This is a genomic window from Aeromonas sp. 1805, from assembly GCF_013085525.1.
In the GTDB taxonomy this organism is placed as follows: domain Bacteria; phylum Pseudomonadota; class Gammaproteobacteria; order Enterobacterales; family Aeromonadaceae; genus Aeromonas; species Aeromonas hydrophila.
This window is the reverse complement of record NZ_CP038515.1, coordinates 2,616,652-2,731,994: the sequence shown is the minus strand read 5'-3', so window position 1 is coordinate 2,731,994 and position 115,343 is coordinate 2,616,652. Positions and strand designations below refer to the sequence as shown.

Sequence of the window (115,343 nt, the reverse complement as noted above, 5' to 3'; positions counted from 1 at the left end):
GCAGGGTATTCATCTCTGGGGTATGAGGATTGTGCACAAGGTAGGCTAGCCAAACATGGAAACATGCTGAATGTTAACAAGCGTCAACAGATGGCACACTCAGGCACATAGGAAAATCAGAACTCTCCCACACTTTATGCTATCAAATCGTAATTTTTGTAATGAAATGCTACAGAAAACCTCAAGCGTTCCACCAGCGACCAGTCGTGACCCTACGGATGTTAAGCATTGCAACATTGGTCATGGATCTCCCCTTCACCGGCGGCCAACAACCCTCTGCTTCTTCCTGCATCACGCAACAGAAGGTCTCCAAGTCGTGGCTGAGGAGCCCGCGAGACGAGCTCCCCACCGACCTGCACAAATATCAGGGCCGAAGGAGATGATCGATACGCTTGGTTGTCCGGTGATGGGCTGACTATGAACACTGAGCAAAACAGGCGGGAAAACAGCGAGCCTTAGCCAAGCGTCGGAATATACGTGATAAAGATGGCTTGCCCGACCACAGTCAGAATGAAAGCGAGGATTTGAATAGCAAAAAGGCCATCCTTTCGGATGGCCTTTTTGGCTGAATAAATGGCGGAGGAGGTGCCCGCCGCAATAAAGTCTAACCAATACCAAGCCAGTCCAGTAAGTCACTTCATATCAGCACCTTACTTAATCACTTTGTCCAATCCATCCCAATCACATGTTACCACTGCGCATGCTTGGTGGCATACTGCGTGGCATATTCAATTCTCAAGGAGGTTACCTGATGGCAATCCTCACCGATACCAAAGCTCGTAGCATCAAGCCGGAAGATAAACCCCTTGCTCACGGTGGCGTTACAGGCTTGACGCTACACCCTTCTACAGCCAAGGGCAGAGGCAAGTGGGTATTCCGCTATGTCAGCCCACTGACAAAGAAACGGCGGAATGCTGGCCTCGGGACTTACCCCGAGATCACCATCGCTGATGCAGCTCGAGACGCACAGGTCATGCGGGAACAGCTGGCGAACAATCTAGATCCGCTAGAGGTCCGGCTGCAGGAGCAGAACAAGCCGAAAATCCCGACGTTGGAAGCATCTGCCAGATTGGTCTACGAAAGCTTGCTACCAGGTTGGAAGAACCCCAAACACGGTAAGCAATGGATCACCACATTGGAGCAATATGCCTTTCCTACCATTGGTGCTATCTCCATTGATGCGATAACCCCAGCTCATATAGCTTCAGTCCTGCAACCGATATGGCTGACGATCCCAGAAACGGCAAGCCGTGTTAAACAGCGTCTACACGCGGTCATGGCTTGGGCATGGGCTCATGGCTATACCTCCGCAAACCCAGTAGATGTGGTGGGTCACTTACTACCGGCCCAACCCAGCAAATCAGTGAGGGTTGAACACCAGCCCGCGATGCCTTGGCGTGATATCCCCGCCTTTGTGCAAAAGCACTTGAGAACAGCGCAATAGTACGATGTAACCCGCTCAATGCTGGAGTTCTTGATCCTGACTGCTTGCCGTTCAGGTGAAGTCAGAGCTATGAAGTGGTCAGAAGTAGACTTGGAAGCAAGGGTCTGGACCCTACCGGCCGAGCGTATGAAAGCCAAACAACAACATCGTGTTCCGTTATCTCTTCGCGCCGTCGAAATCCTAAAGGGGTTAAGGGGATTACATGACGAGTTGGTATTCCCTTCTCCCAGAGATCAGGTACCGCTCTCGGACACTGTGCTGACGATGTTTCTGAGAAGAGCTAAAGCGGATAGTTGTACTCCTGGCCGAATGGCAACTGCTCATGGTTTTCGTTCCAGCTTTCGGGACTGGTGCAGCGAGCAAGGCTATGCGCGAGATCTCGCTGAACGAGCGTTAGCTCACACAGTGCAGAACAAGGTAGAAGCTGCATACCACCGTACTGATTTGCTCGATCAGCGGCGGCCAATGATGGATGCTTGGGCTCAGTTTGTGGCAGGTGATTTGCCGATTGAATAAGAAGGAAGCGGCCCTAATGGGCCGCTTCCTTCTATGTTCTTTTTTTTAGCTTTTCTTAACCTTTGATGACATCTTGCTAAACCAGTGCTCAGAGAGTTTCTGCGCTTGTTTGACTTCCGGCTTGGTCATCGTGGCTTCTAGCTCATCACGGGCCTGTACAGCCTCAGGCATCCCTTCTGTCGCTGCCAGTGACAGCCAAGCATAGGCATGAACTCGGTTACGCGGGGCCCCCAAGCCTTCCTCTCGCAGTGTTCCCATGCGGTATTGGGCCTGGCGATCACCTTGCTGGGCCGCTAGGCGATACTGTTTGAGTGCCTGTGCGTAATCCTCTTTGCCACCCTGTCCCAGACGCAGCATTTCACCGTAGGTGTACTGCGCGAGAATGTGCCCTTGTTGGGCTGCCTTGGCATAACTGGCTCTGGCCTGCTCCAGTTCCCCTTGCTTATGCTGTAGCTCCGCCAGCTCGAACAATGCCTTGGGTATACCACCGTTAGCAGCCTTCTCTAACCAGTAGACATGCTGCTTCTGGTCTACCTGCTGCAAGCTCAGTTGGTACTCGGCTTCGTGGGAGCCGTGTCCGGCAGCCAGCTCCAGCCAATAGCGCCCCAAAGCCGGGTCTGTCGGGATCTGTTCCCCCGCCAGATAAGCCATCCCTAGCCAGAGTTCGGCCTCAGCAGAGCCCGCAGCGGCGGCGTGCTGATAAGCTACGAAAGCGTTGGCTGGTGCCATCTGTTTGGCTTGCTGTAGCAAAGCGTCCGGTTGCTGCTGGGCGGCGGCTCTATCGTTCCAGCGCTGAGCGAGATCGGGGCGTTTGACTACCCCTTTACCTTGCGCATATCGCTCACCTAGCCGGTACTGGGCATCACGGTTACCCAGCTCTGCGGACCGTTCAAGCCACTTGACGGCATCCGTATCTACCCCCGGTTGGGTGCTGTACCACCGGGCCAGGATCAACTGAGCTTCAGCATGATCCTGCTTAGCAGCCTGCTCGAACCAATCGAGACATTCACTCACCAGCTTGCCTTGATGCTGCTCCTGACACATCAGCCCCAGCCGATAGCTGGCATGGGTGTTACCAAGCTGCGCAGAACGTTTCCACCACTGGGTAGCGAGCGCCGGATTTTTGGGCTCCCCGAGCCCGGCCTGATACCAGTCGCCCACTTGCCAGGCGGCGCTGGCGCGGCTCTTCTGGTCGGCGGCAAGGGTTCCAGATTGTTCCGACGCTTGCTGCATCCAGTGCATGGCGTTGGGGTAATCGGGTTGGCTGGCCAGACGTTTGGCGAGCTCATATTGGGCACGGCCATCCCCCTGCTTTGCGGCTTGTGATAACTCGGCGTCAGTGAGTGACGCCGTGGAAGTACAGGCTGCAAGCATGCTAGCTGCCAGTGCCAACCATAAGGCTCGGTGTGTCATGAGAAAATTCTTCGCAGAGTGAAAATATATTGGATTAAGAGCTGCCAACTTACGGGATGTCTAATCATCCTTCTGCGCAACGGGATGGCAAACATAAAGCTGGGCTTTAGGGCCTCCAGCACCCGGCCACAAGCATAGAGCAATAACCCTCAGAGCCCGCGCTCAGATAATTCTTTTAAATAACTATATACTTTTCTTTTGTAAAACCTACAGGCCAATGGCCAGAATAATAAATATCAGTAATTCTTTCCCAACGGCCCCCAAGAGAAAAATACCTCTCAGTAATAAGCTGTCTAAACGCAAAACAAATCGCATTTTTTGCCGAAACACTAAAATCGTGCGGAGAAGAAATAAATCTACCTTTATCAAGTTCTCTTGTTGCAACTATGATGCATTTATTTATCTCCTTGCGCAATTCGATAAGTTCTTTGGGGCTAACTTGTTTTTCATAAAATGGATCATTTTGAGTGGGTGATGTTGGAAGCCACTCAGTTTCTTTATATAACCCTTTAAAATCATCACCCGATGGTTCAATAAATACCTTCCTTACACTTCCAATTAAAATCACATCACTTTCATGGATGTTATCAACACCCATTTTTTCGAAAAAACTAGCACTTTTTATTTTCTTTATCTCTTCATTTATATCAACCATATGGCAACCTTAAATCTGTTATCGTTCCAGGGGGTAAAGCTTTGCGCCCTTGTTGAATCGTTGTGCGAAGTGTTCCTCCGGCAGCATGAGGACCAGGTACTCCGGGCAGTGAATGATTAGGTAATGCTCCATTAGTTGGCATTAAATTCCACCATTTATTTGCACCACCACTTTCCAATGGAATTATATGATGTGGCGTGGCTCCTGTCGGCCATGACACCCCCATGTTAGACTCCCATTGCTTCATTAAATAACTTTGGCTTCTCACAAATTCTTTCCTAGCCATTTGGTTTTGGAAAGCAGTACGTCGCTGGATTACTGGGAGATTATTCCTTAAAATATTAGCCTGCTTTGATGTTATAGCACCACCCGACGAAGCCACTTTATTTGCATCTTTTATAATATCATCAAGTACGGAGCATTTCGATAACCCAAATGGATCAATCCCCCCTAGCGGATTAGGCACATACCCATAGTTATTCTCCCCACCCAGTACCCCTATCGGGTCGGGGGAGATATAACAAGCACCTTGCGGGTCGTAGTACCGAAAACGGTTATAGCAGAGTCCGCTTTCATCGTCACGCAGTTGGCCTGCGAATGCCAGACCGGGGTCACGGATATCAGCATGATTGCTTAATCGGTGGCCCCACAGACTGGTTTTTGTCGGCTGCCAGTGCAGTTCCCCTTGCGGGTTATAGAGCCCCAGCAGTTCGCCATTTTGCTGGCTGACTGCAAAGTCAGTTTGCCAGCTTTCAGTAGCGGCTTGCAGGCCTTGCTCGATGTAGGCCGTTTGTGCATAAGCTTGGAGGCCAGGTTGTGCTTGTATCTGCTGACGCTGCTGCACCAGCAATTCCCAACCCCGCCAGACCCAGTGACGGCGGGCCTGTAACTGCCCTTGCTTGAAATGACGGACTTCGGCTATCTGGTCACCATCCCACAGGTAACGCACCTCTTCGCCCGTCTGCTCACAGCGCTTGCTGATGCGCCGACCAAACGGGTCGTAGCGATAAAACCAGCTAGAGCCTTCGGGGGTAGTGACCACCCTGAGCTGGTTACGACTGTCCCAGCGGTAGTGCCACTGCTCTGGCCGAAAACCCGGACGCAGCTGGCGTTTGCTGATAAGCCGGCCCGCCTTGTCATAGTCGTAGTGGGTATCACCGCGCTGACTGACCCGCCCTTGCTGCCACCGGGTGTGTTCGCCGTCGGTCAATGGCAACCCCTGACGGGTGTAACTAAATTGCGCCTCCCGCTGGCGGCCAGCGTTGGGATGCTGACTGAGGGACTCCAGCACCCGACCACAAGCATCGAGTCGATAGCCCTGCGCCTCGCGTCCACGCCGTTCGCAAATCAGGTTGCCAGCACGGTCGTAACCGTACTCGCGGGTGAGCCCCGCCAGCAAGCGCCCTTCTTGCAGTTGACCACTTTGGGCGCGGGTAAGCTGGCCCAGTACGTCATACTCTTGCTTCAGACCAAAAGCTCCGCCCTGACGCTGCGCCTCACGGCCAGCCAGGTCGTGCCCCAGGGTCAGTTCTGCCCCATCTGGCAAGCCAACATGGGTCAGTTCGCCGACGTTGTTGACGGTAAAGGAGGTGGTCAGTGGGGCCGGTTCGTCCTCCTTATCCCCTTCGTGTCCCTCAGGCCAGCTCAGGGTTCGAGTCAGGGTGTGGGCCTGCTCATCATAGCTGCGGCTGAGGGTGGCGCCGTTTTGTATCTCCAACACCACCCGGTCGCGGGAGTCATATTCAAAACGTAGATGGCTGGTGTTGGATGACACTTCCAGCAGTCTGCCTGCCCCGTCGTAGTGATAATGAATGGTGTCATCGTCACTGATTTCGCGTAGCAGCAAACCCCGGCCATCAAACAGGAAGTGGCGAGCCTGACCTTCGCCATTGCGGACTTCGATGCAGTGACCATCTTCGTCATAGCCATAGTGAGTGACGGTGCCCGCCATATCCTGCTCGCGCACCACCCGGCCATCATTATCGAGCCACCACTGCCACACCTGCTGGTCGGGCCCGGTGACCTTTATTAGCTGCTGGGTATCGCGGTCGTATTGATAGTGCCAACTGCGGCCACTGGCATCAGTGCGCTCAAGCAGCAGGTCGAAGGCACCAAAGCGTTGGTGCCAGTGCTGGCCATTGCCATCGACATAGTCGGTCAGGTTTTTGTGGCGATCGTAATGGCGTTGCTCTTCTACCTCATCGGGCCGTTTGAGCTGCTCTGGCAGTTGCCAGCTGGGGCGACGATAGCCTAACTGATAGCGGGCACCGTCGGCCCGTTGCCATTGCGCAACCCGGTCCTGACCATCGTAGCGCCACTGCTCGGTACGTCCCTCGGCATCCGTCTGGCTCAACAGGCGCTGGCGCTGGTCATACTGCAGGCGTGCCTGCACCTTGCCACTTTGGTCGCTCACCGCCGTCAGCAGCCCATAACGGTTCCAGCTAAAATGCACTTCGCTGGCATCCGGCCCCGTCAGTTTGTCCGGATTACCCGTTTCATCGAAACGCCACTGCCAAGTGCGTTCCAGCGGATCTGTCACTGCGCACAGCCGCAGCTGTTCATCATACTCGTAGTGCCAGGCGTGGCCGCTGCCGTCGACAAAGCGGGTCACCAACCCGGTGTCATCCAGGTATTCAAACTCGACCACCCGCCCGGCAGGGGAAATCTCCCGCAGCAGGTTACCAAATTCGTCGTAGTCAAAGCGGGTCACATGACCAAGGGGGGAACGGATCGCGCTCACCAGGTCAAGCTCGTTAAGCTCATACTCGTGGCGACCCATCCCGTCGGTCATGACTACCTTGCCTGGCTGATAGTCAAAGCGTGCGGTGAGCATGCCATCGGCGCAGGTGGTGTAGACACAGCGCCCTTGCACGTCATATTCATAACGTGCCCAGGTCTGGTCGTTATCATGCCAACGCGTCAGTCGCCCCTGGTCATCGTATTCGTAAAACAGGTGGTAGTGATGGCTGGCATCCGCTTCGACTAATTGACCAGCGCGGTTTTGGGTGTAGTGGGCCAAGCGTGTCTTCTGGCCGCCATCTACCCGGATAATCTGCTGCAGATAGTCATCTTGCCACGCCAGCGCGAGCTCGATGCCATCGCTGTGGCGCACCCGGCAAAGTTTGCCTGCCTGGTCGCGTACCAAGGTAATGCGATTGTCATGACGGTCTGACAGTGCGCCGAGCCAATACCGGTCGCCCTGCGAATGGATAAAGTGACGGGTCTGCTGACTGTCCCGGTCCCACAGCAACATGCTGCCATCGGTGTGGCGAGTCAGGGTAAATTGGGGGTAGTGGGGGCAATAGACGCAGGTCACATCTTGATGGAAAGTGAAATCAATGTCATAGCCCTGTGCCAGGGTGATGTTCACCAGGGTATTGAGCCCCTGACGGGTGACGCTGGCCACTTCGCTCCAGCTGTCATGCCACCCCTTACCGAGCAGCCCCGTATGGTCGGATGCGGTGCGGTAGGTGCGCTCAAAGCGCAGCGGCAAGGTTTGCCCCAACTCTATATCCAGCCGGGATTCGATGACTTCACCACTGGGGATATAGACGGGGTCTTTAAGAAAACCCTTGGCGGCTTCCTTGAAACGTGCCAGCCCTTTGTTATTTTTGAACCCCTGGCTCATGCAGCGAAGCGCAGTCCGCTTGAACTGGCGCACCGCCACTTTGGCCCCAACCAATGCTCCCCGCAATACTGCGCGCGGTCCCTTGGTAAAGAGTTTGCCTATCCCTTTGAACATGCCACGACTGGGCGGCACCAGGAACTCGACCGCAATCAGCAGCCCCTTCTCCCACCAACTGAACTCATCTGCTATGTCGGCATAGGTTCCCTGGCCTGAGCCAAAGAACACGGTGGAAGCCCCCTCCTTGATAGTGGCGCCACAGGCGGTCTGGTCATCCACTCGCGCGGCCGGGCTGTCGTTGACAAAAACAGACTCACTACCTTGCGCAATGATGGGCGGAACCGAATGCTTGGTACACGCGACGGTATCAACCAACGCACGGGAGACCGGTTGTCCTTCGACAAACACATTGGCCGAGCCAGTCGCAACCGGACCAAAGGACGGGGACGCACTATCAACCATGCCAGACACACTTCCTGACACCTTGGCGATAAGGTCCCCCGCCCCTATCGTGGCAGCAATGCCCAGGCCAAGCTTGGCGACCCCCACCACCAACGCCAGCCCCATTCCGCCAGTCACCCCCGTCAATGCGACGGCTGCCGTTACTACCGCAGCAGCCACAGCAAAGACTGCAGCCGCCACCAGGGCACCGGCTATCGCCCCCGCCAAGGCCCCCAAGAAACTCTTGTGCTTAATCATTTTTCCAGGAGAGGTGGGCGGCTTGCCCTCACCTGGTTTGGGTCTATCAGCGGGGGGTGAGGGGCGGTTTCCCGCATGCATCGCACCCACTCGCGCTACCCGCGTTAAGATATCGCCAAGCATGCCCCCCCCTTAGCCAGCAGCTTTAAAGGTGGCAATCACGTCAAGCAAGGCTTGTTTCTGTTCATCTTGCAGAGTGCCGGCTGCCGTGATGGTAAAGGTCAGCAGCAACGCCCCTCTCACCTGCATCACCACCACCTGGTGCATCGGCCCCTCGGTCGAGCGCCAGGTGTACTCGATGGCTGGAGCGGCTTGCCCATCCAGCTGCACCTCCCAACTCGCCAATTCCTGATAACCCTTGAGGTGAGCCGCAAATTGCGAAAGCGTCTGTTGATAGACGGTCTCTGGCGCCAATCCAAACTCGAATGGTGAACGATTGACCACTAGATTGACGGTATCGCCCGGCAATACAAACACATGGAGGGACTCATCGCGCCATTGCTGTGGTATCAACAGCGCACCTTCATTCATCTGATACATGTCACATCCTTAATTCAAATCAATGCGGGTGCCGTTCAACACGAGCCCCTTGCCGGTAATGGCGATGTTGCCCTCTTTGTCGATGGCGATATAACCACCGGCTGTGGCAATAAGAATGTCCCCATCCTGCGATTGGATGGCGATATTGTTCTTCACCTGCAGCGACTCATTGTCATTGACCATGGTGCTGCGATTTTTGGTGACCGCTACGGTTTGCTCACCCTGCACTTCTGTCACCTGGTCCAGCTTGACCGACACCGTCTGGTTACCCTGAACGGCAACGGTTTGACTCCCGCCCACCTGTTCCGTGTGATTGGCATTCACAGAGGTTGAGCGGTTGTTAAGCACCACCGTATTCATGTCATGTTGAGCGTGGAGGAACACCTCTTCCTGACCCGCTTTGTCTTCAAAACGAAGTTCGTTAAAGCCCTTGCCCTTGTGGGTGTTGCTGCGCAGTGACATGCGGGTTTTGTTAGCTGGCAACCCCTCTGGAGGAAGGTTGGTTGCGTGATAGGTGCGGCCAATGACGATGGGCTGGTCAGGGTCCCCCTCAAGGAAGCTCACAATGACCTCATGGCCAATGCGCGGAATGGCCATCATGCCATAGCCACCTCCGGCCCAGGCCTGACCAACCCTTACCCAGCAGGAGCTGTGCTCATCGCTGGCGCCATACCTGTCCCAAGGGAACTGCAGCTTGATGCGGCCAAATTTATCGCAGTAGATTTCCTCTCCAGCAGGCCCCACAACAGTGGCAATCTGCGCCCCATCAACCAGAGGCTTATGAGGCATCTGCGCACGCCAGGTGGTGGTAGCCTTTACTACCCCAAAATCGTTGTAATACACCGTGGGCTCGCTACCACCTTCTTCCTCCAATGCTTGAGGCTGCTTACCGGTGTGTGTCACATGCACTACTTGCCAGGCAATGTTGAGTACAGGTGCAGGGTGTTCCGATAGCTCGAAACTCAGTCCAGGCATCAACCCCGCCTCTGTCGAGTGCCCATTTCCCGTCACCGCGTCGGCTCGCAGCGCATCCAGTCGATGCTGAGCAAATGCCTTGCCGCTTGGGTCCTGCTTGAAGCGACCGGGATAGTCGAAGTGCTGGTAGCTATCGCGCTGGTGTTCCAGCTCAGCCCCCATTTTTTTGTGAGACAGGCCATAAGCTGGGGTCTTGAAGCTGTAGTCTTTGAGTTCTACATCGCTCGGACGCACAGCTTCCTGATAATGGAACCGGCGTACAAACGCCCCCTGCTGCAACCCTTGATTGGCCAGATTGAAAAAGAGGGCGGGCCCTTCCTGCAGCGCTGCAGCATCATCGGCAAAAACGAGCCGATGCTTGCCTGCTTCAAATTCGTGGAAGTAGAACATTCCCTCTTCAGCCGCTAGCCGGTTCAAAAAAGCCAAATCGCTCTCACGGTACTGAACGCAGTATTCGCGCTGGGCATGCTCGTTTTTCAGGGCAAAGGCATAGTCGGTAATACCGTGCTCTTGCAGCAAGATGGAGAGGATCTCTTCAGGCTTCTGCGCCTGGAAGATGCGGGCATTGGTACGTAAGGAGAGCCGCCATAGTGCAGGCTTCACCACCATGCTGTATCGGGTACGACGAAACCCAGTATCGCCCTGAGCAAATTGGGCCACCACGCCACTGACACGGCGCAGAAGATCCCCCTCAAACCACACCAGCAGTTCACAGGGCTGATCCAACACGGCACCGAAATCAATGTCACTCAGTAGACTGGCCAACTCGAGATGAAGGTCAAATGGACGATTGAGCCCTTCGTTAAGCTCAAAGCTTGCCACAGCAAAGGTGGGGGCAGGCAGCGTGCCCACCTTAACGGTGAATTGCAATCCGGTCTGATTAGCCATGATATCTCCCTATCACCTTTCGAAACTGCACCAGAAACCTGTCAAAACACCACGCTACCGCCCTCTCTGGTACACAAGCGGTCACCAAAGATAAGTAACATGACGGGTAATCCGCTGTTTGTGTCTGCATAACAGAACACCCCTTATTGCTTTGCTATCACTCCGCATTCACCAACACGGTTCAACTGGTAGGCAGGGGGATGGCAAAGCAGAAAAACTCCGGCAGCCCAAGACTGTCCGGAGAAATAGGCGATAAAAGGCCGGTGCACACCGGCCACAACATACGAGATGACTTACAAGGAATAGCAAGGTAAAAACGCGAGGTTTAGGCCTCGATCGGCGCGCGCCAGTCGTCCGCACCGGAGGTGCCGGCAACGGTGTGCTCCCAATCGATTTTGCGGTAGGCCAGAGAGACCTGGATCAGCTGGGTGAAGTCAGACTTCGCCGGATCCTGGCAGTGTGGCATCTGGCAGTCGATGTCGACGATGGTGGCATCGGTCAGCACGGTAGAGAAGAAGTGCTCCTGCTTGCCCTCGACGGAGGTGCGGTACCACTTCAGGGTCACTTTCGGCAGCATCTCGCCGGAAGCCAGGGAGTTGTACATCAGCGGCACGGCTTTATTCAGCGCAACGGTGAACTTGAACGGCTTGTGGACACGCTGACCAGCAGGCTGACCGGATTGCGGGTCAGTCGGTACGGTCACGACGTGTTGGAACTCTTGTACCAGCATCTCGTCTTCGTGACCTTGCACAAAGATGTTGCCGACGGAGTCAGAGGTGAAGGCACCGGCGGTGATGTTGCCCTGGGTTTTACCTTCGATGCTGATATAACATGGAGTTGGCATGAGTATGCTCCTGATTGGTTGAACGGTAATGACACTCGACCGAACCAGTTAGCAGCGACCATGCCACTTTTTTGTTTTGTTATTTATCAGCCACTTACCCCAAACCCGCACTCCGACCACTCAGTTTTGAGCAAGCCTTCGCTCAAATTGTGCTGATATATCGGCAATGGTTGCACATGCAGTAGTTTAATCCGTGTGGTGAGCATGATTTTGCGCCAAACAGCCTTATTCACTCACATCATCTGAGAGATCCACCTTTGTTCTAGCACTCCTGCGCCCTTTTCTGGGTTGGACGACACGATTGAATGCTGCTAACACAGCCCCGTCCTTACGAGACCAATCCAGCATTTGCCTGATGAGATTGCCTTCTGCCAACCCTGGAGCCTTCCTGGTTTGCTGAAAGGTGGGCAATTTATGATTTTCGGCATCAATTTCTGCCGTCAAACGTTCACAGAAAAGCCAAACCGCCTCAGATATCGACTCTGCTGCCTTTTGCTTCGTTTCATACTTCCCTGGGCCTTCACCCTGCAGCAGCCTGACGATCTCTTGCTTCACGCTGTCATAGCGTTCATTCTTTACTTTCCCTCCCTTCTCCCTCGCCACCATTTTCTTTTCTTCTCGAATTTCTTGGATATGGGCGATATCAAGAGCCTCTAGTAAACCAATCAATTTCATCAATACACGTATTGCCCCCAAGAGAGCCTTGCTCGCTTCGTCTGGCTGTGTTTTTTTAGCTTCTGGCTCCAGACATAATAACGCGCCGCGATATTGCTATATTTCCATATCCGCTCTGGAAAATCTTTCTTGGGGCGATCAAAAGTGGTGACATACTCAAGATGCGCAATGTCTTTCACGTTATGGATCGGCATCCAGAAAATATAAAGATGTATGTTTTGACTCCGCTCATCAACAGAGTAGTCCTTCAACAATATATCTGTTGACGCCAACCATACCGTGCTCTGAGCCCACTCCGCATCAGCGCAGAGCACTCTCAGGTCTTTTAGACGTTCTTCGTACTCAGCAGTCAACACATAGAATAAAAATTTACCCATAAATCAATCGCTTATCGTTTTTTGTTGTACGTAAAATTTATTGGTTAGCACACGTATTTTCGATGCCAAGTGAAAACGCTAATCTTGCCCTCGTCGAAAGTCAACCGACCAAGAGGAACGCAAACCATGGCTACACAACCCAGAGTGAAGGTATTACGAATGCCCGCCGTCGAAGATAAATTAGGCGTTGCACGCTCAACCGTTTATGACTGGCTCAACCCCAACTCCCCCCGATACGACCCGACCTTGCCTCGTCCCAGGCACTTAGGCAAACAGTCCGTAGGCTGGATTGAATCTGAACTCGATGAGTGGATATTGAATCGCGGATAAACATCTTCTCTTCGCATTGGAATTATCTCAGCTATACCTGCATCAGATTACTGTAAAACCAAAAGGATGATATATGCCTAAACGTATCACGTTTCAAGCAGATAGAGATTCGACTATTTGTGAGATAGATAATTATTGCCGAGCCAAAAAAAATTTCTCGCTCAGCAGTTATTTCAAGCTTGCTGAACGCATTAGTGCCGAGACTGAAACGCATCAATACTCATTATAATGCGGCAAACAATCTCGAGCGTGAATTAACGAATATGCTGGGGCAGCAAGATTGCTTGCTGCCAAAACAACAATTTTCAAACAGCGCAGAAGAACATTTTCATCAGATATGGATGATGAAAATTCGACATCCCCAGAACATTATTGACTACCAAATCCATGAACATCAGAAAAACAAAGCCAGCATGGAACAAGATGAAATAACCTATATCAAGGAAATGCTTGAAAACATTGTCAGCAAAATGAACGTTGAAAAAGCCATCTTTATCTATACCGACAGACGAGTATCTCACAAATTGCAGAAAGCTGGAGGGCTATCAAACACGCTGCTTATCAATCAATCAGAATATGATGCTTATTTCTTTGATTTTGCATGCTCGACGCCATTGCCCATGCTTGATGTCATTGCACATGGGCTCACAGAAGCATCAGGTAACAATATCTACCCCTTGCGTTTGCTGGATACCGATCTACTACCTTGATGACACGGTGATTATGACGCCCGTAATAAAGGCGACCGACGTAAAAAAACAAAAACTGACGATGGATAAAACCATCATCATCAATCTCTTCGGACAGGAGGTAGTAACGTGAGGAGACAGGCACAGAAATGACGTTGTTCAATCTATAGGCGAAAAGGAGGGTTAATGACACCCTTTGTAAGCAGAACCGGCACATTGCATAACCCGTTGGCCTCTGCTTTATCGGCCGCACAACCTTGTGCCATTCACTCTTGAGAGGAATGTTAAACCGATGAGCGAGGGGTACCAATGTAAATCAGGAAGGCCCAAGGGCAGTCACGTTGCAAATGCTATCCAACAATGTCGGCACTTAGGCATGACACAAGCGAATACAGCAATCGCACTGAACATCAGTATATCAACGGTTAAACGATATTGGTCTAGATGCGTGATTGAAATATTTTGTCGCTAATTAATGAGTGATATTTCACTATCAATCCTGTGCCACACCGGCCTTTGAGGGGTATAAATCTGTTGGATAGTTATTATATAAGTGTTGTATCAACAATCCTATAATACCATATCAACACACTACATGACCTTAGCCATGGGTAGGGGCGACCTATAGACTACTGATACAGCAAACAGATAAGCCATCTTCTATTTACACAGACAATCCATAGTCTGCTAGCTAGTACGCCATTAGGCGTAGGGTACAGCCATGAGCAAGTCCCAGAACACATGAACATGGTGCTGGCTGCCTATAAGGCTACGTGACTAGGATAACGTCAGCCCCTCTTAGGGGCACTATTGGATTAAGAATGTATCCGTGAAGTAGGACATATCACTCTGTAACGTTTAGCCCCTGTAAGGGGGAATATTAGAAACATAACAATGCCCACAGCATATATCCCCCTCTAGGGGAACGTACACGCTCGCACCTGAAAACATGAACCAATATAGGAATTCACAACATGAAATACTATCAAACCATCTTTGGCCCCCATATCCTCGACTACTACACCCGCATTATTGACCTTATCCGCGCAGCTCTCGTAACGCATCCGAGAACCTTAGTGCCGCGGGTTGATTTACATGACCCAGCCATTATCAACCATGGTGATATGCTAACAAGCTTTCACAAGAACCAAGGGTGTGTCATGAATAACTTCATTATCTCTCTGAATTCCAAAATAACAGCCAGTCAACGACGGCTAGCCAAAGCAGGTAAACGGGTTTATCCCAACACACTCCGTTATGCATGGGTTCGTGAATTCAGCCAAACAGGGAAGCGTCACTTTCACATTATCTTGCTGCTAAACAAAGATGCCTTCTTCCATCTCGGAGATTACAATATTGAAAACAGCACCCTCAGAACTATGATAACAACAGCATGGTGTAGCGCATTAAACCTCCTCCCCGAAGAGGGGCATTACTTAGTCCACTATCCTACCAACGGGAAATACACCCTCCATAAGGAGGCCGTAGATCGAGGCATTTATCCGGCTGAGTTCATGAACCGCATCCATTACATGACCAAAGCCAAAAGTAAATCCTTTCATGATGGGTATCGCAACTTTGGTTGCAGTCGCATTTAAGAACCACATCGATTAAACGAAATTACAGATATATTTTACTGTAGTGAATATAGCCGAGGGACTGCTCTACGCAGTCCCTTTTACCATTTATCGCATCACAGAAAACACATTGCGCTTTCAGAGAGATGTTTGCGTTAACCTCTGGCTAGACGGCTAACCAACCGCTCGACTGTCTCTAGTAACAAAGCCCGGTCGGCATCATCGAGCCGGGCCAATTGCTTACTCAGCACAATACCCTGTTCAGTGGGCCGGTTACTGGTCTCACGCAGAAAGTCCGCCAGCTCACAGCCAAACAGCTGAGCGAGCTCAGCCAACCGTACCACGGTAGGCACCACAATCCCCCGCTCCATCCGGGAGACGGCCTCCATCCCGATATTGAGGTGTTCAGCCACCTGCTCCTGGGTAAACCCGGCCTGGTTACGCTGACGCCCAATAGCCTTGCCCACATTCTTGGCTAACTGCTCAAAGTTGATATCTGTCATAAGTCCTCCAGCCAACCCCTATGGTTGGGTATGGACTCGTTGACATGAAGAACCACAAAAGGTGAGGATCAACCCAAAAGGTTGCCATTGGGCATTTTCTGCCTATCTCACCGGACTAGGGTTATCCCCTTCTCTACGACTTACTACCAATAGGAGTTCTCATGAAACGACTCGTTCCATTGCTCACCCTGGCAGTCACAGCACCGAGTGTCATGGCCAGCAACATCAATGACATCTGGTCCTATCAAGACAGTGATGGCACCACCTTGGCTCAAGCGTGTAATAACAAACGTACCTGCGAGCTGATCTACAAAAACAGCCACTACCTTGCCCTCGTCAACAACCGCTCCCAAACGGGCTGTGCCACTGGCGATCTGCTGGTTGCCGAACACGCCAGTCGCAGCTTTAAGAAACTGGATACCGGCACCTGCAGCGCCTCAGCCAGTATCGAGGTCAATACCTACAATCAGCTGAACAATGTCGATGTCATGATCGGTGACCGACTCATCAAGCGTTATCCGCTAGATGCCTGGATGTGGGGAGAAGTACGCAAGGCGGGTAAAGGAGCGTCCTGGAGCAAGGCAGAAGAGAATGCCAAGAAGCCTCAGATGCTGGATGCACCAAAAGGCCCCCCTGCACAGTGGGTGGCCGAAGAGGGGCGTTATGGCCCCCGCTATACCCTGGTACAGGGGCGGGACTACTCCCGATCTGTACTGGAGATCAAATGCGCCTACCAGATGCCGAGGGCAACCTGGCCACTGCACTCCGAGCTCAGATACACCAGAGCCTACGATGCCTCAAACACCGTCGAGGAGATCGAGGTCGATGGTAAGCGCCTGTCCGGTAAAGCCAAAAGCCAAGCTGAGTGGACTCAGCTCGTCAACGCTATCCTCTCCGCCTCAACCCTGAGTGTCTACAGTGGGCAGGATCAAAAAGCCACATGGACCGTCAAGCCCACGAAGTTGACCTCCACTTGCGACTATTACAACGGGTGAGTCATGAATATCGTTCCAACCAGATTCTCGATAGCTGCCCTGATGGCTTGTGGACTGCTCTGGGCAAACGCCAGCCATGCAGAAGATCAGCGCTACCTCGCGATCCAGCACACTGACACCGTCTACGCCAACCAAGGCGTCTGCGCCTACCACTTTTCCCTCGATAGCGGTGGGGCCGATGAGTTTGGTCGGCTGTACATCACGCTGCAATTCAATGACAAGAAGGGCAAAGCGCTGGCCGAATCAACACTAGAAGTGGAACCTTTCGGCGGGAGCTCAGCCACACGCTATGGCGGTGGCTTTACGGAGGTTGACTGCGGACAGGTAGAGCAGGCCAAGTCCATCACCATCATTCAGGCGACCGAGGTGCTCGCTCACAACGAAGTCACCCGGCTACCAGTTTCCACCTTCACACCCGAGTTTCATCAACCACTGAAGATCACCGTGGGCGGCAAGTAGCCCACTCAGAAAAAATAAAGCCAAAGGGCGTCACCATCACGGTGACGCCCTTTTTCATTTCCCCCCCTTGATGAGGAACATCACCCCATGACACGACATTTCATTATTGGCGATCACTTGGTAACACCGCAGCCTGAAGGCCACCATCACGGACTCTTTGTTGGCCATGACCTGGTCATTCACTGTCGACCATCCCCTTCCGGAGAGCACTCAGGCCAACTGGCGTTGACCTCGCTGGCTGAATTCAGTCAGCACTGCACCATTGAGGTCCAGCCCCATGCCCAACGCCTGTTCAGTCGAGAGGAAAGCCTGACACGGGCTTACGCCCGACTCAATGAAGGTGAGCAAGGTCAACAGTTCGCCAATGGCGAGCGATTTGTCACTTGGTGCATAGAAGGGGTTCAGCATCCCCCAAAGCTGCTGCAAACCGCTGTAGCAACGGTGGTGGCAGCTGAGGTGGCTCGCCATACGCTGGGTAAAGCAGCCACCAGTGCAACGGCTGGGCTTGCAGCTACCACACTGGCCACGACTGCTGGCGGTAGTGGTGCCGCTGTGACAGTGGTGTCGGTGACCGGCATCGTTTCAGCCCCACTGTTAGCTCCCCTTGCAGTAGGCGCCGTCGCGGCCTATGGCGTCAGCAAACTGTGGGATTGGCTCAAAGACTGACCCCACATGAAGGCCCCTCTTTTCCACTCACCGAGGACACATCATGACAATTCCTTTTCACCAGGACGGCTTTGCACTGCCCGTGGCCCAAGCGCTGCTCGCATTACTCAATCAGGAAGCCGCCACTATCGGCCTCAACCTCGAGCGCCTGACTCAACTCACCTTCAACTTTCGCAGTCCCACCTATAGCCCCGAGCAGGGAGGGGCTCACCCCGTCGAGATCCGCCTGATCCGTGGGCTCGATGGCTAGCTGTTCGATTACGTCACCAATTTCAGTTACCAGGGAATGGGTCAGGATGCCGAGCTCTGTAAGGAGCTCGATTTCAACTTCCTGGATGACGAACACTATTTGCAAGGATGGGGCCCGATGCAACGCGCCGAGGCCCACGAGTTATTCACCCTGTGGCAGACCAACTTTGTTGCCTACTGCCGGATGGCGTACTTCACCGTTGAGGTCAGCGGGGATTAGGAGGTGTGTGATGACTAACGAACTGCCGCTATCTCACTATTCACGCCAGTGGCTGGGACTGGTTGCGACCAAGGCCAAACTGCAGCCAATCCGCCAGGGTGAGCGCTGGTTGCTGCACCTGACCCCTAATAGCCCACATACCCGCACCGTTACGCTACATCTGCGTTGGTCTGGCGTGCAGTGGCAACTGCTCTCCCTCACCAATGCGAGGACTGGCACACTATGAGCCAGCCTGTGGATGAAATCTGTGTGGACCCCACACGTCGCTGTTTCTGGCGCTGTCAGGCTGGCCCGGTCCCGCTCTCAGAGCAGCCCCGTGTACTGGGGCGCTTTTTGAGCGACCTGCAGCGTGCCTGCATTCATCACGGCTATGGCGTGGAGAGTGACCCCTTACCCCAAGAGGAGGCACACGATGCCCAAACAACCGATAGCCGTTGAGCTGGAAGCGATTAATCGGGATGGCGAGGCTCAGGTGGTGCGTGACAGTGGCCTGACCGTACAGGGCTACAGTGTCTACCTGCGAGCGGTAGAGGCCAGCGGATTGACCCTGGCTACCTGGGTGGCAGACTACGACACCATTGGCCCAGCTTACCAACTGGCGGAACGGCTGAGTATTGCACTCGCTATCCCCCTCACTGTACTGGTCCCCGGATTGCTGATACCGGTGAAGCGTGACCCCGCTGCCACGGGCAACTGAACTACCCTCAAAGTGAACCAACAACCGCTCTACCTTTAACCCCGACATGCTTCATGCGTGCCGGGGTTTTGTTTATTTGGAGAATTCCACTATGCGTTACCACAAGCTGAAAGCTGGAGAATGCCCCGGCACCTATGTCGTCACCGAACCCGTAACCGAGCAAGACCTGCTGCGTATCGCCAATCAGATTGCCCGCAAGCGCCTAGCCAAAGAAAGGTACTGCCATCACCAGTACCACCGAGGCCGCAGAGCGGCTGCAAACCCTGCTACAAGACCGGGAGCATGAAGTGTTTGGTGCACTGTTTCTCGACTCCCAACATCGTGTGTTGGCCTTTGAGGAGCTGTTCCGCGGCACCCTCGACAGCGCCAGCATCTACCCACGGGAGGTGGTCAAAAGGGCCTTATTACTCAATTCCGGGGCCATCATTGCGGTCCATAATCACCCTAGTGGTGACCCGGAGCCAAGCCACTCTGACCGGGTCTTTACCCAGGCCCTCACAGAGACCTTGGCACTGGTTGATATCCGGTTGCTCGACCATCTGGTGGTTGGTGCCGAGGGCGTAGTCTCGCTGGCCGAAAGAGGTCAGCTATGAACCAGACCCTAGGTAAGTCACACCTCACCACCATCGACATCCTTATCGAGCTGCGCTGCTGGCTTGCAGACAACGTCGACATGCAGGCTGAGCCCGCTATCGTGGCTCACCTGCCAAATGGCTACCTGCTCACCCAAGCTGACTGTATCGAGGTTATCGATGTGCTGCTCCATCAGCTGCGTCATTAGCAAAGCCAAGAGGGAACAAGCATCATGCGATTACCCAATCCCTATTCCCTTGAGGAAACACTGGGCAAGCTGCGCGATGGCCTGGCTGCCGCCAGCAACGAGGATGCATTGACGTTGCTGGAAAAGGCCATCGCCAAGGCCAGTGATGACGAGGTTTATGCCAGGCAGCTTAAAGAGACCTTGCTTCAAGGGTCCACCATCGAGATCCATGAATGCTTCAGTTGCTTTGGCGACTACTTCGAGCGCTCCCGAGACGTACTGCCCTATTACCCGCATCACGATGCCGTCAACGGCATTGATTGTGCGCTCTACGCCATCCTGTTTGATGCGGCTCTCCCCAGCACAGAGCAAGCGCACGAATAACGCCAGCATCCCCAAATCCAGATCAACAGCGCTCGCTCCGTGATCCGGATATTCCGACACAACCCACAGGGCCACCTCACTGCAGGTGGCCTTTTGCATTTCAAGGAGTCATCCCCATGTCTGCTTTCATGATTGACCGCAAGGACTACCTTGCCTTTGCCGTACAGTTACACCGTTTTTGCAATGCCCCGATGCCTCCGCACTACACCCTTGAGTTGCTGCGCACCCTCTGGTGGCTGCCGCCAGTAGACACGACCAGTACCTGGACATGGCGAGTTGATCGGTTGGTGTGGTTGATGATGCTCGCCAACAGGCGGGCGGTCTGGCATCGCTATCAGCTGGGGCGCCAGCAAGAGCAGAAGGAACCACGCCAGCGTGGCTCAACCAAACTGGGACCGCTCAAACCGGCTCATCGCTACCACCAGGCACCACTCACCGATGCCGAATTGGTGGCGCTGTACAAATTCACCTGCTGCGCCCTGTACCAATCGAGCGAATGGAGCGGGAGCCCAGAGCAGGCTCCCCGGCTAGTGAAGGTAATCCAGCAGTTGCAGCAGGCGCTGGCGCAAGACGTGCTGACCCGGCTGTCACTGTGGGAGCAAGCCCCTTGGGGAGAGATGTGATGAACCTTTCCATCACTCTGACAGTGACAAGCTCACCACCGAGCTCAACCGTCCAGATAGCTCAACGTATCGCCGATGACATGGCACACCTGCATCATCGTCTGGGTGATGGGGTCAGTGATGAATTGGGCATCAGTATCAGTTACCTGGTCGAACAGTTTGCGCTGCTGGCAGCGGCTTACCGTTCACCTTCAGAAAGAGAGAAACACCCATGATCGAATTCAACGATAGCTTCACTCAGGTCGCAGTCGCTCAGGCCATGAGCGCACATAGCGATTTGCATAGGCTCATTACCTATCAGCTCACCTTCCCGAAGTGGGCACACGACTATGACGAGACCGGCAAGCGCACTGGCCCCGACAAGATCAAGCCCGTGCCAACGATGCACAAGACCACGCTGTTCGTGAGTCCACTGGACATGGTGGACAACCTGCCCCGCGAGATTAACTTTGCGTGGTGGAAGCGTGAGTGCAACGACCTCGGCTATCCCGTTGACGAGTGGCGACGCACCATTGTGGGTGCCTACTTCAACCACTGCACCAACGACAACCCAAACTGGAGCAGCCACACATGAGCATCTTCGAACACATGACATGGGGACTGGGCACCCCGAACCTGCCCAAGCTGGGGGCTCGAGCCATTTTGCAACGTGGTTATGTTGATTTCCTGGGTGACCGTGCCGGTATGTACGGCGAATCAGACGAGGCGTGGCGGGCCGAGTGCGACACGGTGCTGCCGCACTTCCTGCGTGAGTTAACCAAAATGGCCAAGGCATACCAGATATGCACCGACATGGACGAGGTGTTTCGCCTTGAACACAAGGGCTGGGTGTGTGAAGCCAGTCCGAGGCGCAGCTACGGCTACCTCTACCTCGACATCTAAGCGGGGTGTTTGTTTCAAGGAGAAGTATCATGAACAAGTTCTACCACGTGGGCACACTGGCCCGCCGTGAAGTCACCGCCCTGCTGCACACGCTGACGCACAATGCAGCCGCCAATGCCGAGGGATCCTCAACTACGTGGGCAGCAAGCTGAACCCCTACGACCCGCGCAAAGAGAAGGCCAAGGCACGGCACACATTGCGCTGAGTCAAGAAGGCTCTGAAGGTAGGGCGAATCCCGCTTGAGCTCACCGTGACGGGTTGCCGTATCGACCGGGGGAGTCATCAGGCTGACCGTTACTACTACGACCGCACGCTACTGGCTCAAGGCTGGCAGCAGTACGACACCGAGGAAGATGCCTGGTACTTTGGCATCTGGATTAACACAGAGAAGCTGGAGACCTTTACCTACGCCGAAGGGGATACCAGCCATGTGATTGCGCCAAACGTCGAAGCGTTTCGTGCTGAATTGGCGCGGCTATACCAGTACCACCCACAGGCCCCTGCGTTTATCGCAATCGACCCGGAAGCGGGCGTTGTAACCCACCACTTTGAAGCCAAACCGGAGGTGTGAAATGGCTAAGAACATAGCCATCAAGGTACCCGGCAAACATCCGCAAACTGGCGAGCTCACCACCTTTGAGCTCAAGGGTCAGCGCATGGATATCGACATCGGTGGGCAAGCAGTCCCTTTTTCATCCACGTTCGGGGTATCGGAACCTCACAAATTCACATACTGCGCGGCAGGTAGCCGAATACGGCTCTCTGCACCTGCTCGACAGACTCAATTACAAGCCTGTTATCAATCCATAGGTCACCCCGCATGATGCTCAACATGGTTATAACAACCATACGGACTCCTGCTCCAAGGCCTTACCTTCCCTTTGCATGAATTGAATAAGTTGCTTTACTGGCATCTCAAAGTCACCGAAGGCGGCATGTCCCCGCATAATCTTGAACTCGCGTTGGGTATCCTGCCAAAGTAACTCACAACCAAATTCAGATAAAAGGTTTTGCCAATCCGGCATCAGCCACATGTGTATGGCACTGCCTAACCTTGCCCGTATGCGAGCATAGTTGAGCAACCCAACACCATCATAATCAGGGAAAAACCAGATCTCAGGGGCTCGCTGACATTCTGACAACCAGTCGATCACACTGTTGGGCAGTTGCCCACTGTAATAAGCCACGCTGCATGGATCGTTCGAAGGTAACCAATCCAGTCGGTCAAACAACGCTTGGTTTTCTACAAACCACAGGGGATGAGATGTGCACCATGAGTTGTCGGAGTGAATTGCCAATACGGCAGCCCCAAAGTTATCTGTGCTTTCGCGCAAATTAAGCTGGTGATTATGATCATTCTGCCAGCTGACCTGGCCACCTCCCGCCTTCAACAACAAGTAGGAGATGCTATGGCTATGCTCGGCCCCTTTACTATTGCGGGTACTGGCAATGTTACGGGCTCTGCTGGGCAAGTTGGCATTGAGATCATCTTGCTCGACTGGCACCAGTTGCCGCCACTGATGTTCCACCACGATTGGTAGAATCACTTCAAAAACGACCCCACTTCCCTTGGACTTCATCACAACGCTGCCAGTTGCTTGGCCAAAACCCTCCAAGGCTCGCCGTTGGCTCGCAGTCAGTTGTGAACTCGGAAGACAACTTCCTGGCGATTGCCGCAGCTTTTTTAGCGCGGCAATAAGAGCTCTACTCATGAGTTCAACCCCCGAGGCAATAAAATCTGCCAGCTTTGCCGATTGATATGATTTTTACCGTTTCTGTGGTGGATGGGGACGCAGTAACGAGCTGTAGCCAGTGGTGCGGGAGAGGCGCAGATCAGCGCAAAACCGAATTGCTCCGCGATATCGATCAGACTCTTCTGATTGCGGGAATCCAAAGCCAATGCTTCGTCCAGATAGCAGACAGTACGGATCTTCTTAGCCTTATGCTGCATCAAATAGAGCATGGCTAGACCCGTTACCAACTTAGCCATCAACACAGTACCGTGAGATGCTGCACTGTCTATATCCTCAAACGATTCTTCTGACATGTCCTGCTTGCCGATGACAAACTCCAGACCAAACAGGTCTTCTACCCTTAGCCCCTGCTGTCTGTTACCAACATCGAACAGGTACTTTTTGGCGCGCTCCACATCATCGTTATCCAGAATGCTTTGCTGATTGAACAGGTCAAAGCTCTCACCGCTATCCACTTGCGCTGCTGTACTGAGCAACGTATCGATGGCTTTCACTAATTCGATATCGTCCCGTGCTTCGATTTTGAATACCTTGAGGTCAGACAGCTGGCGTTGGCTGATCAGCCGATTGAAGTCACGCATTCGTCCTTTAAACGCCTCAAGTCCCTGCTTGAGCTGCTTGAGACAGGCCACCACACTGATCACCGCACTACGGGCGCGTTTTTCTAGCGCTTCTTTCTCTTTTGGCAAAATTCGATGAAAATCTAGGATCTTAGCCCACTCGACATCATCACCCTCGCTGAATTGGAACTTGGTCAGTCCACCTGCATGCAACGACTGCAACCCTAGCTGCAGCGTTCTGTGCAACTCCTGCAGCTGTCTACAATCCGCCTGATAATTCTGCAATCGTTCATCCAAATGGTCCAACGTCCATTCAGGTTCCCCTAACCAAGGATGGTGGGGCCGATCTTTCAGGTTGCTAAACATCGGGCCCAGATCCTCTCGCCTACTTCGTTCGGCCTCAATCCGGGTGTGCCTCCAAGCCAACTTATCCTGCTCCTGTGTAAGTGCATTAATCTTATTCTGTAGCTGCTCCCCCCTCTCTACCGATGCATCTAACTGGGCCTTGAGCAGATCCAGATCGGCGTTGAGAACCGCTATCTGCGCGGTTCTTTCATCGCTTTGTGCCAGTAATTTCTGCCAGGTATCGAACTCCGCCAACTCTTGTTCCAGTTGCTTTTTATCCTGTTCAAGCTGTTGCTTATACGCTTCTGCTTCATCCCATTTCTCAGCAACCTGTAGCTGCTCCAGTAAACTGGCTATCTCCCTCTCTGTGTCGCGGATCCGTTCATCCAGCTCGACTTCACTCATTTGCTGAAACTGGGGGGATAACCCGGCCAGGCTCACCCGCAAACCGGCCAGCTCCAGGGCATCTGCAGGAGATTGCGCCAACTGTTTTTGTAGTCGTGACACATCTAAATCAAACGACTGAGGCCCTAACCCCATGACCCCTGACTGCAATACCCGATTAAGTCGCGATAACTCTGGCTCGGACAGTTGGCTGGATAATCGTCGATACAGATTATCTGCTAACGTTTTCTTCTGCTCCCTCAGACTCTGGCACCCTGCTTGCCGTTGCTCCAGGTCAAGTTTGATGGCCTTCACGCTACGGCCTTTGGCCTGGCCAAGTAGGGTGATTTGCTTTTCCAGGAGCACCTGCAGCGAGGTCAACTGTGTCTCGAGTTGACCTCTGCCAGAGTACAAAGTGAAACGTCGTCCCAGTGCATTTTGTTGTTCATCTTGTCCAGCAAGCACATTACGCTCTTGCTTCTTTGCGTTATCCGCCAGAGTAAGCTCCCTATCTCGGCTTTGCTGCTGCCCCTGCTCTTCCTTGTGTTGGCGCACATTGTCCGCCAACTCCTCGAGTCTGCGCTGATAATAGGTCTGCCACTGTTGCAGGCCCTCTTCTATTTTGGAACGCCACGCGACAATCTTGCCCCTGATAGCAAGTCGAGTCTCAACCCGTTCAGCCAGCTCCTCAATCCGTTTGGCTTGTTCCAATGCGGCCTGATATTGAGCTCGCTCACTATTAACCTCGCTAAAAGCCTTTTCCCACTCCTGCTTGAAATCAATGGCAGCATCAGTCAAGTCCCGCTTGAATATCTCGAGCAGATATTTTTTGACATGACCGGAGGTGAGTTTGTCTAGCCGCAAGGTTTGTGTCAGTACCCGACGATAGGCGTCGGCGTCGGACTGATGCTCGAGATGGAATAGGGTGAAATCGGGTTCGCTATCTGAACGCTTCTTTCTGCTGCCATAGAGGGCGTCTCGAAATTCGCTGGGGTGTTTGTAGATAGTCACCAACCGTTGGCGACTGGCCAGATGGCTCACCAGTTGCGGCTCCGCCACCAGATTGCCATCCTCCAAACGATAATCGTCCAGTTCTAGCTCCCCTTTGTAGGCAAAATACTGGTAATCGTGACTTACCCCCTTACCAACACAGCCCAGCACTACGGTGCCGGTCTGGGGCAGACAAGCTTGTAAAAGGATGTAAGAGCTGTTGTTGGGAAAGTAAAAGCGCCTAGATTTCTCGCGGTCGTGGGCACCAAAATCCATGGCCCGTTGATCTATGATCAAGAGAAACTGCAGTGCATTGATAAGGCTGGTTTTGCCGGTGTTATTTGGCGCGATGAGGGATACAGAGGCATCGAGTGGAAGTTCAGCTCGCTGATAACCGGCACTGCCCAAGAGCACCAAGTGCTCAAACCCGTACTGGATCATACATATTCCTCCTCATCCTCTGGCTGGTCATCTCCCTCCGACGTTTGCATCTCGAAAATACCGTCTTGCATAGACATCAGGGACTCGAAGTGTTCCAGGTAGCGATTAACGGCTGGTAGTAGCTGCCAATACCCGTTGTGCGCCAGGACGAATCCCAACCTGGTGGCACTCTCTAACAAACCGGTGAATCTATCCAGATCAAGGCCTTCGGCCTTCAACAACTCCTGATGTTGCTCATACACTTCGGCTATCAACGGCTTGTCGATACGCCAGTCACCAAAGCGTGATAATGGTTGCCCCACATCTGCTTGGGTGTTGAACAGGCACATGAATAGCAAAGCGAACTGGCTGCTCGTCTTGTTAACCGCATTATTCGCCTCATCAGTGTGAAACCAGGCGTAACCTCGCTGTGCGATCCGCAGATCAAATCCCAGCGCGGAAAACAGAGCCTGATAACTATCCTGCTCACGCTCCAGCTCTGCCCAAAGAGCTGGTTCGGCTACGCGATTGAGGTGCTTGCCACTGTTGAACAGACGAAACAGATCGCTCAATGCTGTGAGCGATTCCAATTGAGAGATGAAGGCATTCATGATGGTTCTATCCGATGGGGGTAATATTGGACCTGCACTGTTTGCAGATCGGTTTTGGTACTGTCTCGGTGATGGCTGGCTTTCCAGCTCGGCTCTCTGACTAATTCGTGATAAAGCCGCAGTAAGGTGGCATCAGTATGTTCCCCGTAGTGTTGCTGCAGCCAGATCAGCAGGTTTTCCACCGGCATGCTTGCTGAAAGGTGCAGCTTGAGCGCGTCTTCATCTACTGCATCCAGCGAATATTCATCGAATGTCACCTCATCCGGAAAAGCGATCAACTGAGGTGTGTAAGCCAGGGCTTCCGCCATCAGTTGCCGGATCTCATATCCAACAGTTGCCCGCCTAGGACGTTCCTGCCGCCAAACTGGTAAGCCCTCCGATGCTTTACGTGAAGAAAGTCCTCTCATTAAGCCCCGCTTACGCACCTGCCCTAGCAGATAGCTGACCGCAGCCGACAAGCTGTTATGCTCCCTCAGCTCCTCCCGCAGAGGTAATAAGGTACTGGCACATTGCTGTGCCACAATACGCCCAAATCGCTGCAGCTCCTTGGCTTGATAAGCAACCTGGCGCAGTTGCAATTGGTGAGAATAGAGCCCGCCTTGGATGTGCATGGTTTCGACCGCCTTATCCAGCACCTTTTCTGCTTGCTCCAGATAGGGATAGAAAGTGCCTGATAGCCCGGAGTCCATCATCTCGTTCATCGGCTCAACATACTGGTCATATGCCTCGAGAACCGCCCGATAGCGGTACTGTATCGGCTGAGCCGAATCACTGGATTTAGCTTGCTCAGCCAAATCCATGATGGCATGGCGGTCAACATCCAATTGCAGTCCGATTTGGCGAAACAGATCTGACAGATGAGCAGCCCCTTGACGAATCAGCTCATGATTGAATGGATCCATCCCTTCCGAGGTCTGCATAATCGCCTGCTTAATTCCATCAACCCTGGCTTTTAGCACGGACGAAAGGCCCAGCTCATGTTCACGGGTAAGGCTTCGAACAAACTCCAGCACTACAGGGTTAACTTGCAGTGTTTCTGTACGTTTCAAACATTGCAGTACGTCACTTTTACACAATGCACGTAACACTTCTGCCGCCTTATCTGGCTCTCCATCAGGAGCATATTGAAGCTTACTGATAATGCCGAGAATGGTCTGCTCATCAAAAGCTGGCCATTCCCGGGACATACGAGCTAACTCCTCTACGACCTCCCAGTGTTTGTACAGCTGGAGCACTAAGCCCTTAGGTGTAGCCATTTCGATTTATCCTGACAGTTCAACAAAAATCATTCTTGTATCAATGAAAACAAGCAGGTACCACATAAGGCGTACATTCTCCTTTGGCACACACTTACAACTGGGTCAGTATATGTAGCCTGGACAGTCATGCCGATACTGGTTACATACACATGTCGCATTTTGGAGCACATATGCCCCCAAAGAACTCACCTGGGATCAGACCCTACGTTTTCGCTTGCTGGAAATCGTGTTGCAGTGGGAAGGACGGCTCACCACCAATCATCTGATGACAGCCTTCAGCATCGGCCGCCAGCAAGCCTCGAAAGATATCAACCTCTATCTAAACGAGTACGCCCCTGAAGGGTTGGTCTATGACCGGAGCCTGAAGGGATACAAACCCACCGACCAGTTTTTGCCACGTTTCAGTGAGGGCAAGGTGGATGAATACCTGATGCTGTTACACCGTGAAAAGCAGCACCAACGCCAACACGAAGCTGGCCTGTTAACCCTACCGCTGATGGATCTGCGTTATGGGCATATCGAGATCCTGGATGTGCCTAACCGCCATATCGACCCCAAGATTGTCCGGGAGTTGGTACAAGCAGCTCGCGGCCAGTTTCGTGTAGATATCGATTATGTGTCGCTCAGTTCTGAGGAACAAAGTGGCCGTAATATCGTGCCTCACACCCTGGTGTATGACGGGATCCGCTGGCACGTGCGGGCCTATTGTGAGAAGAAAGGGGAGTATCTGGATTTCGTGATGAGCCGTTTTCGAGGGGAACCCGATCTACTGGATGCCTCCTCTCACGGTCGGGATCAAGATCTGGAGTGGAATACCCAAGTCACTGCAGTGGTCACCCCTAATCCCTGCCTGAGCAAGGGAAAACAGGCTATCATCTCCAGCGACTACGCCATGACGGATGACAAGTTATTGATCCGCCAGCGTATCCCCCTGATGCACTACGCCCTAGAGCGACTACAGGTGAGTTATCACGGCGAGCACAAGGGCCAACCCCTGCTCTACCCACTAGTGCTGGCAAACCGAGACGAGTTGATTACCAAGGGATGCATCTTCAAACTCAAGAGTGCCGATTTGATCAAGGGTTAAGAGATTGGGGGGCGAGTAATTCTAGAGTGCTGCGAGCGTAATACGGCATGATTGTTGAGTGAAACTTATTGTGCAGGAACTGCTCTGCACCCCGCACGCTGAGTTGTCAGTTAAACCGGTAGCGGTCAACAGCCCCCCAGCCTCACGATATAAAGGGCCAGCCCTCTCAAGCTGGCCCTTTATATCGTCGTAGCAGTTTCTCATGACCCGCTTTATCACTGGGTTCGAGGTGCATTGCTATGCCCCCGAGCTTAACAAGCTGCACCTACGCAACTGGCAGCCATTACCTGTCCCAGCATAACTACCATTCAAGATGGCCAAAGCACACCTGTTTGGCCGCTGGCAACCCGGACATCAAGTGACCATCACCGTGAGCCATCCCAACTACATCAATATCTCCCGGCTTTACTGGGAACGACTGGTAAGCCTGACACGCCTTCCAAAGCATCTGACCAGACAATCCAGATTTTTGCGAAGTGGGGCTTGCCCCATACTGTCACCCCACGCTTTGCTGCTCGTTTTATTCAGGGGCATCATTGCCTGCACTTTCTGTCAGATCAGCCCTCAGTGGTAGGCAAGTGGGAAGAGGAGGCAATAGACTAGCCGGAAGCCACCTCCCCCACCATCATTGAGGAATTAGAAGGAACGCTGTTAATCGGAGAGTTAGATCCTCGTCGCAAGCACTACATTACCATCCAGCACGGCGAGTTCACCTGTGAAGCCGGTACGCTCGTCAGCCTCGTCAGCCTCGTCAGCCTCGTCAGCCATGGCTACGTATAGATCACAATTTACCGTGTTGCGGATCCCGAGTTACAACCGGACCAAAATCATCAGTTCTGGTGGTTGTGTGGACTTTCCCATTCACACCCAAGAATACACAACGGCACTCTCCTCATCTCATATTTCGGCGGAAACTAGATACAATAAGTTCAAATTTCCAAGTATGGTTGGCTAAGCATAGATAGCCACACTATATAATGGAGGATAAATGGCATCTGTAAGACAGGACTTCGAGAGCTTTGTTCGATGGATTTATCGCCCAGAGAAACAAATCCCTATAGATGTGCGCCGCTTAGCCTCTCTTGTATTGGCTAATATCGACACCATTGAAGGAACCTCACGCCAACGAAGTCAGCGTTCCGCCAGCCTCGTTGGACTTATGCGTCGAGAGCTTGCGAACACAGTCGCTACAGCACCAGCAGCAGCAACCGAAGAAGCAGATGCCAACTCGTGGCCATGGACCAAACTTCGGCATCTGACACTAGGTCCATTCCGAGGGTTTCGAGTAGCAGAGCCGTTCGATCTTTCAAAGCAGATCACCCTTTTCTACGGCCCTAATGGTAGTGGTAAGACCAGTTTGTGCGAAGCGTTGGAGTACACCTTACTCGGAGATGTCGAAGAGGCTGGCAACAAGCGCATTGCTGCACGGACCTATCTTGCCAATATCCACGACAGGCGATTCGCCCCACCGGTTCTGAAAGCCATAGATCAGCACGAACGAGAGGTCGATGTAGTTGCCAATCTCGACACCTACCGCTTCTGTTTTATTGAAAAGAACCGCATCGATGCATTCTCAAGAATCGCCGCGCGACCCAACTCCCAACGAGCAGAACTGATTGCCACCCTATTCGGCATGGATCAGTTCAATGAGTTTGTTGGCCACTTCAATGAGTCGATTGACGGGCAACTCATATTGATCGGCGAGCGGCAAAATACCTTAGCTGCACGCCGCAATGCATTAGCAGCAGACCGTGCGACAGTTGAGGGGGAGGTAGCATCTCACTTGGTGCTTTCCGAAGAAGAAGCTGCGTTAGCGAGAGAGTACGCTACTGACACTACCTACGAGGATCTCAAGAACCTAATAGGTACCACTGAAGTTCCTGGTCGACTGCAAGAGCTTGACGGCATTCTTGAAGCTGTTCCATCAAATGTGCTCGGCGTAACCCGCAGGGGTCTCTTGGGCATGTTGGAAAGGGCTCAGCAATGCAGCGAGGCACTCGATGCCATCATCATCGCTCTTCATGCCAAGAGCGACCAAGTGTCATTCAAAGCACTTTATGACTCCGTGCTCGCTCTCCGGGATACCGTCGGAGAGCGCTGCCCGGCATGTGACACTCCGCTCGATGGTCAACCCCACGTAGCAACAAATCCTTACCAGAAAGCGACGATTGGCTTGAAGCAACTAGAGGAGCTGGGAGCCCTACAAGATCAGCAACAAAACGCAGAAGCGACACTCGGACAAGTGTCTCGCGAACTACGCCAGATGTTCAGCCCAATCGCAGTATTTCTCGCCACGCAGGCTGAGGAAGATACCACGGTCGGTCGCTGGCTGGCGCAGTTGTCTGGGGAGCCCGCAGGCCGTTGGTGGTCAGTCATTTACCCACACGCGGTCGCAACTGAAGCACATGTTCCATCGTTGGACGAGATACTTGCCATCGTCGATCGAGCTGCTGCACAAGACGATGAATCGCGGCAGGCTCAGCAAGACCGGCAGCCGCACGTTGCTGAGCGTAGGCGGCTTAGCGAGTTCCAACTGAAAGTTCAGGCACAGGATCTCAAACGACAACAATTGAAAGACAACGTTGAAGCCGCAAGTAACCGTATCAAAACATTTGACGAAACAAATTCAGACCTCATTACTCAAGCAGAGCAAGAGAAGTTAGACATAACGCGAGACACCCCCTTCAAGGCTGTATATGACCGCTTCCTAGAAGAGTTACGGTCATATAGAGATCAGCTTCCACAACACTTAATGGCTGGCTTAAACGACGCTGCTAAAGAGCTCTACAACGCGTTCAATCGCAATGATCGAGATGACGATAAGCTCTCCGCATTGTATTTACCATTATCCGGTGATGGGAAGATTGAAATAAGCTTCCGTGGCAATCCTGATGCTCGTGTTGATGCATTGCATGTCCTTAGCGAAGGCCATATTCGATGCCTCGGATTGGCGATCCTTATGGCCAAGGCAAAAAGCATTGAGTGCCCGGTCATCGTCTTTGATGACGCAATCAATGCAATTGATCATGACCATAGAGGCGGTATTCGCGAAGCCATATTTGAAAGTGACTACTTCGCACAAACTCAGTTGATCGTGACATGTCACAGTAATGAGTTCATCAAAGACATCCAACAACACCTTCCTGTCCAGAGACGGGGTGCATGCCAAGTCTATTTGTTCCGCCACCACGATGGTAACTATCAGCCCAGAGTTACTGGCAACATTCCCAGCGCGAATTATATCGCCAAGGCCCGAGCTGCACGGGAAGCGCTTAATGATAGAGAAGCATTGGCGGCATCGCGCCAAGCTCTGGAGATGCTGTCAGAGAAAACTTGGCGGTGGCTGGGCAGCCATGGTCAAGGTCTGCTGAATCTCCTCCTTGCTGGTGTCGGTGCCGAACCAAGCCTAAGGAATCTTTGCGAGGCGTTGGTCAAAAAGTTGCGCGATGCACATACCTTCGACCATGTTAACAAAAACCAATTATTGAGCGCCTATGGTCAGATTCTAGGAATACCCGTCACTAATCTTGTGTGGACCTATCTCAACAAAGGCACCCATGAGGAGGCCGAACGTGATGATTTTGACGGTGAGCTTGTCGAGACCGTAGTCCAAACGCTCGAGGAACTTGACCGCCTTGACCTTCGCGCTGGCCGCTAGCGAATTACTTGTAGTGTTGTGTACAACCCTTTCCGCTCTCCTTGGGTAGGGCTTACGAACAAGGAAAATAAGCATGAACGAGAACAAGGAGTTTGAGTTGGATGAAGCCGCCGCTCGAAGCCATAACCCTCCCGGGTGGCTAGTTCAGAACGTCGAGATCAAGCCTAGCGGCAAGGCACCCAAAAAGTATGGGCCGACAACCTATAGATTTTCGGCATCGCTCACGCTGAGTATCATTCTTCCCCGGCGAGGCTGGACGCTTGTCAAAAAAGCCAAAAACTATGTCTACCTAACACCACCACCAGAACAACCGACTCCCCCATTCACAATTTCAATTGCCATCCCTATGGCAGAAGAATGTCTTGCACTTGCCCGTAGGAGTTATGCGAGAGGCGAATCGTGGATAGGACAGTTGGGCGAATGGCCAGCTTGGTATCTCCATGAACGCAACACTGACATAGAAGAGATGTGGTGTGATCCTGCCACTGGACAGATGTCGTCACAGCTTCACAACAATCCTCCTAAATCCAGTTTAACCATTGGGGAATGGGGGGTTTGGAAAGCGAAGGTTACAGGAGTGGAGGGAGAGTTTGTGCTCGAGGTACAGCCTCCAACTCACGCTCAAATACAATCAACGAGAAAGACTGAGCAAACGTCGAAACTGGAAGAGGGTGCGTCCCAAGAAATATTGCTGACACGCTATGAAAGAAACGAAAAAGCTCGCAGACGCTGCATTGAACACTATGGCGCCAAGTGTCAGGCGTGTGGACTAGTGTACGAAGCGAAGTATGGCCCGATAGGTGCTGATCTTATCCACGTTCACCATCTCACACCAATATCAGCCATTGGCGAAACCTATGAGGTCGACCCCATCAGTGACCTGATCCCCCTCTGTGCGACGTGCCACCATGTCATCCATCGAAGAAGCCCTCCGTATTCAGTAGATGAACTAAGGGCTGCAATAGCGTCGCAGGAACATCGGCACTAGAGTCAATTCCACATATATCAACTAGTGTATTCTTAAAAGAGTACAAATCCTTCCTGTAAAGGTTATGGGTAACGCGGGGGGCATTTGGAGCTCAACATAAGCCTATTTCAATCATGTTCAATAATCGATAGCAAGTACTGCTCGTGGTGAGAAGGTTTTGCGGTTCGAGGGGGGGGCTACTGTAATCAGTCCAAAGCAGTTCAACAAGAAAGCATGCCAGCCAACATCAAATGGCATACCTAGTGGCATACCAAAAACCACAGATACAAAAAAGCCCAACCTGATCAATCAGTTGGGCTATATAGATGGCGGAGGAGGTGGGATTTGAACCCACGGATGGTCGCCCATCGCCGGTTTTCAAGACCGGTGCATTCAGCCGCTCTGCCACCCCTCCGCGACAGTGCGGCGAATATTACCCATGGCGATTGCCCTTGTAAATCCCCTCACTGCTCGTTTGCCGATTTATTGGGCTAAATGACGCACAAAGCCGCCAATTTGAGCATAACCAGCGCTTTTTCAACCAGATAACTTGACTTGAAAACAGACTCACCCACTATAGTCAGCATCACGAAATCCCCAGCAAGATGGACTTATGAAAATCAAACATGCCCTGCTTTGCGCCCTGACGGGTGCCACCCTGCTTGCGGCGCCGGTTCAGGCGAGCGAACTGACCAAGAGCGACGTGGAACAGATAGTGCGCGACTATCTGGTCAAGAACCCGGAGATCCTGGTCGAGATGTCCAACGCCCTGCGCGCCAAGCAGGAGAGCCAGCAGGCCGAGAGCGACAAGACGTTGATCAAGGCACACGCCAAGCAGCTCTATAGCAACCAGGATCCGGAGAGCGGCAATCCCAAGGGCAGCCTGACCGTGGTCGAGTTCTTCGACTACAACTGCGGCTACTGCAAACGCGCCCACCCGCTGATCAAGCAGCTGCTGGCGGAAGACAAGGACATTCGCTACATCTACAAGCAGTTCCCGATCCTGAGCGAGACCTCCTACTTCGCCGCCCGCGCTGCCCTGGCGGTACAGCTGGGTCAGCCCGACAAGTACCAGGCCTTCCACGAGAAGCTGTACGCCCATCAGGGCCCGCTGGCCGACGAGGCACAGGTGAAGCAGCTGGCGGAAGCAGCCGGCGTCAACTGGAGTAAGGTTGAAGCCAAGATCAAGGATGGCAGCATCGATCAGAATCTCGGCACCAACCGGGCGCTGGCCGAAGCCATGAGCATCTCGGGCACACCGGCCTTCATCATCGGCGATCAGATCCTGCGCGGCGCACCGCGCGATCTGGCCAGCCTGAAAGGCTTCATCAAGGATGTGCGCGCCGGCAAGAGCATTCAGTAATCCCGCTCCGGCACATAAAAAAACGCCCCGGCATGCCGGGGCGTTTTGCTATTCAAGCTGCAAACCATCAGGCCTGATGGGCCGTCGCGAGAAGCTGTCCGCAAGGCTGAAGAGCAGCGCAGGGACCCGAGTTTATATGAATAAATGAGGTTCCTGAGCAGCGCATGACCCTTGATCACGCCTTCGCAGCAGGGCCATAACCGTTCGGGTTCTGGCTTTGCCAGCGCCAGGTATCCACCATCATCCGCTCCAGACCACGCTCGGCCTGCCAGCCCAGCTCGGCACGGGCCTTGTGCGGCTCGGCCCAGCACTCGGCGATGTCGCCGGGGCGACGGGGCTTGATCTGGTAGGGAATGGTGCGACCGCTGGCCGCTTCAAATGCCTTGATCATCTCCAGCACCGAGTAACCCTGACCGGTACCCAGGTTGTAGGTAAAGACCCCGGTATCCGACGCGATGCGTGCCAGCGCTTTCAGGTGACCGATGGCGAGATCCACCACGTGAATGTAATCGCGCACCCCGGTACCGTCCGGCGTCGGGTAGTCGTTGCCAAACACCCCCAGCTCCTTGAGCTTGCCCACACCGACCTGACTGATATAGGGCAGCAGGTTGTTGGGAATACCGTTGGGATCTTCCCCGATGAGGCCGCTCTCGTGGGCACCAACCGGGTTGAAGTAGCGCAGCAGCACGATGGCCCAGCGGGGATCGGACTTGGCGAGATCGCGCAGGATCTCTTCGACCATCAGCTTGGAGCGGCCATAAGGGTTGGTCGCGCTGGTGGGGAAATCTTCCCGCAGCGGTACCGAGGCCGGATCGCCGTAAACGGTGGCCGAGGAGCTGAATACCAGCCGGAACACCCCGGCCCTGGCCATCTCTTCGCACAGCACCAGGGTGCCGGTGATGTTGTTCTGGTAGTAGGTGAGCGGGATCTGGCTCGACTCGCCGACGGCCTTGAGCCCGGCGAAATGGATCACCGACTCGATCTGGTGGGCGGCAAACAGCTGTTGCAGGCAGACCCGGTCCAGCACATCCCCTTCGACGAAGATGACCGGCTTGCCGGTGATCCGCTCGACCCGTTTGAGAGATTCGGGGGAGGAGTTGGAGAGGTTGTCCAGCACCACGACCTGCTGCCCGACGTTCAAGAGTTCAACCAGGGTATGGGAGCCGATATAGCCGGCGCCCCCTGTGACCAGAATTGTCATTTTGTATCCCGCGTTCGACTGAAACTGGAGCTGAGTCTACCCGCCCGGCCCCGCTGCGAAAAGAGCGGGATGCTCATGGCCCCCTCAATAGTCGACGCTGACATCCCCGCTGGCGGTGCAGGAACAGGCCAGTGCCACCCCGCGCTCGAGATCCTGTGCACTCAGGGTCATCACGCTCTGGCGCTCGATTTCACCTTCCGTGGTACAGCGACAGGCCCCACACACCCCGGCACGGCAGGCCGCCATCATGGTTTCCCCCGCCCCCTCCAGCGCCGCCAGCAGGGTCTGACCCGGCAGGATCTTCACCTTCTTGCCGCTCTTTTTGAGGGTCAGCCAGAAGTGGTCGCTGCCGGCCGCAACTGGCGCCGCACTCGATGCTCCAGCAGGCAGACCGAACGACTCCTGGTGCAACTGCGCTGCCGGCAGGCCCAGCTCCGCCAGCATGGTGCAGACTGCTGTCATGTAGGGGGCTGGCCCGCACAGATAGACGTGGCGTGCGAGCAAATCTGGCGCCAGTTCCTTCAACATGTCCGGTGTGAGCCGGCCAACCCAGGGATAAGCCGTTGGCGCCTCATCCCCTACTTTCTCCAGCACTAAAGCGTGGCGCACGCCGGAATGAGCAGCGGCCAGCGCAGCCAAATCGTCTGCGAAGATCACATCCTCCGGCGAGCGGGCACTGTGAATGAAGCGGATGTCGGCGTCCGGCCGTTTGGCCAGCTCGTCACGCAGCATGGCCCACATGGGGGTGATGCCGGAGCCGGCACTCAAGAGCAGCGGCCGCTCGCAGGGCAAGGCAGTCAGGTTGAAGTCGCCGAAGGGGCCATCCACCCGGATCTCGTCCCCCACTTGCAGAGTCTGGTGCAGATGGTGGGAGACCAGTCCGACATCCTTGATGGTGACCTGCCAGCAGCCATCCTGCGGGCTGGAAGAGAGGGTATAGGCACGGCAGTGGGGCTTGCCGTCAATCTCGGTGTGCAGCGTCACGCACTGGCCGGCCAGCACGGCGGGCAGGCTGCCCGTCTGCAGCACGAACTGCCAGCTCACCACGTCGTGGGTATCCGCCCGGCGGCCGATGCACCTGAGGGTGAGAGAGGTGGAGGTCATCGCAAGGCTCCTCTTGCTGAAAAATGTTGGAAAGGTGTCGTTAAAAAAAGGCGAGCCATCAGGCTCGCCAAAGGCTTACAACATGCTGAGCGTGTAAGGCAGATGTGGCGCCGCTCAGGCCGCCAGGATCTCGGCGAGATCGGCTTCGGCCGTGGTGGTTCCTTTCAGACCGAACTGCTCCTCCAGCACCTTGAGCAGAGCCGGGGTGAGGAAGGCCGGAGCAGTCGGGCCGGTACGGATGTCCTTCACACCCAACGCCAGCAGGGTGAGCAGGATGACGATGGCTTTTTGCTCGAACCAGGAGAGCACCAGGGTCAGCGGCAGATCGTTGACGCCGCACTCGAACGCCTCGGAGAGCGCCAGCGCCAACTGGATGGCGGAGTAGGCATCGTTGCACTGACCCACGTCCAGCAGACGGGGAATGCCGCCGATGTCGCCGAAGTCGAGCTTGTTGAACTTGTACTTGCCGCAACCCAGTGTCAGCAGCAGGCTGTCCTGCGGGATCGCCTTGGCAAACTCGGTGTAGTAGGCGCGCTCGGCACGGTCGCCGTCACAGCCACCGACCAGGAAGAAGTGGCTGATTTCGCCGGCCTTGACCTTGTCGATCACCGCCGGGGCGGCCTGCATCAGGGCGTTGCGGGCAAAGCCGATGGTGATGAAGTGTTCCAGCTCAACGTGCTTGAAGCCTTCCAGCGCTTGCGCCTTGGCGATCACGGCAGAGAAATCTTCCCCTTCCAGGTGGGTCACGCCCGGCCAGCCGACGATGGAGCGGGTGAAGATGCGATCCGAGTAGTTGCCCACGTTCGGGTCGATGATGCAGTTGGAGGTCATCACCACCGCGCCCGGGAAGTTGGCAAACTCCTTCTGCTGGTTCTGCCAGGCAGAGCCGTAGTTGCCCACCAGGTGCGGGTACTGCTTGAAGAAGGGGTAGGCCAGCGCTGGCAGCATCTCGCCATGGGTGTAGACATTGATGCCGGTGCCCTTGGTCTGCTCCAGGATGAGCTTGAGATCCACCATGTCGTGACCGGAGACCAGGATGCACTTGCCCGGAACCGGAGTGACGCGAACCTGGGTCGGCTCCGGATGGCCGAAGGCGGTGGTTTCACCGAGATCCAGCATCTCCATGATCTTGAAGTTGAGCAGGCCAATGTCCATGGCGCACTTGAACAGCGGATCCAGATCGCTCGGATCCGTACCGAGCCAGCTCATGATGCGATGGAATTCGGCGGCTACCCCGGCATCCTGCTGATCCAGCACCCGGGCGTGTTCCATGTAGGCAGCGGCGCCCTTGAGGCCGTAGAGGCAGAGCAGGCGCAGCCCCATGATGTCTTCGTTGACCTCGTTCTTGCCACGGTTGACTGCGGTCTGCGGCGCCTGGGCCAGCTGGGCCAGCAGATCGGCACCCGGCTCGAAACGGGCGGCAGCGGGCAGTGTGTCGGCCTGCACCGCCAGCGGTGCCAGCTTGGCGGCCAGTTGCTGACGATAGGTCAGCGCCTGGTTGACATAGGCCACGATGCGGGCGGAGTCGAAGTTGACGTTGGTGAGGGTGGCAAAGAAGGCCTTGGGCACGAAGGCGTCGATCTCGCTGTCGACGATGCCGTGCTCTCGGGCGGCCAGCGCCCAGGCGCTGAGCCCCTGCAGGGTATAGATCAGCACATCCTGCAGATCCGAGGTTTCAGCCGTCTTGCCGCACATACCTTGTGCATAGGCGCAGCCGTTGCCTGCCGGGGTACGAATTGTCTGTTCACATTGCACACAAAACATCATGCCTCTCCTAATTGGACATTTCAGTTGTTTGTTTTGTGGCGATTCTATTCCTACGGCTCAGAACTTAATAGGCATTCGATTTGCCAATTCAATTTTCATTGATGCAGATCAAAAACAAAAAAGCCGCCCAAACAGGGCGGCAAGCGGGTGGATAAAAGGAGAGACAACTCAGGTTTGCAACAGAACACGATAATGGAACGGGCTGGGCTGGCATCTGGTCAGGCAGGTCCAGCCCTTCGCTTCATCAAGCCGGCATGCTTCGCAGCGTCCGGCATGATTGGCTATCAGGCTAAATAAGCGCGCAGCATCCAGACCAGTTTCTCCTGCTGCTGCACATAGTCGGAGAGAATGGACGCAGTCCCTTCATCACCGGCATCGGCGGCCTGCCCCAGGATGCGGCGCTGGGCCACCAGCAGTTCGCGGAAACTCTCCAGCAGCGATTCGACGCAGGCACGACCATCGTGCAGCCCCTTCTGCTCGGGAATGGCGGAAACTTTCAGGTAGTCGCTGAAGCTGTGCAGCGGCACGCCATCCAGGGTCAGGATGCGCTCGGCCAGCGCATCGACCTTCAGCAGCAGGTCGTTGTAAATCTCTTCGAACTTCAGGTGCAGCTCGAAGAACTGGTTGCCGCGGATGTTCCAGTGGAAGCCGCGAACATTCATGTAAAGGATCTGGTAGCTGGCCAGCAACTTGTTCAGCTCGGCGGCCAACGCTTGTGATTGAACGGTATCAAGACCAATCGGACTCTTCATGTTTCACCTCCAGATTTGACGACTTGGTCATCTTAGAACTCATCAGACTCAAAAGGTAATAGTTAAGATCTAACTGATTGATAGCGTGCGGCTATCATCCCAGCAGTTGCCTGGCTAGGCGGCTCATTCAGGCTGCCGCTCGATGTAGAGAAGCACCTCCCCCAGCTGGATGCCGAACTTGCTGATGGCAGCCCGGTTGAGCAGGCGATTTTCATCCAGCAGATACATCCAGTCATCGAAACTCACCCGCACCACGCTGCCGTCAGGCAGCGCCAGATCGAGCTGATAGCGCCAGTTGAGGGCAAAGCCTGCCGTCTTGCCTACCGCCTCCCCCACCACGTCGGCCGCCGTGCCGCGCCAGTGACCATCCACCCCCTTGCTCAAAAACCAGGTGCGGGTCTGCTGGCGCCCGTCATCAAAATAGAACTGCTCGAACAGCTCTCCTTTGTCCCCCTGCCAGTGCCCGCGCATCTCCACTCGAAAACGGCTGGTCACCTCGCCGCTGCGATCGGTCACCAGACCGTGCGCCGTCAGCTTGCCATTGAAGAAGCGGGCGGGATCCCATTCAGGGCCCTGGCCGCGATAATCCTCCAGACTGCTGCCGCAACCAGCCAGCAGCAAGAGTGGCAACAACAGCAGGTAGCGACAGGCGTGGATGTATTTTATGAATCCCTTTTGCATCAGCGCTCTCCTCGCAGGCGGCGGGTCAGCGCCGGATCACGGCTCCCTTGTGCCAGCCAGATGGCAAGAAAGGCCGCCGAAAATTGCGGATCGGCGAGGGTGCCGAGCGGCTTGTCCCGCCACCAGAAATGGCCCGCGCCGCCCCTGTCGACATAGAAGGTAAGCCGGTCACCCGCCTGGACATCGGGCCAGAGCGCGGCGAGCTGGCCAAGCCAGCCCTGGCGCTGCTGCTCGCTGCCCAGCCCCAGTCGCTGCCACTCGGCGGCGGTGGCGCTCAACAGATCGTCCCGTTGAATGGCTCTGGCGTAGGTGAGGCTGAGTGCCTGAGGATAGTGACCCGGCCGATAGCGGCCGTTCTCGCTGTAGAGGGTGGCGTCATAGAGCTTGAACCAGAGCCAGCTCATCTCGCCGCGCCCGACCGGCTGCAGCTGCTGCCAGGGAGTAACCAGGGCTTGCCCGGTCTGGGCGTAAGGGGTCAGCGGTAGGCTCAAACCTGCCAGCAGCAGGCTAATTCCACCCCATGTGCCAATGGGCGGGGTCTTCGAGTTCATGCCAGTCCATCTCCTGCTCCAGCAGCGTGTTGATATCCTGCATCACCACCTGCTGCAGCTGCCCCTGCGCGTCGCGCTGACAGGCCACCACCAGATAGAAACGCTCGGTCAGCTCGTGCCGGCTCTCTTTGGTCCATTTGGAAAACAACAAGGTGTCGGTCGAAAAGGTGTTCATCTCGCTTCACCCTCCAGCTTGACCGTTACCCACAGGAGTACGGGTAACCACCACATCCAGATCACCGCCAGCAGTGCCGCACTGATCCCGATGCCCCAAGGTAAGTGTACTGCCCCCATGGCGGCTCCCGCCACATAGGAGGAGGTCCCCCCAACCATGCCAAACAGCCCCTGCTGCCAGCGCGGCAAGGGCCGCAGCCAGCGCAGACCGTGGGAGAGGGTCAGGGCAAAACCGCACCAGAGCAGCACCAGCCAAAGCGGAAAACCGGTGTTGAAATAAAACAGCCCGAGTTGCCAGAGCAAGGCATCGAGCAGGCTGCCGGCAAGAGCGACCGGGATGAGCCGCCAGTCGTGACAGCGGCGCGGAGAGAAGAGAAAATGAAGCAGCAGCAGTGCCAGCAGCGGGCCCGGCTGCTGCCACTTCACCGCCAGCAACCAGTAGAGGTTGAACCCCAGCAGATGGGCCCACTGCCACATGATCAGCGACCGCCGACGGGCAGATCCCCACTCCAGCCGAGTGGGCCCGGTTTGGCCGCCTCCAGCTGCACCAGGCTGATGGTGCGCTCCCAGAAGCCCCCTTCACAGTAGGCAAAGTAGAAGTGCCACAGCCGGATGAAATCCTGGCTGTAACCGAGCTTGGGCAGCTCGGGCGCCAGCGCCAGAAAGCGATCGCACCAGTGAGCCAGGGTGCGGGCATAGTGATGGCCGTGATCGTGCAACCGCACCAGCTGCATGTCGGTCTCGCGCGCCAGCAGACCCGCCATCTGGGAGACGCTCGGCAGACAGCCACCGGGGAAGATGTAACGCTGGATGAAATCGACCCCGCGCAGATACTGGGCATGGCGCTGGTCGGCGATGGTGATGGCCTGAATGAGCAGGCGACCACCGGGTTTGAGCAGCCGCGACAGCTGGCGGAAATAGTCGGGCAGGAAGGCGTGGCCCACCGCTTCGATCATCTCGATGGAGACCAGCTTGTCGTAAGTGCCCTCCAGCTTGCGGTAATCCTCCAGCAGCAAGGTGATGCGATCCCCCAGCCCCTCCCGCGCAATCCACTCCTTGGCGTAATCGTGCTGGGCCCGGGAGATGGTGGTGGTGGTCACCCGGCAGCCATAGTGACGGGCCGCATAGACGGCGAGGCCGCCCCAGCCGGTGCCGATCTCCAGCAGATGATCGTCGGGGCCAAGTGCCAGCCGCTCGCAGATGGTGCGCAGCTTGGCCTGCTGCCCCTCTTCCAGGCTGGCCTCGGCATGGGGATAGATGGCGCTCGAGTACTGCATGTGGCTGTCGAGAAAACCCTGATATAGGGTGTTGCCGAGATCGTAGTGGGCGGCGATGTTGGAGCGCGAGCCGGTCAGGGTATTGCGATTGAGCCAATGACGCACCTTGTTGAACGGGAAGCTGAGCCAGCCCAAACGCCGCTCAAGGGAATCGAGCAGGGTCAGATTGCGGGCCAGCAAGCGCACCAGTGCCACAGGATCCGGGCTGGTCCAGAGCCCCTCCACCCAGGTTTCCCCGGCGGCAATGCTGCCCCCCAGCAGCAGGCGGCGGTAGAAGGCCGGATCCTGCACCACCAGCTCGGCGTGCAGATCGGTGCCCGCCACGCCAAAGCTGTGACGCTCAGCGCCATCCCGCAGCAGCAGCTGGCCATGTTCGAGGCGATCCAGCAGATTGAGCAGCAGTTGCCTGGCCCCCTTGTCGATGAAAGAGGCAGAGAGGGTTGATTGAGCAAGTTCCATTAGCGGCTCTCCGGATGGGTAAAAATCGGTATTCGTTTGATAAAAAGACGCAGGGCCTGCCAGTAGATCCCGAGCAGCACCTTCATGGTCATCCAGGGCCAGCGGGCCAGCAGGGCCACCAGCCCCTTGCGCGACAGCGGTGCCCGGCGCAGTGCCAGGGTGGCGTCAAACAGCTTGGCCTCCCCGGATACGGGATGACTCTCGATGTGGATCAGTGTCTCCTGCGTGGGCGGACGAATGCGCCAGTGGTAGCGCATCGCCAGCCCCATAAAGGGAGAGACGTGAAAATCCTTGTCATGGGGGGCCAGCGCCGCCAGATCCAGCAGGTAGTAGTGGCGCTCGTTCCAGGGGGTGTTCGACACCTCCGCCAGCAGATAGCGCGCCTCTCCCTGCCGGTAGCAGAAGTAGAAGTTGACCGGGCTGAAGTAGAAGCCCAAACAGCGCACGTTGCCAAGCAGCAGCACCCGCCCCTCGGGCTCGGCATCGCCACCCAGTTCGCTCACCTTCTGCCACACCGCCTGCTTGAGCGGCCCTTCGCTGCCCCGCAGATAGTCGTCACGGTGAAACGAGAGCAGCCCTGCTCGCTCCACCCCGAACCAGCGCCCGCGATCGAGTTGTGACAGCTCGTCGAGATCCAGCCCCAGCATAAAGAGGTTGTAGGAGAAGGCATGGGCGCGCGGTGCAAAGCGGCGGTGGCGCACCGACCCCTGCCAAATAGCGCTGGTGACGCCCGCCAGTTCGTCGGATCGCTCATGTTCGGTGGCCACGGTGGCGCCGTTCATAGCTCGGCCCCGAACCGTCTGGCCACGTCCAGCGCGCTGCGCACCCCGTCTTCGTGAAAGCCGTTGTACCAGTAGGCGCCGCAGAAGTGGGTGTGCTGCTGGCCGCAGATCTCGGCCCGCCGCTGCTGGGCGGCGATGGAGGCCTGATTGAACACTGGATGGTGGTAGACGAAGCGGCGCAGCACCTTACTCTCGTCCACCTTGCCCTCGGGATTGAGGCTGACGCAGAAGGGCTGCGGCGAGCTGACCCCCTGCAATATGTTCATGTTGTAGCTCACCAACGGCCGCGCCCCGTCATCCTCGCCCAGCTGATAGTTCCAGCTGGCCCACGCCTTGCGGCGTACCGGCAGGCAGCGCACATCGGTGTGCAGCCAGACGTCGTTGGCCTGATAGGGCATGGCGCCGAGAATCGCCAGTTCCCGCTCGCCCGGATCCGCCAGCAACGCCAGCGCCTGATCGCTGTGACAAGCGAGGATCACCTCGTCAAACCGCTCCTCGCCGTAGCTGCTCTGGATCAGCACCCCGTCCACCTGGCGCCGGATCCCCTGCACCGAACAGGCCAGACGAATGTGAGCCTGCCAGCCGGCCGTCAGCGGGCCGATATATTCCCGTGAGCCGCCGGGGATCACGTACCACTGGGGCCGGTTGGCCACCTCGAGCAGGCCGTGGTTGGCAAAAAAGCGCAGGAAGAAGCCCAGCGGAAAGGCGCGCATATCGGCCAGGGTCGACGACCAGATGGCGGCCCCCATCGGCAAAATGTAGTGGCGGGCGAAGTAGTCGCTGAACTCCCCCACCTGCAGAAAATCCCCCAGGGTCAGCTCGGGGCCCTCGCCCTGATGTTGACCATCGGCCAGCCAGGCCCGTGCCTCGCGGTTGAAGCGCAGGATCTCGGCGACGAAGCCGTAGAAACGGGGGCTCAGCAGGTTGCTGCGCTGGGCAAACAGGGTATCCAGGTTGTGACCGTTGTACTCCAGCCCCTGCGGGCTTTTCACCGAGAAGCTCATCTCGGCCGGCTGCCGCGCCACCCCGATCCGCTCGAGCAGCCTCAGGAAGTTGGGGTAGGTGCGGTCGTTGAAGACGATGAAGCCGGTGTCGATGGCATAGCTGCGCCCCGCCTGGTGGACGTCGACGGTGGCGGTGTGGCCGCCCAGGGTCGGCGCCGCCTCGAACAGGGTGATGTCGTGCAGCTTGTGGAGCAGAAAACCGGCGGTCAGACCTGAAATACCGGAGCCAACGATGGCGATCCTTTTCTTCATGAAGGGCGTCCTTTCGAAACGAGTGTGCGGCCAAGACGCAGCCAGAGCCCCACCGGCAGCGCGCCAAGCAGGCGCAGCAGCCAGATGAAACGGCGGGGAAAGTGGATCTGGTGACGACCGGCAATGAGCCCCGCCATGATGGCGCGGGAAGTCTCTTCCACCGTCACCAGACAGGGCATGGGAAAATCATTTTTGGCGGTGAGCGGGGTCTGAACAAAGCCGGGGCGGATCAGGGTCACGCCGATCCCTTTGCCGGCCAAATCGAGGCGCAGGGTATCCGCCAGATAATCGAGGGCCGCCTTGGAGGCGCCATAGGCTTCGGCCCTGGGCAGCGGCAACCAGCTCACCGACGAGCTGACGATGGCAAGGCGTCCGCCCGCCCCGAGCAGCGGCAAAAAGGCGGCCAGGGAATGACCGGTGGCAACGAGGTTGGTCTCGATGACCCGGGCAAACAGGGCGCCGTCAAACCCCTCGGCGACATCCATGTACTCGCAGTTGCCGGCATTGAGGATCACCAGATCGACCCGCGGCAACCCGGCGGCCGCCTCGCTCACCGCGCTTGCATCGCGCCCGTCAAACTGCAGCGGCGTGATGCCGTGGCGACCCAGTGCCAGCAGCCGCTCGCCATCGCGCCCGCAACCCCACACCTGCCAGCCGGCGCGCCGATAATCGAGTGCCAGCTGAAAGCCGATGCCGGAGGTGGCACCGGTGATCAGCACCCGGCCGCCGCTCATGCGCCCAGCCTCCTCTTGATAGTACGCACCAGGGGGCCTATCAGCGGCAACTGTTCGTAGAGCATGGCGCCCAGATCGAAGTAGTCGCGATGCAGGCACACCTTGCCCGCCGCATCGAACTCGAGGCGGGTGGCCCCCTCCACAGTCACTGGCGCACCGCCACGCAGCCTTGGATGAGAGAAAGTCATGGTCCAGCCGAGCCAGGCCTGACGCCCCTGCAGCAGCTGACTGGTGATGACGAAGCGGCAGTAGGCCAGGCGCTGATAGAGGACGGCAAAATAGTCGGTGAGCGCCGCCAGCCCCTCGATGCGGTGAGCAGGATCGGTAAAGACCACCTCGTTTGCATAGACCTCGGGCAAACGGTGCAGCTCGTCTCTGCTTAGCTGCTGATAGAGGGCCACAAAGCGGGCCAGCGACTCATCCATGCTATTTCTCCAGGGCGCGAAACATCTCGATGGCTCTCACCCGGGCAACGGCGTGGTCCACCATGGGAGCCGGATAATCGTGCCGCCCCTTGAGCCGCAACCAGTCGTGGGGCTGGTGCAGATAGGCGGCAGGCAGATCAGCCAGCTCAGAGACCCAGATACGAATGAACTCCCCTTGCGGATCAAACCGTTGCCCCTGAGTGGTGGGGTTGAACACCCGGAAATAGGGCGCCGCATCGGCGCCGGTCCCCGCCGCCCACTGCCAGCCACCGTTGTTGGCCGCCAGATCGCCGTCGATCAGTCGGCTCATGAAATAATCCTCCCCGAGCCGCCAGTGGATATGGAGATCCTTGGTGAGAAAGCTCGCCACTATCATCCGCAGCCGGTTGTGCATCCAGCCGGTGGCGTTGAGGCAGCGCATCGCCGCATCGACAATGGGGTAGCCGGTACGTCCCTCGCACCAGGCGGCAAAGGCATCCGGGTCCCAGATCCACGGCAGCGCTGCGGTCTCCGGTTTGAAGGGCCGATTCATGGAGAGGGTCGGGATCAGCACCAGCAGGTGGCGATAGAACTCGCGCCAGATGAGCTCATTGAGCCAGACAAAGCCGGGCTGAGCCTTCGACTGGGGCCGGTAGCCAAGCCGCTGCTGCAAGGCCGCCACGCACTGACGGGGGCTGATGATGCCGGCAGCCAGATAGGGGGATAGCACGGAGGTACCCGCGATGGCAGGGAAATCCCGGGTCTCACCATAGTCGAGCACCGCCTGCTCCAGAAAGTCATTCAGACGGCGGCTGGCCTCGGCCTCCCCCACCGGCCAGCGGGGGTCTGCCGTCAGCTCGCCAAGGGCGGCATCGACGAAGTGCCGCTCCGCCAGCGGCTGCCACGGCAGCGGCTCACCACGGGCAGTGGGCGCGCGATGAATGACGAAACCATCCTCGTCGAGGGCCTTGAGCCAAGCGCGGCTGAAGGGGGTGAAAACCTTGAACATCTCGCCAGAGCCGGTCAGCACCCGCCCTGGCGGCAATACGCAACAGCCGTTGAGCCAGTGACAACCCACCGCCTGCTCCGCCAGCGCGGCGCTGACGGCCTGATCCCGGCGCTGCTCGTCGATCTCGATGGCCTGATTGGCGTAGAGCTGGGTCACACCCAGCTCGTGGCAAAGCTCTGCCAGCGCCGCCGGCACCTCGGCAAAGGTCTCTACCCGCAGCAGATGGAGCGGGATGCCGAGCGCCGCCAGCTCGCGCCCCAGCACATCGACCTGCGCCAGCACAAAGCGCTGACGGATGGGGGCCAGCTTGTGCTGCCGCCACTGGGTGGGAGAGAGGATAAAGAGCGCGGCCACCGGCCCATCACCGGCGCAGGCATGCCGCAGCGCTGGGTTGTCGGCCAGACGCAGATCATTGCGAAACCAGACCAGCTTCATGATTTTTTCCTCCCGCGCCCGCCGGCACCACCCGCCGCAGGCCTACCCGCCATCGCCTCGGCAAGGCTCGCCTGCCAGCCGTGGGCTTGCAGCCACTCGCCATCGTAGAGGCGCCCCAGTTCGCCAAAGAAGCGGGTACCGGCCGGCCAGCCGGCGGCCAGCTCCTGCTTGCCAAGGCCGGCCCCCAGCAACACCAGCCAGGGGGTGACGGCGCGCCCCTCCAGCAGGCTGGCATGGCGCGGCTCCACCGCCCCCAGCAGCTGCACCTCATGGCCCTGACCGATCAGCTCGTAAGCGGCCCAGACCAGATCGAGCGGGCCGACCTGTCCCCAGCTCGCCAAGGTGACCGGCATGCCCTTCTCCTGCTCGATGAGGTGGCGGGCAAAGCGGGTATGCAGCCAACCCAGCCACACCTGTTGCAGCAGCTCGCCATCGGGGCGCTCGCGCCACAGCCCGAGCAGCCGCTCCACCAGTGGCTGCAGCACCCGGCTGCGCACCAGCTCGAACGGGTAGCTCGCCAGCAGGTCGTTAAGCTCGGCCTCCGCCTTGCGCTGGTTGAAGGCGAGCAGCGCCTGACTGAACTGCTCCAGGGTTTGCTGCCAGTGATCGCTCACCGGCTGGGCCTGGGGTTCACTCAGGAGCCCCTTCACCTGCCCGATGCTCACTCCCCGCTCCAGCCAGCTCAGGATCTCGCCTATCTGGCGAATGTCCTGCTCGCTGTAGAGGCGGTGGCCCTTCTCGGTGCGGGCCGGCTGCACCAGCCCGTAGCGGCGCTGCCAGGCGCGCAGGGTCACGGCGTTGACGCCGGTGAGGCGGGAGACCTCGCGAATGGGGTAGATCCCCTCCTCCGGCGAAAGAGAAGCGGCGTGCGGTAAATCAGACATAACGGCATCCAGCAAAGGTTGAGGGAGAGGCCCCGGCCATCCGCCGGGGCCCGCACCGGATATTCAGAGCCCGTAGCGCAGTTTCAGCGTGTCGGGATGGGGATTGAGATACACCTGCTCGGCGAGATAGGGGTTGGGGTATTCGCGCAGGTAGTGGCGGATCAGGGTGAGCGGCACCAGCAGCGGAAATACGCCGGTACGGTATTTGTCGATGGTGTCGCACAGTTCCTGCTTCTGGGCCGGGGTCAGCACCCGCTTGAAGTAGCCCTGCAGGTGCATCAGCACATTGGTGTGGCTGCGTCGGTTGGCCCGCAAAGTCAGCGCCGCCATCAACCCCTTGATGTAGCTGTCGGCCACCTGCTGCAGGTCGGCCTTGGCCAGATTGCCGAGCAGTTTGCCAAGCGCCCGGTAGTGGGTGGTGGCGTGGGAGAGCACCAGATACTTGTAGCGGGAGTGGAAGCGGATCAGCGCAGAGGCGGTGATGCCGCGCGCACAGAGCTGCTGCCAGTCGTGGTAGGCAAAGACCCGCAGCACGAAGTTTTCCCGCAGGATGGGATCGCACAGGCGGCCATCCTCCTCCACCGGCAGCAGGGGATTGGCCTCTATCAGCGCCTTGGCAAACAGGCCGATCCCTTCCTTGGCACTCCCCTCGTTGTTGGCGCCATAGATCCGCACCCGCTCCATGCCACAGCTGGGAGATTTGGCGCAGAGGATGTAGCCGGAGATGAAGTCGAGCTGGCGCGCCTTCTGCTCGCTGAAGGCGATGAGCTGGTCGGTGACATCGAAGTTACCGTTGCTCGCCTCGGCGCGGATCTCGCCGTGGCGCTTCACCAGCCGGATGGCGGCACGGGGTGCCCCCAGGCCAATGGCCATCTCGGGACAGACAGGGTGATAGTCAAAGTGGGCACCGAGATCACGCTCGCAGAAGCTGGAACGCTTGTGACCCCCGTCGAACCGTACCTCCTGCCCCAGCAGGCAGGCGCTGATACCGACCTTGATCTTGTACATATCATCACTCCTCGTATAAGTCTGAAACAGTTATAGCAGTTATACAAAAAATTGGAAGTTGTATAACTATTGCGGACTGATACGACACAAGGGTGAAGGGTGGATCAACCGGAAATGAAAAAACCCATGACCGAAGTCATGGGTAAAAATGAAGACACTACAGGAAGGATGATTAGAAGCTGTACTTCACACCCAGGCTGGTGATGGAGCCTTGTTGCAGGTCCCACTTGCGGTAGGTGTAGTCGGCGGTGAGGGCCAGGTTCTGGCTCACCTTGTAGGCGGCGCCCACTTTGAAATCGTGCATGTCGTCGGTCATGTTGGCGTAGCGGTAGCCGGTGGAGAGCTCGACCGCGCCGATGTCGTAGCGCAGGCCGGCCTCACCGTACATGCTGCCGCTGCTCTTGCGGGTGATCACGTCCCAGCCGCTGTCTTTGACGTTGGCAGCCACCTGACGCTCCATGGTGTAACCCATCAGGCCCGCTTCCCCATACAGGTTCAGACCTGTGCTGAGCGGGGTGTAGACACCCAGGCCCAGGCTGGAGATGCCCATGCTGTCGTTGCCATCGTTGCGGGAGGTGTACTCGCTGCCCAGACGACCGTAGAAGTTGGAACCGAAGCTCTTGGAGAGGTCCAGGTTCAGACCGCCGAAATCGCGGTTGTTGCTATCCTTGCCGCCGATGTAATCGGACTTGGTGTGCGCCCAGGTCAGGCCACCTTTGGCGTAGCTGAAGGCATCCTCAGCCAGAGCGGAAGTTGAAGCGAAACCGGCCAGAACCAGAACTGAAAGTGCAGCTTTTTTCATTTTGATGACTCCATCGTTGAGCTAGTTGGGACCTAGCTGGAATGGGGTCATTGTGCAGAGGGCGGGGAGAAATGCCGAGCGGCAAGCTGTTGCCAAACCATGTCAGATGTAAGCAACTGTTGCAGGTGGTTACCGGGTTAACAATCAAGACAGGCTCCACGAAGGAGCCTGTTGCATGAGGGATCAGCGGAACTCCACTTCCTCAATCTCGACCCGCACCAGGGGCTTGCCGGTGAGGCCGGCCGGACGCGGTACCTCCAGCACCATGGAGGGGCGCTGCTGCCCCTTGCGCAGATAGGACTCCGGCAGACGGTTCTCGCCGACCCAGAAGCGGGCCTCCTGCTTGACCAGCTGGGCCCCCTGCTCGCTGAACAGGGTGACGCTGCCGCGCACCCGTACCACGTTGCGGGTGCCGGTGTTGCTCACCATGAATTGCAGTTGCAGAGGATCCGAGCCCTCCACCTTGGCCAGCTTGACGCCGATCCCGTCCTTGACGGCCTGAGCCAGCAGCTCGGGGTTGCTCATCGCCTGCTCGGTCAGCACCGGCACGGCCACCGAACCCTGCACCGCGCTGCCGTCGGCGGCGGGTTTGAGCAGCAGGTATTCCCAGGTGAAGTCATCGTTGAGCTGCACCTGACGGCCATCTGGCAGGGTCACCTGGGTGAGCGGAGCGGCCTGCACCAGCAGGGGCGAGAGGCAGAGGGCAACCAGCAGACGGGACAAGGGTTTCATAGGGTGATGACTCGGCGTCGATGGAAAAGGGCGTCAGTATAAAGAGTCCGCTCCGGCTTGCCTATGACCGCACTCACGTTCCTGCCCTCGGTTGCCTAGACCACCAGCTCTTGCCGCTCCTCTTCCGCCGCCATGTCCAGCGTCACCAGATCGAAGGCCGTGCTCTTGAGGGCGGTGAGGATATCCGGCTGCAGATCGAAGGCCTGGGCCCGCAGCCGGTCCGGCACCCGCACCCGGGCCAGGGTGGTGGCCCGATCGGCGAGGGTATGAAAGAACACCTGCGCCTCCTCCAGCCCCATGTCGGCCAGCATCTGCTCCGCCATGTCCACCATCCGCAGATGACGGCGCTCCACCAGCTCGGGGTCGGAGAAACGGTAGCTCAGGCAGCCGTGGGCACTCTTGCCCCAGCGCCCAAGCTGGCGCTTGTTGAAGCCGTAGCGAAAGTCCCTGTGGGTCATGCCCTGCTTGGCAAACAGCCAGAGGGTATTGGTCGGCAGGCTGCCGAAACGGCGCAGATACTCCTGCAGCTCCTCCACCGGCGCCGGCAGCAGCATGGGCAGGTGGCTCCAGTCGGTTTCCAGCGCGGTGAGGTGGCAGATGTAGCGCACCGGGTCGATCACCTCGTTGAGGTGGCGCAGGTGATCGCAGAAGATCATCTCATCGGTCTTGATCACCCGCTGCTCGATGCCGTAACGCTGGCAGTAGCGCTTGGCGCGCGCCACCTCCTTGCGACTGCGGGTCGGGCTGTCCAGGGTGATGGCCCGGATCCGGATACCGCTGGCGCGGCACAGATCCATGCTGTAGCAGGATTCCAGTCGACCGGAGAAGGAGACCGCCAGTTCGCCGTAGCCAGCCAGGGTCTCGATAAGTGACTGTTCCCTGGTCTGAAAGGTCTGATCGTATCCCCGATTCAGCACAACGATATTGGCATCCATAACGACGGCACCGGATGATGAATTGGGCGCCATTGTGCTGCAACAATCCTGAATAAACCCTTAAAGGGCAGGGATAAATCAGAATTTAATGATAATTTCATGCCAATTAGTTTCATTTTCATCCAGCTGAGCATCATAAATCCGAAGTTTCGCCTGATGAACCTGATGCATGCGCAGAAATCCCTCCGCCTGTTCGAGGGAGGCAAAGGTCAGCCGGCCCCCTCCGCTGTCGGTGAGACACTGCATCTCGCCGTCAACCTCGACACAGAGCTGATACCCACTGCCATCCAGACAGGCGATCAGCAGCCCCGCATCCGGATAGTGACTGAGCCAATTGCGAAACCGGCCATGCTCCATACCCTCTCCCTCTACATCCTGCCATTCAGGCGGGCAGGTAACCCTGCGCCATCAGCTGCTGGCGACAACTGTATGCATCGGTAAACACCAGGCCGCCGATCCCCAATGCCTGTGCGGCAGTCACGTTGGCCGGGCTGTCATCGATGAACAGGCACTGCTCGGCCTGCAAGTCGAACGACACCAGCAGATAGCGGTAGATATCCGGCTCCGGCTTCATCATCCGTACCCTTGCCGACACTACCTTGCCGCTGAAGAAACGCCAGAAGGGCTGATGCTGCTCCAGCCAGTCGATGCTGGCATGCCCCATGTTGGAGAGTGCGTAGAGGGTATGACCCGCCCCATGCAGGCTCTCTATCAGGCTCAGCATAGCGGGATCCGGCACCAGCGAGGCGGGCACTGCCTGCAAAATTGCCAGGTTTTCGGCGGCGCTCAGCCCGGTGCGATGTTCGGCCTGGCGGGCCATGGTGTGCAGTGAGAGAGTGCCGCGGTCCACCTCCAGCCAGTCCGGGTGGTTGAACAGCCGCTCCGCCAACTGCTCAGCTCCCTGCTCCCCGCGTACCGAGCGCACGATACCGACTGGATCCCAGCTCACCACCACCCGTCCCAGATCGAAAATAATCGCCATCTTCACCTCCAGCTATCTGCCTCATTACGACAGCAAGCGGGTCCGTTTTACCCGGTTTTTCCCCCGCCGGCTCACGCCCCTACCCTGCCCCGTTCGCCTCCCCCGGGCAAGTTTTACTTGCATCGCACGGTCAAATCCCTTAATGGTTATGGCGTTACCTCAAGGACACACTCATGCACGCACCATTCTTTTTTGCTTTCTCGTTTATCCGGCCCTCATGAGGGAAGGCCCGTCGTCACGTGAAGCACTCGCGTAAACAGAAAGCAAAGACGAATCGAGCCTCCCCTAGCGGAGGTTTTTTTTTGCAGCCACCACAATCGATTACTTGGATAGGGAACCATCATGGCAACGCTCGACGAGATCAGACAAGACATCACCCAGTTGGATCAGGAGCTGCTCGCCCTGCTGGCCAAACGCAAGACCCTCAGCATCGAGGTCGCCCGCGCCAAGCAGGCCAACCCGCGCCCGATCCGCGATCCCCAGCGCGAGCAGGATCTGCTGGTCGCCCTGATCCAGAAAGGGCGTGTGCTGGGGCTGGACGCCCAGTACATCACCCGCATCTACCACACCATCATCGAAGATTCCGTGCTCTCCCAGCAGGCCTATCTGCAGAGCCTGCTCAACCCGGAGCAGCAGGAGCCGATGACCAGCGTCGCCTATCTGGGGCCACGCGGTTCCTACTCCAGTCTCGCCGCCCGCAAGTACCTGGCCCGCTACAAGGATCAGGTGATCGAGGTGAACTGCCAGAATTTCCGCGAGGTGCTGGATGCGGTGGAATCGGGCCGTGCCGCCTTCGGCGTGCTGCCCATCGAGAACACCAGCTCGGGCTCCATCAACGAGGTGTACGACGTGATGCAGCACACCAGCCTCTCCATCGTCGGTGAGCTGACCTACCCCATCGAGCACTGCATCCTCACCGCCGTTCCAACTGAACTGGGCCGCATCAAGACCTTCTATGCCCACCCGCAGGTATTCCAGCAGTGCTCCCATTACCTCAGCAAGCTGGAAGGGGCACGCCACGAGATCTGCGACTCCTCCTCCAGCGCCATGATGAAGGTGAAGGAACTGGCGAGCCCGGAGGCGGCGGCCATCGGCAGCGCCGCTGGCGGCGAGCTGTACGGGCTGGACGTGCTGGCCGAGCAGCTGGCCAACCAGAAGGAGAACTACAGCCGCTTCATCGTGGTGGCGCGCAAACCCATCGACGTGGCACCGCAGATCCCGGCCAAGACCACCCTCATCATGTCCACCTCCCAGAAACCGGGTTCGCTGGTGGAGGCGCTGCTGGTGCTGCGCAGCAACGAGATCAACATGACCAAGCTCGAGTCCCGTCCGGTGCAGGGCAACCCGTGGGAGGAGATGTTCTACCTGGATGTCTCCGCCAACCTGCAGACCCCGGCCATGCAGGCCGCATTGATGGAGCTGACCAAGATCACCCGCTACATCAAGGTGCTGGGCTGCTATCCGAGCGAAGATGTCAAACCGACCGCCGTGCCGCCGGTACTGCTGGGCAACTAGCCAACGCGGATCAGCCAGGCTGGGCGGCCGACACCGCCAATGAAAAAGGCGACCATCCGGGGTCGCCTTTTTGTTGTCCATTCGCCTGAGATACGTCGTCAGAACTGGCCCGCCATCAGCTGGTTGATGTTGTAGAGGGCGCGGGTATCGAGCTCCATCTCGGTGGCATAGGTGTTGCCACGGGGATAAGAGGCCACCACCCTGGCACCACGCACCATGCCGGCTACCGACACGTCCAGCGAATTGGAGGTCTGGGTCAAGTCCTTGTAGCTGCTCTGGCCGCGCACCTGCTGGCCGTTGAGCTGTTCCGCCAGCTCGCGATAGGCATCCATCTTGGAGGCGCGGATGGCCTGCAGCATCTTCTCGGATTGGGACGGACCGGGCTGGATGTCGATCACCGCGTAACCGACCGCCTTGAGCACCGGGAAATCATCCGGCTTGTTGTTGCCGCCGCCATAGTTGACCACCCGATTGCCGCCGCTGCACGCCGTCAGCAGCAGGGCCAGCAGGCATCCGAACAGGATTTTCATTGCATCTACTCCTTGTCAGGGCGTCAGGTTGACCAGATGGCCGCCGGGACGCGCCTGGCTGTCACGCATCAGGTAACCGCGATTGATCGAGGCCCGGCCAAACGAATTGTTGGCACCGAACAGGTATTTTTGCGGGATCAAACTCTGGGCCGTGGTCTCCACCATCTTGGTACGCAGGTCGATGATGCGGGCATTGACCAGGATCCCCTGCTTGTTGCGGCTGAAGGTGCCGGTCAGGATGCGGGAGATGGGTAGCCGGGGGGAGAGATCCCGATAGTTGCGGCTCATCACGAAGTCCCCCTGCGGGGTGACCTTGATGCTGCCGGTCAGCTTGAAGTCCACCACCACTTCCCCGCGCCGGTTCAGCTCATAGATAAAGCTCTCCTCGATCTGCTGCCCCATCCAGTTGGTGTCCTGCAGGGTATCGAGATCGACGAAAGAGGAGACCGCAATGGGTTCGGTCAGGGTGGAGAGCGACTTGCGCTCCATCAGCTGATCGGTCATGCGCGCCACCAACCAGTTGAGTTCCATCCCCTGCGCCGCCTGGCGAGGATCACCCTGCTCCCGGTTGATGGGGTCGGAGCCGCAGCCGGCCAATGCCAGGGCGAGCGCCAACGCCGTGATGAGTTTGTTCATGGATACCTTTCCTGTATCTGCACCTGATTTGTTATCGGTTCGACCGGCCAAAGCTTGAGCCGGGAATGAGGCATGGATCTTGCTAAATATTCGCGTGTGCTGTGCAACCGGCACGGTTCTGTGATCTGTATCGGCCGGCGACCTCGCTTCGACAGGGGTGAATCGCGCCGACCCGCATATTCAAGGTGCTTGTCATGAAATTACCGCTGCTGTTAACCCTGCTGCTGGCCAGTCTGTCGGCCCGGGCCGAGATCATCGAGGCGCAGGGCAGTGCCGCCATCCTGGGCGGAGACGAGGTCTACGCCCGCGAGCAGGCGACCCGCGATGCCCTGCGGCAGGCTCTGCTGGCCAGCGGCGCCGCCGTCTCCAGCATCCAGCGCCTGGAAAACGGCAGCCTGCGCTCCGAGCAGATCCAGATCCGCTCCGGCGGCGACATTCGCCAGTATCGGCTCAAGCGGGAAGAGGTGCGCAACGGTCGCATGTATATCACGGTGCAGGCCGACATCCAGGCCGAACGCCAGATCTGCCAGACCCAGCACTACGCCAAGGATTTGACGCTGGTACGGCTGCGGCTGCGCTACCCCGAGCAGGCGAGCTACGGCGCCCTCGACGACATGCCCGCCAACCTGTCACGCCGCATGTTCGAGGCCCTGGCCAACGCGCCACAAGGGGTGGCCGTACGCCAGTGGCTGGACGAAAACCTGCGTATCGACCCGCTCCACCTGCAACAGGGGGATCGCAGCGCCCTCGAGGAGATCAAGGCGCTCAGCCTGCGCACCGACAGCCAGTATCTGGTGCTCGGCAGCATCGACGATCTCTCCCTCGAGCCGCAGGGCAACCAGCTGACCAGCTGGTATGAAGATCCCATCCGCAACTTTCGCATGCAGCTCTATCTGTTCGACGGCATCAACGGCAGCCTGCTCGGCCGCAAGGAGTACCAGGGCCGGGCCAACTGGACCTTTGCCAAGCGGGATCAGGTGGGCAGCAGCAGCGGCCAGTTCTGGCAGTCGAGCTACGGCCAGGAGGTCAACTACCAGTTGCAGGAAGCGGTACAGGATCTGGTGGCCCAACTCAGCTGCGCCCCGGTCACCGCCCGGGTGGTCGGCCAGAACGAGCGCGGCCCCCACATCAATCTGGGCCGCCGCAACGGCGTCCGGCTCGGGGATCAGTTCCGCATCCAGCACGATGCCGATTTCATCGACCCCTACGGCAAGTCTCGCATGATGCGCAACCCCGCCGATGGCCTGTTCGAAGTAGTGCAGGTGTTCGAGGATGGCGCCATCATCAGCAGTCAGAACAAATATTCGCCGTTTAACATCCAGATCGGGGATCTGGCAGTATTGGAATAAGAATCAAGGGTTTAAAAGGGAGCGGCTTCTTGTATAATGCCGGCCACAATGCTCCCGTAGCTCAGTAGGATAGAGCGGTCCCCTCCTAAGGGACAGGCCACTGGTTCGACTCCAGTCGGGAGCGCCATACAAAACAAGGGGTTGGCATCATCACGATGCCAACCCCTTGGTCGTTTTTAGCCTGGGGTACCACACGGGGTACCACAGCGCGCATTCCATAGCTAGAAATCAGAGAAGCAAATAAGTCTCATTTCAATTAATTTCAGATATATATTATCTCCATGAACCTACCCAAGGGACTGCTCTGTGCAGTCCCTTTTTCATTGGAGATCTCTCATGGCTCACCTGATCGACACCATGGCCTACACTGGCCAAACCCCTTGGCATGGCCTTGGCAATGTTTTGCCACCGCAACAATCCCTCGATATCTGGCTGCAGGCAGCCGGGATGGATTGGACAATCGAGCAGAGCGACGTGATGTTTAACGTCGCCTCCGATGCGCTACATATCCGCCCCTACAGCGACAGCAAGGTACTTTATCGTTCCGATACCCTCGCCCCCCTGTCGGTGGTCTCAAGCCGCTACAACGTGGTACAGCCTCACGAGGTGCTGCACTTCTATCAAGACCTGGTGGAAGCCGGTGGCTTTGAGCTAGAGACCGCAGGCTCGCTCAAAGGCGGCCGCAAGCTGTGGGCACTGGCTAAGACCGGCCAGGATCTAAAACTCAAAGGCAATGACTTGGTGAAATCCTATCTGCTGCTGGCGACCAGCTGCGACGGCACGCTCTGCACCACGGCGCAGTTCACGTCTCTACGGGTGGTCTGCAACAACACCCTGCAGATGGCACTGCGCGGTGCTTCCGGCGCCATCAAGGTGCCTCACTCCACTCAGTTCGATGCTGCTGCCGTCAAAGAGTCGCTCGGGCTAGGGCTCTCTCATTGGGATGAGTTCAAGGCACAGACCAAGGCGCTGGCACAGCGGCCCGTCGCCCCCGATGAGGCGCTGCACTTTTTCAGCGACCTGTTGGCGCAACCACTGGATGAGGAGAGCATCATTCTCACCAAACCGGTACAACGGCTGCATGAGCTCTATCAGGGCGCGGGTATGGGCTCAGAGCTTGCCAGTTCCAGCAATACCGCCTGGGGGCTGGTCAATGCGGTAACGGAATACGTGGATCACCATCGCCGTGCTCGCAGCCAGGATCACCGGCTCGATTCCGCCTGGTTTGGTCAGGGCGCCCAACTCAAATCCCAAGCCTTGAATCAAGCTCTCACCCTACTGCAGTAATTCCGTTTCCCCATTCAAACCGCATAACGACCTCACCCGGACTGGCGCAAGCCAATCCGGGCGTAGCCATTTATGCCGTCAACAAGGAGTCGTCATGAAAGCAAAAGCCAAATACGGCCAAGCCCTGCGGCTGGCCTCTACTACCCAGTTAACCCGCGAGCAGTGGCTTGCTATCCGCAAACTCGGCATTGGCTCCTCCGATGCCGCCGTGGCAGTGGGGCTCTCCCCCTACAAATGTCCGCTCAGCCTGTGGCTGGAGAAGACCGGTCGCAAGGAGCCGGAAGATATCTCCCACAAGGAAGCGGTGCTGTGGGGCATCGAGCTGGAACCAGTCTTGGCGCAGGTCTACGCCAAACGCACCGGCTACAAGGTGCGCCGGGTCAATGCGGTACTGCAACACCCCGAGCAACCCTTCATGCTCGCCAACCTCGACCGAGAGGTAGTCGGCCATCCCGATGGGCCGGGTATTCTGGAGATCAAGACCGCCAGCTATCACAGCGCCCCCCAGTGGGAGGAAGGGGTGCCGGTGGCTTACCAGTGTCAGGTACTGCATCAACTGGCCGTCACCGGCCATGCTTGGGCCGAAGTGGCAGTGCTCATCGGCGGCCAGGATTTCCGGATTTATCGCATCGAGCGTGACGAAGAGAAGATCCAGGATCTCACCGAGCGGGAAGCGCTGTTCTGGCAGATGGTGCAACAAGACCAGCAGCCTGAGCCTGACGGCTCCAGTGATGCAGCCAATGCCCTGAGCTGGCTGTTTCCGAGTGACGATGGCCAGACGGTGGATCTCTCCGATTCGCCCGAGTTCAACCAGCTGTTTGGCGAGCTACTGCGATTGCGTCAGCAGAAGGAAGCTGTCGAGCTGCAGGAGTCGCAGCTCAAGCAGCGGCTGCAAGCCACCTTAGGTGAAGCCACTGCCGGGCTGTTTGCCAACGGCAAGATCACCTGGAAACGCAGCAAAGACCGGCTGGCACCGGATCTGGATAAGCTCGGTCAGGATCATCCCGACCTGCTCACCCGTTATGCCAAACCGGTGCCCGGCGTGCGCCGTTTCACCATTCAACCATTGAGGCAAACACCATGATCAAAGGACTGGCAATTACCCCGCCCGTGATCGGGCGGATCTGCATCGGCAAGCTGGTGCAAAAACAGGATAAGTGGGTGCCGGAGAAGGACGACAGCTTCACCCTCACCACCCAGGTACAACAAAAAGGGGGATGGTTACTCCATCCCCTGCATCAACACTACTCATCGCAAAAGAGTGGCCAAGGGCAGGAACAAACCAAGATCCGCGCCATTCCGGTGCGGGTGCTGTTCAACGATAGCGACTTGAATCTACGGGCGGAATACAGCGCGTTTGACCGGCAAACCGGCAGGCCGCTCTGTGTCGGGAATGGGGAGGTGGCAAGACGTGTGGGGGCACAAGGCATAGAGGAGGTCAGCTGCCCTGGACCTGAGCGCTGCACCTTTGCAGGCCAACAGGGTTGCAAGCTGTACGGACGACTGAACCTGTTTGTGGAGGGGCAAGGGGATGAGCTGGGTAGCTTTATCTTCCGCACCACCGGCTACAACTCGGTACGCACCCTGGCGGCTCGACTGAAGTACCTGGAGGCTGTGAGCGGGGGCCATACCCGCTATCTGCCGCTCACCCTGCGGTTGCGGGCCAAGAGCACCACCCAGTCCTACCGCACACCGGTCTACTACGTGGATTTAACCTTGCGGGAAGAAACCAACCTAACGGAGGCAGTCAGGCAAGCACAGGAGGCGGTCCAGCGTGACCAAGAGGCGGGGCTCGCCATCGACCAGATGGAACAAGCCGCTCGCGAGCTGCTGCGCAATGGCCAATTTGAGGATATCGATGAAGAGGTGCCGATGTTGCTGGAGGAGTTCTATCCCGAAGCAAACAGCGACGATACGGCGAATGGAAACGTAGGGGCTGTGGAGGTTGCCTCGCATAACGCACCGCAAAGCCAAGCAACCAGAGCGCCACAGAGGCCACAACCAAGAAGGAGTCCACTCACCAACAAATTGGGGAAAGGGAGCCCATCCTCCCCCAGTGAATGGCGGGTGATCAACGGGGACACGCCAACCGCTCCACCAACCGTTCTACCGTTTCCAGCAACAGGGTCCGGTCAGCATCATCGAGCCGGGCCAGTTGCTGGCTCAGCACAATGCCCTGCTCGGTCGGGCGGTTGCTGGTCTCGCGCAGAAAGTCCGCCAGCTCACAACCAAACAGTTGAGCGAGCTCAGCCAGTCGCACTACGGTCGGCACCACAATCCCCCGCTCCATCCGCGAGACCGCTTCCATCCCGATATTGAGGTGTTCAGCCACCTGCTCCTGGGTAAACCCGGCCTGGTTACGCTGACGCCCAATAGCCTTGCCCACGTTCTTTGCTAACTGCTCAAAGTTGATATCTGTCATAAGTCCTCCAACCAACCCCTATGGTTGGGGGTGGACTCGTTGACATGAAGAACCACAAAAGGTGAGGATCAACCCAAAAGGTTGCCATTGGGCATTTTTTGCCTATCTAACCGGACTAGGGTTATCCCCTTCTCTACGACTTACTACCAACAGGAGTTCTCATGAAACAACTCGTTCCATTGCTCACCCTGGCACTCACTGCACCGAGTACCATGGCCAGCAGCCCCAATGACATCTGGTCCTATCAAGACAGTGATGGCACCACCTTGGCTCAAGCGTGTAATAACAAACGAACCTGCGAGCTGCTCTACAAAAACAGCCACTACCTTGCCATCGTCAACAACCGCTCCCAAACGGGCTGTGCCACTGGCGATCTGCTGGTTGCCGAACACGCCAGTCGCAGCTTTAAGAAACTAGATACCGGCACCTGCAGCGCCTCAGCCAGTATCGAGGTCAATACCTACAATCGACTGAACAACGTCGATGTCATGATCGGTGACCGACTCATCAAGCGTTATCCGATTGATGCCTGGATGTATCACGAAGAACGTAAGGCGGGTAGAGGAGCGTCCTGGAGCAAGGCAGAAGAGAATGCCAAGAAGCCTCAGATGCTAGATGCACCAAAAGGCCCCCCTGCACGGTGGGTGTCCGAAGAGGGACGTTATGGCCCTCGCTATGCCCTGACCCAGGGCCAGGGTTACTCTCGATACGTACTGGAAATCAAATGCGCCTATCAGATGCTGGGGGCAACTTGGCCCCTGCACTCCGAACTCAGATACACCAGAGCCTACGATGCTTCAAGCAGCGTTGAAGAGATCGAGGTCAATGGTCAACGTCTATCCGGTAAAGCCAAAAGCCAGGCCGAATGGACTCAGCTCGTCAATGCGATCCTCTCCGCCTCAACTCTGAGCATCTACAGTGGGCAGGATCAAAAAGCCACATGGACGGTCAAGCCCACGAAGTTGACCTCCACTTGCGATTATTACAACGGGTGAGTCATGAACATCGCTTCAACCAAATGCTCGATAGCTGTCCTGATGGCTTGTGGACTGCTCTGGAGCCACCCAAGCCATGCGGAAGAACAGCGCTACCTCATTATTCAGCACACCGATACCGTCTACGCTAACCAGGGCGTCTGCGCGTACCATTTCTCCCTCGATAGTGGAGGCGCCGATGAGTTTGGGCGGTTGTATATCACGCTGCAGTTTAATGACAAGAAGGGTAAAGCCTTGGCTGAATCAACACTAGAAGTGGGACCTTTCGGCGGGAGCTCAGCCACACGCTATGGCGGTGGCTTTACGGAGGTCGACTGCGGACAGGTAGAGCAGGCCAAGTCCATCGCCATTATTCAGGCGACCGAGGCGCTCGCTCACAACCAAGTCACCCAACTGCCGATATCAACCTTCACCCCTGAGTTTCATCAACCACTGAAGATCACTGTGGGCGGCAATTAACACGCTCAGGAAAAACAAAGCCAAAGGGCGTCACCGTAATGGTGACGCCCTTTTTCATTTCCAACCCTCTATGAGGATCATCATCCCATGACACGACATTTCATTATCGGCGACCACTTGGTAACACCGCAGCCTGAAGGCCATCATCACGGACTCTTTGTTGGCCATGACCAGGTCATTCACTGCCTATCATCCCCTGCCAGAGAGCACTCACGCCAATTGGCGCTGACCTCTCTGGCTGCATTCAGTCAGCACTGCACCATTGAGGTCCAACCCCATGCCCACCGCCTGTTTAGCCGAGAAGAGAGCCTGACTCGGGCTTACTCCCGACTCAATGAAGGTGCGCAAGACCAGCAGTTTGCTGGCAGCGAGCAGTTTGTCACTTGGTGCATAGAAGGGGTTCAGCATCCCCCCAAGCTGCTGCAAACTGCTGTAGCAACGGTGGTGGCAGCCGAAGTGGTTCGCCATACGTTGGGTAAGGCGGCCACCAGTGCAACCGCAGGGCTTGCTGCCAGCTCTCTGGCCACAACGGCTGGCGGTAGTGGCGCCGCAGCGACGGTAGTGTCGATCACTGGCATTGCTTCAGCCCCGCTGTTAGCTCCCCTTGCCGTGGGTGCCGTTGCAGCCTATGGCGTCAGCAAACTGTGGGATTGGTTAAACGACTGACCCATCACTTCAAAGCAAAACGCAGGGGTACTCTCCTGCTTGAACTCAATAAGGAAACATCATGACCATTCCCTTTTTCCGGGACGGCTTTGCCCTGCCCGTTGACCAAGCATTGCTGGTTCTGCTCAACCAGGAAATCGCTAAAACCGAGCTCAATATCGAGCGTCTAACCCAACTGACCTTCAACTTTCGTAACCCCGGCTACAGCTACAGCGCCGAACAATGCGGCGTGCACCCGGTCGAGATCCGCCTGATCCGTGGGCTAGATGGCTGGCTGTTCGATTACGTCACCGACTTCAGCTACCAGGGGCTCGGCCATGATGCCGAGCTCTGCAAGGAGCTCGACTTCAACTTCCTCGATGGGAAACACACCATGTTGGGCTGGGGACCGTTGCGACTGGCCGAAGTGCGGGAGTTGTTCGATATCTGGCAAAGCAACTTCATTGCCTACTGCCGGTTGGAATGCTTCAGCGTCACGGTTGCAGGAGATTAGGAGGACACTATGAGCCAAGAATTAGCGCTCTCCCACTACTCACGTCAGTGGCTGGGACGAGTCGCCACAAGCGCCAAGCTAACCCCCACTCGCAGTGGTCAGCGTTGGCTGCTACACCTGACTCCGGATAACCCACAAGCCAGCACAGTCACCCTGCAAGTCCGTTGGTCTGGCGCACAGTGGCAACTGCTCTCCCTCAGCAATGCCGAGGACTGGCACACCATGAGCCAGCCGAGAGATGAAATCTGTATCGACCCCAAGCGTCGCTGTTTCTGGCGTTGCCAAGCTGGGCCCGTGCCGCTCACCGAGCTGCCTCTCGTACTGGCAAGCTTCTTGGCTGACCTGCAGCGTATCTGCATCAACCGTGGCTATCGCGTGGATAGTGACCCCATCCCCGACAAGGAGACCAAAGATGATTAACGCCGTGATCGCCATCGAGCTGGAGGCTTACCATTGAGCACAATGGTCAGATTGAAGCAGTGCATGACCGAGGTCAGCCGTTGGACGGTTGTGCCCTCTACCTGCGCTATGAAAACGAACGGGGTAATGCACTGGCTCAATGGCGGTGCGCCTCCCCGGATCACCGCAGGCTAACTCAGCTAGGCACCCCTGCTAGCTACCAGTTACCACATTCCACTGCACGACTACACCACTCACACCCTTGCGGCCTGAACACCGCGAGCCAATCCTGCTACCACCACATTTACCAACCCATTAACCAAACACCTCGCCGACCCTGCCGCGTCCAACGTGGCAGGGCGATGACGAATGGAGCACAATCATGTTGCATCACAAACTGATCGCCGGGGAGATCCCCGGCACCTACCGGGTGACTGATCTTGTCACCGACGACGAACTGCTCGCTATCGCCCAAGCAAGTTGCACGCCAGAAACCGCCAAGGGCATTGCCATCACCGATAAACACTTGGCCCTGCAAGGACTGCTGAAAACACGGGATCGCGAAGTTTTTGCAGCTCTGTTCCTCGATAACCAACACCGGATCTTGGCCTACGAGGGACTGTTCCTCGGCACCCATCCATACGGTCTTGCCGAGCCCAGTCAGGCCAATATCAAGCTCACCAGACAGCACCAGGAGGCCTTGAAGTTTGTAGACGAGCACCTGCTGGATCATGTCGTGGTGAGTGCTTCAGGAGTTGTCCTCGTTTGCGGAAATAAGATCGCTTCCATGATTTTTTGCCCGACCGGATTATCCCAGTCTATCTTTTCAAAAAAAGAATCCAATCCCCCCCTTGGTCGCTCCTCCAATAAATATCATTAGGTTCACATCACATTCTCGTGCGAGCCCACTTTGTATCTGTGTAGTGACAGTCTAAGTTGGGCTGAACACTTATATATCAGCTCAGTCAGCTAGCTCGAGGTAAAAATCATGTCTCAGGTGGAGACAAGGTCATGACCGTGAGCTAAGAAAAGCTGAAGGTGCTTATGCGATAGTTCACTCGAAGCTTAATCACGCTGCTGGGAGGCAACGAACAAGATGCATCTACATTCTCTCGTCTTCAAAAATTTTCGGAGATTGAAGAACGCACGTATTGATTTTGCCAATGACCTGACGATCTTCGTCGGCGCCAATAACAGTGGTAAGACTTCTGCCACTCACGCGATTGAGCTTTTCCTTTCGGGCGGTAAGGACAAGTTTACGGTTCACGACTTTTGTGCGAGCTGTTGGGCCGATTTCGAAAACTTTCCAGTTGAAGGTTCGGCCGACGCTAAGGTCGAATTTCCGGCTATATCCCTTGATGTCTGGATCAGCGTAGACGCAGACAACCTCTATCGAGTGGTCGAACTGCTCCCGCGTGCCGCTTGGGAAGGATCGCTGGTCGGCCTTCGGATCGAGTTCGCCGCTAAGGATGCCGCACAGACACTCGCAAACTTCAGGGCGAAGGCGGCTGAAGCAGCCAAGTTTGCGAAAACCAAGGAAAAAGACGGGCAGGACTACAAGCCATGGCCGCGCAACATGCGCGACTATCTCTCCCGAGAGCTGAAAAATGAATATGGTCTGCGCTACTTCATTCTGGATGAGGCGCAGCTCAAGGCGGAAACCGCCGACGCGGCTAATACACCCAAAGAGATAATCGGTGATACCGAACGATCCGGACACACCGTCATCAACTCGCTGATCAAAGTAGACTTCCTTAGCGCCCAGCGCCACCTGAGCGACGGGAATGCTCAGGCAAGAACCGAAGACCTCTCGAAACGGCTGAGCCGTTTCTACACCCGCAATCAAAAACAGCGGGATGACGACCACAACGCGCTGAGAGCTCTCGCGCTCTCCGAGGACCAGCTCACCAAACACTTTGCCGACGTATTCAGCGACACATTCAAATCACTCCGCAAGCTCGGCTACCCGGGTCTGGCAAACCCCACCATCGAGATTCGATCAGCACTTAAAATAGAACACCTCATGGGCGACCAACAGGCGAAAGTTCACTACCTCCTCGAAGAGGCGACTGCCGAAGTGGAAGCTCTCGCGCTCCCCGACAGCTATAACGGGCTTGGGTTCAAAAACCTTATCTATATGGGCGTTGAACTCCTAGACCTTCATGCGGCTTGGTCCACCACCGAGGAAGGCGAAGAAGACAAGCAACAACCTATCCACCTCATTTTCATCGAGGAACCAGAGGCGCACATGCATGCCCAGCTCCAGCAGGCATTCGTACGCAAACTAACCGACCTGATTCCACCCTCGGGTGGTGACGGCTATGCGACGCAATTTGTGATCACCACACACTCGCCGCACATTCTCTATGAGCGCGGCTTCCAGCCGCTCCGTTACTTCAGACGCTCATCGGAGACCGGTGCAAAGCAGAGCTCAGCCGTTTTCAACCTGTCGGTTTTTTACGATCAGAACGAACCCGACCGGGATTTCCTTCAGCGCTACATGAAGCTGACGCATTGCGACCTCTTCTTCGCGGATGCGGCCATTCTGGTTGAAGGAAATGTTGAGCGTCTCGTCCTGCCGCTGATGATTACGCACGGCGCCAAGAAGCTCAGCACGGCCTATCTGAGTATCCTCGAAGTGGGTGGCGCTTTTGCCTACCGATTCCGCAAGTTGATCGAGTTCCTCGGACTGCCGACACTGATCGTAACCGACCTCGACAGCGTGCATCCAGGATTGACGAAGAAGGAAGAAAAAGCGGCCGCTGAAGCGGTGGAAGAAGCGGAAGAAGAAGCGGAAGAAGAGGATGATGACGACGATGAGTGCCAAGACGCAGAAGGTAAGAAAGAGCCCAAGCCAAGGTCGAAATGTCCCGCCGACACACCCGGTGCAATTACGGCAAACCAGACTCTGCGCCAATGGCTGCCGGGAAAGTCGTTGATCGATGATCTCCTGGCTGCGCCGGCCGACGACAGACTTCAGGCTCCCACAGTGGATGGCGGCGCGCATGTGATGGTCACCTATCAGTGCCCCATGAATACGACGTGGGGCAAGGATACGCTTGTGCTCAAGAGTCGTACGCTTGAGGAGGCGTTCGCCTATGAAAATCTCGTCTGGTGCCAAAAGAAGGAGCATCACGAGATCGGACTCCGCTGGGCCAAATCGTCCACGATGTCGCTTGAAGAGCTTGCCGCAAAAATCCATAAACGGGTGAAGGGAGAAAGCTTCAAAAAGACGAACTTCGCATTAGGGCTCCTTGCTAGCAACGATGCTAGCTGGGTTGTCCCTGCCTATATCCAGAAGGGTCTCGAGTGGCTCACCACTCATGTCGCGATCAGCGACGACACGATCAATAGCGCCGCTGCGAAGCTGGAACCTGCTCTCGACGTAGCACTCCATGCTGCAGAGGCTGCAAAATGACGAGCCGCGCTGGCAAGCCGGATACCCCGGCGGATATCGAGCTTCGGGCTCTCCTTGATGCGGATGCTTTGACAGGCTTCGTCATGGTCTCTGGCGCGGGCTCGGGGAAAACCACTTCGATCGTCAAGGCTCTCGATCACCTACGAAAAACACGCGGGCCCTACCTTCACCAACGGGCAAAGAAGATTGCATGTATCACCTACACCGAGGTCGCCGTCGGCGAGATATGGGGAGATGTCGGGAACGATCCGCTTTTCCATGTTTCGACCATTCACAGCTTTCTCTGGACTGCCCTCAAACCTTTTCAGGCAGACATCGCGAACTGGGTGGATCGCCGGCTCGATCAGAAGATCGCAGAGACTGAAGAGAGGATCGCAGCGTTCACAAACCGTACGCGCGAGAGCACTCGGGCTCAGGCTGTAGCCGACATCGAACATTACCATGAGCAGAAGCTGAAGATAGTCTCTGTTGACCGTTACACCTACGGTGTCGGCAGTGATTACCCCAAAGGGATCTTGGGGCATGATGATGTGATTAGACTATCCACTGAACTCATCCGATCTCAACCTCTCATCGCTAGGGTCGTCGGTCAGAAGTTCCCGTTCGTTTTCGTAGATGAGAGCCAGGACACGGCTCCGGACGTGGTCGAGGCGCTTAAGGCAATATCAGCTGCGCTGGGCTCGAAGTTCTGCCTCGGCTTCATCGGTGACCCAATGCAAAAGATTTACACCACGGGCGCAGGCGCGATAGAGCCTCTCCCTGGATGGGAAACCATCGAAAAGCCGGAGAACTTCCGGTGTCCTGTGGCAGTTCTGAACGTCATCAATAACATCAGGGCTGACGGCGACGGTTTGACCCAGACGGGCGGCAAGACTGAACTTGTTGGAGAAAAGCGAAAGCCCGTCCAAGGTACAGCAAAACTTCTGGTCGTTCCCAAGGATGATCGGAGTAGGCGGTTGACCGCTGCTCGCCAATGGCTAGCCGATCAACATGCTGATCCCCTCTGGCTCAGTGATGAGCGAGAGGCTGATGTGAAGGTATTAGTGATCGTGCACCGCATGGCTGCCCGTCGTCTCGGTTTTGGTGGTCTCTACGAGGCGTTCCACGACGAGACGACTGCAGGGATCAAGGATGGGTTCGATGATGGCTCGCATTGGTCAGTACAACCTTTTCTGAAGTGTCTGATGCCGCTGATCATGGCCAACAGAGCTGACGATCAGTTTGAGGTAATGAATCTGTTGCGCCGCTTCGCTCCGTCTCTTCAGCGTGAGCACGTGCGCGAGAATGCCCTGCCGACGATCCTCAAGGATCTTGACGTAAGGGTGAAGTCCCTCGCCGAGGCATGCGGCGCGACCTCTACTATCGCTGCGTTCGAGGCACTGAAGCATCTTCGGGATGGCATGATGTTCAGACTGGATGATCGCCTACTGACTGCGATGGCCGAATACAACGCATCAGTTCCCCCTGAGGACTCAGGTGACATGGCAGCTTTGCAGAAGCTGCTTCACACTCCTATTAAGGAACTCTGGGACTACCGGACCTACATTGAGGAGCTGTCGCCTTTCGAGACGCATCAGGGGGTCAAGGGGGCCGAGTTCAGCCGCGTCCTGGCAGTTATCGATGACGAGGAAGGTCGCCACAACCAGTTCTCATACGGGAAACTTTTCGGTATTACGCCGCCGTCCGAGAGGGACGAAACCAACCGTCTTGAGGGCAAAGAGACAACTTTCGAACGCACACGGCGTCTGTTGTACGTCTGCTGCTCGCGTGCCGGAAAAGATCTGGCTGTGATTTTCTTCGCAGATGATCCCGCGGCGGCGCATGCCGCTATCTCAGGCCTTGGGCTGTTCCCGGCCGAAGACGTCCATAATCTGGCAACCGATTGAGCCTGATTGCACGCTGGTAAGATGGTAGGGCCGCGGATATTCAAGGAGGACATCGAGTGAACCCCTGCGTTTCTCATATTCAAAATGACGTGAGGGAGATGGCCGCAGCGAAGACCGAGCGTTCCGTCATCTCTATTCACCGAGACAGGATTGACGACATCAATTCCACAGGGATGGGATAATACGTCTACTTGATGCAGGGCCATAGTACCGTCTCTTCGCCGATAGAGAAGAAGGTTGTGCACCAGTTCATGGTTATCTCTACTTGGATATCCATCAGAAAGATAAGTCTGATTAGTAAAGATAATCCAGCGAAGGCAGGGGGCATCAAAGTACAGAGGACTGGCATGATACCAGCCCTCTGTCGGACTATTAGGATTCACTGTTTTTTACAACCGCAGGATACTCAATGTTATTTATATCGCATCCATGCTGTAAATGTGTTTGAATTACTCAAGGGAAGCAGCCAGATTTTTAGCAGATGTTGCACTTAAAGTTATGAATGAGTTCGCTTCCGTTACAATATTGGTCTTGTTCAGACGACTTAGGAACACAATAATCCCTACGGCTCGGTATAGTAGACCAATTTAATGGCAATGGAATCCACACGTAGAATGAACAGCAACTATTCGGAAAACTGGCAGCACCTCAAATCTATCTTGACTGGATATGCAACGACAAATCGAAGCTCTAGACTTTATTCATATACGGATCATACCCAAGCGAAGGCACTATCAATTTTTTTAGCCCACGCCACCCTAGCAACTCCCAAGTTGGACAGACCAACAGTAGAAGCTATTCTCACTGGGCGAACAACTTGGCCATGTACTAGTGCAGCGCCTCCATTTGTGGGAGGGAATATACCTCTTTCGTTTCTTGAAGAAAACGGCTTGGTAGCTTTTTATACAAACTGGTGCTCCATACACTGCCTGAGAATGGGAAACGTGGACAACGTTGATCCAAGTCTGATCCCATTGATCCAAACCATTGAGCATCTAAAGGACATCAGCTATGGCCAGAATGGCTATATCCAACCACATTATATAATGCCCGAAAATGAGCTGGATAGGCTGCTGGTGACACATTTTGGTAACATACCTAGAGTGGAGCTTCTTCCAGCACTACTCCTTGAAAATGGCAACTTCAAACTGCTGCCTGGTAATCAAAACTTCAGCTCACTAGTAAGTACCTATTTGTGGCTAAAACTATGTGAGTTACTAGAGCCAGAACAGGCATTCGAGCAATGGATCCTGTGTCTGCGCGTTAATTGTAGCTGGGCTATGCCCGTGCTATTTGATTATCTTAACAGTTCAGATAAAAATATATTTCACGACCAACTAACATCCTATTTAAATAAAGATGCCGCACTCAGTCTCTCCATAGATACCTTGTGGAAGCAATTCATCAATGAGCACGACTTCTCAAGTATCCTTACCCCCACCAGAGTTCATGTTGGCATCACAATTAGTGCTGATGAGAGTACGCATTCAAGGGATGAAGACATAATTGAGCTCGAGAAACCCACATTGGATACCCTAAGTGCGGCCTACGGTTCATCACCTTGTAAAGATGACACAAGTAATTTGCAATTTGTCCGTCAAGGAAAGCATTTTAGGCATTGGAGGAAACCCGTAGAGTTCTACAGTGCATTAGTGTCCAATACAATTGAAAATAGCATCTATCTAGAGGGAATTACACTCCAGTCGTCGGGTTTCACGGACTCTCTGCTAGACCTAGCTGCCTCCCGACCGATACTGAAACATCTACTGTTAAATGTACTACCAGAATACGAAAACAACACCTACAAGATTTTTTTGTTATCAAATATTGCTACCTGTGACATTGCCTTATTTTATCTCTCACAACGTTCACCCGCCAACTCACGCCGAGAGAATAATCCATTTATTCAGGACTTTGACAAAGGCTATCAATATTTAGTTTGCCACGAATACCTTCGCACGATCGAGAAAGAGTCCGACAGTGGTCAACGCCTATTCAATGTAGTAGATCTATTGGGCGACAGATGTAACAACTTGAATACCAAGGATTTCTCTAAAAGTTTTGAGTATCAGTTTCTACTCTGCCTGTTAGATAGTTTAAACCATCAGCATGTCATTCAACTCGGCCAAGCATTTGCTCAATTCTCGGCAACAAGCGAAACAACTAAAATCAACCAGTCTCAGCAGCACCATAGATATCTTCTGGGTTTCTGGTTAATGGAACGTCTTGAGGATACCGGTATCAATCCAACAGGTACGTTAAACAGCTTGTTGAGAACAGGACTTCTCAAATACTACAAAATAGAATTTGAGGAAAATTTGGAGGGGCACCGACGTAGTCTAGAACCAAGTGCATTTTTTTCGGCTCTTCCTTGGCACAAGCTCATTGAGCAAGAGGATGTGACCCCACTTCTCGCACTATCGAACAATTGTAATGACTGGCTGAGGAGACTGAATTACTCGAGCGAAAACAACTTCGTGTGTGCCTCGACCATTCGACACTATCTACAGATATTGATGTGCGTGGGGCGACCCCAAAGAACTTCCAATAATTGGGATCGCATTGCAAACCGGGTGGCTGAAATCGTCCGTACTCTGGGTTTTGGTCCGCGCGAGCAAGCTACTTATTTGTTCAACGAAACATTTTATGCTAGGGAGTACGATCTGTGGACGCAATTTTGTTCATACACCAACTTGCTCCAGAACAGTCTGTATGACGATCTCGTCGAGCGCGTCACACCACTTATCCCCTTGGATCAGTTATTTGTCCTGCTTGAACGCTGCTCTGTTATTGCGCGAGCTCAGCGATTACAGAACATTATTGCAACTCGGCAAAACCCTGAAACGGAAGACCTGGGACTCTCTGAGCTTGAGAAGGCTTTCGTCTCGGCCTGTGATACCGGCCATAAAGACCTAGCAGCTAAGCTGATAACTACTGCAAAGGGTTTTTTAGCCCAAGAACGCTTTGCCAAAACCAGTAACCCTCACATTGTTAGAGCCCGCAAAGTCTGGTCGAGTTATGAGTACAAATGGCAATTAATGGACCTTCTCGCGACCCAGCTCCCTCCTGATAAATTTGCAGAAGAAGCTCGGAGACTCCCAATACCACACGACCACAGCAATCAGCCTTACCAAGAAAATGATCAAGCTCACTGGCAAGAATGTGAGTATTTTAGACGGTATATTATCGCTGCAGCTTACTGCCAAAAAGATCCAGAAAAATGTGTACGTATCATGAAAGGTCTGTATCCAGAAACTAAAAACAACCACCACAATTTTATGTTGTTCAAAGGATGCTTGAGTCTTTATGCAATAAACAAAGATAAATTGGGACTGCGGCAGTCTCTATCACAGTTCCTGAGCAACCTCGGCGGCATTGAACCTGAGCATATGCCATCCCCTTGGATTGCGACTATTTTAGATACTTATCAGCAGCTTCATGATGCCCCAAAAGCCGACATCTTTTGGATGCAGTTAAACACTGATCAGCAGGACAGGGTCGAAGTTCTGCATCCATATTGCAAGATACTTATTGCGGAAGGAAAATCGTTAATCGCACAGCAAATAGTTGATCGTTATCTCGAACTGAATCAGCAGGCATCCGAGGAACTAGGACTCGAGGAACTAGGGCTCAACGAGCTTATTAATGAACTTGCCAAAATTAGACCACATGAACAGTCTCTAACTCAGTATATCCAGATAATGCTCGAGGAGTCACAACGTAGCACAGCTCAACTTACGAAACATTATAGTCAGATCGTATCCAAAGAATTTGAAGACTATGTAGCCATCGTAAGTCATGGTAAATCGACGCATGAATACTTAAAGAATATAGTGTTAGAAATAACTAATGAATTATTACTGCGTAAAAAAAATCTACAACAGCATTCAGTGACTCCACTCGGAAAGGTAAACGCCAGGGTCACCCAAGAGGACTTAATCAACGACTGGTTCACGTCGCTGTTTGATAAACGAATGGCCGAGGCTCGTATTGGATTTAGGGATCAAAAACGCGGAGGTCAATCAGCATCCGGTAAAACCCCTGGTGAAATTGATGGTTACATCACCGATGCAAAAAACAAGCGAATTGCAATCTTTGAAGCGTTTAGGCTTTTTTCCATAGATAAAACAGTTATTGCCGACCATCTTAACAAAATCTCTGGATATGATAACGAATCACTCAGCCCTATTTTTATAGTAGCATATTGTGACGTCAGTAATTTTGCTGGACTGATTGGCGGATATAGTGATTTTATTACCAATCAAGATTACAAAGGCTTCAGTATTGACTTGGAAATTTGTCATAACGTTGAAGTCCAGCGTAGCACAGATCTCCTATGGCTGGGTATGGAGCGTCGTTACCGTAATCATCAGGAAGTAATTTTCTATCATCTACTACTAAATATGAGTATTAAATAATATTTTTCATCTCAGCATTGCAATTACTAACAACTCTAAATTAACCATGGCAATATGAAAATATCACAACCGACATAAAACAATTTATCATCAGTTACAAACTTTTTCTTACTTGTAACTATTCCAATCTCTTCGATAAATGATCAATTTAACGAGGTCGTCACAAATATGGCTGTCTCGCTTTTGAATTATGCAATCCCTATAAATTGCTAGGCTACAGCAAGCCCGATTTCGCGTTCCTTGGCATGCCAGATCACAAATAGTTCTTCAATAAGAACCTCACCCGCTTCGTAGGCATAGAACTCTGCAGCCACCTTGCGCGGTTGGGTCAACCAGATAGTGGACGATGTCTCCATATTCCACTCAATGAAAGTCCGTGCACGCTTCATGAATCGCTCATTGATGTCGTTCTCAATGCTCTGATGGTTCGACATCAAATGCATTCCCATAGGGCAGGGAAAAGCTACAGCCGTCAAATCATGCTCCTGGGCAATACTAATGGCTACATCAAAATAACTATCAACGATCGAAGACTCTCCGTGCGATGCGAGGAAATCATCCATCGGGTTAATCGCTCGAATGATCAATGTATCTCTGTCAGCATCTAATGCAGGTACACGCTCGAAATAGAGCAAGGCCATACCAGCCAGACACTTCTGGTCTGGAGCAAAAACGAGTAAGTGTGCATGTCTCGATTCCTGCCACATAGCAGTATTTCCACGCGTACAAATGCCAGCGGCCTCCTTAGCGAAGAAGGCAGCCGGAGACTTCGAGACAAATGCCTGCATTGTCGTGTAGGCCTCTTTCACATTCTTCTTCCGATCAAAACGCTTCTTCTGTTTTGCCGCCCAGCGGCGGTACACGCGTAACACTGTTTCACGTGTGTTCGTCAATGCTAACCTGAGAGCATCTTTAGCAGAAAGAGAGTCAGCGGTATAGTGCATGCCTAGTCGGGAAGCCAAGAGCGATGCATCTGTATCTAACAAACTTTCGACGAAATCTATCTCAAATACATCCAGAGCATCCCCCAACTGAACATCGAATAACTTATGAAGGGAGTCTACCTGTTGGGAAGTGAGCAGGCCGGGATCGGCAATCTGTTCGATCTCTTTGACTCTTTGATCCAACCAAACACACACATTCGAGTCATCTCCAGCGATTGCCATCAGCACGCCTAGATGCGAAGTCAGCGACCAGACATCAGCAGCCGGATCGAGCAACCTCTTCGGACTCAGGTAGCGACATGCTGTATACATATCCTTTTGCCGACTACTTGTGAAATTTACTGCAAACTGCGTGGCCTCCTTCAGAGCGTGGAGGCCACGTAGATCAATCAACTCATCCAGTTGCTGCTCCGTTTGACCCCAACTCATGGAATAGGGGGTGCCTGTAGCAAGCCAACTAACATCTGCTTCCCGTCTAATCACCCGATGCCAATTATCACGAACCGTTCTCGATGTGGTCCGATATACTAAAGCAATCAGATCAGCTTCTAGGTCACTCAGCTCCGCCCTCGTGGGGCCATTACCAGTAAGAAGCTTGCTGAGCTCCGGTGCAAACTGAGCAATCCGGGTACGTATCTCCTCCACTGGAGATCCAAGTAGATCGAGTATACTCAACACAAGTACGCCACCAGTTTCTGTGAGTAGGACTTTCAGTCTAGGAGCAACTTCGCTCCTATACTCTTCGTGCATACGACGACGTTTCTGGTGGTAAGCTTCATTCATCTCATCGTCAGCCAAAACCGGAAAGGGGCCTAATACAGCACCAATTTGCTTGTCGATAACAGACTCAACAAAATCCAGGTTACTCTTCAGTAATTTGAAGTTTTTGCGTTCAAACGCATCGTCCAACAAAATCTTACTTACAGCATTCACTCCACTCCAGAGTCGAATATCTTTGATACCCGGCGCATCATTGTGATACCACTTCAGCAAGGCTGAAAGGCCATATAGTCCACGCTCTTCTCGCACATAACGCAGCAGAGTTACGCCCAGTGGAGCAAGCTTTAGTGCCTGCTTCAGATGCGTGAAGGTACGCAACTCTCCCGCCTTCAAAAGGTAGTTGAAAGAATCTGTATAGCCTCCCCTGCCAGCCCGAGCAACCCACTCCACGACCGTTGCTACAGGCTGATCATGAGCTCTCTCTCCGGCAATATTCAGCCAACTATCAAGCTGATCCGCTCTGAGCTGCTTATAGCAGTGCTGAAAGGCCAGAACACTCTGTGCATCCCCATATCCATGCTTGACCAACACTTGAAGAAAGGAAATCAAATCACGTTCTGCTAAAAGATAGTCTTCAGCCAATGCCAACTGGGCAAAGGTGAACAAATGTGGCGCTGCTAAAAGCTGCTGTAACTTAGTGGTGGCCGCAGGCGTTCTATCTTCTCGATCACCTGCGGCCAGAATGAGAGCCTGACAGGCCGCTAGCGCTGTGACATCAGCACCAGCCGCCCGCAACTCCAATACTAATTTTTTACTTGGTGTCTGCCCAGAATCAAGCAGACACTTAAATAACCCTATATCGACTACTGAGTGAATACCCAATACATAAACTAAGAACGCCCAGCGTTCCGGCTGTATTAGCATCACCTGCTCGCCTAGCGTCTGCAACAGCTTAGAGAGCTCGGGACTGTTGAGTTGAAGGATTTCCACCGTGGCCTTGAGCCGCTGCGGATCGAAATCCTTCACGTCTAGCCTGACCAGCTGAACAATAACTTGCGGTATTACACCGACATCCTGTAGCACTTTTATGACCTGACGGAATTGCGATACCTCATTCAGGGTCAACTGCTCGTCACTGTAGTAGCGCGAATTACTGCGCTTAGGTAACTGAGATAAGACATCTGTAGAATCAATTACCCCTAAGTTGACTAAGGTAAGAACGATCATTCCGTTGATCCTTTGATCTACCTCACGGGCTATGCGATTTACCTCATCCATCCGGTATTCGCCCAATTGATAACAGGCCTGCATCAGACTGATATCTACAAAACCAATGCGATGAAACACCTCGCTAGTTCGAGGTGCTTGTAACTTGCGAAGCGCGAAATCTAAGGAAGGGCTAAAGTAACCTGGGTTCAAAATTGTCCGTTTAATTTGCAACCTAAAAATCAGGCACCTTCCTTCGAATGTACCAACCGGTTGAAGCAGAAGTCGCGCCCTCCGTACATTGACCCTAGATGGTAGAAAGAGCATCAAATACTGCCCCGACGCTGCGGCCCTCGTGGGTAATAATGGTATTCCACTTGGTATGCGCAGTGCCATACGCAAGAACAGCTCAATTTCCGGCTCACACTTGAGCATTTGCTCACCGTGAAACACAAGATGCTCGCGAAATGCGGTGATACGCCCCCGAAGCAGCTGAATTTGACTGCCCCCCCAAATGGAGATCTGCAACTCCGCAACTGAGGCAGCTTCAAGCCAAAGATGATACGAGCTCGAAATTCTCGATAAGCAATCCGCACAGTAATGGCTTGACCTCTCAAATTCTTTCCCTGACGACCTTTATTGTTGAATCGATGACGAAGATTGTAAATTGTTCTGCGTAAGTGGTCGTGTGAACCCCACGAAAATGTCTACTCGCTCGGCTACTTCCGCTAACGTTAGATGAGGCTCTAGCCTCAACGTATTCACGATCAGCTCAGGCGTTCTCAACCGACCTTCTACCGACATTTTTGCCGACATTCCTGCTTCTACATCTGGCTGATCACTGATGGCTTGAGCAAGAGCTTCACGCAGAGCTTCCAGTAAAAAGAGGATAAACTCGTTACAATCACTGCGGTTATCAGCCTGACTTAGTTGCTGATAGTAGTGATCTTGCCGCGCCTTGATCACCGTATCCACTGGCAAGAAGGCCATTACAGGCTGTCAGCAACTCAAGATCACTGTCTGCCATAACCGCCCCATCCGACCATTCCCATCAGCAAAGGGATGAATAAACTCCAACTCATAATGCAAGGCACAGGAAGCAATCAACGGATAAGCCTCGGTCTCAGCCAGCCACGTTAATAGTTGTCCCATCAGACGAGGAACCTGGTTCGCAGGGGAGCCATATGCACTAACTGCTCGCCTCGATAGATATCTACACCACCGCTACGCCAGTGACCCGCATCATCACAGAGTCCACGCATCAGTAGTCCGTGAGCACCAAATAAATCATCAGCTGAAGCCGGATCCCAATCAGGCATTGCCTCATAGGCCGCAAACGCATTACGGACCTCCTGGATTTCCCGTGGAAGCCCAAGTACCGTCTTCCCCTCAATCACTGCCGTCACCTGCTCGACACTCAGGGTGTTGTGCTCAATAGCAAGCGAAGCTTGGATGGTGCGGATCCGATTCTCTCGACGCAGCATCGGCACCTGAGAGCTCTGAGCAAACCGCCATTGCCCCACCAACTCGGCGATGTCCGCCACCCGGCTCAACATGGAGTGGGTCAGGGTGAAGGGAGGGGAATAGGCTGCCATGGGTTACTCCAACTGATCCGATAACAAATGAGGGATTAGCTTAACAGATCCGGGAGCAGAAACTCCCGGATCAGATGCCATCTAAAACTGCAGTAAAAGTCTTTTATCAACACCAATAAGCCTTCAAAGGTTACTCCCCCCGAAACAGCGGTCCCCTTGTCCGCGCCTCTTGGTCTCGTTTTTAGCCAGATAGGCTACCCGCACAAGCATCTTTTTGAGCGACTCGGTATCATTCCGCTCAATGAGATATTCAGCATTCTTGGGGAAATGCACCAGTCCCATTTTTTTACTATCTTGCAGATTGATATTTTCATCATACACAGCGGTGTGCCACGCCACTCTTATTTTATTAGCAAGGTTCATTCTTTCCGATTCATAGTTCCCTAATTTGTAGTAAGCATCCCTATTCAAAAAAATCATCATGTGATAATGAGGACTGAGAGCATCGGCTGTTTGCTCCTTAGCCCAAACATATCTAATCTCAGTCGAATGAACCCTCTTGCCTTCATAACGTCGTTCTGACTCATCGCGCTCAATGAGCCATTTAAGCCTTGAAAAGAACTCTTTAATTATCCTTGAGCCCGACTCAGGCTTTAAGGCTAAATACATTCCAAAGCCAGTTTGTTGTTCAAAATGAAAGTCAACTCGAAAAGCAAACACTCTGGAGTAATGCTTAAGAGCGCTCTCCGATACAGAGAGGATTTTCTCTAAATTATCCACATTAAAGCTATAGTTCCGAGCTTCGTAGAACTGCTGAGCAAGCAGGACATACTCTTCTATAGAAATAGACATTTGAACTCTCCCAATAGATTGTTGATAGCCATTGAAGGTTTAAATAATGATGGGTATATTTTGCGGATAGAGCCGTAGTATTGGTCTATTAACTGGTGTAATCACCAGGATAGTTTGTGTATAGATGCGATTAACACTTTCCTTGAATACGGAATAGATCAGTTAAATTGTCATGATAAACGATGACTATTGCTCAGAATGGTTCAAGCAAGTGGATTTATAGGCTGTCAATATACTTCCAATGAAGAGAGTATTTAATTTAAATATACATGTCCGTTCAACTTAAAACATATATTACTATTACCTACACCAATGTATTGAATTTCAAACCAACCTAATAACTCTAATCCCTGATAGGACAATAATTCTAGCCTCAGCAATGAGCCAATTTATTTAAATTACTCATCAGAAATTAGCCCTAGCGAAGATTTCTTTTCTCTTCAATCCATGACTCTATTTCAGAGTTAACCCAAGCAACAGATCTTGGGCCGATCTTGACTGATGCTGGAAATTTACCGTCATTCATCTGACGGTAAACTGATGCCTTAGAGAGTGATGTCATTTCCATTACATCTTTCAATTTAAGTAGTTTCATGATGATCTCCTTTGTCGTACATAGGAGGAGGCCCACATGTAAAAAAACATGTCTCATCAGAGCACCAGCCAAAACAACTACAGGACACTTCTTACTATAAGTCCTGCAATATAAGATTGCCCTCATCACTATACATAAAAGCATTACTTGTACTGCATATCACATTTATAGTCATGCATAATAGCAACACTTTATTATTAAAAACGGATATTTAGATAGCAGCTCAGTTCCCTTCATTACTGTTACAAGGCCAAGTCGTTGATGAGTGACGCGGCCTTGCCGAAAATAAACACAATGCTGCAGTGAAAGCCATGAGCACTTGATATAGCATTGAGCCATAAACAACCTAAATCCAGCATAGATAGAGCACTAAACTTAAGTGATCTGACTCAAAAATATGACACGATTAAGTTGAAAATCACGCAATAAAAAGTCATAAAATCACGATAAAATGACAACAAAAGCGCGTTAAATTACTAAGTAATAATAGAGCGAGAATATTAAGATGGCTCAAATAATAAATTCAATTGGTCTTACAAATAGACAAATAAACTATCTGTCAAAAGTGATACCTAATGTAGACTTCAACCATATTTATGATGAAAATATTTTTTTAAATGCAATTCAAAAAAACGCCAGCGCTATATTAAACCGCTCTGCATATAAGCTTTTTAGTTTCGAACAAGATATTAACAAGGTTAAATTGATTGATTACATCAATTTTGAATGTATGGAAATAAACAACTTTGACTGGATTGATACAGAAAATGAAAGGCTATGCGATTATATTTGGTCTTATATTAGAATTTTAAAAGCATCAACACCACACTACAATATATATATAGATAAGGCAGATATTTTAAATACAGGAAAAGGTCAAAATTCAACTGATAACTCTCTCTTTGAGATAATGAAAATCCCACTCCTGCCAAAAGATAGTAAAGCAAAGAAAGCATCTATTATTTGTTTTTTTGATTTGTTGGATCATGAACCAAAAATAAAAATCGCCATACTTAATACTTTAAAAGAAAAGTGGATATTCGTAAGTAAGATACGTGATGTTGTCCAATGGGCAGACTCAAACAATAAAGAGTGGGCTTGGAACTACCTTTACAAAGGCAGCAATCCGATGTGGTTTGTCGAAAATGGGCATCCAAAAAATCACCTAAATGGAATAATAACAACCTTCGACTTACTAAACGACTCTGAAGATAGAAGAGAGTTATTGCTAGCAAAAATGAAATCAGCTTGGTCACAAAAGGCATATCGTGATAAAAACAATGGTAAAAAGTCGGTAAGTATCGTGCTGTCTGAAGATATCATTAAAAAATTAGACTTCATTTGTCAAAATACAGATAGAAGAAAAAATGAGGTAGTCACAAGACTGATACGAGAAGAGTATGAACAAATAAAAAAAGGTGGACACTAGTCCACCTTTTTCATTTTACTTTTCTTGCGAACTCAATAACATTCCCATGAAGATTAGTTTTTTGTGGCTCATTTGCTACTTCAAGTTCAACCAACTCACCCCAGCGTTGCCATAGCATTTTTTTCTTATCGTCATGTCGCGACCGATGGTAGGTTCTAACCAACTTATTGAGTGGGAGATGATTCAAACATAATTCGATCACCCTCTCTTCTGCATCTAATCTCTCAGCCCAATTGGTTGCAGCACTACGTCGTAAATCATGTATGGTAAATGGTTCCATATCAGGTAATGAACGAGAAATAAAACGCCTTAAAGCTCTGGTTATAGAGTCAACTAAAATAGGCTCGATTACGTCACTTTTAGGTCTATCTGATTCAAAAACGAAGTCACCGTTTACATATAGTGCCTGTTCATCAATCAACGCTTTCGCCTGTCGAGATAAGAATACCGAATGTGGCCTCCCATTCTTGGTATCAGGGATCGTCCAAACATCATCTCTAATATGTGAAAAACGCATATTAGCGACTTCGCCTCTACGACTTCCGGTCAATATCAATAGCTTGATCGCATTCGCTGCGGGCAGAGAAATAGTGGCATGGCGAGAAACACCACGCCCTCCAGCCGCTAAGCTACCACCACTTCCAAGATCCTCATCAATCGCCTTCCATAGCCTGCGCAATTCGGGGACTGTCAGCCATCTCTCTCTTGGCGAACCGGCACTGGCACCAAAATCCTTGGGCCGCAACAGTCTCGCAGGGTTAGCCTCGATAAGGCAGTGAACCACCGCATAATCCAACATCTGGTTCAGCGTTCCCAACCCCTTACGGGTTTCGTCTTTTGTTGCACGCCGAGTTATCTCTAACGCTTGCGCCAAGTGGGCACGTGTAAGATCGATTAGACGAATATTACCCAAGCTCTTCTTAAGGTGACGATTCCAACGCTCCTGATGGCACTGGAGAGTCTTTGGTTTGACGACCTGAGCAACACGCTGCGCATCAAGCCATCGTCCAAGCAACTCATCCATCGTCAGGGCAGTTTCATTTTTAGCCTTTTCACTAGCAACATGCTTGCGTGGATCAATCCCTTTCTTTACCAGAGCAGCCAGCTCTGCATGCTCAAGCCTAGCTCGCGCCAACGACAACGCAGGGTAATTACCCAAAACAACTGTCGCCTGAGTACCAGCAATCCGATAACGATAGACAAACCGCTTGCTCTTCCCTGTCCTAACCTCAATAGCTAATCCACCGCCATGGGGAGATTTCACCGCATATCGGGTAATCGAAGCCTCCCCCTGCAAAATCAATGAGGGGATCTCTCGATCCTGAGTTACCGGTTTTCTTGCCATAGCATTCTCTCCCCCCTGTTTGGGGTACCACTTGGGGTACCACAGCAAACATGATATAGGGTGAGACTTCATGAAACTAGCTGAAACCCACAACAAGAAAAATAAACATTAAAAACAATATGTTACAATCATAAATTCAACTTTGTAAAACCTTCTGAAACACTACCTACCTTGGCTCCTAAGGGACAGGCCACTGGTTCGACTCCAGTCGGGAGCGCCATACAAAACAAGGGGTTGGCATCATCACAATGCCAACCCCTTGGTCGTTTTTGAGTCGGATGACACACACGCTATCAAGCCAGATGGAAGAGCAAGGAGAGCTCCATGCTGATCGGGCTGTTATCGGGGTGCGATGGCATTATCTCTTGCATATAAGCCCACCACTGCTGGCAAATAGCTGTACTGGCCACCTCGCACCAGCGCCCCTCATCTTCAATCTCGACGTAACCAAACAGCTGACAGCTCTCCGGATGGAGAAAGATGCTGTAGTTGCTGGCCCCATGCGCCTTCAGAGTTGCGGCCAGCTCGGGCCAGAGCTCATCGTGACGGCGACGGTATTCCACCTCACAGCCAGGGTGCACCGACATCAGGAATGCCTTGCGGATCATCTTATCGCTCCTTATGCCATACCCATGCCGACCAGATTGGCGGCACCGACTATCACCAGCATGCCAATGCAGAGGATCCGCACCGGACGAGTGCCGACCCCTTTCCATTCCGCCATCAACAGCCCCACGATTCCGCCACACAACACATAACCGCTCATGTGCAACATCCAGTTTACGAAGGAGAGATGTTCGGGAATGCTGGCTTCGCCCCAGGCATAAAAGAAGAACTGCAGATACCACATGATGCCACCGGCCGCGGCCAGCAAGCCATTAAGCAGCAGACTCCGCGCTGGCTGGGCCAGATCATTGCGCAGTGACAGGTCGGGGCGCGTTGCCAGCCGGATGAAGCAGTAGCCCATGTTGACGATGGCCCCACCGCCCATGATGATGCCGTAGCTCGGCAACACGGCGTAGAGCGGGTTGATGCCAAGCGCTAGCGATGCCTGCCGGATGGGAGCTGCGGCTTCCAGACCGAAGGCAAATCCCGAGGAGAAAATGCCGCACATCACCGCCAGCAGCAGCCCCTTCTTCAGGTTGAATTCCTGGGTAGTCGTGCCCAGGGCAATCTCTTTCTGATGCCCAGCCCAGGTGACTATGCCTATGCCGATCAATGCGACAAAGACACCGAGCAGGGTGATTTGGCCACTGGTCGTGGTGAGCAGTTGAACAAATTCCCCACGCAATATGGGTGGCATCAGGGTGCCCACCACCAGGGTCACACCGATGGCGATCCCTATGCCCAGAGACATGCCCAGATAGCGCATGGTCAAGCCATAGTTGACATTGCCTATCCCCCACATGGCACCAAACAGAAACATGCCCCAGAATGCCTTGCTGTCCACCACGCTGTAGAAGGCGCCGAAGTCATCGATCAGCGTGGAGGTGACCAGCCAGGGCAACAGGATCCATGAAAACAGGCCGGCGAAGGCCCAGGTGGTTTCCCACGACCAGCGCTGGACCTTGCTGAGGGGAGCATAGAAGGAGGCCGCCGAGGCGGCGCCAACCAGATGCCAACCGATTCCCGATACGATTGCAGACATGAGATGTTCCTTGCTTGAGGTTTGATTGTGTTTTTGCTTCCCGATGGAGGGAAGCGTCCTTGATGACAACCGCGCTGTTTTTGTTGTTTTTCTGACGCCCGCCACAGATGGCGGGCGTCAGCAGAGGGTGAACTCAGCGACGAGTGAGCAGCTCCTGCACCTCGTACTCCTTGACGGCGTCGAGCCAGTCGACGCCCACCGCGACCCCTTCACGGGCGCAGGCGTAGTCCCAGACGGCTTGCCACGGCAGGCTGCGGGTCTCCTCCATCAGAGCCAGGCGGGTCGAATAATCCCCCTTGCATTCGGCTTGGCACAGCATCTCAATGGGCTCGAGCAGAGCACGCAACAGCGCCTTCTTCATGTTGCGGGTACCGATAACCCAGGCCGCGATGCGGTTGATGGAGGCATCGAAGAAGTCGAGGCCGATATGCACCCGCTCTAGCAACTCATTGCGGATGATTTCATTGGCGATGGCCTGGGTTTCGTCATCCAGAAGCACCACGTGATCGCTGTCCCAGCGCACCGGGCGGCTGACGTGCAGCAGCAGGTGCCGGACAAATAGAGAGGCCGCGCTGATCTTGTCGCTGATGACCTCGGTGGGGTGGAAATGGCCGGCATCCAGACACAGGGCTATGTCACGGGAGCTGGCATAACCCAGATAGAACTCGTTCGACCCGACTGTGTAGGACTCGGCTCCTATGCCGAACAACTTGCTCTCCACGGCATCTATGTGGTGCGCCTCGTCGATCCGCTCGGCCAGCACCTCATCCAGTGCCGCCATCAGCCGTTGACGCGGTCCGAGCCGGTCGGCGGGCAGATCCTTCATGCCGTCCGGGATCCAGATGTTCATCACGGACGGCGTACCCAGCGCCTGACCAAAGGAGGCCGAGATGCGGCGGCTCGCCTTGCAGTGATCGATCCAGAACCGGCGGATTTCGGGATCCGGATGTGACAGCGTCATGCCATCGGCGCTCAGCGGATGGGAGAAACAGCTGGGGTTGAAGTCCAGACCCACGCCTCTCTCCTTGGCCCAGCGCACCCAGTTGGCAAAATGCTTGGGTTCAATCTTGTCCCGCGCAACCGGGCTCTCCGCCTCCAGATAGATGGCGTGCAGGTTGAGCCGCTTGGCCCCCGGGATCAGTGACATCGCCAGATCCAGGTCGCGGCGCAGCTCGATGGCATCGCGCGCCTTGCCCGGATAGTTGCCGGTCGCCTGAATGCCGCCGGTCAGGGCGCCGGCATCCGCTTCAAAGCCACCGACATCGTCCCCCTGCCAGCAGTGCATGGAGACCGGAATGGTGGCCAGGGTAGTCAACGCCTCATCCACATCGACGCCGAGGGCGGCATATTGCTGTTTGGCCAGGGCAAAGGCGGTTTCAATATTCGGGTTCATACAACTTCCTCGATTAACGTGTCTGAATGGGTGTGCGCGCAGAGCGCGGCAAAGCGCGTCCGGTAATAGTCCAGCTGCGGGACCTCATGCGGATGCAGGGTGTCGATGCGGGTGTTGTGGCGGATCAGGCGGCGCACGTCCGTCAGATCCTGTAAAAGGCCCAACCCCTTGAGCTGCCAACCGATGTTGCCGAGCGCCGAAGCCTCCACAGGCCCGGTGAGCACTGTGCATTGGCAGATGTCGGCGCAAAGCTGGTTGAGCAACCGGTTCTGGGAACCACCGCCGACGATATGCAGCCTGGTGATAGACTCGCCGGTGACGTTTTCCAGCTCCCTGAGCACCTGGTCGTAGCACAGCGCCAGGCTGTCCAGCACGCAGCGCACCAGTTCGCCCGGGGTCTGCGGCGTGCCCTGTCCCGTCTCCTGACAGAAGTGCTGGATGACGCTGCGCATGCAGGCGGGATTGAGAAAACGTTCGTCGTTGGGGTGGATGAGGTAAGCAAAGGGCTCAGCCTGTTCTGCCTGCGCCACCAGCTCTGCGAAGCCCAACTGCGGCCACAGCGCCTGCAGCCCCTGCACCAGCCACAGCCCCATGACGTTCTTGAGCAGACGCCAGGTCCCCTCCACCCCCCTTCATTGGTGAGGTTGGCGGCCTGGGCAGCAGCATCGGTCAGTGGGGCGTTGCACTCGACCCCAACCAACGACCAGGTGCCCGAGCTGATATAGGCCGCGCCGCGCCCGCTCAGTGGGGTGGCAACGATGGCCGAGCCGGTGTCGTGGGTGGCAGGCAAGATGACACTGACCTGACGACCGGAGGGGCTGATCCAGTGACCCAGCCGGGTGCCGGGGGCGGCGATCGGCTGCAGCCACTTGCCCCCTTCGCCGATCAACGCGATCAGTTCGGGATCCCAATCCCTGCTGCGGGCATTAACCAGCTGGCTGGTGGAGGCATTGGTAAATTCACAGCTGAACTGGCCGGTCAGCCGATAGTGCAGGTAATCGGGGATCAGCAGCAGGCGGGTGACCTTGTCCAGCCAGGCCGGTTTTTCATCGAGCAGGGCCCGGATCTGATAGAGGCTGTTGAACTTGAGGAACTGGATACCGCTGCGACGATAGATCTCATCGCGGGACAATTGCTGCCAGACCCGCTCCGGCACGCCGTCGGTACGGGCATCGCGATAGGCCACAGCATCACCGAGCATCTGGCCCGCCGCATCCAGCAGGACAAAATCGACCCCCCAGGAGTCGATACCCACCGCATCGAGCGCAATGCCGGCGTCATCGATTTTTTCCAGCCCGAGCAATATATTGGAAAAGAGCCGCTCCGGTTCCCAGCAATCATGCCCATTGCTATGCACCATGCCATTGGTAAAGCGATGCATCTCCTGCATGGTGATATTTTCATTGACCGGATCATAGCTGGCCCATATTACCCGCCCGCTGGAGGCACCTAAATCCACTGCTGCAATACTGACTGACATCGAACCGACTCCATAAATTTCGATGTCATTACTCTAGGTTCCCTGATGGTTAGCAACCTTTCTGTTGTGGCCAAATAAATATGTTCAACTGGCATAAAAATCGAGAAATAAAGACTGGATGACAATTGTGTGAGTGAGGTCAAATAACGCCATCGCGCAAAAGGAAGCAATCGAGACTCGTTGATAAATAAATGCGAGGTAACTGTGAAAACCCTCACGAAACCCGTGCTATTTGATTGACCGGAGCCGGCTCCTGCGCATATTCACTGATTATTACCTCATGAAGAGAGCGACCATGTTTCGCCTGCAGCAGACCGATTTTTTTGACCACAACAAGGTCATCAACGTATTGCCACGCGCTCCGCAGGAACCCTTTCCGGAGCACTGTCATTCGTTTCATGAACTCGTGCTGATCAAGTCTGGCTGTGCCATCCACATCACGGACGGCCGCGCCGTGCATATCCGCCGTGGCAGTGTCTTCTACCTGCGCGAAGACGATGCCCACATGTTCGATCAGATGAAGGATCTTTGCCTGACCAACGTGCTGTTCAGGCCGGAGGGATTCCACTTCGCAGACGGGTTGCAAACCCTGCTGCAAACCAGCTGCCATCCGGCCAATGGCGGACTGCAACTACCCCCTTCCCTGCAACCACAGAGCGAGCTGCTGCTAAACCAGATAGCGGCAGAAAACAGCCGGCGAGATGCCTGTTCTCCGGTGATGATCGAAGCACTGTTTTCCCAGTTGGCCGTGCTGCTCTGGCGTACCCGTCAGCAAGGAGGAGAGGCGGGCAGCAAGGGGGAAGGAGATCAAGAAAGACTATTAGCCCTCATTAATTATCTCGATGAAAACTATCAGGAAGAGATTGACTGGAGTGAACTGTCTGCACGTTTTTCCATTCCGCTGCGCACCCTGAACCGAAAAATACAGGAACATACTGGTTTGACCCCCAACAATTATCTCGGACGAGTACGACTCTGCCATGCCTCCTGGTTGCTCAGCCATACCAATAAATCGGTTACAGATATTGCTTTTGAGAGTGGATTCAATGATGGAAATTATTTTTCCAGCAAATTTCACCATGCCTTTGAACTGACACCTCTGCAATATAGAAAACGTCATAAATAAACTTCACTCCTTGGCCACTATATTTCCCTCACAGGCCAAAGATTAAAGGCCTTCCGCCACAACAAGCTTAATATCCCCTTAATTTCATCTAAAGAAGAGGGATATCTGATGGCTTTTGCATTGTGTCTACCCCAGCTCAGCCTGTCCGGCAGTGGCGCTATCCACGATCTGGTACAATTGATGTGCAACCAGCCCGCCCGTCGTCCGCTGATCGTGACCGAGCGGGCCCTGATCTCGTTCGGTCTGCTGGACGGTCTGCTCGGGACGCTGCGGGATCGGGGCTTCACCCCCCTGGTCTATGACGGCGTAGAGCCCAACCCGACCGATAAGGTGGCCAGTGCGGCACTGGCAAGCTGGCAAGCCGGGCAGTGCGATGCCCTCATCGGCTTTGGCGGCGGCAGCGCCATGGATACCGCCAAGGCGGTGCGCGCCCTGGTTGCCAACCCGGGCAAACAGATCCATGACTTCGAAGGTATCGGCAAGGTCGTCCACACGGGCCCCTTCATGGCCTGCATCAGCACCACCTCGGGCACGGCCGCCGAAGTGACCAGCAATGCGGTGATCACCGACACCCGGCGCAAGGTCAAGATGGTCATCATAGACCCGGCACTGATCCCGACTGTGGCAGTCAACGATCCCACCCTGATGGTGGGGCTGCCCCCGGCCGTTACCGCCGCCACCGGCATGGATGCCCTGACCCACGCCATCGAAGCTTATGTCTCCATCGGTGCTCATGTGCTGACCGATCACTCGGCCCTCGCTGCCATCCGGGTGATTGCCGAATATCTGCCGCAAGCGGTGGCGAACGGCCAGGATCTGACCGCTCGCGAGATGATGGCACACGGCCAGTTCCTGGCCGGCATGGCGTTCAACAGCGCAGGGCTTGGTTACGTGCACTCTCTCGCTCATCAGCCCGGCGCCACCCACAACCTGCCGCACGGCGTGTGCAATGCCATCCTGCTGCCGGTGGTCTGCGAGTTCAATCTGGCCGTCAGGGAGGATCGCTTCGCCGACATAGCCGCCGCCATGGGGGTGGATACCAGCGCCATGAGCAAGGCTGGTGCCGCCGCTGCCGCCATCCAGGCCATTCGCGCCCTCTCCGCCCGGGTGGGCATTCCCTCTGGCCTGCATGAACTCGGTATACAGCCTGGGGATCTCGCCGACTGGGTCGATGCCGCCGCCGCCGATCCCTGTTCCGGCTGTGCCCCCGGGTGGCCAGCAAGGCAGAGCTGCTGGCCCTCTATCAAGCCGCGTTCTGACCCTGAACCCGACCGACAAGAGGCCGCCCTTGGGCGGCCTCTCTGTTTTCAGCAACCTGCATCCACTGGCACCCAATCCCCCACCCCTTTGTGCACTTCTTGAAAATCCGGCCAACTCCCCTCATGGCTTGGCACCCCCATTGAGGCTCGGCGGCGCGCCACTGGTTACAGTGGGCCCCATTCACAATGGCTCTTCAACGCAAGGTAGAGGGAATGATGCAGCAGATTGAATTCAACGCAGCCGTGCGGGCTGAAATCGAAAAAGTCGTCGAGGTATCCGCCTATTTGTGGCAACGGGAGTGGGCCGAGCGCAACGGTGGCAACATCTCCGTCGATCTCACCGACATCTTTGGGCCGGCGCCCGCAGACCTGAGCCAGTATCCCCACTGCCCCCTGTCCATGGTAGGGGGGGAAGGCGCCTTCCCGGCCGACAGCGCCGGTCATGTCTTCTTCGTCAAGGGCACAGGGGAACGCATTCGAGAGCTGCGCAGTCCGGAGCTCGCAGGCTGCATCCTGCGGATCGATGACGAGGCCCGGGGTTACCATATCCTGTGGGGAGGCCGTGGCTTGCACGACTACCAGCCCACCAGCGAATTCATCTCCCACGTGGAGATCGTCATGGACAAGCAGCGCAGGGGCGCAGCCGATCGCTGCGTAGTACACACCCATCCACTCGAGCTGATTGCACTCTCTCACCATCCCCGTTATGCCCGCGACAGCTCCGCCTACACCCACGCTTGCTGGAAGATGCTGCCCGAGGTGCGGGCCTTTGTGCCACGCGGCATAGGTGTGGTGCCCTACTGCATGCCCGGCAGCCAGGCCATGGCGGATGGCACCACGGCCGCCCTGCGCCAGCACGATGTGGCCATCTGGGAAAAACATGGCGCCGTGGCCACTGGCACGGATGCGCTGATGGCCTTTGACTTCGTCGATGTGGCGAACAAGGGGGCCAAGCTACACCTGATGTGTCTCGCCAGCGGTTTCGAGCCAGAAGGAGTCAGCCCGGAAGCCATGCAGGCTCTGCAGAAGACCTTCGGTCTGTAGCAAGCGGCCGGTATAGGCCCTGCCTGCGGGTCTTAGGCCGATGCCGCGCTCAAAACCACTGCGCCTAAAGGAGGGCCGGTCTGCTAGACTGGCCCTCTTTTTGTTCATTCATCTGCAAAGGAGTGTTGGATGTCTGCTGCTTCATGGTGGGACAAGTCCACCGGGCTGGCGCTGCTGACCATAGTTCTCTGGGCCTCGCTGGCGGCGCTCACCTCCCGGGTGACCAGTGTGTCACCACTGGTGCTGGTGGGGCTGGTGCTGTTTTTCTGCGGGATGGGAGCCCTGCCATTCTGGCGTCAGTGGCGGGCTCGTCCGGTCAACTGGCTGGTGACCATCAGCGCCCTGCTGCTCTACCACCTGCTGCTGTTCATGAGCTTTCGCCACGCCCCCGTGCTGGAGGCGAACCTCATCAACTACCTGTGGCCGCTGTGCATCATCCTGTTCACCCCACTGCTGCTGCCGGGCCACCCGCTGCACGGCCGTCACCTGCTGGCCGGCGCCCTGGGTCTGGCCGGCTCGGTACTGGTGATGGTGAACGGCGAGCTGCAGCTGCAACACGCCTATCTGCCGGGCTATCTGCTGGCGCTGGGGGCCGCCATCGTCTGGGGTGCCTACTCGGTGCTCTCGCGCCGGCTGCCGCCGGCCCCGGCGGTGATGACGGCGGCGGCCTGTCTGCCCGCCGGACTGCTGGCACTGCTGCTGGCCTGGCTGCTGGAGGGACCACTGCCGGTGGCTCAAATTCCGACCAGTGACTGGGGCCTCATCATCGGGCTGGCACTTGGCCCCATGGGGGCGGCGTTCGTCACCTGGTATCTGGCGCTGCGGGACGGGGATCCGCGCCGGATCGGGGCGCTGGCCTATCTGACGCCGCTGTTGAGTACCCTGTTGCTGGTGCTGCTCAATGGCGAGCAGCTGACCCCCCGTCACCTGCTGGCCGGCGCCCTCATCATGGGGGGCGCCCTGCTCGGCATGCTGGGCAAGCCCCCTGCCCGCCAGCAGCAGGAAGCCCCGGCACCGCAGCCGTAAGCCAGCCCCCCTCGACAGTCAGCCCTGGCCGCCGGGCTGACTGTCATAAAAGCGCCATCTCTGCTGCTTAAGCTCACGCCGACGCCCATCGCCGTGGTTCAACAAGCAGGAATGCTGCCGTGAAAATTGCCCATTACGCCTCCCTATCTTCTCTCGCTCTGCTGCTGGTCGCCGCCGTGCAGGCCGCGGCCCTCTGGCACGGCTGGCAACAGCTCAACCAGGCCGAGCAGGCCCAATACCAGCACGAACGGCTGCAGCAGCGGCTCACCGGTACCCTGCAGGGCACCCTGCGCGACTACCTCGCCAGCGGCGATCCGCTGCGGCTGACCGAGGCCGAAGCGGTGCGCAAGCAGGCGCTTGCCCAGCTCGCCCAGCAGGATGTGGCGCTCACGGCCCCGCTGCGCACCCTGCTCGAACAGATGGGAACGCGCATCGACAGCGACTATCTGGCGGCCGGCAAGCTCTCCGGCAACAGCCAGTGGCTGCTGCAAAATGCCGAGAACGAGCTGACCGATCAGGCCAGGGCGCTGCTGCGTTACGGCCAGCAAGGGGCGACGGGGAGCGACCCGGCCAGCGCCGAGCGCTATCGCCAGCTGGCCGGCGACCTGTTGGCGGCCCTGCCGGGGCTCGCTCACCTGCGCCAGAACTACATGGAGCAGGCCAGCCCCAAGCTGCTGGAAGGGTTGCAGTTCGAGCTAACAGCCCTGCAAAAACAGGCTGAGCAACTGGCGGCCCTGCCGCCGCTCGGCCTGTTCGCGGCGCCCCCCGCCGACGAATTCACCTTGGGGGAACCGGAGCGCAAGGAGCTCGGGGAGCAGCCCAAAGCCGAACTGCTCTCGCTGCTCAAGCGCTACCCACAGGAGCTGGAGAACAGCCGCAAGGCGCTGCAACAGCAGCAGGCGGGCCGTCTCGCGGTGCAACAAGACATAGGCCAGATGCTGCAGGCCACCGGCCAGATGGGCAGCGAACTGGCCGCCGTCCGCCAGGCGGTCAACCAGCGGCTGGCCGCCATCCTCGGCAGCCTGGCGCTCTGTCTGGTGCTGGTCGCCCTGCTGTTTGCGCTGGTGCAGCGCCGCTGGCTGGTCAGGCCGCTGCTGCGCCTGCGCGCGGCCTTCCTGCAGCTCGACGAAACCGGGCAGGCCGAAACCCTGCCAGAGGGGCGCGAGCGCAACGAGCTGGCCGACATCGTCGCCAGCTACAACCGCCTCATCCTGCGGCTGCAGCAGGATCAGCAGCAGAAAGAGGGCCAGCTGTCGGCGGTGTCGCAAAGCCTGCAGGGGATGGTCAACCAGGTGCAGGAGATCCATCACAGCACCCGCACCACGGAGCAGGCGGTGGACGAGAGCGACCTGATGATGAGCGAGCTGAACCAGCTGGCCGGCGAGGTGCATCAGGTGGCCGCCGAGATAGCGCAGCACGCCCAGCACAACGAACACTCCATGAGCCAGAGCGAGCAGCTGGTGGGCGGCATGTTGCAGGCCACCGCCCAGACCGGGCTCGCCATCGACGAGAGCGGTGGCGCCCTGGCCCAGCTCAAGCGCTCGGTGGAAGATGTGACCGCCATCGTCGACGTGATTGGCCACATCTCCCAGCAGACCAACCTGCTGGCGCTCAACGCGGCCATCGAGGCGGCGCGGGCGGGCGAGCAGGGGCGCGGCTTTGCGGTGGTGGCCGACGAGGTGCGCCACCTCTCTGCCGATACCCAGCGATCCCTTGGCCAGATCACCGAAATCCTGGCCAGGCTGACCCAGGCGGGGGATCAGCTCGGCACCGTACTGGCGCGGATCACCGCAGAAGCCGCTGCCCAGCGCCAGCAGGCGGAGCAACTGCGCCAGACCACCCAGGCGGTGCGGGAGATGGCGCGTAGCACGGCGGTCATCGCCCTGCAGGGGGCCGACAACGCCAAGAGCCAGGAGCACAAGCTGGCCAGTTTTGCCGATCTCATCGGCCGCATCAGCCAGCACGCCCGCCAGGGCAGCCGCCTCTCGGTGCAGGTGTCGGAGCACATCCACCACCAGGCCAGCCAGATCCCGCGCATCCTCGGTCACCAGGCCTGAGCCGCGCCGGTTTAGCCGGCGCCCCCTACCCGGCCCCTGCCATCGCGCAGGGGTTTATCTTTTTTTGTGGCACAAAATTATCTGTTATCCGCTGGTTAACGAAGAAAGATCCCTCTGCACAGTGCGATCCGTCCGGATCGGCCGGCAATTTCATCTGAAAACGTTGTCATCACCGATATCAGCGGGCTGGGAGTGTCCACAGCAAGCGTCATGATTATTTGCACTCGGTCATATTTTTGAAACTTGGTGGGAACTTTCCATTGATATTTCGCACCGCGAACGTACTCTTGGATTGTCCGATAGCCAAGGATCGGAACACAAAAAAACAAAATATGTGATGAACAGAACTGCACCACCGCAGATGTGCCAAGACGTCGCGGCCGCAGCCGACATACTCGAACTTTTTGCCCTTCGGGGTCTTGATTGCAATGCCAATACCGAGCGGCGGGCGCTTGCCTGACTGCCGGACAAAAAAGCTAAGTCCATAAAATCAGGAGCAATACAAAATGGAAAAAGTGATCTTCAAACGTGCCGCATTGAGCGCAGCCATCGTTGCTGCCATGCTCGCCCCCGGTATGGTGTTGGCTGCCGACGAAGCCGGCCCCACCTATGCAGCCGCCGCCAGCAAATTCTATGAAGAAGGCAAACTCAACGGTGGCCTCTTCTACTTCCAGCGTGATCGTCAGCGTATCGACGGCGACCCCACTGCCAAGAACAAAGAAGGCAAGTACCAGTCCAACCTGAGCCACGCCACCACCCAGGCCTCCCTGAACTTCAACTCCGGCTACGCCTGGGACGTGGTGGGTATCGATGTGGGCGGTTTCGGTGCCTATGACCTGGCCGTGACCGAGAACCACCCGGTCAACCAGGAGAACGAATTCTCCTTCGCCGGCAACAAATGGGGCGAAAACTACAAGGACGGCTCCCCGGAAGGCGGCTTCAGCCTGGCCAACGCCTCGCTGAAATTCAAGGCGCTGGACGGTGCCCTCACCGCCAAGGGTGGTCTGACCCAGCTCTACGTACCGGGCGTGATCGGCGTGAACTGGTCCTATCAGCCGGGTACCTACCGTGGTGGCCAGATCGAGGGTAACTTCGGTGGTCTCTACCTGACCTACGCCATCGCCGACGAGTACAAATCTCCCTGGTACAAAGAGACCCAGAAGTTCTCCCGTGCCAAGGCATGGATGGATCCGTTCGCCGATGAAAACGTCATCGACTACATCCAGGGTGTCGCCGCCCGTTACACCTTCGAGAACGGCACTGCCATCACCGGTTCCTACGGTAACTCCGAAAACTACATGGACAGCTACCACTTCAAGCTGGCCCATAAATTCGACGTGCTGAACGGCCTCTCCACCAGCTACCAGTTCTACGGTTCCGACACCAAGACCTATCAGAAGGGTGGTGCCGACATCGAGACTTACGATGGTCTGGCATGGCAGCAAGCGCTGACCGCCGCCTGGGGCATGGGCCCGTACGGCTTCCGTCTGGAAGGTCTGTGGACCAAGGCCGAGGGTAACGAAGGCAACTACCTGCCCCGTCTGACCCGTGGCTACGGCAACTCCCAGGGCGCGAACGAAATCTGGTGGGACTCCCGCTCCGACTGGAACGCCAACAACGAAAAAGCGCTCTACTTCGGCGTGACCCGCTCCCTGGATGACCTGGTGGGCGCACCTGGCTGGTCCGTCGGTGTCTCCGGTGCCTACGGCTGGGATATCCAGAAAGGCGACGGCACCAAGGCCACCAACGGTGAAGATACCGAATGGGCAGCCAACTTCGACGTCATGTACACAGTGCAGGATGGCAAGCTGAAGGGCACCCTGTTCAAACTGCACTACACCGATTACAACAACGACATCAGCCAGAGCGGCGGTTGGACCGAATACCCCAACATCTTCGCCTCCGAGAAAGACGTCAAGTTCCACATCATCATGCCGTTCACCATCCTGTAAGCAGGTGGTTGAAGTTAGCAAACCGGGCCAATTGGCCCGGTTTTCTTTTTTCTGATCAGCGGGTTAACATGCAAAACCGCAGGCGCTGCTGCCTGCCCCGTCACCACAAGGATGCGCCCATGTCCCGCTTCGTTCTGATCACCGGCTGCTCCAGCGGCATCGGCCTGGCTGCCGCCAAGGCGCTCGGCCAGCACGGCTACACCGTCATCGCCTCCGCCCGCAAGGCCGAGGACGTGGCGCAGCTGCGCCAGCTGGGTTTGCTGGCCGTCGAGCTGGATCTGGCCAACGAGGCCAGCATAGAGCGGGGCGCGGCCGAGGCGCAGACACTGGCCGGCGGCCGCCTGTATGGCCTGTTCAACAACGGCGCCTACGGCCAGCCCGGCGCGCTGGAGGATTTGCCCACCCAGGCGCTGCGCGAGCAGTTCGACACCAACCTGTTCGGCTGGCACCACCTGATTCGCCAGCTGCTGCCGGCCATGCTGGCGGCCGGCGAGGGGCGCATCGTGCAGAACAGCTCGGTGCTGGGGCTGGTGGCCATGAAGTATCGCGGCGCCTACAACGCCAGCAAGTTCGCGCTGGAAGGATATACCGATACCCTGCGCCTGGAGCTGGCCGGCAGCGGCGTGCAGATCAGCCTGATCGAGCCGGGCCCCATCGACACCCGCTTTCGGGCCAATGCCCGCGCCGCCTTCCTGCGCCACATAGAGCCCGCCGCCAGCCGCCATCAGGCCGCCTACCAGCAGACTCTGAGCCGGCTGGAGCGTGAAGGGGGAGCCCGTGGCTTTACCCTGCCAAGCGAGGCCTGCATTGCGCCGCTGCTGCACGCACTCGGCAGCCCGCGCCCCAAACACCGCTACCCGGTCACCTTCCCGACCCGGCTGTTCGGGGTGCTGCGCCGCCTGTTGCCCAGCCGCCTGCTCGACCGGATCCTGGCCAAGTCGGCCTGACGGCGACCGCCTCGCCACCCGGCACACCCGCAAGCAGCCTGCAGCCAGGGGCGACGACGCGCATCGTCGCCTCTCGTCTCATCCCCACCAACCGGCACCAGAGTGCGGCACCAGAGTGGCTTGAATCAGCCAAGCCGCCATCCCTGGCAGTCCCCGCTCAGTAGTGCTGGCCGTTGCTGTAATAGCAGCTCTTGACGATGGGCAGCACCTGCACCACCACATAGGTCTGCTCCCCCAGCACCGCTTTCAGGTGACGGGTGATCAGCGCCGCCGCCGCGTCCTGCAGCTCCTGCGGGCGTTCGAACCAGACCAGCTCGACGAACGGAAAGCCGGCCTCGACCTCCCCCTCGCGCACCCAGTGGCTGTCGATGCTCTCCAGGGTGACGAACTCCGGTTTGCCCCCGGTGAGGGCACAGAGATCCGCCAGCAGGGGGGCGCTTATCTGCTTGAGGGTGTCGACGGAGATGGCCCGAAAACGAAGGTGGGGCATGGGAAAACCTCTTGGCTGTGACAAATGAGGACTTATCATAGGGGTTATTGTGACGAAGAGAAGCCATCCGCTGACATAAGGTGCCCCATGAGACTCCATCGCCTGCTGCTCCCCTTCCTGCTCTGCCTGCTGCTGCCGCTGAGCGCCTTTGCCGACCCCGCCTTCTATAAGGTCAGCAAGGGCGATCAGCAGCACTGGCTGCTGGGCTCCATCCACGCGGGCAAGCCCTCGCTCTATCCGCTGCCCGACCCCATCGAGCGAGCCTGGCTGCAGAGCCGCGCCCTGGTGCTGGAGGTCGACCTGACCCACATCAGCCAGCAGCAGTGGCAGGAGATGGGGGCCATCACCCGGCTGGTGGACGGCAAGACCCTCAAGGAGCACGTACCGCTCGATCTCTACCGGCGCACCATCATCGCCGCCGGCCAGAACGGCCTGACCGAGAACATGCTGGCTCCGCTGCGCCCCTGGTTCGCCGCCATCACCCTCACCCAGGCGGCGCTGGAGCGCACCGATTTTCGCAGCGCGCTCGGGGTGGATCAGCACTTCGCCAAGCAGGCCGGCGACAGCGGCAAGCCCATCATCGGCTTCGAGACCCTGCTCGAGCAGCTCGGCTACCTCGCCAGCGTCGGTGACAACCAGACCCTGATGCTGGAGAGCACCCTGGACGAGCTGCCCGAACTCGAGCGCGGCTTTCGCGAGGTGATGAAGGCGTGGGAAGGGGGAGACGAGGCGACCCTCATCAACCTGCTCAAATCGGAAATGGCGCCACCCAAGCTGCAGGCCTGGCTGGAGCAGACCCTGCTGGCGGAGCGCAACCACAACTGGCTGAAGAAATGGTCCTCCCTGCCGAACGAGAGCTTCATCGTGGTAGGAGCGCTGCACCTTTACGGCGACCAGGGCTTGCTCGCGTTGCTGGAGCAACAGGGCTGGCGCATCACCCCGCTCACCGAGCCGGGTCCGCGCAAGCCGGCCCGCCAATAAGGCGCAGGCGGGGCCACATCGGCCCCGTCAGGGTCTTGATATGGGAGGGCGCTCACAGATCCGGCTGCCGATTTAATAACCACATAAGGACTTGATCGAGATCATCTCTTTGCTCCCAAAGAGGTATCTATCATGCCAGTCATCAATGGGATGACTGGAGTGCATGAGATGGAATTTTGGATGAACCTGATGTTCGGCAACAGCGTGGGACTGATGTCCATGTTGGTGATTATCGGTACCTTCCTGCTGATCAGTTCCTACGCGGCCTATTTCATCTACAAGGTGATGAACGCCAAGCCGCCGAAAGAGGGCCAATAAGCCTGCGTCAGGCGATCCCCGATCGCCTGATCCCGCCCTCGCCTCCCCTTTGCTCACGGGCTGAGCAACCCGGCGCCACCAGCGCGCCCGCCACTTTCAGATCCGCCCCCGCCCGCTATAATGGCCGCTCATTCCACCTGCGGGGAGCCTGCCGTGTCTCATAACGACGAACTCTCACTGTTTCGCAATGAAGTGGCCGACGTGCGCCCCATTCGCAACGACCATATCCGTCTCCAGACGGCGGGCAGCAGCCCGACCGACGCCCAGCTCGCGCGGCGCCAGGCCGCCACCGCCGAACAACTCGCCCTGGATCACCTCAGCATGGAGGCAGTCGAGATGCTCGACCCCCACGCCATTGTCGGTTTCAAGCGCGACGGGGTGCAGGAGGGGGTCTACAAGAAGCTGCGACTCGGCAAATACGAGCTGCAGGCAAGCCTGGACCTGCACCAGAAGACCCTGAACGAAGCGCGCCAGAGCCTGGTGCAGTTCATTGCGGATTGCGAACTGCGCGACATCCGCTGCCTGCTGATCCTGCACGGCAAGGGGGAACGCAGCACGCCGCGCGCCCTGCTCAAAAGCTATGTCAGCGCCTGGCTGCCGCAACTGCCGGCGGTGATGGCCATGCACAGCGCCGAGCGTCGCCACGGTGGCGGCGGGGCCCTCTACGTGCTACTGCGCAAGAGCGAGCGCAAGAAGGCAGAGAACCGCGAACGCCACCAGAAGCGGCTCGGCTAGCCAGCGCCCGTCATCTGGTCAGTCATCCTAAGCCAGGGTGGTAAAACGCACGAGGGCAGTGCTAGCATCGATCGGCCCCGAGCATGCCAGGTACGGGGTGTACGCCATCAGGGACGATAACAAGGACAATCCCATGTCATATCAAAAACTTGAACAACATCAGCAACAGCTGCACCGGCTCTCCCATCTCTCGGCCATCTGTGGCTGGGATCAGGCCGCCATGATGCCGGAGGGGGGCAACGAAGCCCGCGCCGAGGCCATGGCCGAACTGGGGCTGCTGATCCACCACAAGCGCACCGCCCCCGAGCTGGGCGACTGGATTGCCAAGGCCGAGAGCGAGCCGCTGGACGAGCTCCAGCGCGCCAACCTGCGCGAAATCAAGCGCCACTGGCAGGATGCGAGCCTGCTGCCCGGGGATCTCGTGGAGGCGCTGTCGCTGGCCGGCAGCAAGTGCGAGCACGCCTGGCGCCGCCAGCGCAAGGAGAACGACTGGGCGGGTTTTGCCCCCAACCTCACCGAGGTGGTGACACTCTCGCGCGAGGTGGCTCGCCTGCGTGCCGACGCGCTGGGGGTACGCCCCTACGATGCCATGCTGGCGCTCTATGAGCCGGGCATGACCAGCGCCCGGCTCGACGAGATCTTCGGCGATCTGACCGGCTGGCTGCCAAACCTGATCCAGACCGTGAGCGAGCAACAAAAGCGCGAGTCGGTGCAGATCCCGCAAGGCCCCTTCCCCATCGCCGCCCAGCAGGCGCTCGGCCAGCAGGTGATGGGACTGCTCGGCTTCGATTTTGCCCACGGCCGGCTCGATGTGAGCAGCCACCCGTTCTGCGGCGGGGTGCCGACCGACGTGCGCATTACCACCCGCTACAACGAGCAGGAGTTCGTCTCCAGCCTGATGGGCATAGTCCACGAAACCGGTCACGCCCGTTACGAGCAGGGCTTGCCGCGCCCGTTGCTGGGCCAGCCGGTGGCCGAGGCGCGATCCATGGGCATTCACGAGAGCCAGAGCCTGTTCTGCGAGATGCAGCTCGGCCATGATCCCGCCTTCCTCACGCTGCTGGCGCCGCACATTCGCGCCCACTTCGGCGAGCAGGCGGCGTTGGCGCCGGCGAACCTGGTCAAGCTCTACAACCGGGTCGAGCCCGGCTTTATCCGGGTCGATGCGGACGAGGTGACCTATCCGGCCCACGTCATCCTGCGCTACGAGCTGGAGCGCGACCTTATCGAGGGGCGCATCGAGGTGGCGGACATCCCCGCGCTGTGGGACGCCAAGATGCAGCAGTGGCTGGGGCTCTCCACCCAGGGCAACTACCAGAATGGCTGCATGCAGGACATTCACTGGACCGACGGCTCGTTCGGCTACTTCCCGAGCTACACGCTCGGCGCCATGTACGCGGCGCAGCTGCGCTTCGCGCTCGAGCGGGAGCTCGGCAACATGGGCGAGCTGATCGCGGCGGGCCGCCTGCCGGAGATCTTCGCCTGGCTGGGTCGTCACATCTGGTCCCAGGGCAGCCGCTACGGCACCGACGAACTGGTCAGCCGTGCCACCGGCGAGGCGCTGAATCCGCACTGGCTGCGCCGCCATCTGGAGCAGCGCTATCTGAAGTAGAGCCAGCGCACCCGCCAGCAGATAACAAACGGGGCCTCGCGGCCCCGTTTTTCATGGTGACACAGCGCATCAGCGCCCGTCCGGCACGCCGACAAACTCGCGCAGCTGCAGGATGTTGCCCTCGGGGTCGAACGCATTGCGCACCACGAACCCGGGGCCGGACCACTGCTGCGGCAGCAAGCCGCCCCCGAGATCGGCCGCCTTTGCCTCCGCCCAGGCGAGGCTCGGCACGGTAAAGAACAGCTTGATGGCACCCTGCTCGCGCAGCTGCGGCGGCGTGGTGATGACCACCTGCTCGGCATAGGGAGCGGGGATTGCGTGCAGCAACAGCTGGATGTCGGCGTTTTCCTGCACGATCAGCTCGTCGCTCTGGCTGCGGATCTCCATCTGCAGCAGGGTGCGATAAAAGTGGCTCAGCAGGCCGGGATCCCTGGCATAGATCAGGGCGCCGGCACGTGCGGGTCCTGGCATGGCTCTCTCCTCCTTGGATGTTGTCACCCCAGATTCGCACACTTGCCCTGCCAAACCGATCTGTTTTTCACGCCCTGCGATCGCGGGCGCGGCCTCGGCTTTATTTCAATTGCTGTCCGTTTCTGGCTAGTCATCGCCTTCGTTCCTGCTTAGTCTCTCACTCATCCGGGCCGCCGCGCCCACCCCGCTTTCGGCGCAAGGAGCCACCGATGCCAACAGATCACGCCATGACGATGCCGCCGGCCGCAGAGCATGAGTCAGACCTGCCGCTCAGCGCCGAACAGTGCCATGCCGCCCGCCTGGCCCGCGATGCGCGCTTCGACGGCCGCTTCTTTACCGGCGTGCTCTCCACCGGCATCTACTGTCGGCCTGTCTGTCCGGCGCGGCCGCCGCACGAGCACAACGTGCGCTACTTCCAAAGCGCCGCCGCAGCGGAGCAGCACGGCCTGCGCCCCTGCCTGCGCTGCCGGCCTGAGCTCGCGCCCGCCGCCCCCGGCGATCTGCCGCCGACGCTGGCGCGCCTGCTGGCCCGGATCGATCGCGGCGAGCTGGCGGAAGGCTCGCTCACCACGCTGGCGGAACAGGCCGGCATCAGTGAGCGCACGCTGCGCCGCCAGTTCGAGCAGCACCTTGGCGCCTCGCCGAAACAGGTGGAGCAGACCCGTCGGCTGCTGCTCGCCAAGCGGCTGCTGACCGAAACCCGGCTGCCCATCACCGACATCGCATTTGCGGCGGGCTTTGCCAGCATTCGCCGCTTCAACGATGCCTGGCAGCAGGCATACGGGCTGGCACCGCGGGCCCTGCGCCGTCAGAGCGAGTCAACCGGCGACGACGCCGCCCTGACGCAAGCTGAACCACAGACCGAGGAGGGGGCAATGCTCACGCTGCAACTGCCCTACCGCCCCCCTTACGACGTGGCGGCCATGCTGGCGTTCTACCGGCTGCGCGCCATTCCGGGGCTGGAGCGGGTAGATGGCGAGGTCTATGAACGCTGGCACCGGGTCGGCGATCAGGTCGCGCGGGTGCGCATCAGCCAGGGCAAGGGGCACAGCCTGCTGCTCAGCGTCCATGATCTGCCGCCCGCCGCGCTGCCGGATCTGCTGTATCGGGTGCGCCGGATGTGGGATCTCGATGCCGACATGCAGCGCATCGGTGCGCGACTCGGGCAGGATCCGCTGCTGGCGCGTCTGCAGGCGCGCTGGCCGGGGGTTAGGCTGCCCGCCGGCTGGGATGAGTACGAGGTGATGCTGCGCGCCATCGTCGGCCAGCAGGTGTCGGTCAAGGGGGCCATCACCATACTCGGACGGCTGGTGGCACGCACCGAGGCGCAATTCGGGGTGGCGCAGTTGCCCACCCCTGCCCAGTTGTGCGAGCTCAACCTGGACGGTATCGGCATGCCCGGCAGCCGGATCAGAACGCTGCAGGGGCTGGCACAGGCGCTGGCCAGCGGCGAGTTGAGCTTGATCAGCGCCAGCGATGAACAGCTGCTGGCACTGCCCGGCATCGGCCCCTGGACGGTCGCCTACTGGCGGCTGCGCTGCGGACTGGATCCGGATGCCTTCCCCGCCTCGGATCTGGTGCTACAAAAAGCGCTGGGGGGCGGTACCAAGTTGCCGGTAAAAGCGGTATTGGCCCACAGCGAAAGGTGGCGGCCCTGGCGCGGCTACGCGGCGAGCTGGCTGTGGCATGCCATGAGCGAGGAGCCGGCACTGCTGACCGAATCGGCACTGCTGACCGAGCCGACACAAGGCGGCACAGCAAGCGACAACCCATCAGAGGAGACAACCCCATGATCCGCTACGATATCCTGCCCAGCCGCTGCGGCGATCTGCTGGTAGCCATCGACGAGCGCGGCCTGCTGCACGTGGACTTCGTGGCGGGACTGCGCGCACTGCCCGACATGAGCAGCTGGCGACAGGACAAGGTGGCGCTGGCCCCTTTTCTCGCGCAATTTGAGGCCTATTTTGCCGGCCGCCTGCAACGCTTCACCCTGCCGCTCGCACCAAGAGGCACGGCGTTTCAGCAAGCGGTCTGGCAGGCGCTGTGCGACATCCCCTACGGCGAGACCCGCAGCTACAGCGACATTGCCCGCGCCATCGGCAAGCCCAATGCGGTGCGGGCGGTGGGCGCCGCCAACGGCCGCAACCCGCTCTCGATCATCATCCCCTGCCACCGGGTGATCGGCCAGAACGGCAGCCTGACCGGCTATGCGGGGGGATTGCCCATCAAGCAGGCGCTGCTCACGCTGGAGGGTATCTCTGGTTGATGACACCGCGCCCACTCACAGGCGCTCGGCCAGCCAGCCGTGGAACCCGAGCGCCTGAAAATAGCGCCGACCAACGCCAAAGCCCGCCGCCTGCAACAGGTGTCGGGTCTGTTTCTCATCGAGGGGAAAGAAGTCCTGTGCCAGGCGCAGTACCATCTGTTCGCTGGCGCTCCGAGGCAGACCGGCACGGTGCGCGTGCAGCCCCATCACGGCGTGCTCGTCATCGTCTTGCGCAGCCATCAGGTCGGCCAGCAACAGAGGGGCACCGCGCCTGAGCTGGCGGGCGATGTCAGCGAGCAGTGCCGCCTTGTGTTCCTGCGGCAGAAAGTGCAGCACCAGCAGACAGAGTGCACCGTCACACGCCATGCTGTCGGCCGGCAACGGTCCCTCCCACCATGTGATCCGCGCCACCATCCCCGCCTGCTCGGCTTGCCTTCTGGCCTGCGCCAGCATGTCGGCCGATATGTCCTGGGCAATGAACTGCCAGCGGGGACACAGGCTGCCCAACAACAGCAGTTCGCTGCCCGTGCCAACCCCTACCAGCAGAACGCGCGCCTCCGGCCCAAGCCGCCCCATCAATTGGGACGCGCTGAGCTGATGCAGCAGCTCATAACCTGGTACCAACCGAGTAATGCGCTGGTCATAATCCAGCGCCCCCTCTCCATTGAATCGCGTCATCCTCACCTCTCCTCCCCGTGAAAACTCCTTGATAGAGCCTGCCGCCGGGAGAAGGTAAAGCATCAGATCACATCGAAGCTTACTCAGGGGATGAACTGGCCATGCACTCTGGAGAAGCCTGACGAGCATCCAATCGTATGCCTGCAGACTCCACATCCACGTCGTAGAGCTTCCTTTTGGCGGGCACAACCAGATCGTTTTTTATCAGGCGGACATTTGACAAACTCCATGCCCAGTAACCCGGTTCCCAACCACTTGAGCAAGCCACAGTGACCTCATCAGATCGCCATTCATGGACCTCCTCAATATCGACGATCGCAACGACTCTACCGTCGGGGTCGCATGGCATATCACGAGATAAAAACACTGTATTTTCAACAATCAGAAGATCGCGAACAGGGAGAGTGGGGGGACACCAGGAGCGAACCTCCAATGTCTTTTTACCTGATGCGATATTGGTTCCGTGCGGAGTCACGATCGAAAGTGCAAGCATCAATACATCCTTGTATTTTTACGCCTTGATGATCATCGATTCGAGGATGGCAATCTCTCTACAGCCTCTTGATGCCATTAAGCTGTATTTCTCCCGATTAACACATTGAAATCAAGAAAGAACATCAGCAACCGCTCACGAAAGCATGCGTAAAACACCCCATCTCTGTTATTTCGTATCCCCCTCTCTTCAGCGCAAGCAAGGGTGGGAGGAGTCCATAGCTTTCAACGCTTCAAACTCCCCATCACATGCATTTCGCAGCGGTGGCAGTCAAACCGCAGGCGGAAGGTGTCCTTGCCCATCTTGAGCTCCAACGGCTCGGCCTTGAGGCCGGGCACCTCGTTCGGGCAGAGGTTCTGGCTGTAGCGGATGCAGTGTTTGGTGATCATCAGCACCACTTCCCGCTCCTCCTTGTTCGCCTCATAGGCGGGCGCGATGCGCTCCACCCCGTGCTCGCGGAAGAACTGTTCGGCCGCGCTGTTCAGCACGTTGCCAAGGTAGGAGAGACGGTGCTGGGGATAGTGGATATCCCGCAGCGCGATGCGTCGCTCGGGGCGCTGGTAGCTGGCCACACGTGCCGCCTCCAGCGCGGCGATGCCCTCCCGGCGCAAGCCGTTGAGCATGGATGCGGCAATGAATAGCGGATGAGTAAACGCCAACTCAACCTTGCGGGCCACAAACAGGGTATTGCCGAGTTTGCCAAGCTGGTCGCGCGCCTGTTGCAGCGCCCGCTCCGGGTTGTCAGCAGGCAGCTTGTCGCAGGGGTGCGCGACGGCGGCGCTGATGCCCTGCTCGTCGGTAAGCGTGAGGTGCAAGCCCTCATCGCACTCTGCCAGCACCATATCGACCCGGATGCGGCGATCGGCGCTGGCCTTCTCCAGCACCTTGCTGAATGCCTGATCGTGGTTGCGGTAGATTTCGGTGCCTACCTTCAAGCCCGGCATGCGCTCTGACAGGAGTAACTGCTTACCTTCAACCTTGTTGAGGCGCATCCCCACCAGCTCGTTGTTCGGCTTGAAGAAGCCAAGGCCATCGCCGTTGTTGAGGCTCACGGGCTTGCCATCTATCTCGATGCCATCCTTGGTGACTCTGGTGACCCGTCCCAGCGGCTCGCCCACGTATTTCGGGCTCTTGGTGGAGTCGATCCCCTGCTGGCGACCATGGAGGAAGTAGTCGGTGCTGCCGCGGTTGAAGCTCTTTTTGGGATCAGGCGCGAAGCTGTAGCTGCAACGGCCGGCCGAAGAGGCCACCAGATCGGAGCGGCTGTCGAGAATGGCGTCGAGCTTCTGGCGATACCAGGCGGTGACGTTCTTGACGTAATCGAGCCCCTTGAGGCGCCCTTCAATCTTGAAGGAGCGGATCCCCGCCTCGATCAGCGCCTCCAGGTTGTCGGTCTGATCCATGTCCTTGAGGGAGAGCAGGTGGCTGTCGGCCACCAGCACCTCGCCATCCGGCTTTTGCAGCGAGCAGGGCAAACGACAGAGCTGGGCACATTCGCCACGGTTGGCGCTGCGGCCGGTCCGGGCATGGCTGATGTTGCACTGACCGCTGTAGGAGACGCAGAGCGCGCCGTGGATAAAGAACTCCAGCTGCACATTGGTTGCGGCGCTTATCTCGCGGATCTGCGCAAGGGACAGCTCGCGCGCCAGCACTACCTGGGAGAAGCCCACATCCTGCAGGAATTTCACCTTCTCCGGCGTGCGGTTGTCGGTCTGGGTACTGGCATGGAGCGCAATGGGGGGCAAGTCGAGCGCCAGCAACCCCATGTCCTGCACGATCAGCGCATCGGCCCCCGCTTCGTAGATCTGGTGAGTCAGCCGCCGGGCCTGCTCCAGTTCGTGATCGTGCAGCAGGGTGTTGAAAGCGACGAAGACCTGGGCACCGAAGCGATGGGCATGGCGCGCCAGCGCTTCGATATCCTCGAGGGAGTTGCCCGCCGCGCTGCGGGCGCCAAAGGCGGGACCGCCCATGTAGACGGCATCGGCACCGTGGTTGATGGCTTCGATGCCGTAGGCGAGATTCTTGGCCGGAGCCAGCAGCTCCAACCGGTTGTTGTGGCTTAACGGGTGCTTGTTCTGGTGCATGGTCTCGGGATCAGGGCGGACAGCAAATGGGCGCCACTCTATGGCATTGCCACCCTCCCCGCCTTGATCCCGCTTAAGATCACCGCAAAATACAGGATTGGATCAGAGCACCACCTTCAAGGCCAGCCCCAGCAGCACCAGACCGCTTACCTTGTCGATGACGAAGGACTTGGCCTTGAGCCAGGCCAATACAGGGCCACGAGAGAGCACCAGCGCCACCAGCACGTACCAGACCGCGTCGATCCCGCCGGCGGTCAGCATCATGATGCCCCCCTCGCGCCAGCCGGTGTCGGCATGCACAAACTGGCTGAACAGGGCGATGAAGAAGACCGCGAGCTGGGGGTTGAGAAAGGCCACCATAAAGCCTTCGAAGGCACCTTGCCGACCGCGCAGCTGGTGCACCTCTTCGCTCGCCTCCCCCTTGGCGGGTTTGGCCAGCAGCGCCTTGACTCCGAGCCAGGCGAGAAACGCGGCGCCGCCGTAGCGGATAACGTCAAACAGCAGCGGTGTCTGGGTGATCAGGATGGCGAGGCCGAGCGCCGTTATCAGCGCATAGATGCCAACCCCGAAGCCGTGGCCAAGCGCGGTGGCCACACCGTGCCCCTGCCCTCCCTGCACCGTGTTGCGGATGATCAGCGCCAGACTCGGCCCCGGGCTGATGGCGCCCATCACGCAGATTGCGGCCAGTGCCAGCCAACTCGTCAGTTCCATGGTGTTCCTTGTCTCAAGCGGAAGATGAATGTCTGCGCTCAGGGTAAAGGGCCCCTGGTTATGCCAGAAGTGAAAGTTGGGAATAGAACCCATAGCCAACGGCTATAGGCCAACACAAGCGTCTGTTGCTAGCGGGGCGGGTTCAACACCTTGCGGCTCGCCGCCACCGTGCGTTGCAGGTGCTCGCGCAGGAAGGGGTAGGCCAGTTCGCGAAACCACTTGTGGGCCGGATCCTGGTGATGGCGCTGGTGCCACAACAGATGATACTGCTGGGTACGGCTGACAAACGGCAGATCGCAAAAATGCAGGGCGTGCTCGCAGGAGAGCTGCCAGGCGATGTGGGCCGGAGTGGTCAGCAGGCAGTCGGTGCGCAGCAACACCTCCACCGCCGCCTGAAAGAAGGGCACCCGGGCAAACCAGCGCCGGGACAACCCCTGCGGTGCCAGCACCTGTTCCACCGGGCTGTCCTTGTCACCCCCGCCGCTCACCTGCAGGTGAGGCCAGGCGAGGTAGTCATCGAGGCTGAGCGAGCGCCCTGCCAACGGATGGTGGCTACCCATCAACACCACCAGCCGATCTTCCCCCTGATGCAGGCCGCGGATCTGATCCGGCACCAGCTCGGTGATGGTGGAGACCATATCCAGCTCGGATTGCCACAGCTGCGGCAGCAGGCGCTTGTCCCACAGGCTGTACTCCAGCGCCGCCAGCGGCGCCTCCCTGGCCAGCGCCGCGCAGATATCCGGCAGGATGTGCTGGGCCACGTAATCGGAGGAGGCGAGCCGGAACACCCGCTCGCAGCGGCTCGAGTCAAAACCGGGGGCCTCGTAGAGCCGCTCCAGCGCACCGAGGGAGTCCGCCAGCTGGGCAGCCAGCGCCTCGGCCCGTGGCGTCAGCAGCCAGCGCTGCCCCTCCCGCACCAGCAACTCGTCGCCAAACTCGCTGCGCAGTTGGCCGAGCTGCTTGCTGATGGAGGGTTGGCTCAGGTGTAGCAGCTCCGCCGCCCGGCTGATGTTGCGGGTCTCCAGCAGCACCTTGAGGGTGGGCAGCAGGTTGAGATTGGCTTTGTGCAAGGGGTGGTTCCATCCAGTGGCGAAAGCCCTATCTTAGGGCAGCCAAGCCCTGTGGTTTAAGCGAAATTTCCCGTCGGCACCCGCCACCTGGCGTGACCCTGCTGCCAGATAACCATGACCACAAGATGACAGTGGTTGCCCCGTGCGGCATAATTGCGCGATTTTCCGCCCGCGGGCGATCCACTTGAGAAGCGGTAACAAGATGAAATACGCCAATATCACAGGCTGGGGCAAATGCCTGCCTCCCTCCGTACTGACCAACGACGACCTCAGCACCATCATGGATACGTCGGATGAGTGGATCTACCCGCGCACCGGCATCAAGGCTCGCCGCATCTCCCACGTCAGCACCTCCGATCTGGCCACCCTGGCCGGACGTCGTGCGCTGGCCTGCGCCGGGCTGGAAGCCAGCGACCTCGACGGCATCATCCTGGCCACCGCCACGCCGGACAACCTGCTGCCGAGCGCCGCCTCCGCGGTGCAGAAGAAGCTGGGGGCCGTCAATGCCGCCGTGTTCGACCTCAACGCCGCCTGCACCGGTTTCGTCTACTCCCTCTCGGTCGCCACCTCGCTGGTACAGACCGGCATGATGAAGAAGGTGCTGGTGATCGGCGCCGAGCGCCTCACTTATCTGCTGGACTGGGCCCGTCGTGACACCGCCGTGCTGTTTGGCGACGGTGCCGGCGCCGTGGTGATCGAAGCGAGCGAGCAGGAGAGCGGTCTCATCGCCAACAAGCTGGGTTGTGACGGCGAGGCGCGCGAGATCCTGCACGTGCCGAACTTCGGTACCGACCGGGTGCGCTTTGCCGACATCGACGGCCTCTTTACCTTCAACTTTGAAGGCCAGGAGATCTTCAAGCGGGCCGTACGCGGCATGGGCGAAGCCACCAACACGGTACTGGCACAGGCCGGCATCGCTCCGGAGCAGATCGATCTTATCGTGCCGCACCAGGCCAACATCCGCATCATCGAGACCCTCGCCAAGCGCATGAACGCGCCGATGGAGAAGGTGATGGTCAACATCGAACACTACGGCAACACCTCCGCCGCCACCGTGCCCATCGCCCTGTGCGAGGCGCTCGAACAAGGCCGCGTCCAGCCGAACAGCTATCTGCTGACCGCCGCCTTCGGTGCCGGCCTGACCTGGGGCGCCGCCATCATCAAGTGGGGCGATCGCGTGACACCCATCAAGGCGTGCGAGGCCGAGCTGCCGCCGTGCGACAAGAGCGCGCTCGAGCTTATCGCCCATGCCGTTGAAGGGTGCCAGAAGGCCCACGCCGACGAAGCGTAAATCCACACATACAGCACCGGGAGCCTGCCAATGCAGGCTCTTTTTATTGCCGCGCCCAGCACTTCTCTCCTCCTCCTAGGTTCCGGCCCTCTCACCGCTGTGACTCCCGACGATGGCCCTGTGACAGTCGCCATATTCCAGTTTTCTCAGTAGCGCCCCCCGAATAGGACCAATTTGTAACCAGCTCATTTTTTTGCGCTAACCTTACTGAGCTATTGATAACTAGCAAGTTGGCGCTTGGGTTCCTACCTGAGGGGACGGCGGTTCACCTTCTTCCATCCATATGCAGGGGCAAGTTCGCGTATGACAGACAACACAAGGGCACACTCCTCCCCTTTCTGGGAGCCTGTCAGCTGGGCCTGCGGCCTTGGCCTAGGCCTGTTCAGCACCCTGCTGCTGGTACTTGCAGGCAGCCCCTTGCCGTATCTGCTGGCCAACCTGGTGCTGGCCGTGGCTGCCGCCCTGTGGAGTGCCCGCCACTACCACGCCAAACCTGCCGGGCAGCCCGATGAACAAGAACAGACTCCGTCATGGTCCGCTGCTGGGCTCAACCACTCCATCATCGGGCTCGAGCAGGTGTGCGAAAAGGCCGTGCCCATCTGGTCGCAACAGATTGAAAACTCTCGCCAGCAAACCGAAGGGGCCATGATTGACCTCACCCAGCGCTTTGCCGGGCTGACCACCAAGCTGGAAGAAGCGGTCGCCGCTTCCCACAACGCCGCCGGCGATCTGGGCGGCGAGAAATCCGCCGGCATGACCGCCGTGCTGGCCGAAAGTCAGGCCCAGCTCAATCAGGTCGTCGCCATCATGCACTCCACCCAGGCCAACCGTGACGCCATGCTGGCAGAGATAAAAACCCTCACCGCCTACACCATCGAGCTCAACACCATGGCGCTCGACGTGGCCAAGATAGCCTCCCAGACCAACCTGCTGGCCCTCAATGCCGCCATCGAGGCGGCCAGAGCCGGTGAAGCGGGTCGTGGCTTCGCGGTGGTGGCGGACGAGGTGCGCACCCTGTCGCGCCTCTCCAGCGAGACCGCCCAGAAGATGACCGACAAGGTCGATACCATCAACACCGGCATCGGCCGGGCCTTCCAGATTGCCGAGAGTGCGGCAGGGCGAGATCAAGCTGCCGTCAGCGACGCCGAGCACGCCATCGAACAGGTACTGGAGCGCTTTCGGATGGCCACCACCAGCCTGGCCGAGTCGGCTGCCCTGCTGCAGAGCGAGAGTACCGGGATCCACCGTGAGATTTCCGATGTCATCGTGTCGTTACAGTTCCAGGATAGGGTCAGTCAAATCCTTGGCCATGTTCGTCAGAATATGGACAGCCTCAACGATCACCTGATCTCGTCGCGCACCAGAACGCACCAGTCCGGCCCCATTCAGATCGATGCGGAAAGCTGGCTGGCAGACATGGAACTCTCATATGCCACCGATGAGCAGCGCAATATCCATCACGGTCGCAAAACCCCGACGGCAACCCCATCCAGCAACGCTGATGTCACTTTTTTCTAGGAGAGAGATATGGCCAAAACAGTCCTGATCGTGGATGACTCGGCAACCATACGCCAGGTCGTCGGCATGACGCTCAAGGGCGCCGGTTACGAGGTGATGGAGGCTTGTGACGGCAAGGACGCCCTCAAGAAACTCGACGGCAAGAAGATCAACCTCATCATCAGCGACGTCAACATGCCGAACATGGACGGCATCAGCTTCGTCAAGGAGGCCAAGAAGCTGGCCAGCTACAAGTTCACCCCGGTGATCATGCTGACCACCGAGTCCCAGGACAGCAAGAAGCAGGAAGGGCAGGCTGCGGGAGCCAAGGCCTGGGTGGTCAAGCCGTTCCAGCCGGACCAGATGCTGGCTGCGGTCGCCAAGCTCATCATGCCCTGAGTCGGGAGGCATTCATGCCGCTGCATATCGAAACGGGCGAAGAGAAGACAGTTGTGGCCATTGCGGGTGAGATGACCATCTATACCGCAGCCGAACTCAAGCAGGCGCTCACTCCCCTGCTCTATCGCCAGCAAGAGCTGGAGCTGGATCTCTCCCAGGTCAGCGAAATGGACAGTGCCGGTCTGCAACTGCTGCTGGCCGCCAAGAAGACGGCGCTGCAGGGCGGCTATCCACTGCATCTGGTGATGCACAGCCATGCGGTACTCGATGCCCTTGAGCTGTGCCAGCTGGCAACCTTCTTCGGCGATCCCACCCTCATCCCCCACCCCGATCACGCCTAGCCGGTTCCGCGGACAAGGAGTCATTCGTGAGCATCAATCTTGATCAGGCCCTGCAAACCTACATCGCCGAGGCGCGTGAGCTGCTCGAGGAGATGGAGTCCGCACTGCTGACACTGGAAAACGAGCCGGACAATAGCGAGCTCATCGGCGCCATCTTCCGGGCGGCCCACACCATCAAGGGCTCCGCCGGCCTGTTTGGCCTGCAACCCATCGTCAGCTTTACCCACATCGTCGAGGATCTGCTCGATCAGGTGCGCAACCAGCAGCTGACGATCAGTGAAGCACTCATCAAGGATCTGCTGGAGAGCCGGGATCACATCGAACGCCTGGTCAGCCTGGTGGCCGAACAAGGGGAATCGCTCGGTGCGGATGAGCAGGCTCAGGATGAACAGCTGCGGCGCAACCTGGCACGCCATCAAACCACCGGCCAAGCCGGCCTGCCGGAACACAACCCACCAGCCGAGACCAGCCCGATCAGCAAGGAGGAGGGTCATGTCAGTGCCACGTCTCTGTGGCACATCTCCTTGCGCTTTGGCCCGGATGTGCTGCGCAACGGCATGGATCCCACCTCTTTTCTGCGTTACCTCGGCACCATGGGTACCCTCTGTGCCATCGAGACCATTCACCATGCTCTGCCCGACTGGGAACATTTCGATCCGGAGAGCTGCTACTTGGGCTACGAACTCGATCTGGACACCCAGGCCGACAAGAATGCCCTGAGCGATGTGTTCGAATTCGTGCGCGATGACTGTCGCATCACCATTATCCCACCCCACAGCAAGCTGGCCGAGTACATCGACCTCATCAATGCCCTGCCGGAAGACAACGAGATGCTGGGACAGCTGTTGGTCAAGACCGGCGCCCTGACAGCCAGCGAGCTGGTACTCGGGCTACAAGCCCAGCATGAACAGCCGCAGACCGACGCCGGCAAGCTGGGAGAGATCCTGATTGCCCAGGGAGCCGTCAGCGAGGTGGTGGTGGATGCCGCGCTCAAGAAGCAGAGCCAGAACAAGGAGAGCAAAAACAAGGAGGGGCGCTATGTCAGGGTCCATGCCGACAAGCTGGATGATCTGATCAATCTGGTGGGCGAACTGGTGGTCGCCAGCTCGGGAGCCAACCTGCTGGCCCAGCGTTCACGGGACAGCCAGCTGCAGGAGGCCAACTCCACCATTGCCATGCTGGTCGAAGAGATCCGGGATGGGGCGCTGCGCCTGCGCATGGTGCCAATTGGCGATACCTTCAACCGCTTCCAGCGGGTAGTGCGGGATGTCAGCCATGAACTGGACAAAGACATCGCCCTGGTCATCACCGGCGGCGATACCGAACTGGACAAATCGGTGGTGGAGAAGATCGGCGATCCCTTGATGCACCTGGTACGCAACGCCATGGACCACGGCATCGAATCGGCTGAAAGAAGAGTGGCCGCCGGCAAGCCGGCACGGGGCACCCTGACTCTCAACGCCTATCACGACTCCGGCAGCATCGTCATCGAAATTCAGGACGATGGCGCCGGCCTCAACAAGGCCAGGATCCTGCAAAAGGCGCAAGAACGCGGCCTGGTGACCACCAATGCCACCCTGACGGATCAGGAGATCTACCAGCTCATCTTCGAACCAGGCTTCTCCACGGCGGAGGCCATCACCAATCTCTCCGGCCGCGGGGTGGGCATGGATGTGGTCAAACGCAACATCCAGGCCCTGCGCGGCAGTGTCGAACTCGATAGCAAACCCGGCCTCGGCACCCGGGTCCAGATCCGGCTGCCGCTCACTCTGGCCATCATCGATGGTTTTCTGGTGCGCGTCAGCACGACCCACTACGTCATCCCCCTCGACATGGTGATCGAATGCGTGGAGCTGACCCAGAGCGCGCTGGCCGATACCCAGGGGCGCAACTACATCAATCTGCGCGGGGAAGTGCTGCCTTTTGTCCGGTTGCAGCACTATTTCGATGTCGAGGGCACCAGAGGGCGCCGGGAAAACATCGTGGTCGTCAGCCACGGCGGCAAGAAATCCGGCCTGGTAGTCGACGAGCTGCTGGGTGAATTCCAGACCGTCATCAAGCCGCTTGGCAAGCTGTTCCAGCGCCTGCAGGGGATCAGCGGCTCCACCATTCTGGGAGGTGGTGAAGTTGCCCTCATTCTGGATATCCCCTCTCTCATTCAGCACGCCATCGAGCAGGAGCTGGACCAGCTGAGCCAGTACGCCATTCCACGTCTGCAAACCCAACCTAGAGTCAATTAACGCCAGGAGCCTGTCATGTTCAAAAACTCCACCATCAAGCTGCGACTCACCATTTTACTCTGCCTGCTCTGCGCACTGCTGCTGGGAGTGGGTGCATTGGGGCTCTACAACATGCAGAGCAGCAACAAGGGTCTGCAGCGGGTCTACAACGATCGGGTGGTGCCGCTCAAGCAGCTCAAGACCATCTCAGACAATTATGCCGTCGCCATCATCGACAACGTCAACAAGGCCAATGCGGGCCTCATCAGTGCCGAAGAGGCACGGCAGCAGATCCAGCATGCCCAGCAGCAGATCAAGCTGGAGTGGCAGCATTACCAGGCCACCAAGCTGACCGAAGCCGAGCAGAAGCTGTCAGCCGAGGCCAACAGCCTGTTCAGCGCAGCGGATCGGGATATCACCCGACTGGAAGCGTTTCTCTCGACCCAGCGCGGTGTCGTCACCGGCATGCTCAACGAATTTGACGGCAAGCTTTACAGCTCCATCGATCCCATCGGTGGCAAGATAACCGAGCTGGTCAGCCTGCAGCTCGACGTCGCCAAATCCGAGTACGAGCAGGCGCAGGCCTGGTACGACGTCATGCTGCTCACCATGCTGGCGGTCGTTGCCGCGGGCATGGTGGCTGCCGCCTGGTTTGGCATCGTCCTCATCCGCAGCATCATCTCCCCCATCAACCAGGCACTGCAGGTAGCCAACCACCTGGCCGAAGGCAACCTCGACGTCACCATCGACATCGGTGCCCACGACGAAGCCGGTCAACTGCTGCTGGCCATGCAGAACATGGTCAACAAGCTGACCGCACTCATCAACGACATCGAGACCCTGGTGACTGCCGCCGTCGAGCAGGGAAACTTCAGTTACAAGATCGAACTGGATGGACGCCAGGGCTACATCAAGCGGTTGTCCGAACTGCTCAACCGTCTATCCAACGTCACCGACACCAGCCTCAACGATGTGATGCGCATCGCCACCGCCCTGTCGCGGGGTGACCTGACCCAGAAGATAGAACAACCCTATCCGGGTATTTTTGGCCAGACCAAGGATGGCCTCAACAGCACCATAGAGGCGCTGACCGCCATCATCGAAGAAGTGCGCAACGCCGCCGACAACCTGACCAATGCCTCCAACCAGGTCAGCACCACGGCCCAGTCCCTGAGCCAGGCCACCAGCGAACAGGCTGCCAGCGTGGAAGAGACCAGCGCCTCCATCGAACAGATGAGCGCCAGCATCAACCAGAACACCGACAACGCCAAGGTTACCGACAACATGGCCAGCAGTGCCGTGCTCGAAGCCACCGAAGGTGGCCGCTCGGTCCAGCAGACGGTGGCCGCAATGCAGCAGATCGCCCGCAAGGTCAGCATCATCGATGACATTGCCTACCAGACCAATCTGCTGGCACTCAACGCCGCCATCGAGGCAGCAAGGGCCGGTGAACACGGCAAAGGCTTCGCGGTGGTAGCCGCCGAGGTCCGCAAGCTGGCCGAACGCAGCCAGATAGCGGCGCAGGAGATTGGTGAGCTCTCATCGAGCAGCGTCGATACTGCCGAGAAGGCGGGCAGCCTGCTCGACAAGATAGTGCCCTCCATTCGCAAGACCTCCGATCTGGTGCAGGAGATCAATGCCGCC

The 115,343-nt window shown here is 56.8% G+C and carries 110 protein-coding genes, 2 tRNA genes, 5 pseudogenes and 1 other annotated feature (2 of these 118 only partly in view); of the genes and pseudogenes, 59 read left to right on the top strand and 58 right to left on the bottom strand.

All coding sequences use genetic code 11. The features are described 5' to 3' along the window. A protein-coding gene (locus E5E96_RS12945; protein WP_171282332.1) for a LuxR family transcriptional regulator crosses the window boundary here: on the bottom strand, positions 1-13 show its beginning. It extends 758 nt beyond the left edge of the window; the window shows 13 of its 771 coding nt (coding positions 1-13); it begins with the start codon at positions 11-13; its stop codon lies off the left edge, out of view. 738 nt (positions 14-751) lie between these two features. Here E5E96_RS12945 and E5E96_RS22565 point away from each other — a divergent pair. Both E5E96_RS22565 and E5E96_RS22560 read left to right on the top strand, forming a co-directional pair. Next, positions 752-1,444, top strand: coding sequence for an integrase arm-type DNA-binding domain-containing protein (locus E5E96_RS22565; RefSeq protein WP_253264633.1), 693 nt, complete (start codon positions 752-754; stop codon positions 1,442-1,444). A gap of 18 nt (positions 1,445-1,462) precedes the next feature. After that, complete coding sequence (locus E5E96_RS22560) at positions 1,463-1,960, top strand: site-specific integrase (RefSeq protein WP_301271270.1); 498 nt, start codon at positions 1,463-1,465, stop codon at positions 1,958-1,960. A 45-nt stretch (positions 1,961-2,005) separates the two neighbouring features. Here E5E96_RS22560 and E5E96_RS12935 read toward each other — a convergent pair whose 3' ends face one another. From E5E96_RS12935 to E5E96_RS12900, 8 genes are all read right to left on the bottom strand, one after another. Next, on the bottom strand, positions 2,006-3,373 hold the full coding sequence (locus E5E96_RS12935) for a tetratricopeptide repeat protein (RefSeq protein WP_171282331.1): 1,368 nt from the start codon (positions 3,371-3,373) through the stop codon (positions 2,006-2,008). Between the two features lie 175 nt (positions 3,374-3,548). Then, entirely contained in the window at positions 3,549-4,028 is a 480-nt protein-coding gene (locus E5E96_RS12930; RefSeq protein ID WP_171282330.1) for a hypothetical protein, read from the bottom strand. After that, a complete protein-coding gene (locus E5E96_RS12925) occupies positions 4,021-8,352 on the bottom strand; it encodes an RHS repeat-associated core domain-containing protein (protein WP_253264631.1) in 4,332 nt (1,443 codons plus the stop codon). The genes E5E96_RS12930 and E5E96_RS12925 overlap by 8 nt, the downstream gene beginning before the upstream one ends. A gap of 132 nt (positions 8,353-8,484) precedes the next feature. Further along, on the bottom strand, positions 8,485-8,892 hold the full coding sequence (locus tag E5E96_RS12920; protein ID WP_171282329.1) for a DUF1795 domain-containing protein: 408 nt from the start codon (positions 8,890-8,892) through the stop codon (positions 8,485-8,487). A 9-nt stretch (positions 8,893-8,901) separates the two neighbouring features. Next, complete coding sequence (tssI, locus tag E5E96_RS12915) at positions 8,902-10,755, bottom strand: type VI secretion system tip protein VgrG (RefSeq protein WP_171282328.1); 1,854 nt, start codon at positions 10,753-10,755, stop codon at positions 8,902-8,904. A 325-nt stretch (positions 10,756-11,080) separates the two neighbouring features. Continuing rightward, positions 11,081-11,599, bottom strand: coding sequence for a type VI secretion system effector Hcp1 (gene hcp1, locus E5E96_RS12910; protein ID WP_010634822.1), 519 nt, complete (start codon positions 11,597-11,599; stop codon positions 11,081-11,083). Positions 11,600-11,824: 225 nt separating this feature from the next. Then, positions 11,825-12,274 carry a hypothetical protein gene (locus tag E5E96_RS22555; protein WP_253264630.1) on the bottom strand — a complete coding sequence of 150 codons (450 nt, stop codon included), beginning with the start codon at positions 12,272-12,274 and terminating at the stop codon, positions 11,825-11,827. After that, the gene (locus tag E5E96_RS12900; protein WP_171282327.1) at positions 12,274-12,651 is read right to left on the bottom strand and encodes a hypothetical protein; all 378 of its coding nucleotides are present in this window, start codon (positions 12,649-12,651) and stop codon (positions 12,274-12,276) included. The genes E5E96_RS22555 and E5E96_RS12900 overlap by 1 nt, the downstream gene beginning before the upstream one ends. Before the next feature lie 126 nt (positions 12,652-12,777). Between E5E96_RS12900 and E5E96_RS12895 the strand changes: the two genes are divergently transcribed. The 3 genes from E5E96_RS12895 to E5E96_RS12885 all read left to right on the top strand — a co-directional run bounded on the left by E5E96_RS12895 (position 12,778) and on the right by E5E96_RS12885 (position 15,268). After that, entirely contained in the window at positions 12,778-12,981 is a 204-nt protein-coding gene (locus E5E96_RS12895; protein ID WP_171282326.1) for an AlpA family transcriptional regulator, read from the top strand. A 179-nt stretch (positions 12,982-13,160) separates the two neighbouring features. Further along, the gene (locus tag E5E96_RS12890; RefSeq protein WP_171282325.1) at positions 13,161-13,691 is read left to right on the top strand and encodes a hypothetical protein; all 531 of its coding nucleotides are present in this window, start codon (positions 13,161-13,163) and stop codon (positions 13,689-13,691) included. A gap of 953 nt (positions 13,692-14,644) precedes the next feature. Further along, positions 14,645-15,268, top strand: coding sequence for an inovirus Gp2 family protein (locus tag E5E96_RS12885; RefSeq protein ID WP_171282324.1), 624 nt, complete (start codon positions 14,645-14,647; stop codon positions 15,266-15,268). A 134-nt stretch (positions 15,269-15,402) separates the two neighbouring features. On the opposite strand, the gene E5E96_RS12880 is transcribed toward E5E96_RS12885, so the two are convergent. Then, entirely contained in the window at positions 15,403-15,750 is a 348-nt protein-coding gene (locus E5E96_RS12880) for a helix-turn-helix domain-containing protein (protein ID WP_017788605.1), read from the bottom strand. A 161-nt stretch (positions 15,751-15,911) separates the two neighbouring features. Between E5E96_RS12880 and E5E96_RS12875 the strand changes: the two genes are divergently transcribed. The 14 genes and pseudogenes from E5E96_RS12875 (at position 15,912) to E5E96_RS22550 (ending at position 22,256) form a co-directional block, all read left to right on the top strand. After that, a complete protein-coding gene (locus E5E96_RS12875; protein WP_171282323.1) occupies positions 15,912-16,745 on the top strand; it encodes a hypothetical protein in 834 nt (277 codons plus the stop codon). A 3-nt stretch (positions 16,746-16,748) separates the two neighbouring features. Continuing rightward, complete coding sequence (locus E5E96_RS12870) at positions 16,749-17,204, top strand: IrmA family protein (RefSeq protein WP_042050519.1); 456 nt, start codon at positions 16,749-16,751, stop codon at positions 17,202-17,204. Positions 17,205-17,291: 87 nt separating this feature from the next. After that, positions 17,292-17,870, top strand: coding sequence for a lecithin retinol acyltransferase family protein (locus E5E96_RS12865; protein WP_171282322.1), 579 nt, complete (start codon positions 17,292-17,294; stop codon positions 17,868-17,870). A 43-nt stretch (positions 17,871-17,913) separates the two neighbouring features. Next, positions 17,914-18,339 (top strand): annotated as a pseudogene (locus E5E96_RS12860) (DUF2787 family protein). A 412-nt stretch (positions 18,340-18,751) separates the two neighbouring features. Further along, complete coding sequence (locus E5E96_RS12855) at positions 18,752-19,036, top strand: hypothetical protein (protein ID WP_171282321.1); 285 nt, start codon at positions 18,752-18,754, stop codon at positions 19,034-19,036. A gap of 91 nt (positions 19,037-19,127) precedes the next feature. Further along, a pseudogene (gene radC / locus E5E96_RS12850) lies at positions 19,128-19,629 on the top strand (DNA repair protein RadC). Further along, positions 19,626-19,817 carry a hypothetical protein gene (locus E5E96_RS12845; protein ID WP_171282320.1) on the top strand — a complete coding sequence of 64 codons (192 nt, stop codon included), beginning with the start codon at positions 19,626-19,628 and terminating at the stop codon, positions 19,815-19,817. Before radC ends, E5E96_RS12845 begins: the two are co-directional and overlap by 4 nt. A gap of 24 nt (positions 19,818-19,841) precedes the next feature. After that, on the top strand, positions 19,842-20,180 hold the full coding sequence (locus tag E5E96_RS12840) for a hypothetical protein (RefSeq protein WP_171282319.1): 339 nt from the start codon (positions 19,842-19,844) through the stop codon (positions 20,178-20,180). 116 nt (positions 20,181-20,296) lie between these two features. Continuing rightward, on the top strand, positions 20,297-20,803 hold the full coding sequence (locus E5E96_RS12835) for a hypothetical protein (RefSeq protein WP_171282318.1): 507 nt from the start codon (positions 20,297-20,299) through the stop codon (positions 20,801-20,803). Continuing rightward, the gene (locus E5E96_RS12830; protein ID WP_171282317.1) at positions 20,803-21,018 is read left to right on the top strand and encodes a hypothetical protein; all 216 of its coding nucleotides are present in this window, start codon (positions 20,803-20,805) and stop codon (positions 21,016-21,018) included. Before E5E96_RS12835 ends, E5E96_RS12830 begins: the two co-directional genes overlap by 1 nt. Further along, entirely contained in the window at positions 21,015-21,377 is a 363-nt protein-coding gene (locus E5E96_RS12825; protein ID WP_171282316.1) for a hypothetical protein, read from the top strand. The genes E5E96_RS12830 and E5E96_RS12825 overlap by 4 nt, the downstream gene beginning before the upstream one ends. After that, on the top strand, positions 21,374-21,685 hold the full coding sequence (locus tag E5E96_RS12820; RefSeq protein ID WP_171282315.1) for a type IV toxin-antitoxin system YeeU family antitoxin: 312 nt from the start codon (positions 21,374-21,376) through the stop codon (positions 21,683-21,685). The genes E5E96_RS12825 and E5E96_RS12820 overlap by 4 nt, the downstream gene beginning before the upstream one ends. Positions 21,686-21,714: 29 nt before the next feature. After that, positions 21,715-21,837, top strand: coding sequence for a hypothetical protein (locus tag E5E96_RS22760; protein ID WP_301271269.1), 123 nt, complete (start codon positions 21,715-21,717; stop codon positions 21,835-21,837). A gap of 98 nt (positions 21,838-21,935) precedes the next feature. Further along, the gene (locus E5E96_RS22550) at positions 21,936-22,256 is read left to right on the top strand and encodes a hypothetical protein (protein WP_253264629.1); all 321 of its coding nucleotides are present in this window, start codon (positions 21,936-21,938) and stop codon (positions 22,254-22,256) included. A 265-nt stretch (positions 22,257-22,521) separates the two neighbouring features. On the opposite strand, the gene E5E96_RS12810 is transcribed toward E5E96_RS22550, so the two are convergent. From E5E96_RS12810 to E5E96_RS12795, 4 genes are read right to left on the bottom strand one after another with little or no spacing between them, the layout of a single operon-like run. Beyond that, positions 22,522-23,397, bottom strand: coding sequence for a hypothetical protein (locus E5E96_RS12810; RefSeq protein ID WP_171282314.1), 876 nt, complete (start codon positions 23,395-23,397; stop codon positions 22,522-22,524). Next, positions 23,394-26,159, bottom strand: a complete 2,766-nt coding sequence (locus E5E96_RS12805) for a hypothetical protein (protein ID WP_171282313.1) — start codon at positions 26,157-26,159, stop codon at positions 23,394-23,396. The genes E5E96_RS12810 and E5E96_RS12805 overlap by 4 nt, the downstream gene beginning before the upstream one ends. Continuing rightward, on the bottom strand, positions 26,156-26,749 hold the full coding sequence (locus tag E5E96_RS12800) for a hypothetical protein (protein WP_171282312.1): 594 nt from the start codon (positions 26,747-26,749) through the stop codon (positions 26,156-26,158). Before E5E96_RS12800 ends, E5E96_RS12805 begins: the two co-directional genes overlap by 4 nt. Next, positions 26,746-27,936 carry a hypothetical protein gene (locus tag E5E96_RS12795; protein ID WP_253264628.1) on the bottom strand — a complete coding sequence of 397 codons (1,191 nt, stop codon included), beginning with the start codon at positions 27,934-27,936 and terminating at the stop codon, positions 26,746-26,748. Before E5E96_RS12795 ends, E5E96_RS12800 begins: the two co-directional genes overlap by 4 nt. A gap of 298 nt (positions 27,937-28,234) precedes the next feature. On the opposite strand from E5E96_RS12795, the gene E5E96_RS12790 reads away from it, so the two are divergent. The 4 genes and pseudogenes from E5E96_RS12790 (at position 28,235) to E5E96_RS12775 (ending at position 33,741) form a co-directional block, all read left to right on the top strand. Further along, positions 28,235-29,095 (top strand): WYL domain-containing protein, encoded by an 861-nt coding sequence (locus E5E96_RS12790; protein ID WP_253264627.1) that lies wholly within the window; start codon positions 28,235-28,237, stop codon positions 29,093-29,095. A 483-nt stretch (positions 29,096-29,578) separates the two neighbouring features. Continuing rightward, a pseudogene (locus E5E96_RS12785) lies at positions 29,579-29,875 on the top strand (type IV toxin-antitoxin system YeeU family antitoxin). 208 nt (positions 29,876-30,083) lie between these two features. Beyond that, the gene (locus E5E96_RS12780; RefSeq protein WP_171282309.1) at positions 30,084-32,753 is read left to right on the top strand and encodes an AAA family ATPase; all 2,670 of its coding nucleotides are present in this window, start codon (positions 30,084-30,086) and stop codon (positions 32,751-32,753) included. Positions 32,754-32,826: 73 nt separating this feature from the next. Then, positions 32,827-33,741, top strand: a complete 915-nt coding sequence (locus tag E5E96_RS12775; protein WP_171282308.1) for an HNH endonuclease — start codon at positions 32,827-32,829, stop codon at positions 33,739-33,741. A gap of 306 nt (positions 33,742-34,047) precedes the next feature. Here E5E96_RS12775 and E5E96_RS12770 read toward each other — a convergent pair. Next, a tRNA-Ser gene (locus tag E5E96_RS12770) sits at positions 34,048-34,135 on the bottom strand. A 198-nt stretch (positions 34,136-34,333) separates the two neighbouring features. Here E5E96_RS12770 and E5E96_RS12765 point away from each other — a divergent pair. Beyond that, positions 34,334-35,083, top strand: a complete 750-nt coding sequence (locus E5E96_RS12765) for a DsbA family protein (protein ID WP_011705041.1) — start codon at positions 34,334-34,336, stop codon at positions 35,081-35,083. Positions 35,084-35,258: 175 nt separating this feature from the next. Here the strand turns inward: E5E96_RS12765 and galE are convergent, their stop codons facing one another. The 21 genes from galE to E5E96_RS12660 all read right to left on the bottom strand — a co-directional run bounded on the left by galE (position 35,259) and on the right by E5E96_RS12660 (position 53,012). After that, the gene (gene galE, locus E5E96_RS12760) at positions 35,259-36,284 is read right to left on the bottom strand and encodes a UDP-glucose 4-epimerase GalE (protein WP_171282307.1); all 1,026 of its coding nucleotides are present in this window, start codon (positions 36,282-36,284) and stop codon (positions 35,259-35,261) included. A gap of 84 nt (positions 36,285-36,368) precedes the next feature. Further along, positions 36,369-37,388 carry a hybrid-cluster NAD(P)-dependent oxidoreductase gene (locus E5E96_RS12755; RefSeq protein ID WP_171282306.1) on the bottom strand — a complete coding sequence of 340 codons (1,020 nt, stop codon included), beginning with the start codon at positions 37,386-37,388 and terminating at the stop codon, positions 36,369-36,371. A 114-nt stretch (positions 37,389-37,502) separates the two neighbouring features. Beyond that, positions 37,503-39,152: a hydroxylamine reductase gene (gene hcp, locus E5E96_RS12750; protein ID WP_041217225.1), complete on the bottom strand. Its 1,650-nt coding sequence runs from the start codon at positions 39,150-39,152 to the stop codon at positions 37,503-37,505. Positions 39,153-39,439: 287 nt separating this feature from the next. Then, entirely contained in the window at positions 39,440-39,907 is a 468-nt protein-coding gene (locus E5E96_RS12745; RefSeq protein WP_011705037.1) for a Dps family protein, read from the bottom strand. Positions 39,908-40,030: 123 nt separating this feature from the next. Beyond that, positions 40,031-40,588 (bottom strand): DUF3833 domain-containing protein, encoded by a 558-nt coding sequence (locus E5E96_RS12740; RefSeq protein WP_171282305.1) that lies wholly within the window; start codon positions 40,586-40,588, stop codon positions 40,031-40,033. Continuing rightward, positions 40,588-41,139 (bottom strand): chalcone isomerase family protein, encoded by a 552-nt coding sequence (locus E5E96_RS12735; RefSeq protein ID WP_253264626.1) that lies wholly within the window; start codon positions 41,137-41,139, stop codon positions 40,588-40,590. Before E5E96_RS12735 ends, E5E96_RS12740 begins: the two co-directional genes overlap by 1 nt. Further along, a complete protein-coding gene (locus E5E96_RS12730; protein WP_011705034.1) occupies positions 41,096-41,314 on the bottom strand; it encodes a TIGR02450 family Trp-rich protein in 219 nt (72 codons plus the stop codon). The genes E5E96_RS12735 and E5E96_RS12730 overlap by 44 nt, the downstream gene beginning before the upstream one ends. Continuing rightward, positions 41,311-41,790, bottom strand: coding sequence for a DUF2878 domain-containing protein (locus E5E96_RS12725; RefSeq protein ID WP_171282304.1), 480 nt, complete (start codon positions 41,788-41,790; stop codon positions 41,311-41,313). Before E5E96_RS12725 ends, E5E96_RS12730 begins: the two co-directional genes overlap by 4 nt. Before the next feature lie 2 nt (positions 41,791-41,792). Then, a complete protein-coding gene (locus tag E5E96_RS12720; protein ID WP_171282303.1) occupies positions 41,793-43,049 on the bottom strand; it encodes a cyclopropane-fatty-acyl-phospholipid synthase family protein in 1,257 nt (418 codons plus the stop codon). Continuing rightward, positions 43,049-43,831 carry a DUF1365 domain-containing protein gene (locus tag E5E96_RS12715; RefSeq protein ID WP_171282302.1) on the bottom strand — a complete coding sequence of 261 codons (783 nt, stop codon included), beginning with the start codon at positions 43,829-43,831 and terminating at the stop codon, positions 43,049-43,051. The genes E5E96_RS12720 and E5E96_RS12715 overlap by 1 nt, the downstream gene beginning before the upstream one ends. Continuing rightward, the gene (locus E5E96_RS12710) at positions 43,828-45,087 is read right to left on the bottom strand and encodes an NAD(P)/FAD-dependent oxidoreductase (RefSeq protein ID WP_171282301.1); all 1,260 of its coding nucleotides are present in this window, start codon (positions 45,085-45,087) and stop codon (positions 43,828-43,830) included. Before E5E96_RS12710 ends, E5E96_RS12715 begins: the two co-directional genes overlap by 4 nt. After that, positions 45,084-45,821, bottom strand: coding sequence for an SDR family NAD(P)-dependent oxidoreductase (locus tag E5E96_RS12705; protein WP_171282300.1), 738 nt, complete (start codon positions 45,819-45,821; stop codon positions 45,084-45,086). Before E5E96_RS12705 ends, E5E96_RS12710 begins: the two co-directional genes overlap by 4 nt. After that, a complete protein-coding gene (locus E5E96_RS12700) occupies positions 45,818-46,246 on the bottom strand; it encodes a nuclear transport factor 2 family protein (protein WP_171282299.1) in 429 nt (142 codons plus the stop codon). The genes E5E96_RS12705 and E5E96_RS12700 overlap by 4 nt, the downstream gene beginning before the upstream one ends. A 1-nt stretch (position 46,247) precedes the next feature. Beyond that, entirely contained in the window at positions 46,248-47,669 is a 1,422-nt protein-coding gene (phrB, locus tag E5E96_RS12695; protein WP_171282298.1) for a deoxyribodipyrimidine photo-lyase, read from the bottom strand. Next, entirely contained in the window at positions 47,666-48,553 is an 888-nt protein-coding gene (locus tag E5E96_RS12690; protein ID WP_171282297.1) for a MerR family transcriptional regulator, read from the bottom strand. The genes phrB and E5E96_RS12690 overlap by 4 nt, the downstream gene beginning before the upstream one ends. Positions 48,554-48,616: 63 nt before the next feature. Then, positions 48,617-49,561, bottom strand: a complete 945-nt coding sequence (locus tag E5E96_RS12685) for a DUF523 and DUF1722 domain-containing protein (RefSeq protein ID WP_171282296.1) — start codon at positions 49,559-49,561, stop codon at positions 48,617-48,619. A 172-nt stretch (positions 49,562-49,733) separates the two neighbouring features. Further along, positions 49,734-50,363, bottom strand: coding sequence for an outer membrane beta-barrel protein (locus E5E96_RS12680; RefSeq protein ID WP_171282295.1), 630 nt, complete (start codon positions 50,361-50,363; stop codon positions 49,734-49,736). Between the two features lie 183 nt (positions 50,364-50,546). Continuing rightward, positions 50,547-51,095: a DUF3157 family protein gene (locus tag E5E96_RS12675; RefSeq protein ID WP_113995980.1), complete on the bottom strand. Its 549-nt coding sequence runs from the start codon at positions 51,093-51,095 to the stop codon at positions 50,547-50,549. Positions 51,096-51,190: 95 nt separating this feature from the next. After that, positions 51,191-52,063, bottom strand: coding sequence for a hypothetical protein (locus E5E96_RS12670; protein WP_060388723.1), 873 nt, complete (start codon positions 52,061-52,063; stop codon positions 51,191-51,193). Between the two features lie 45 nt (positions 52,064-52,108). Continuing rightward, on the bottom strand, positions 52,109-52,387 hold the full coding sequence (locus E5E96_RS12665) for a DUF6482 family protein (RefSeq protein WP_016349810.1): 279 nt from the start codon (positions 52,385-52,387) through the stop codon (positions 52,109-52,111). Positions 52,388-52,412: 25 nt separating this feature from the next. Continuing rightward, entirely contained in the window at positions 52,413-53,012 is a 600-nt protein-coding gene (locus tag E5E96_RS12660; protein WP_171282294.1) for an HAD family phosphatase, read from the bottom strand. A 169-nt stretch (positions 53,013-53,181) separates the two neighbouring features. Continuing rightward, positions 53,182-53,316: a sequence feature (Phe leader region), on the top strand. Between the two features lie 38 nt (positions 53,317-53,354). On the opposite strand from E5E96_RS12660, the gene pheA reads away from it, so the two are divergent. Next, complete coding sequence (gene pheA, locus E5E96_RS12655) at positions 53,355-54,527, top strand: prephenate dehydratase (protein ID WP_011705019.1); 1,173 nt, start codon at positions 53,355-53,357, stop codon at positions 54,525-54,527. 98 nt (positions 54,528-54,625) lie between these two features. On the opposite strand, the gene E5E96_RS12650 is transcribed toward pheA, so the two are convergent. Then, positions 54,626-55,057 (bottom strand): LPP20 family lipoprotein, encoded by a 432-nt coding sequence (locus E5E96_RS12650; RefSeq protein ID WP_011705018.1) that lies wholly within the window; start codon positions 55,055-55,057, stop codon positions 54,626-54,628. Positions 55,058-55,072: 15 nt separating this feature from the next. Next, a complete protein-coding gene (locus E5E96_RS12645; protein WP_016349807.1) occupies positions 55,073-55,693 on the bottom strand; it encodes a FlgO family outer membrane protein in 621 nt (206 codons plus the stop codon). 194 nt (positions 55,694-55,887) lie between these two features. Between E5E96_RS12645 and E5E96_RS12640 the strand changes: the two genes are divergently transcribed. The 5 genes and pseudogenes from E5E96_RS12640 to E5E96_RS22545 form a co-directional block, all read left to right on the top strand. Further along, entirely contained in the window at positions 55,888-57,042 is a 1,155-nt protein-coding gene (locus tag E5E96_RS12640; protein WP_016349806.1) for a flagellar assembly protein FlgT, read from the top strand. A gap of 50 nt (positions 57,043-57,092) precedes the next feature. Next, positions 57,093-57,169: transfer RNA gene (locus tag E5E96_RS12635), tRNA-Arg, on the top strand. A 209-nt stretch (positions 57,170-57,378) separates the two neighbouring features. After that, positions 57,379-58,329, top strand: coding sequence for a DUF932 domain-containing protein (locus E5E96_RS12630; protein ID WP_171282293.1), 951 nt, complete (start codon positions 57,379-57,381; stop codon positions 58,327-58,329). 94 nt (positions 58,330-58,423) lie between these two features. Further along, positions 58,424-59,413, top strand: a complete 990-nt coding sequence (locus E5E96_RS12625; RefSeq protein WP_171282292.1) for a YqaJ viral recombinase family protein — start codon at positions 58,424-58,426, stop codon at positions 59,411-59,413. Continuing rightward, positions 59,410-59,988: pseudogene (locus E5E96_RS22545) on the top strand (hypothetical protein); the annotation flags it as partial. The gene E5E96_RS12625 and the pseudogene E5E96_RS22545, both read left to right, overlap by 4 nt. Positions 59,989-60,400: 412 nt before the next feature. Here the strand turns inward: E5E96_RS22545 and E5E96_RS12620 are convergent. After that, positions 60,401-60,751 carry a helix-turn-helix domain-containing protein gene (locus E5E96_RS12620; protein ID WP_171282291.1) on the bottom strand — a complete coding sequence of 117 codons (351 nt, stop codon included), beginning with the start codon at positions 60,749-60,751 and terminating at the stop codon, positions 60,401-60,403. Positions 60,752-60,912: 161 nt separating this feature from the next. Between E5E96_RS12620 and E5E96_RS12615 the strand changes: the two genes are divergently transcribed. The 9 genes from E5E96_RS12615 (at position 60,913) to E5E96_RS12575 (ending at position 73,485) form a co-directional block, all read left to right on the top strand. Then, complete coding sequence (locus E5E96_RS12615; RefSeq protein WP_171282290.1) at positions 60,913-61,746, top strand: hypothetical protein; 834 nt, start codon at positions 60,913-60,915, stop codon at positions 61,744-61,746. A gap of 3 nt (positions 61,747-61,749) precedes the next feature. Next, positions 61,750-62,205, top strand: a complete 456-nt coding sequence (locus E5E96_RS12610; RefSeq protein WP_253264625.1) for an IrmA family protein — start codon at positions 61,750-61,752, stop codon at positions 62,203-62,205. 87 nt (positions 62,206-62,292) lie between these two features. Further along, complete coding sequence (locus E5E96_RS12605) at positions 62,293-62,871, top strand: lecithin retinol acyltransferase family protein (protein ID WP_171282289.1); 579 nt, start codon at positions 62,293-62,295, stop codon at positions 62,869-62,871. A gap of 61 nt (positions 62,872-62,932) precedes the next feature. Then, positions 62,933-63,364 (top strand): DUF2787 domain-containing protein, encoded by a 432-nt coding sequence (locus E5E96_RS12600; RefSeq protein WP_171282288.1) that lies wholly within the window; start codon positions 62,933-62,935, stop codon positions 63,362-63,364. Positions 63,365-63,373: 9 nt separating this feature from the next. After that, entirely contained in the window at positions 63,374-63,784 is a 411-nt protein-coding gene (locus tag E5E96_RS12595; protein WP_171282287.1) for a hypothetical protein, read from the top strand. A gap of 361 nt (positions 63,785-64,145) precedes the next feature. After that, positions 64,146-64,643 (top strand): JAB domain-containing protein, encoded by a 498-nt coding sequence (locus E5E96_RS12590; protein ID WP_171282286.1) that lies wholly within the window; start codon positions 64,146-64,148, stop codon positions 64,641-64,643. A 216-nt stretch (positions 64,644-64,859) separates the two neighbouring features. Continuing rightward, positions 64,860-67,181, top strand: a complete 2,322-nt coding sequence (locus tag E5E96_RS12585; RefSeq protein ID WP_171282285.1) for an ATP-dependent endonuclease — start codon at positions 64,860-64,862, stop codon at positions 67,179-67,181. Further along, on the top strand, positions 67,178-69,067 hold the full coding sequence (locus tag E5E96_RS12580) for a UvrD-helicase domain-containing protein (protein WP_171282284.1): 1,890 nt from the start codon (positions 67,178-67,180) through the stop codon (positions 69,065-69,067). Before E5E96_RS12585 ends, E5E96_RS12580 begins: the two co-directional genes overlap by 4 nt. A 614-nt stretch (positions 69,068-69,681) precedes the next feature. Then, positions 69,682-73,485, top strand: coding sequence for a hypothetical protein (locus E5E96_RS12575; RefSeq protein WP_171282283.1), 3,804 nt, complete (start codon positions 69,682-69,684; stop codon positions 73,483-73,485). Positions 73,486-73,694: 209 nt separating this feature from the next. Here the strand turns inward: E5E96_RS12575 and E5E96_RS12570 are convergent, their stop codons facing one another. The 6 genes from E5E96_RS12570 to E5E96_RS12555 form a co-directional block, all read right to left on the bottom strand. After that, entirely contained in the window at positions 73,695-76,496 is a 2,802-nt protein-coding gene (locus E5E96_RS12570; protein ID WP_171282282.1) for a hypothetical protein, read from the bottom strand. 495 nt (positions 76,497-76,991) lie between these two features. Continuing rightward, complete coding sequence (locus E5E96_RS22540) at positions 76,992-77,330, bottom strand: hypothetical protein (protein ID WP_253264624.1); 339 nt, start codon at positions 77,328-77,330, stop codon at positions 76,992-76,994. Positions 77,331-77,354: 24 nt separating this feature from the next. Beyond that, on the bottom strand, positions 77,355-77,507 hold the full coding sequence (locus E5E96_RS22535) for a Fic family protein (protein WP_253264623.1): 153 nt from the start codon (positions 77,505-77,507) through the stop codon (positions 77,355-77,357). Then, positions 77,507-77,950, bottom strand: coding sequence for a Fic family protein (locus E5E96_RS22530; protein ID WP_253264622.1), 444 nt, complete (start codon positions 77,948-77,950; stop codon positions 77,507-77,509). The genes E5E96_RS22535 and E5E96_RS22530 overlap by 1 nt, the downstream gene beginning before the upstream one ends. Before the next feature lie 123 nt (positions 77,951-78,073). Beyond that, positions 78,074-78,742 (bottom strand): inovirus Gp2 family protein, encoded by a 669-nt coding sequence (locus tag E5E96_RS12560; protein ID WP_171282281.1) that lies wholly within the window; start codon positions 78,740-78,742, stop codon positions 78,074-78,076. A gap of 418 nt (positions 78,743-79,160) precedes the next feature. Next, a complete protein-coding gene (locus tag E5E96_RS12555; protein ID WP_171282280.1) occupies positions 79,161-79,337 on the bottom strand; it encodes an AlpA family transcriptional regulator in 177 nt (58 codons plus the stop codon). A gap of 505 nt (positions 79,338-79,842) precedes the next feature. Here E5E96_RS12555 and E5E96_RS12550 point away from each other — a divergent pair. Then, complete coding sequence (locus E5E96_RS12550) at positions 79,843-80,766, top strand: hypothetical protein (protein WP_171282279.1); 924 nt, start codon at positions 79,843-79,845, stop codon at positions 80,764-80,766. A gap of 10 nt (positions 80,767-80,776) precedes the next feature. Here E5E96_RS12550 and E5E96_RS12545 read toward each other — a convergent pair whose 3' ends face one another. The 6 genes and pseudogenes from E5E96_RS12545 to E5E96_RS22520 all read right to left on the bottom strand — a co-directional run. Further along, positions 80,777-82,111 carry a site-specific integrase gene (locus tag E5E96_RS12545; RefSeq protein WP_171282278.1) on the bottom strand — a complete coding sequence of 445 codons (1,335 nt, stop codon included), beginning with the start codon at positions 82,109-82,111 and terminating at the stop codon, positions 80,777-80,779. A 293-nt stretch (positions 82,112-82,404) separates the two neighbouring features. Then, a complete protein-coding gene (gene rhaM / locus E5E96_RS12540; protein WP_029303765.1) occupies positions 82,405-82,719 on the bottom strand; it encodes an L-rhamnose mutarotase in 315 nt (104 codons plus the stop codon). 11 nt (positions 82,720-82,730) lie between these two features. Then, positions 82,731-83,759: an L-rhamnose/proton symporter RhaT gene (gene rhaT / locus E5E96_RS12535; protein WP_171282277.1), complete on the bottom strand. Its 1,029-nt coding sequence runs from the start codon at positions 83,757-83,759 to the stop codon at positions 82,731-82,733. A 133-nt stretch (positions 83,760-83,892) separates the two neighbouring features. Beyond that, positions 83,893-85,152, bottom strand: coding sequence for an L-rhamnose isomerase (locus E5E96_RS12530; protein WP_171282276.1), 1,260 nt, complete (start codon positions 85,150-85,152; stop codon positions 83,893-83,895). Further along, positions 85,149-85,745, bottom strand: coding sequence for an FGGY-family carbohydrate kinase (locus E5E96_RS22525; RefSeq protein ID WP_253264621.1), 597 nt, complete (start codon positions 85,743-85,745; stop codon positions 85,149-85,151). Before E5E96_RS22525 ends, E5E96_RS12530 begins: the two co-directional genes overlap by 4 nt. Before the next feature lie 329 nt (positions 85,746-86,074). Then, positions 86,075-86,632, bottom strand: a pseudogene (locus E5E96_RS22520) (FGGY family carbohydrate kinase); the annotation flags it as partial. Positions 86,633-86,927: 295 nt separating this feature from the next. On the opposite strand from E5E96_RS22520, the gene E5E96_RS12520 reads away from it, so the two are divergent. The 7 genes from E5E96_RS12520 to E5E96_RS12490 all read left to right on the top strand — a co-directional run bounded on the left by E5E96_RS12520 (position 86,928) and on the right by E5E96_RS12490 (position 96,043). Next, entirely contained in the window at positions 86,928-87,758 is an 831-nt protein-coding gene (locus tag E5E96_RS12520) for a helix-turn-helix domain-containing protein (RefSeq protein WP_216368087.1), read from the top strand. Between the two features lie 108 nt (positions 87,759-87,866). Further along, positions 87,867-89,120: an iron-containing alcohol dehydrogenase gene (locus tag E5E96_RS12515; protein WP_171282275.1), complete on the top strand. Its 1,254-nt coding sequence runs from the start codon at positions 87,867-87,869 to the stop codon at positions 89,118-89,120. A gap of 110 nt (positions 89,121-89,230) precedes the next feature. Beyond that, positions 89,231-90,061 carry a rhamnulose-1-phosphate aldolase gene (gene rhaD, locus E5E96_RS12510; RefSeq protein ID WP_216368086.1) on the top strand — a complete coding sequence of 277 codons (831 nt, stop codon included), beginning with the start codon at positions 89,231-89,233 and terminating at the stop codon, positions 90,059-90,061. Between the two features lie 129 nt (positions 90,062-90,190). Further along, entirely contained in the window at positions 90,191-91,087 is an 897-nt protein-coding gene (locus tag E5E96_RS12505; protein ID WP_171282274.1) for a DMT family transporter, read from the top strand. 119 nt (positions 91,088-91,206) lie between these two features. Continuing rightward, a complete protein-coding gene (locus tag E5E96_RS12500) occupies positions 91,207-93,144 on the top strand; it encodes a methyl-accepting chemotaxis protein (RefSeq protein ID WP_171282273.1) in 1,938 nt (645 codons plus the stop codon). A gap of 506 nt (positions 93,145-93,650) precedes the next feature. Further along, positions 93,651-95,096: an OprD family outer membrane porin gene (locus E5E96_RS12495; RefSeq protein WP_011704981.1), complete on the top strand. Its 1,446-nt coding sequence runs from the start codon at positions 93,651-93,653 to the stop codon at positions 95,094-95,096. A 119-nt stretch (positions 95,097-95,215) separates the two neighbouring features. Beyond that, positions 95,216-96,043, top strand: coding sequence for an SDR family oxidoreductase (locus E5E96_RS12490; protein ID WP_139705544.1), 828 nt, complete (start codon positions 95,216-95,218; stop codon positions 96,041-96,043). Positions 96,044-96,200: 157 nt separating this feature from the next. Here the strand turns inward: E5E96_RS12490 and E5E96_RS12485 are convergent, their stop codons facing one another. Continuing rightward, positions 96,201-96,533: a DUF1904 family protein gene (locus tag E5E96_RS12485; protein WP_171282272.1), complete on the bottom strand. Its 333-nt coding sequence runs from the start codon at positions 96,531-96,533 to the stop codon at positions 96,201-96,203. Between the two features lie 87 nt (positions 96,534-96,620). Here E5E96_RS12485 and E5E96_RS12480 point away from each other — a divergent pair, with 87 nt between their 5' ends. From E5E96_RS12480 to E5E96_RS12465, 4 genes are all read left to right on the top strand, one after another. Next, a complete protein-coding gene (locus E5E96_RS12480) occupies positions 96,621-97,514 on the top strand; it encodes a TraB/GumN family protein (RefSeq protein WP_171282271.1) in 894 nt (297 codons plus the stop codon). Between the two features lie 168 nt (positions 97,515-97,682). Beyond that, positions 97,683-97,832: a DUF3149 domain-containing protein gene (locus tag E5E96_RS12475; RefSeq protein ID WP_064773827.1), complete on the top strand. Its 150-nt coding sequence runs from the start codon at positions 97,683-97,685 to the stop codon at positions 97,830-97,832. Positions 97,833-97,985: 153 nt separating this feature from the next. Next, complete coding sequence (smrA, locus tag E5E96_RS12470; protein ID WP_029301641.1) at positions 97,986-98,567, top strand: DNA endonuclease SmrA; 582 nt, start codon at positions 97,986-97,988, stop codon at positions 98,565-98,567. Between the two features lie 133 nt (positions 98,568-98,700). Next, on the top strand, positions 98,701-100,179 hold the full coding sequence (locus tag E5E96_RS12465) for a carboxypeptidase M32 (RefSeq protein ID WP_162516546.1): 1,479 nt from the start codon (positions 98,701-98,703) through the stop codon (positions 100,177-100,179). Positions 100,180-100,248: 69 nt separating this feature from the next. Here E5E96_RS12465 and E5E96_RS12460 read toward each other — a convergent pair whose 3' ends face one another. Next, on the bottom strand, positions 100,249-100,650 hold the full coding sequence (locus E5E96_RS12460; RefSeq protein ID WP_024944412.1) for a VOC family protein: 402 nt from the start codon (positions 100,648-100,650) through the stop codon (positions 100,249-100,251). A 209-nt stretch (positions 100,651-100,859) separates the two neighbouring features. Between E5E96_RS12460 and E5E96_RS12455 the strand changes: the two genes are divergently transcribed. After that, on the top strand, positions 100,860-102,443 hold the full coding sequence (locus tag E5E96_RS12455; protein WP_171282270.1) for an AlkA N-terminal domain-containing protein: 1,584 nt from the start codon (positions 100,860-100,862) through the stop codon (positions 102,441-102,443). After that, positions 102,440-102,916: a methylated-DNA--[protein]-cysteine S-methyltransferase gene (locus E5E96_RS12450; protein ID WP_045790484.1), complete on the top strand. Its 477-nt coding sequence runs from the start codon at positions 102,440-102,442 to the stop codon at positions 102,914-102,916. The genes E5E96_RS12455 and E5E96_RS12450 overlap by 4 nt, the downstream gene beginning before the upstream one ends. Positions 102,917-102,931: 15 nt before the next feature. On the opposite strand, the gene E5E96_RS12445 is transcribed toward E5E96_RS12450, so the two are convergent. The 5 genes from E5E96_RS12445 to E5E96_RS12425 all read right to left on the bottom strand — a co-directional run bounded on the left by E5E96_RS12445 (position 102,932) and on the right by E5E96_RS12425 (position 107,952). Continuing rightward, on the bottom strand, positions 102,932-103,594 hold the full coding sequence (locus E5E96_RS12445) for a class I SAM-dependent methyltransferase (protein ID WP_171282269.1): 663 nt from the start codon (positions 103,592-103,594) through the stop codon (positions 102,932-102,934). Positions 103,595-103,673: 79 nt separating this feature from the next. Beyond that, complete coding sequence (locus E5E96_RS12440; RefSeq protein ID WP_171282268.1) at positions 103,674-104,087, bottom strand: ASCH domain-containing protein; 414 nt, start codon at positions 104,085-104,087, stop codon at positions 103,674-103,676. A gap of 224 nt (positions 104,088-104,311) precedes the next feature. Further along, a complete protein-coding gene (locus tag E5E96_RS12435; protein ID WP_171282267.1) occupies positions 104,312-106,171 on the bottom strand; it encodes a U32 family peptidase in 1,860 nt (619 codons plus the stop codon). Positions 106,172-106,273: 102 nt separating this feature from the next. Next, a complete protein-coding gene (locus E5E96_RS12430; RefSeq protein ID WP_016349742.1) occupies positions 106,274-106,882 on the bottom strand; it encodes a LysE family translocator in 609 nt (202 codons plus the stop codon). Positions 106,883-107,010: 128 nt separating this feature from the next. Next, complete coding sequence (locus E5E96_RS12425) at positions 107,011-107,952, bottom strand: LysR family transcriptional regulator (protein WP_024944417.1); 942 nt, start codon at positions 107,950-107,952, stop codon at positions 107,011-107,013. Between the two features lie 202 nt (positions 107,953-108,154). Here E5E96_RS12425 and E5E96_RS12420 point away from each other — a divergent pair, with 202 nt between their 5' ends. The 6 genes from E5E96_RS12420 to E5E96_RS12395 form a co-directional block, all read left to right on the top strand. After that, positions 108,155-109,243, top strand: coding sequence for a ketoacyl-ACP synthase III (locus tag E5E96_RS12420; RefSeq protein WP_171282266.1), 1,089 nt, complete (start codon positions 108,155-108,157; stop codon positions 109,241-109,243). A gap of 303 nt (positions 109,244-109,546) precedes the next feature. Continuing rightward, entirely contained in the window at positions 109,547-110,761 is a 1,215-nt protein-coding gene (locus E5E96_RS12415; protein WP_171282265.1) for a methyl-accepting chemotaxis protein, read from the top strand. Positions 110,762-110,770: 9 nt separating this feature from the next. Next, entirely contained in the window at positions 110,771-111,139 is a 369-nt protein-coding gene (locus tag E5E96_RS12410; protein ID WP_011704967.1) for a response regulator, read from the top strand. Between the two features lie 14 nt (positions 111,140-111,153). Further along, the gene (locus tag E5E96_RS12405) at positions 111,154-111,480 is read left to right on the top strand and encodes an STAS domain-containing protein (protein WP_017408761.1); all 327 of its coding nucleotides are present in this window, start codon (positions 111,154-111,156) and stop codon (positions 111,478-111,480) included. A gap of 26 nt (positions 111,481-111,506) precedes the next feature. Then, complete coding sequence (locus E5E96_RS12400) at positions 111,507-113,720, top strand: chemotaxis protein CheA (protein ID WP_171282264.1); 2,214 nt, start codon at positions 111,507-111,509, stop codon at positions 113,718-113,720. A gap of 15 nt (positions 113,721-113,735) precedes the next feature. Further along, positions 113,736-115,343, top strand: partial view of a methyl-accepting chemotaxis protein gene (locus tag E5E96_RS12395; protein WP_171282263.1) — the 5' portion only. 315 nt of this gene lie beyond the right edge of the window; the window shows 1,608 of its 1,923 coding nt (coding positions 1-1,608); it begins with the start codon at positions 113,736-113,738; its stop codon lies beyond the right edge, outside the window.

Coding starts and splice junctions, on each gene's coding strand:
- E5E96_RS22565 (WP_253264633.1), top strand. CDS start 752: ATGGCAATCCTCACCGATACCAAAGCTCGTAGCATCAAGCCGGAAGAT.
- E5E96_RS22560 (WP_301271270.1), top strand. CDS start 1,463: ATGCTGGAGTTCTTGATCCTGACTGCTTGCCGTTCAGGTGAAGTCAGA.
- E5E96_RS12935 (WP_171282331.1), bottom strand. CDS start 3,373: ATGACACACCGAGCCTTATGGTTGGCACTGGCAGCTAGCATGCTTGCA.
- E5E96_RS12930 (WP_171282330.1), bottom strand. CDS start 4,028: ATGGTTGATATAAATGAAGAGATAAAGAAAATAAAAAGTGCTAGTTTT.
- E5E96_RS12925 (WP_253264631.1), bottom strand. CDS start 8,352: ATGATTAAGCACAAGAGTTTCTTGGGGGCCTTGGCGGGGGCGATAGCC.
- E5E96_RS12920 (WP_171282329.1), bottom strand. CDS start 8,892: ATGTATCAGATGAATGAAGGTGCGCTGTTGATACCACAGCAATGGCGC.
- tssI (WP_171282328.1), bottom strand. CDS start 10,755: ATGGCTAATCAGACCGGATTGCAATTCACCGTTAAGGTGGGCACGCTG.
- hcp1 (WP_010634822.1), bottom strand. CDS start 11,599: ATGCCAACTCCATGTTATATCAGCATCGAAGGTAAAACCCAGGGCAAC.
- E5E96_RS22555 (WP_253264630.1), bottom strand. CDS start 12,274: ATGAAATTGATTGGTTTACTAGAGGCTCTTGATATCGCCCATATCCAA.
- E5E96_RS12900 (WP_171282327.1), bottom strand. CDS start 12,651: ATGGGTAAATTTTTATTCTATGTGTTGACTGCTGAGTACGAAGAACGT.
- E5E96_RS12895 (WP_171282326.1), top strand. CDS start 12,778: ATGGCTACACAACCCAGAGTGAAGGTATTACGAATGCCCGCCGTCGAA.
- E5E96_RS12885 (WP_171282324.1), top strand. CDS start 14,645: ATGAAATACTATCAAACCATCTTTGGCCCCCATATCCTCGACTACTAC.
- E5E96_RS12880 (WP_017788605.1), bottom strand. CDS start 15,750: ATGACAGATATCAACTTTGAGCAGTTAGCCAAGAATGTGGGCAAGGCT.
- E5E96_RS12875 (WP_171282323.1), top strand. CDS start 15,912: ATGAAACGACTCGTTCCATTGCTCACCCTGGCAGTCACAGCACCGAGT.
- E5E96_RS12870 (WP_042050519.1), top strand. CDS start 16,749: ATGAATATCGTTCCAACCAGATTCTCGATAGCTGCCCTGATGGCTTGT.
- E5E96_RS12865 (WP_171282322.1), top strand. CDS start 17,292: ATGACACGACATTTCATTATTGGCGATCACTTGGTAACACCGCAGCCT.
- E5E96_RS12855 (WP_171282321.1), top strand. CDS start 18,752: ATGCCCAAACAACCGATAGCCGTTGAGCTGGAAGCGATTAATCGGGAT.
- E5E96_RS12845 (WP_171282320.1), top strand. CDS start 19,626: ATGAACCAGACCCTAGGTAAGTCACACCTCACCACCATCGACATCCTT.
- E5E96_RS12840 (WP_171282319.1), top strand. CDS start 19,842: ATGCGATTACCCAATCCCTATTCCCTTGAGGAAACACTGGGCAAGCTG.
- E5E96_RS12835 (WP_171282318.1), top strand. CDS start 20,297: ATGTCTGCTTTCATGATTGACCGCAAGGACTACCTTGCCTTTGCCGTA.
- E5E96_RS12830 (WP_171282317.1), top strand. CDS start 20,803: ATGAACCTTTCCATCACTCTGACAGTGACAAGCTCACCACCGAGCTCA.
- E5E96_RS12825 (WP_171282316.1), top strand. CDS start 21,015: ATGATCGAATTCAACGATAGCTTCACTCAGGTCGCAGTCGCTCAGGCC.
- E5E96_RS12820 (WP_171282315.1), top strand. CDS start 21,374: ATGAGCATCTTCGAACACATGACATGGGGACTGGGCACCCCGAACCTG.
- E5E96_RS22760 (WP_301271269.1), top strand. CDS start 21,715: ATGAACAAGTTCTACCACGTGGGCACACTGGCCCGCCGTGAAGTCACC.
- E5E96_RS12810 (WP_171282314.1), bottom strand. CDS start 23,397: ATGAGTAGAGCTCTTATTGCCGCGCTAAAAAAGCTGCGGCAATCGCCA.
- E5E96_RS12805 (WP_171282313.1), bottom strand. CDS start 26,159: ATGATCCAGTACGGGTTTGAGCACTTGGTGCTCTTGGGCAGTGCCGGT.
- E5E96_RS12800 (WP_171282312.1), bottom strand. CDS start 26,749: ATGAATGCCTTCATCTCTCAATTGGAATCGCTCACAGCATTGAGCGAT.
- E5E96_RS12795 (WP_253264628.1), bottom strand. CDS start 27,936: ATGTCCCGGGAATGGCCAGCTTTTGATGAGCAGACCATTCTCGGCATT.
- E5E96_RS12780 (WP_171282309.1), top strand. CDS start 30,084: ATGGCATCTGTAAGACAGGACTTCGAGAGCTTTGTTCGATGGATTTAT.
- E5E96_RS12775 (WP_171282308.1), top strand. CDS start 32,827: ATGAACGAGAACAAGGAGTTTGAGTTGGATGAAGCCGCCGCTCGAAGC.
- E5E96_RS12765 (WP_011705041.1), top strand. CDS start 34,334: ATGAAAATCAAACATGCCCTGCTTTGCGCCCTGACGGGTGCCACCCTG.
- galE (WP_171282307.1), bottom strand. CDS start 36,284: ATGACAATTCTGGTCACAGGGGGCGCCGGCTATATCGGCTCCCATACC.
- E5E96_RS12755 (WP_171282306.1), bottom strand. CDS start 37,388: ATGACCTCCACCTCTCTCACCCTCAGGTGCATCGGCCGCCGGGCGGAT.
- hcp (WP_041217225.1), bottom strand. CDS start 39,152: ATGTTTTGTGTGCAATGTGAACAGACAATTCGTACCCCGGCAGGCAAC.
- E5E96_RS12745 (WP_011705037.1), bottom strand. CDS start 39,907: ATGAAGAGTCCGATTGGTCTTGATACCGTTCAATCACAAGCGTTGGCC.
- E5E96_RS12740 (WP_171282305.1), bottom strand. CDS start 40,588: ATGCAAAAGGGATTCATAAAATACATCCACGCCTGTCGCTACCTGCTG.
- E5E96_RS12735 (WP_253264626.1), bottom strand. CDS start 41,139: ATGAACTCGAAGACCCCGCCCATTGGCACATGGGGTGGAATTAGCCTG.
- E5E96_RS12730 (WP_011705034.1), bottom strand. CDS start 41,314: ATGAACACCTTTTCGACCGACACCTTGTTGTTTTCCAAATGGACCAAA.
- E5E96_RS12725 (WP_171282304.1), bottom strand. CDS start 41,790: ATGTGGCAGTGGGCCCATCTGCTGGGGTTCAACCTCTACTGGTTGCTG.
- E5E96_RS12720 (WP_171282303.1), bottom strand. CDS start 43,049: ATGGAACTTGCTCAATCAACCCTCTCTGCCTCTTTCATCGACAAGGGG.
- E5E96_RS12715 (WP_171282302.1), bottom strand. CDS start 43,831: ATGAACGGCGCCACCGTGGCCACCGAACATGAGCGATCCGACGAACTG.
- E5E96_RS12710 (WP_171282301.1), bottom strand. CDS start 45,087: ATGAAGAAAAGGATCGCCATCGTTGGCTCCGGTATTTCAGGTCTGACC.
- E5E96_RS12705 (WP_171282300.1), bottom strand. CDS start 45,821: ATGAGCGGCGGCCGGGTGCTGATCACCGGTGCCACCTCCGGCATCGGC.
- E5E96_RS12700 (WP_171282299.1), bottom strand. CDS start 46,246: ATGGATGAGTCGCTGGCCCGCTTTGTGGCCCTCTATCAGCAGCTAAGC.
- phrB (WP_171282298.1), bottom strand. CDS start 47,669: ATGAAGCTGGTCTGGTTTCGCAATGATCTGCGTCTGGCCGACAACCCA.
- E5E96_RS12690 (WP_171282297.1), bottom strand. CDS start 48,553: ATGTCTGATTTACCGCACGCCGCTTCTCTTTCGCCGGAGGAGGGGATC.
- E5E96_RS12685 (WP_171282296.1), bottom strand. CDS start 49,561: ATGTACAAGATCAAGGTCGGTATCAGCGCCTGCCTGCTGGGGCAGGAG.
- E5E96_RS12680 (WP_171282295.1), bottom strand. CDS start 50,363: ATGAAAAAAGCTGCACTTTCAGTTCTGGTTCTGGCCGGTTTCGCTTCA.
- E5E96_RS12675 (WP_113995980.1), bottom strand. CDS start 51,095: ATGAAACCCTTGTCCCGTCTGCTGGTTGCCCTCTGCCTCTCGCCCCTG.
- E5E96_RS12670 (WP_060388723.1), bottom strand. CDS start 52,063: ATGGCGCCCAATTCATCATCCGGTGCCGTCGTTATGGATGCCAATATC.
- E5E96_RS12665 (WP_016349810.1), bottom strand. CDS start 52,387: ATGGAGCATGGCCGGTTTCGCAATTGGCTCAGTCACTATCCGGATGCG.
- E5E96_RS12660 (WP_171282294.1), bottom strand. CDS start 53,012: ATGGCGATTATTTTCGATCTGGGACGGGTGGTGGTGAGCTGGGATCCA.
- pheA (WP_011705019.1), top strand. CDS start 53,355: ATGGCAACGCTCGACGAGATCAGACAAGACATCACCCAGTTGGATCAG.
- E5E96_RS12650 (WP_011705018.1), bottom strand. CDS start 55,057: ATGAAAATCCTGTTCGGATGCCTGCTGGCCCTGCTGCTGACGGCGTGC.
- E5E96_RS12645 (WP_016349807.1), bottom strand. CDS start 55,693: ATGAACAAACTCATCACGGCGTTGGCGCTCGCCCTGGCATTGGCCGGC.
- E5E96_RS12640 (WP_016349806.1), top strand. CDS start 55,888: ATGAAATTACCGCTGCTGTTAACCCTGCTGCTGGCCAGTCTGTCGGCC.
- E5E96_RS12630 (WP_171282293.1), top strand. CDS start 57,379: ATGGCTCACCTGATCGACACCATGGCCTACACTGGCCAAACCCCTTGG.
- E5E96_RS12625 (WP_171282292.1), top strand. CDS start 58,424: ATGAAAGCAAAAGCCAAATACGGCCAAGCCCTGCGGCTGGCCTCTACT.
- E5E96_RS12620 (WP_171282291.1), bottom strand. CDS start 60,751: ATGACAGATATCAACTTTGAGCAGTTAGCAAAGAACGTGGGCAAGGCT.
- E5E96_RS12615 (WP_171282290.1), top strand. CDS start 60,913: ATGAAACAACTCGTTCCATTGCTCACCCTGGCACTCACTGCACCGAGT.
- E5E96_RS12610 (WP_253264625.1), top strand. CDS start 61,750: ATGAACATCGCTTCAACCAAATGCTCGATAGCTGTCCTGATGGCTTGT.
- E5E96_RS12605 (WP_171282289.1), top strand. CDS start 62,293: ATGACACGACATTTCATTATCGGCGACCACTTGGTAACACCGCAGCCT.
- E5E96_RS12600 (WP_171282288.1), top strand. CDS start 62,933: ATGACCATTCCCTTTTTCCGGGACGGCTTTGCCCTGCCCGTTGACCAA.
- E5E96_RS12595 (WP_171282287.1), top strand. CDS start 63,374: ATGAGCCAAGAATTAGCGCTCTCCCACTACTCACGTCAGTGGCTGGGA.
- E5E96_RS12590 (WP_171282286.1), top strand. CDS start 64,146: ATGTTGCATCACAAACTGATCGCCGGGGAGATCCCCGGCACCTACCGG.
- E5E96_RS12585 (WP_171282285.1), top strand. CDS start 64,860: ATGCATCTACATTCTCTCGTCTTCAAAAATTTTCGGAGATTGAAGAAC.
- E5E96_RS12580 (WP_171282284.1), top strand. CDS start 67,178: ATGACGAGCCGCGCTGGCAAGCCGGATACCCCGGCGGATATCGAGCTT.
- E5E96_RS12575 (WP_171282283.1), top strand. CDS start 69,682: ATGAACAGCAACTATTCGGAAAACTGGCAGCACCTCAAATCTATCTTG.
- E5E96_RS22535 (WP_253264623.1), bottom strand. CDS start 77,507: ATGGGACAACTATTAACGTGGCTGGCTGAGACCGAGGCTTATCCGTTG.
- E5E96_RS22530 (WP_253264622.1), bottom strand. CDS start 77,950: ATGGCAGCCTATTCCCCTCCCTTCACCCTGACCCACTCCATGTTGAGC.
- E5E96_RS12560 (WP_171282281.1), bottom strand. CDS start 78,742: ATGTCTATTTCTATAGAAGAGTATGTCCTGCTTGCTCAGCAGTTCTAC.
- E5E96_RS12555 (WP_171282280.1), bottom strand. CDS start 79,337: ATGAAACTACTTAAATTGAAAGATGTAATGGAAATGACATCACTCTCT.
- E5E96_RS12550 (WP_171282279.1), top strand. CDS start 79,843: ATGGCTCAAATAATAAATTCAATTGGTCTTACAAATAGACAAATAAAC.
- E5E96_RS12545 (WP_171282278.1), bottom strand. CDS start 82,111: ATGGCAAGAAAACCGGTAACTCAGGATCGAGAGATCCCCTCATTGATT.
- rhaM (WP_029303765.1), bottom strand. CDS start 82,719: ATGATCCGCAAGGCATTCCTGATGTCGGTGCACCCTGGCTGTGAGGTG.
- rhaT (WP_171282277.1), bottom strand. CDS start 83,759: ATGTCTGCAATCGTATCGGGAATCGGTTGGCATCTGGTTGGCGCCGCC.
- E5E96_RS12530 (WP_171282276.1), bottom strand. CDS start 85,152: ATGAACCCGAATATTGAAACCGCCTTTGCCCTGGCCAAACAGCAATAT.
- E5E96_RS22525 (WP_253264621.1), bottom strand. CDS start 85,745: ATGGGGCTGTGGCTGGTGCAGGGGCTGCAGGCGCTGTGGCCGCAGTTG.
- E5E96_RS12520 (WP_216368087.1), top strand. CDS start 86,928: ATGTTTCGCCTGCAGCAGACCGATTTTTTTGACCACAACAAGGTCATC.
- E5E96_RS12515 (WP_171282275.1), top strand. CDS start 87,867: ATGGCTTTTGCATTGTGTCTACCCCAGCTCAGCCTGTCCGGCAGTGGC.
- rhaD (WP_216368086.1), top strand. CDS start 89,231: ATGATGCAGCAGATTGAATTCAACGCAGCCGTGCGGGCTGAAATCGAA.
- E5E96_RS12505 (WP_171282274.1), top strand. CDS start 90,191: ATGTCTGCTGCTTCATGGTGGGACAAGTCCACCGGGCTGGCGCTGCTG.
- E5E96_RS12495 (WP_011704981.1), top strand. CDS start 93,651: ATGGAAAAAGTGATCTTCAAACGTGCCGCATTGAGCGCAGCCATCGTT.
- E5E96_RS12490 (WP_139705544.1), top strand. CDS start 95,216: ATGTCCCGCTTCGTTCTGATCACCGGCTGCTCCAGCGGCATCGGCCTG.
- E5E96_RS12485 (WP_171282272.1), bottom strand. CDS start 96,533: ATGCCCCACCTTCGTTTTCGGGCCATCTCCGTCGACACCCTCAAGCAG.
- E5E96_RS12480 (WP_171282271.1), top strand. CDS start 96,621: ATGAGACTCCATCGCCTGCTGCTCCCCTTCCTGCTCTGCCTGCTGCTG.
- E5E96_RS12475 (WP_064773827.1), top strand. CDS start 97,683: ATGGAATTTTGGATGAACCTGATGTTCGGCAACAGCGTGGGACTGATG.
- E5E96_RS12465 (WP_162516546.1), top strand. CDS start 98,701: ATGTCATATCAAAAACTTGAACAACATCAGCAACAGCTGCACCGGCTC.
- E5E96_RS12460 (WP_024944412.1), bottom strand. CDS start 100,650: ATGCCAGGACCCGCACGTGCCGGCGCCCTGATCTATGCCAGGGATCCC.
- E5E96_RS12455 (WP_171282270.1), top strand. CDS start 100,860: ATGCCAACAGATCACGCCATGACGATGCCGCCGGCCGCAGAGCATGAG.
- E5E96_RS12450 (WP_045790484.1), top strand. CDS start 102,440: ATGATCCGCTACGATATCCTGCCCAGCCGCTGCGGCGATCTGCTGGTA.
- E5E96_RS12445 (WP_171282269.1), bottom strand. CDS start 103,594: ATGACGCGATTCAATGGAGAGGGGGCGCTGGATTATGACCAGCGCATT.
- E5E96_RS12440 (WP_171282268.1), bottom strand. CDS start 104,087: ATGCTTGCACTTTCGATCGTGACTCCGCACGGAACCAATATCGCATCA.
- E5E96_RS12435 (WP_171282267.1), bottom strand. CDS start 106,171: ATGCACCAGAACAAGCACCCGTTAAGCCACAACAACCGGTTGGAGCTG.
- E5E96_RS12430 (WP_016349742.1), bottom strand. CDS start 106,882: ATGGAACTGACGAGTTGGCTGGCACTGGCCGCAATCTGCGTGATGGGC.
- E5E96_RS12420 (WP_171282266.1), top strand. CDS start 108,155: ATGAAATACGCCAATATCACAGGCTGGGGCAAATGCCTGCCTCCCTCC.
- E5E96_RS12415 (WP_171282265.1), top strand. CDS start 109,547: ATGACAGACAACACAAGGGCACACTCCTCCCCTTTCTGGGAGCCTGTC.
- E5E96_RS12410 (WP_011704967.1), top strand. CDS start 110,771: ATGGCCAAAACAGTCCTGATCGTGGATGACTCGGCAACCATACGCCAG.
- E5E96_RS12405 (WP_017408761.1), top strand. CDS start 111,154: ATGCCGCTGCATATCGAAACGGGCGAAGAGAAGACAGTTGTGGCCATT.